Annotated in this window: 92 protein-coding genes, 2 tRNA genes, 3 rRNA genes and 1 pseudogene (2 of these 98 cut by a window edge); 49 read left to right on the top strand and 49 right to left on the bottom strand. The window is 64.7% G+C overall.

Features of this window, described 5'->3' with window-relative positions:
* The 3 genes from AC1TXO_RS23685 to speA form a co-directional block, all read left to right on the top strand.
* A protein-coding gene (locus AC1TXO_RS23685; RefSeq protein WP_486403978.1) for an NUDIX hydrolase crosses the window boundary here: on the top strand, positions 1–362 show its 3' portion. Its footprint begins 172 nt before the window's first position; 362 of the gene's 534 nt are visible here — the last part of the coding sequence; its start codon lies off the left edge, out of view; it ends in the stop codon at positions 360–362.
* Positions 363–571: 209 nt separating this feature from the next.
* Positions 572–943, top strand: coding sequence for a translation initiation factor Sui1 (locus AC1TXO_RS23680; RefSeq protein ID WP_486403977.1), 372 nt, complete (start codon positions 572–574; stop codon positions 941–943).
* A gap of 154 nt (positions 944–1097) precedes the next feature.
* The gene (gene speA / locus AC1TXO_RS23675) at positions 1098–3011 is read left to right on the top strand and encodes an arginine decarboxylase (protein ID WP_486403976.1); all 1914 of its coding nucleotides are present in this window, start codon (positions 1098–1100) and stop codon (positions 3009–3011) included.
* Positions 3012–3053: 42 nt separating this feature from the next.
* Here the strand turns inward: speA and AC1TXO_RS23670 are convergent, their stop codons facing one another.
* The gene (locus tag AC1TXO_RS23670) at positions 3054–4391 is read right to left on the bottom strand and encodes an MATE family efflux transporter (protein WP_486403975.1); all 1338 of its coding nucleotides are present in this window, start codon (positions 4389–4391) and stop codon (positions 3054–3056) included.
* A 203-nt stretch (positions 4392–4594) separates the two neighbouring features.
* On the opposite strand from AC1TXO_RS23670, the gene AC1TXO_RS23665 reads away from it, so the two are divergent.
* Positions 4595–9496 carry an alpha-2-macroglobulin family protein gene (locus AC1TXO_RS23665; RefSeq protein WP_486403974.1) on the top strand — a complete coding sequence of 1634 codons (4902 nt, stop codon included), beginning with the start codon at positions 4595–4597 and terminating at the stop codon, positions 9494–9496.
* Positions 9497–9554: 58 nt separating this feature from the next.
* Here AC1TXO_RS23665 and AC1TXO_RS23660 read toward each other — a convergent pair whose 3' ends face one another.
* The gene (locus tag AC1TXO_RS23660; protein WP_486403973.1) at positions 9555–9848 is read right to left on the bottom strand and encodes a hypothetical protein; all 294 of its coding nucleotides are present in this window, start codon (positions 9846–9848) and stop codon (positions 9555–9557) included.
* A 59-nt stretch (positions 9849–9907) separates the two neighbouring features.
* On the opposite strand from AC1TXO_RS23660, the gene pbpC reads away from it, so the two are divergent.
* The 3 genes from pbpC to AC1TXO_RS23645 all read left to right on the top strand — a co-directional run bounded on the left by pbpC (position 9908) and on the right by AC1TXO_RS23645 (position 15953).
* Positions 9908–12268 (top strand): peptidoglycan glycosyltransferase PbpC, encoded by a 2361-nt coding sequence (gene pbpC, locus AC1TXO_RS23655; RefSeq protein ID WP_486403972.1) that lies wholly within the window; start codon positions 9908–9910, stop codon positions 12266–12268.
* 276 nt (positions 12269–12544) lie between these two features.
* Positions 12545–14143, top strand: a complete 1599-nt coding sequence (locus AC1TXO_RS23650) for a collagen-like triple helix repeat-containing protein (protein WP_486403971.1) — start codon at positions 12545–12547, stop codon at positions 14141–14143.
* 139 nt (positions 14144–14282) lie between these two features.
* Positions 14283–15953, top strand: coding sequence for a ShlB/FhaC/HecB family hemolysin secretion/activation protein (locus AC1TXO_RS23645; RefSeq protein WP_486403970.1), 1671 nt, complete (start codon positions 14283–14285; stop codon positions 15951–15953).
* A gap of 34 nt (positions 15954–15987) precedes the next feature.
* Here the strand turns inward: AC1TXO_RS23645 and AC1TXO_RS23640 are convergent, their stop codons facing one another.
* Positions 15988–16398 (bottom strand): response regulator, encoded by a 411-nt coding sequence (locus AC1TXO_RS23640; RefSeq protein ID WP_486403969.1) that lies wholly within the window; start codon positions 16396–16398, stop codon positions 15988–15990.
* 48 nt (positions 16399–16446) lie between these two features.
* The gene (locus AC1TXO_RS23635) at positions 16447–16623 is read right to left on the bottom strand and encodes a Flp family type IVb pilin (protein WP_486403968.1); all 177 of its coding nucleotides are present in this window, start codon (positions 16621–16623) and stop codon (positions 16447–16449) included.
* Positions 16624–16906: 283 nt separating this feature from the next.
* Here AC1TXO_RS23635 and cpaB point away from each other — a divergent pair, with 283 nt between their 5' ends.
* From cpaB to AC1TXO_RS23595, 8 genes are read left to right on the top strand one after another with little or no spacing between them, the layout of a single operon-like run.
* Entirely contained in the window at positions 16907–17854 is a 948-nt protein-coding gene (gene cpaB, locus AC1TXO_RS23630) for a Flp pilus assembly protein CpaB (RefSeq protein ID WP_486403967.1), read from the top strand.
* Between the two features lie 18 nt (positions 17855–17872).
* A complete protein-coding gene (locus AC1TXO_RS23625; RefSeq protein ID WP_486403966.1) occupies positions 17873–19159 on the top strand; it encodes a type II and III secretion system protein family protein in 1287 nt (428 codons plus the stop codon).
* On the top strand, positions 19156–20346 hold the full coding sequence (locus AC1TXO_RS23620; RefSeq protein WP_486403965.1) for a CpaE/TadZ family protein: 1191 nt from the start codon (positions 19156–19158) through the stop codon (positions 20344–20346). The genes AC1TXO_RS23625 and AC1TXO_RS23620 overlap by 4 nt, the downstream gene beginning before the upstream one ends.
* Positions 20343–21599 carry a TadA family conjugal transfer-associated ATPase gene (locus AC1TXO_RS23615; protein ID WP_486403964.1) on the top strand — a complete coding sequence of 419 codons (1257 nt, stop codon included), beginning with the start codon at positions 20343–20345 and terminating at the stop codon, positions 21597–21599. The genes AC1TXO_RS23620 and AC1TXO_RS23615 overlap by 4 nt, the downstream gene beginning before the upstream one ends.
* Positions 21596–22477 (top strand): type II secretion system F family protein, encoded by an 882-nt coding sequence (locus tag AC1TXO_RS23610; RefSeq protein ID WP_486403963.1) that lies wholly within the window; start codon positions 21596–21598, stop codon positions 22475–22477. The genes AC1TXO_RS23615 and AC1TXO_RS23610 overlap by 4 nt, the downstream gene beginning before the upstream one ends.
* A 1-nt stretch (position 22478) precedes the next feature.
* Positions 22479–23366, top strand: a complete 888-nt coding sequence (locus AC1TXO_RS23605; protein ID WP_486403962.1) for a type II secretion system F family protein — start codon at positions 22479–22481, stop codon at positions 23364–23366.
* A gap of 10 nt (positions 23367–23376) precedes the next feature.
* The gene (locus AC1TXO_RS23600) at positions 23377–24078 is read left to right on the top strand and encodes a tetratricopeptide repeat protein (protein ID WP_486403961.1); all 702 of its coding nucleotides are present in this window, start codon (positions 23377–23379) and stop codon (positions 24076–24078) included.
* A 17-nt stretch (positions 24079–24095) separates the two neighbouring features.
* Positions 24096–24356 carry a DUF3613 domain-containing protein gene (locus tag AC1TXO_RS23595; RefSeq protein ID WP_486403960.1) on the top strand — a complete coding sequence of 87 codons (261 nt, stop codon included), beginning with the start codon at positions 24096–24098 and terminating at the stop codon, positions 24354–24356.
* A gap of 86 nt (positions 24357–24442) precedes the next feature.
* Here AC1TXO_RS23595 and AC1TXO_RS23590 read toward each other — a convergent pair whose 3' ends face one another.
* Complete coding sequence (locus tag AC1TXO_RS23590; protein WP_486403959.1) at positions 24443–25219, bottom strand: response regulator transcription factor; 777 nt, start codon at positions 25217–25219, stop codon at positions 24443–24445.
* A 122-nt stretch (positions 25220–25341) separates the two neighbouring features.
* Positions 25342–25812 carry an A24 family peptidase gene (locus AC1TXO_RS23585; protein WP_486403958.1) on the bottom strand — a complete coding sequence of 157 codons (471 nt, stop codon included), beginning with the start codon at positions 25810–25812 and terminating at the stop codon, positions 25342–25344.
* A 76-nt stretch (positions 25813–25888) separates the two neighbouring features.
* On the opposite strand from AC1TXO_RS23585, the gene AC1TXO_RS23580 reads away from it, so the two are divergent.
* Positions 25889–26332, top strand: coding sequence for a TadE family protein (locus AC1TXO_RS23580; RefSeq protein WP_486403957.1), 444 nt, complete (start codon positions 25889–25891; stop codon positions 26330–26332).
* Positions 26329–28965: an ATP-binding protein gene (locus AC1TXO_RS23575; protein ID WP_486403956.1), complete on the top strand. Its 2637-nt coding sequence runs from the start codon at positions 26329–26331 to the stop codon at positions 28963–28965. The genes AC1TXO_RS23580 and AC1TXO_RS23575 overlap by 4 nt, the downstream gene beginning before the upstream one ends.
* Here AC1TXO_RS23575 and AC1TXO_RS23570 read toward each other — a convergent pair.
* The 7 genes from AC1TXO_RS23570 to AC1TXO_RS23540 form a co-directional block, all read right to left on the bottom strand.
* Positions 28950–30911, bottom strand: coding sequence for a pilus assembly protein TadG-related protein (locus AC1TXO_RS23570; RefSeq protein ID WP_486403955.1), 1962 nt, complete (start codon positions 30909–30911; stop codon positions 28950–28952). The two genes, AC1TXO_RS23575 and AC1TXO_RS23570, sit on opposite strands and share 16 nt — an antisense overlap.
* 121 nt (positions 30912–31032) lie before the next feature.
* Entirely contained in the window at positions 31033–31593 is a 561-nt protein-coding gene (locus tag AC1TXO_RS23565; protein WP_486403954.1) for a DUF4136 domain-containing protein, read from the bottom strand.
* Between the two features lie 18 nt (positions 31594–31611).
* Positions 31612–32244: a DUF4136 domain-containing protein gene (locus AC1TXO_RS23560; protein WP_486403953.1), complete on the bottom strand. Its 633-nt coding sequence runs from the start codon at positions 32242–32244 to the stop codon at positions 31612–31614.
* Between the two features lie 22 nt (positions 32245–32266).
* Positions 32267–33016 carry a methyltransferase domain-containing protein gene (locus tag AC1TXO_RS23555; protein ID WP_486403952.1) on the bottom strand — a complete coding sequence of 250 codons (750 nt, stop codon included), beginning with the start codon at positions 33014–33016 and terminating at the stop codon, positions 32267–32269.
* On the bottom strand, positions 33013–33318 hold the full coding sequence (locus tag AC1TXO_RS23550; protein WP_486403951.1) for a MazG-like family protein: 306 nt from the start codon (positions 33316–33318) through the stop codon (positions 33013–33015). Before AC1TXO_RS23550 ends, AC1TXO_RS23555 begins: the two co-directional genes overlap by 4 nt.
* Positions 33319–33399: 81 nt before the next feature.
* A complete protein-coding gene (locus AC1TXO_RS23545; protein WP_486403950.1) occupies positions 33400–34251 on the bottom strand; it encodes a MaoC family dehydratase in 852 nt (283 codons plus the stop codon).
* A 2-nt stretch (positions 34252–34253) separates the two neighbouring features.
* Positions 34254–35606: a 3-oxoacyl-ACP reductase gene (locus AC1TXO_RS23540; protein WP_486403949.1), complete on the bottom strand. Its 1353-nt coding sequence runs from the start codon at positions 35604–35606 to the stop codon at positions 34254–34256.
* Positions 35607–35769: 163 nt separating this feature from the next.
* On the opposite strand from AC1TXO_RS23540, the gene AC1TXO_RS23535 reads away from it, so the two are divergent.
* The gene (locus AC1TXO_RS23535; RefSeq protein WP_486403948.1) at positions 35770–37047 is read left to right on the top strand and encodes an acetyl-CoA C-acetyltransferase; all 1278 of its coding nucleotides are present in this window, start codon (positions 35770–35772) and stop codon (positions 37045–37047) included.
* A gap of 39 nt (positions 37048–37086) precedes the next feature.
* Positions 37087–37875 carry an AraC family transcriptional regulator gene (locus AC1TXO_RS23530; protein ID WP_486403947.1) on the top strand — a complete coding sequence of 263 codons (789 nt, stop codon included), beginning with the start codon at positions 37087–37089 and terminating at the stop codon, positions 37873–37875.
* Positions 37876–37890: 15 nt separating this feature from the next.
* Here the strand turns inward: AC1TXO_RS23530 and AC1TXO_RS23525 are convergent, their stop codons facing one another.
* The 5 genes and pseudogenes from AC1TXO_RS23525 to AC1TXO_RS23505 all read right to left on the bottom strand — a co-directional run bounded on the left by AC1TXO_RS23525 (position 37891) and on the right by AC1TXO_RS23505 (position 43274).
* Entirely contained in the window at positions 37891–38595 is a 705-nt protein-coding gene (locus AC1TXO_RS23525; protein WP_486406895.1) for a methyl-accepting chemotaxis protein, read from the bottom strand.
* Positions 38596–38796: 201 nt separating this feature from the next.
* Positions 38797–39681, bottom strand: a pseudogene (locus AC1TXO_RS23520) (cache domain-containing protein); the annotation flags it as partial.
* Between the two features lie 349 nt (positions 39682–40030).
* Entirely contained in the window at positions 40031–40435 is a 405-nt protein-coding gene (cueR, locus tag AC1TXO_RS23515; protein ID WP_486403946.1) for a Cu(I)-responsive transcriptional regulator, read from the bottom strand.
* A complete protein-coding gene (locus AC1TXO_RS23510; RefSeq protein WP_486403945.1) occupies positions 40432–42834 on the bottom strand; it encodes a heavy metal translocating P-type ATPase in 2403 nt (800 codons plus the stop codon). The genes cueR and AC1TXO_RS23510 overlap by 4 nt, the downstream gene beginning before the upstream one ends.
* 53 nt (positions 42835–42887) lie before the next feature.
* The gene (locus AC1TXO_RS23505) at positions 42888–43274 is read right to left on the bottom strand and encodes a hypothetical protein (protein ID WP_486403944.1); all 387 of its coding nucleotides are present in this window, start codon (positions 43272–43274) and stop codon (positions 42888–42890) included.
* Between the two features lie 146 nt (positions 43275–43420).
* On the opposite strand from AC1TXO_RS23505, the gene AC1TXO_RS23500 reads away from it, so the two are divergent.
* Positions 43421–43627, top strand: coding sequence for a cation transporter (locus AC1TXO_RS23500; RefSeq protein WP_486403943.1), 207 nt, complete (start codon positions 43421–43423; stop codon positions 43625–43627).
* Here AC1TXO_RS23500 and AC1TXO_RS23495 read toward each other — a convergent pair.
* The gene (locus AC1TXO_RS23495; RefSeq protein WP_486403942.1) at positions 43606–45333 is read right to left on the bottom strand and encodes a hypothetical protein; all 1728 of its coding nucleotides are present in this window, start codon (positions 45331–45333) and stop codon (positions 43606–43608) included. The two genes, AC1TXO_RS23500 and AC1TXO_RS23495, sit on opposite strands and share 22 nt — an antisense overlap.
* A 220-nt stretch (positions 45334–45553) precedes the next feature.
* Between AC1TXO_RS23495 and AC1TXO_RS23490 the strand changes: the two genes are divergently transcribed.
* Positions 45554–46738 carry a multidrug effflux MFS transporter gene (locus tag AC1TXO_RS23490; RefSeq protein WP_486403941.1) on the top strand — a complete coding sequence of 395 codons (1185 nt, stop codon included), beginning with the start codon at positions 45554–45556 and terminating at the stop codon, positions 46736–46738.
* Here AC1TXO_RS23490 and AC1TXO_RS23485 read toward each other — a convergent pair.
* Positions 46686–46886 carry a hypothetical protein gene (locus AC1TXO_RS23485; RefSeq protein WP_486403940.1) on the bottom strand — a complete coding sequence of 67 codons (201 nt, stop codon included), beginning with the start codon at positions 46884–46886 and terminating at the stop codon, positions 46686–46688. The genes AC1TXO_RS23490 and AC1TXO_RS23485 overlap by 53 nt on opposite strands.
* 518 nt (positions 46887–47404) lie before the next feature.
* On the opposite strand from AC1TXO_RS23485, the gene AC1TXO_RS23480 reads away from it, so the two are divergent.
* Positions 47405–48118: a transcriptional regulator gene (locus AC1TXO_RS23480; protein WP_486403939.1), complete on the top strand. Its 714-nt coding sequence runs from the start codon at positions 47405–47407 to the stop codon at positions 48116–48118.
* 25 nt (positions 48119–48143) lie between these two features.
* Here the strand turns inward: AC1TXO_RS23480 and AC1TXO_RS23475 are convergent, their stop codons facing one another.
* The 6 genes from AC1TXO_RS23475 to AC1TXO_RS23450 all read right to left on the bottom strand — a co-directional run bounded on the left by AC1TXO_RS23475 (position 48144) and on the right by AC1TXO_RS23450 (position 53960).
* On the bottom strand, positions 48144–49091 hold the full coding sequence (locus tag AC1TXO_RS23475; RefSeq protein WP_486403938.1) for an adenosine deaminase: 948 nt from the start codon (positions 49089–49091) through the stop codon (positions 48144–48146).
* A 97-nt stretch (positions 49092–49188) separates the two neighbouring features.
* A complete protein-coding gene (locus AC1TXO_RS23470) occupies positions 49189–50544 on the bottom strand; it encodes an 8-oxoguanine deaminase (RefSeq protein WP_486403937.1) in 1356 nt (451 codons plus the stop codon).
* Between the two features lie 120 nt (positions 50545–50664).
* Positions 50665–51351 carry an SDR family oxidoreductase gene (locus AC1TXO_RS23465; RefSeq protein ID WP_486403936.1) on the bottom strand — a complete coding sequence of 229 codons (687 nt, stop codon included), beginning with the start codon at positions 51349–51351 and terminating at the stop codon, positions 50665–50667.
* A 362-nt stretch (positions 51352–51713) separates the two neighbouring features.
* The gene (locus tag AC1TXO_RS23460) at positions 51714–52298 is read right to left on the bottom strand and encodes an IMPACT family protein (protein ID WP_486403935.1); all 585 of its coding nucleotides are present in this window, start codon (positions 52296–52298) and stop codon (positions 51714–51716) included.
* Between the two features lie 9 nt (positions 52299–52307).
* The gene (locus tag AC1TXO_RS23455) at positions 52308–52970 is read right to left on the bottom strand and encodes a TetR/AcrR family transcriptional regulator (RefSeq protein ID WP_486403934.1); all 663 of its coding nucleotides are present in this window, start codon (positions 52968–52970) and stop codon (positions 52308–52310) included.
* A 72-nt stretch (positions 52971–53042) separates the two neighbouring features.
* A complete protein-coding gene (locus AC1TXO_RS23450; RefSeq protein ID WP_486403933.1) occupies positions 53043–53960 on the bottom strand; it encodes a LysR family transcriptional regulator in 918 nt (305 codons plus the stop codon).
* 118 nt (positions 53961–54078) lie between these two features.
* Here AC1TXO_RS23450 and aptA point away from each other — a divergent pair, with 118 nt between their 5' ends.
* The 13 genes from aptA (at position 54079) to yfiB (ending at position 74677) form a co-directional block, all read left to right on the top strand.
* The gene (gene aptA / locus AC1TXO_RS23445) at positions 54079–55425 is read left to right on the top strand and encodes an omega-aminotransferase AptA (protein ID WP_486403932.1); all 1347 of its coding nucleotides are present in this window, start codon (positions 54079–54081) and stop codon (positions 55423–55425) included.
* 64 nt (positions 55426–55489) lie between these two features.
* Positions 55490–56983, top strand: a complete 1494-nt coding sequence (locus AC1TXO_RS23440; RefSeq protein WP_486403931.1) for a CoA-acylating methylmalonate-semialdehyde dehydrogenase — start codon at positions 55490–55492, stop codon at positions 56981–56983.
* Between the two features lie 728 nt (positions 56984–57711).
* A 16S ribosomal RNA gene (locus AC1TXO_RS23435) occupies positions 57712–59248 on the top strand.
* 77 nt (positions 59249–59325) lie between these two features.
* Positions 59326–59402 (top strand) — tRNA-Ile (locus AC1TXO_RS23430).
* Between the two features lie 6 nt (positions 59403–59408).
* Positions 59409–59484: transfer RNA gene (locus AC1TXO_RS23425), tRNA-Ala, on the top strand.
* A 222-nt stretch (positions 59485–59706) separates the two neighbouring features.
* Positions 59707–62599: ribosomal RNA gene (locus AC1TXO_RS23420) — 23S ribosomal RNA — on the top strand.
* 133 nt (positions 62600–62732) lie between these two features.
* Positions 62733–62848, top strand: a 5S ribosomal RNA gene (gene rrf / locus AC1TXO_RS23415).
* The 16S, 23S and 5S rRNA genes sit together here with 2 tRNA genes alongside, the layout of an rRNA operon.
* 170 nt (positions 62849–63018) lie before the next feature.
* On the top strand, positions 63019–66504 hold the full coding sequence (gene recC / locus AC1TXO_RS23410; RefSeq protein WP_486403930.1) for an exodeoxyribonuclease V subunit gamma: 3486 nt from the start codon (positions 63019–63021) through the stop codon (positions 66502–66504).
* The gene (recB, locus tag AC1TXO_RS23405) at positions 66501–70178 is read left to right on the top strand and encodes an exodeoxyribonuclease V subunit beta (protein WP_486403929.1); all 3678 of its coding nucleotides are present in this window, start codon (positions 66501–66503) and stop codon (positions 70176–70178) included. Before recC ends, recB begins: the two co-directional genes overlap by 4 nt.
* Positions 70175–72250: an exodeoxyribonuclease V subunit alpha gene (gene recD, locus AC1TXO_RS23400; RefSeq protein WP_486403928.1), complete on the top strand. Its 2076-nt coding sequence runs from the start codon at positions 70175–70177 to the stop codon at positions 72248–72250. Before recB ends, recD begins: the two co-directional genes overlap by 4 nt.
* A 76-nt stretch (positions 72251–72326) precedes the next feature.
* Complete coding sequence (gene yfiR, locus AC1TXO_RS23395) at positions 72327–72905, top strand: regulatory sequestration protein YfiR (protein WP_486403927.1); 579 nt, start codon at positions 72327–72329, stop codon at positions 72903–72905.
* Complete coding sequence (dgcN, locus tag AC1TXO_RS23390; RefSeq protein WP_486403926.1) at positions 72902–74146, top strand: diguanylate cyclase DgcN/YfiN; 1245 nt, start codon at positions 72902–72904, stop codon at positions 74144–74146. Before yfiR ends, dgcN begins: the two co-directional genes overlap by 4 nt.
* Positions 74147–74188: 42 nt before the next feature.
* On the top strand, positions 74189–74677 hold the full coding sequence (gene yfiB / locus AC1TXO_RS23385; RefSeq protein ID WP_486406894.1) for an outer membrane lipoprotein YfiB: 489 nt from the start codon (positions 74189–74191) through the stop codon (positions 74675–74677).
* A 42-nt stretch (positions 74678–74719) separates the two neighbouring features.
* Here yfiB and AC1TXO_RS23380 read toward each other — a convergent pair whose 3' ends face one another.
* Positions 74720–75670 (bottom strand): LysR family transcriptional regulator, encoded by a 951-nt coding sequence (locus AC1TXO_RS23380; protein ID WP_486403925.1) that lies wholly within the window; start codon positions 75668–75670, stop codon positions 74720–74722.
* 131 nt (positions 75671–75801) lie between these two features.
* Between AC1TXO_RS23380 and AC1TXO_RS23375 the strand changes: the two genes are divergently transcribed.
* Complete coding sequence (locus AC1TXO_RS23375) at positions 75802–77325, top strand: CoA-acylating methylmalonate-semialdehyde dehydrogenase (RefSeq protein WP_486403924.1); 1524 nt, start codon at positions 75802–75804, stop codon at positions 77323–77325.
* 10 nt (positions 77326–77335) lie between these two features.
* On the top strand, positions 77336–78226 hold the full coding sequence (mmsB, locus tag AC1TXO_RS23370) for a 3-hydroxyisobutyrate dehydrogenase (RefSeq protein ID WP_486403923.1): 891 nt from the start codon (positions 77336–77338) through the stop codon (positions 78224–78226).
* A 113-nt stretch (positions 78227–78339) separates the two neighbouring features.
* Here the strand turns inward: mmsB and AC1TXO_RS23365 are convergent, their stop codons facing one another.
* From AC1TXO_RS23365 to AC1TXO_RS23330, 8 genes are all read right to left on the bottom strand, one after another.
* Positions 78340–78684, bottom strand: coding sequence for a cupin domain-containing protein (locus tag AC1TXO_RS23365; protein WP_312933507.1), 345 nt, complete (start codon positions 78682–78684; stop codon positions 78340–78342).
* 105 nt (positions 78685–78789) lie between these two features.
* Positions 78790–79722: a phosphatidate cytidylyltransferase gene (locus AC1TXO_RS23360; protein WP_486403922.1), complete on the bottom strand. Its 933-nt coding sequence runs from the start codon at positions 79720–79722 to the stop codon at positions 78790–78792.
* A gap of 1 nt (position 79723) precedes the next feature.
* The gene (locus AC1TXO_RS23355; protein ID WP_486403921.1) at positions 79724–80347 is read right to left on the bottom strand and encodes a lysophospholipid acyltransferase family protein; all 624 of its coding nucleotides are present in this window, start codon (positions 80345–80347) and stop codon (positions 79724–79726) included.
* 9 nt (positions 80348–80356) lie between these two features.
* Positions 80357–80788: a hypothetical protein gene (locus AC1TXO_RS23350; RefSeq protein WP_486403920.1), complete on the bottom strand. Its 432-nt coding sequence runs from the start codon at positions 80786–80788 to the stop codon at positions 80357–80359.
* Positions 80785–82092, bottom strand: a complete 1308-nt coding sequence (locus AC1TXO_RS23345) for a phosphatase PAP2/dual specificity phosphatase family protein (protein WP_486403919.1) — start codon at positions 82090–82092, stop codon at positions 80785–80787. Before AC1TXO_RS23345 ends, AC1TXO_RS23350 begins: the two co-directional genes overlap by 4 nt.
* Complete coding sequence (locus AC1TXO_RS23340) at positions 82092–83840, bottom strand: bifunctional alpha/beta hydrolase/class I SAM-dependent methyltransferase (protein ID WP_486403918.1); 1749 nt, start codon at positions 83838–83840, stop codon at positions 82092–82094. Before AC1TXO_RS23340 ends, AC1TXO_RS23345 begins: the two co-directional genes overlap by 1 nt.
* 30 nt (positions 83841–83870) lie before the next feature.
* On the bottom strand, positions 83871–84476 hold the full coding sequence (locus tag AC1TXO_RS23335; RefSeq protein ID WP_486403917.1) for a CDP-alcohol phosphatidyltransferase family protein: 606 nt from the start codon (positions 84474–84476) through the stop codon (positions 83871–83873).
* Between the two features lie 148 nt (positions 84477–84624).
* Positions 84625–85587 (bottom strand): XdhC family protein, encoded by a 963-nt coding sequence (locus AC1TXO_RS23330; protein ID WP_486403916.1) that lies wholly within the window; start codon positions 85585–85587, stop codon positions 84625–84627.
* 106 nt (positions 85588–85693) lie between these two features.
* Here AC1TXO_RS23330 and AC1TXO_RS23325 point away from each other — a divergent pair, with 106 nt between their 5' ends.
* On the top strand, positions 85694–86332 hold the full coding sequence (locus AC1TXO_RS23325) for a TetR/AcrR family transcriptional regulator (RefSeq protein WP_486403915.1): 639 nt from the start codon (positions 85694–85696) through the stop codon (positions 86330–86332).
* A 2-nt stretch (positions 86333–86334) separates the two neighbouring features.
* Here AC1TXO_RS23325 and AC1TXO_RS23320 read toward each other — a convergent pair whose 3' ends face one another.
* From AC1TXO_RS23320 to AC1TXO_RS23305, 4 genes are all read right to left on the bottom strand, one after another.
* On the bottom strand, positions 86335–89892 hold the full coding sequence (locus AC1TXO_RS23320; RefSeq protein WP_486403914.1) for a molybdopterin cofactor-binding domain-containing protein: 3558 nt from the start codon (positions 89890–89892) through the stop codon (positions 86335–86337).
* Positions 89893–89907: 15 nt separating this feature from the next.
* Positions 89908–90375, bottom strand: coding sequence for a (2Fe-2S)-binding protein (locus AC1TXO_RS23315; protein ID WP_486403913.1), 468 nt, complete (start codon positions 90373–90375; stop codon positions 89908–89910).
* 129 nt (positions 90376–90504) lie between these two features.
* Positions 90505–90981: a MarR family winged helix-turn-helix transcriptional regulator gene (locus tag AC1TXO_RS23310; RefSeq protein WP_486403912.1), complete on the bottom strand. Its 477-nt coding sequence runs from the start codon at positions 90979–90981 to the stop codon at positions 90505–90507.
* Positions 90982–91048: 67 nt separating this feature from the next.
* Positions 91049–92101: a 2,5-dihydroxypyridine 5,6-dioxygenase gene (locus tag AC1TXO_RS23305; protein WP_486403911.1), complete on the bottom strand. Its 1053-nt coding sequence runs from the start codon at positions 92099–92101 to the stop codon at positions 91049–91051.
* A 329-nt stretch (positions 92102–92430) separates the two neighbouring features.
* Here AC1TXO_RS23305 and nicC point away from each other — a divergent pair, with 329 nt between their 5' ends.
* The 6 genes from nicC to AC1TXO_RS23275 all read left to right on the top strand — a co-directional run bounded on the left by nicC (position 92431) and on the right by AC1TXO_RS23275 (position 98740).
* Complete coding sequence (nicC, locus tag AC1TXO_RS23300; RefSeq protein WP_486403910.1) at positions 92431–93579, top strand: 6-hydroxynicotinate 3-monooxygenase; 1149 nt, start codon at positions 92431–92433, stop codon at positions 93577–93579.
* On the top strand, positions 93576–94382 hold the full coding sequence (nicD, locus tag AC1TXO_RS23295) for an N-formylmaleamate deformylase (RefSeq protein ID WP_486403909.1): 807 nt from the start codon (positions 93576–93578) through the stop codon (positions 94380–94382). The genes nicC and nicD overlap by 4 nt, the downstream gene beginning before the upstream one ends.
* A gap of 13 nt (positions 94383–94395) precedes the next feature.
* On the top strand, positions 94396–95148 hold the full coding sequence (locus AC1TXO_RS23290; protein WP_486403908.1) for a maleate cis-trans isomerase family protein: 753 nt from the start codon (positions 94396–94398) through the stop codon (positions 95146–95148).
* Between the two features lie 14 nt (positions 95149–95162).
* Complete coding sequence (locus AC1TXO_RS23285; protein ID WP_486403907.1) at positions 95163–95804, top strand: N-carbamoylsarcosine amidohydrolase; 642 nt, start codon at positions 95163–95165, stop codon at positions 95802–95804.
* Positions 95805–96011: 207 nt separating this feature from the next.
* On the top strand, positions 96012–97328 hold the full coding sequence (locus tag AC1TXO_RS23280) for an MFS transporter (protein ID WP_486403906.1): 1317 nt from the start codon (positions 96012–96014) through the stop codon (positions 97326–97328).
* Between the two features lie 131 nt (positions 97329–97459).
* Complete coding sequence (locus AC1TXO_RS23275; RefSeq protein WP_486406893.1) at positions 97460–98740, top strand: OprD family porin; 1281 nt, start codon at positions 97460–97462, stop codon at positions 98738–98740.
* 126 nt (positions 98741–98866) lie between these two features.
* Here the strand turns inward: AC1TXO_RS23275 and AC1TXO_RS23270 are convergent, their stop codons facing one another.
* Positions 98867–99181 (bottom strand): putative quinol monooxygenase, encoded by a 315-nt coding sequence (locus AC1TXO_RS23270; RefSeq protein ID WP_486403905.1) that lies wholly within the window; start codon positions 99179–99181, stop codon positions 98867–98869.
* A gap of 194 nt (positions 99182–99375) precedes the next feature.
* Here AC1TXO_RS23270 and mdaB point away from each other — a divergent pair, with 194 nt between their 5' ends.
* From mdaB to ggt, 3 genes are all read left to right on the top strand, one after another.
* Complete coding sequence (gene mdaB / locus AC1TXO_RS23265; protein WP_486403904.1) at positions 99376–99966, top strand: NADPH:quinone oxidoreductase MdaB; 591 nt, start codon at positions 99376–99378, stop codon at positions 99964–99966.
* Between the two features lie 88 nt (positions 99967–100054).
* Positions 100055–100951, top strand: a complete 897-nt coding sequence (locus AC1TXO_RS23260) for a LysR family transcriptional regulator (RefSeq protein WP_486403903.1) — start codon at positions 100055–100057, stop codon at positions 100949–100951.
* 116 nt (positions 100952–101067) lie between these two features.
* Entirely contained in the window at positions 101068–102735 is a 1668-nt protein-coding gene (ggt, locus tag AC1TXO_RS23255) for a gamma-glutamyltransferase (RefSeq protein WP_486403902.1), read from the top strand.
* A 135-nt stretch (positions 102736–102870) separates the two neighbouring features.
* Here the strand turns inward: ggt and AC1TXO_RS23250 are convergent, their stop codons facing one another.
* From AC1TXO_RS23250 to ypfJ, 3 genes are all read right to left on the bottom strand, one after another.
* Positions 102871–104481, bottom strand: coding sequence for a methyl-accepting chemotaxis protein (locus tag AC1TXO_RS23250; RefSeq protein WP_486403901.1), 1611 nt, complete (start codon positions 104479–104481; stop codon positions 102871–102873).
* 178 nt (positions 104482–104659) lie between these two features.
* The gene (locus AC1TXO_RS23245) at positions 104660–106579 is read right to left on the bottom strand and encodes a methyl-accepting chemotaxis protein (RefSeq protein WP_486403900.1); all 1920 of its coding nucleotides are present in this window, start codon (positions 106577–106579) and stop codon (positions 104660–104662) included.
* A gap of 188 nt (positions 106580–106767) precedes the next feature.
* Positions 106768–107652 (bottom strand): KPN_02809 family neutral zinc metallopeptidase, encoded by an 885-nt coding sequence (ypfJ, locus tag AC1TXO_RS23240; RefSeq protein WP_486403899.1) that lies wholly within the window; start codon positions 107650–107652, stop codon positions 106768–106770.
* Positions 107653–107916: 264 nt separating this feature from the next.
* On the opposite strand from ypfJ, the gene pcaH reads away from it, so the two are divergent.
* A complete protein-coding gene (gene pcaH, locus AC1TXO_RS23235) occupies positions 107917–108636 on the top strand; it encodes a protocatechuate 3,4-dioxygenase subunit beta (protein ID WP_486403898.1) in 720 nt (239 codons plus the stop codon).
* A gap of 10 nt (positions 108637–108646) precedes the next feature.
* Entirely contained in the window at positions 108647–109252 is a 606-nt protein-coding gene (gene pcaG, locus AC1TXO_RS23230; protein ID WP_486403897.1) for a protocatechuate 3,4-dioxygenase subunit alpha, read from the top strand.
* Between the two features lie 31 nt (positions 109253–109283).
* On the opposite strand, the gene AC1TXO_RS23225 is transcribed toward pcaG, so the two are convergent.
* From AC1TXO_RS23225 to AC1TXO_RS23200, 6 genes are all read right to left on the bottom strand, one after another.
* Positions 109284–109721, bottom strand: a complete 438-nt coding sequence (locus tag AC1TXO_RS23225; RefSeq protein WP_486403896.1) for a cupin domain-containing protein — start codon at positions 109719–109721, stop codon at positions 109284–109286.
* 104 nt (positions 109722–109825) lie between these two features.
* Positions 109826–110731 (bottom strand): LysR family transcriptional regulator, encoded by a 906-nt coding sequence (locus AC1TXO_RS23220; protein WP_486403895.1) that lies wholly within the window; start codon positions 110729–110731, stop codon positions 109826–109828.
* 58 nt (positions 110732–110789) lie between these two features.
* Positions 110790–111875, bottom strand: coding sequence for a tRNA (uridine(54)-C5)-methyltransferase TrmA (gene trmA, locus AC1TXO_RS23215; protein WP_486403894.1), 1086 nt, complete (start codon positions 111873–111875; stop codon positions 110790–110792).
* Entirely contained in the window at positions 111872–113167 is a 1296-nt protein-coding gene (locus AC1TXO_RS23210) for an NCS2 family permease (RefSeq protein WP_486403893.1), read from the bottom strand. The genes trmA and AC1TXO_RS23210 overlap by 4 nt, the downstream gene beginning before the upstream one ends.
* A 219-nt stretch (positions 113168–113386) precedes the next feature.
* Complete coding sequence (locus tag AC1TXO_RS23205) at positions 113387–114610, bottom strand: MFS transporter (protein WP_486403892.1); 1224 nt, start codon at positions 114608–114610, stop codon at positions 113387–113389.
* 247 nt (positions 114611–114857) lie between these two features.
* Positions 114858–115343: the final stretch of an FAD-binding and (Fe-S)-binding domain-containing protein gene (locus tag AC1TXO_RS23200; protein WP_486403891.1), read on the bottom strand. 2325 nt of this gene lie beyond the right edge of the window; only the last 486 of its 2811 coding nucleotides appear in the window; the start codon falls outside the window, past its right edge — the gene reads right to left on this strand; its stop codon occupies positions 114858–114860.

Below are 115343 nucleotides of genomic sequence, written 5' to 3'. Positions count from 1 at the left end.
TGTGCGTGCACCGGCGCACCTTGAGCAAGGCGCTGTATCCCGGGTACTGGGATGTGGCCGCCGGGGGCATGGTCGGGGCGCATGAAGAATACGCCGAGTCCGCCGCGCGTGAGCTGGAAGAGGAACTGGGGATCGCCGGCGTCACGCTAAGGTTTCATGAAAAGTTCTACTTCGACCAGCCGGGCAACCGGCTGTGGTGCGCGGTGTTCTCGGCAGTGTCCGATGCGCCGCTGCGGTTGCAGCCTGAAGAGGTGATCGAGGCGCGGTTCGTCAGCGTGGCGCAGGCAGAGGCCGAGAGCCGCGAGAAGGACTACTGCCCGGATTCGCTGGCTGCGTTGCAGCGCTACAAGGCGAGCCTGTAGCCGCCAGCGCTCCCCCACGTCGCAAAACATTCGCAAAATGCCGCAATCCAGTACTTAGCAAGGCAGGAATTTATCGTTACACTGCGCGCCCTTTTCGGGCTGTCGCAACACCTGCGACAGTAGCGCCGCCCCTGCCAGAGTGGGGCTTCGCGGTCGGTCCAGTCCCCCTGCGGTCCGACCAGTTTTTGTCCTCAGCAAGAGGAACAAAAGTGGCCAAGAAAGCTTCTTCCTTCTCCGCCCTCGGCGGTCTCGTATTTTCCACCGACGCTGGTCGGCATTGCCCCGACTGCAGCCAGCCGGTGGACGCCTGCGTCTGCAAGCAGCAGCTCATCCCCGAAGGCGATGGCATCGCCCGGGTGCGCCGTGAAAGCAAAGGGCGTGGCGGCAAGACCGTTACCACCATCACCGGCGTGCCGCTGCCGCTGGAGCAGCTCAAGGACCTTGCCAGCACGCTCAAGCGCCGCTGTGGCACCGGTGGCGCCCTCAAGGATGGCGTCATCGAGATCCAGGGCGATCACGTCGAGCTGTTGCTCGCCGAGCTGCTCAAGCAGGGCTACAAGGCGAAGAAATCCGGCGGCTGAAGCGGCCGGCAGGAATTTTCGCCAGGTGCTTTCTAAACTCGTTTCCGTTGGCAGGGTCTACCCACCGAAGACGGACGAATCGTCATTTTCAGCTTCTACACTGCGCCCGCACCCACTGCGAGGCAGTGTCCTGACTTATCTATAGGGGACTTGAATGTCCGTACGACGCACACGCAAAGACGATGGCAGCCAATGGACCGTGGCCGACAGCCGCAGTGTTTACGGTATCCGCCATTGGGGCGCGGGTTATTTCGCGATCAATGAAGCCGGGCGTGTCGAAGTGCGCCCCAACGGCCCCGACAGCGCGCCGATCGACCTCTTCGAGCAGGTCGACGAGCTGCGCCAGAGCGGCCTGTCGCTGCCATTGCTGGTGCGCTTCCCGGACATTCTGCAGGACCGCGTGCGTCAGTTGACCGGTGCTTTCGACGCCAACATCGCGCGCCTGGAATACCAGAGCCAGTACACCGCCCTGTACCCGATCAAGGTCAACCAGCAGGAAGCGGTGGTCGAGAACATCATCGCCACGCAAAACGTCTCCATCGGCCTTGAGGCCGGCTCCAAGCCCGAGCTGCTGGCCGTGCTGGCGCTGGCGCCCAAGGGCGGCACCATCGTCTGCAACGGTTACAAGGACCGCGAGTTCATTCGCCTGGCGCTGATGGGGCAGAAACTCGGCCACAACGTGTTCATCGTCATCGAGAAGGAATCCGAGGTCGCCCTGGTGATCGAGGAAGCCGCCGAGCTCAAGGTCAAGCCGCAGGTCGGCCTGCGCGTGCGCCTGTCGTCGCTGGCTTCGAGCAAGTGGGCCGACACCGGGGGCGAGAAGTCCAAGTTCGGTCTGTCGGCGGCCCAGTTGCTGTCGGTGGTCAGCCGCTTCCGTGATGCCGGCCTCGACCAGGGTATCCGCCTGCTGCACTTCCACATGGGTTCGCAGATCGCCAACCTGGCCGACTACCAGCACGGTTTCAAGGAAGCCATCCGGTATTACGGCGAGCTGCGCGGCCTGGGGCTGCCGGTCGATCACATCGACGTCGGGGGCGGTCTGGGCGTCGACTATGACGGTACCCACTCGCGCAATGCCAGCTCGATCAACTACGACATGGACGACTATGCCGGCGTGGTGGTGGGGATGCTCAAGGAGTTCTGCGATGCGCAGGGCCTGCCGCACCCGCACATCTTCTCCGAGAGCGGCCGCTCGCTGACCGCGCACCACGCCATGCTGGTGATCCAGGTCACCGACGTCGAGAGCCACAACGACGAAGTGCCGACCATCGAGAACAAGGAAGCGCTGCCCGAGACCGTGCAGTGGCTGGCCGACCTGCTCGGCCCGACCGACATCGAGATGGTCACCGAGACCTACTGGCGCGCCACCCACTACATGGGTGACGTGGCCGCGCAGTATGCCGACGGCAAGATCAGCCTGTCGGAGAAGGCCCTGGCCGAGCAGTGCTACTTCGCTGTGTGCCGCCGCCTGCACAACTCGCTCAAGGCTCGCCAGCGCTCGCATCGCCAGGTGCTGGACGAACTCAACGACAAGCTGGCCGACAAGTACATCTGCAACTTCTCGGTGTTCCAGAGCCTGCCCGACACCTGGGCCATCGGCCAGGTGCTGCCGATCATCCCGCTGCATCGCCTGGACGAAGAACCGCTGCGCCGTGCGGTGCTGCAGGACCTGACCTGCGACTCGGACGGCAAGATCAACCAGTACGTCGACGAGCAGAGCATCGAGACCAGCATGCCGGTGCATTCGGTACGTGAAGGCGAGGACTACCTGCTGGGCGTGTTCCTGGTCGGCGCCTACCAGGAGATCCTCGGCGACATGCACAACCTGTTCGGCGACACCGACTCGGTGAACATCTACCAGAATGCCGATGGCAGCGTGTATCACGCCGGCATCGAGACCCACGACACCATCGAGGACATGCTGCGCTACGTGCACCTGTCGCCGGAGGAGTTGATGACCCACTACCGCGACAAGGTCGCCAGCGCCAAGATCAGCGCCCGCGAACGCACCCAGTTCCTGGATGCGCTGCGTCTGGGCCTGACCCGCTCTTCGTACCTGTCGTCGTGATCGGCGGGCCGCTCCTGCAAGATTTGCAGGAGCGGCCCTGCTTCAACCGATCCATGCTCCCCGCTGTTGCAACCTCCACCCCACCCACCCCAGCGTCACCGCGCGCAATCCCATGAATCCGAGAAACGCCAGCCACAGTCCATGGTTGCCGAATCCTCGCAGGGCGAACGCCAGCGGCAACGCGATCGCCACCGATACCAGCATCGCGTTGCGCATTTCCCGGGCGCGCGTCGCGCCGATGAACAGGCCATCCAGCAGATAGCTCCACACCGCGACCAATGGCAGCAGCGCCAGGTATGGCAGGTAGGGATAGGCCGCGTCACGCACGCTTTGAATGTCGGTCTGCAGGTCGATGAACAGGTGCCCGCCCAGCAGGAACAGTCCGGCAAAGACCAGGCTGACGATCAGCGACCAGCCACAGGCCACCACCAGCGACCGCCGCAGGGTATCGCGCTGCCGTGCGCCGATGGCATGCCCGCACAGGGCCTCCACCGCATGCGCCAGGCCATCCAGGGCGTAGGCCGTCAGCAGCAGGCCGTTGAGCAGCAGCGCATTGGCCGCCACTGTCGCCTCGCCCAGGCGTGCGCCCTGCACGGTAATCAGCAGGAACACCAGTTGCAGTGCGAGGCTGCGCAGAAAGATATCGCGGTTGACCGACAACAGTGGCCGCCAGGCCTGCCAGCGCTTCAGCGCAGCCCAGGCAATGCGCCCCGGATAGGCTCGCAGTGCCGGACGGGTCAGGGCCAGGCCTAGCAGGGCCGCGCTCCACTCGGCGATCACCGAGGCCCGCGCCGAGCCGATCACGCCCCAGTCCAGCCCCAGCACGAACCACAGGTTGAGGGCGATGTTCAGCAGGTTGGTGGTCAGCAGGATCGCCAGCGGCGCCCGTGCATTCTGGGTACCGAGGAACCAGCCGACCAGGGCGTAGGTGGCCAGCGCTGCCGGCAGCCCGAGCAGACGGGTATGGAAGAAGTCTTCGGTGGCGCTGTGCAGTGCTTCACCGGGTTGCATCATGTGCAGCGCGAACTGGCTGAACGGCAGGGCGAGCAGACCGATCAGCGCGGCGAAGGCCAGCGCCAGCAGCAACCCCTGTACCAGCACCTGGCGCAGCGCGGCACCGTCGGCACGCCCGGCCGCCTGGGCGGCGAAGCCGGTCGAACCCATGCGCAGGAAACCCATCAGCCCGACCATGAAAGTGAACAGCGTCGCGCCCACCGCAACCGCGCCGAGCTGGTGGGCGTGCGGCAGGTGACCGATGACCGTGCTGTCGACCAGAGCCACCAGCGGCACCGAGATATTGGAGAGGATCATCGGTGCGGCCAGGGCCCAGACCTTGCGGTGGGTGAGGAGGTGGTGCCAGTCGGCGAGCAGTGAGGGCATGCGGGTGAGCTTATCCTGTGGAGCGGGCTTGCCCGCGAGGGGGCGCACGGCGGCCCCGGTTTTCGGCTGGCGGCCATTGTAGCGGCCAGGCAACCAATCCGTGCGAACGCGGTCTCATTTGCCAGCCCATCGCAGGTTGCCTGGCTGACGATGCGCTATAGTTTCTGCCCTCACCACCCTGCTGCCGAAGAGTCTTCTCTCCCATGCTCAACAAAGGATTGTTGCTGGCCTGCGCGCTGGCCCTGCTCAGTGCCTGTGATTCCTCCTCCAAGGACACCCCTGCGCCGGCTGAAAAGCCCGCAGCCAGCGCGCCTGCCGAAGCCAGGCCGGCCAAGCGCGAGGACCCGGCAGCGCTCGCCAAGCGTTATGCGGGCCGCGAGCTCACAGTGCTGGATGTCTCCGAGGTGCAACTGGACGGCGCCAGCACCCTTTCGGTGAGCGTTTCCGCACCGCTGGACGCCAATCAGGACTTCGCCTCCAGGCTGCACCTGGTGGACACGGTCAGGGGCAAGGTCGATGGTGCCTGGGAGCTCTCCGACAATCAGATGGAGCTGCGTCTGCGCCATTTGGAGCCGCAACGCAAGATGGTCCTGACCATCGACAAGGGCCTGCTCTCGGTCAACGGCAACAGCCTGCAGGCCGAGTCGGTCAGCCGCTTCGAAACCCGCGACATGCAGCCAACCATCGGCTTCGCCAGCCGCGGTTCGCTGTTGCCCACCCGCCTGGCCGAAGGCCTGCCGGTGATCGCGCTGAACGTCGACAAGGTCGATGTCGAGTTCTTCCGGGTCAAACCGGAAATGCTCTCGAGCTTCCTGGTCAACTGGGGCCGCAACAGCAGCCTGTATTACTACCAGTCCAAGGAAACCCTGGACATGGCCGACCTGGTCTACAGCGGCCGCTTCGACCTCAACCCGGCACGCAACACCCGCGAGACCGTGCTGCTGCCGATCGCCGGGATCAAGCCGCTGCAGGAACCGGGGGTGTACCTGGCGGTGATGCGCGCCTCGGGCACCTACGATTATTCGCAGCCGGCGACCCTGTTCACCCTCAGCGACATCGGCGTGTCCGCGCACCGCTACCGCGACCGCCTCGACGTGTTCGCCCAGGCCCTCGAGGGCGGCAAGGCGCTGAGCGACGTCACACTCGAGCTGCACGATGACAAGGGCAAGCTGCTGGCCCAGGCCAAGACCGACGGCAAGGGCCACGCCGAGCTGCCGATCACGGCCAAGGCCGACACCCTGATCGCCACCCAGGGCGTGCACACCACGCTGCTGCGCCTGAACACTGCGGCACTTGATCTCGCCGAATTCGACATCACCGGCCCCCAGGCCAACCCGCTGCAGTTCTTCATCTTCGGTCCGCGCGACCTGTATCGCCCGGGTGAGACCGTACTGCTCAACGGCCTGCTGCGCGACCAGGACGGCAAACCGGTCAAGGCCCAGCCGGTGACGGTCGAAGTGCGTCGCCCCGATGAGCAGGTCAGTCGCAAGTTCGTCTGGGAAGCCGACCAGAACGGCCTGTTCCAGTACCAGCTGCAACTGGCCACTGAAGCGCCGACCGGGCGCTGGCAACTGTTGCTCGATCTGGGCGGCGGCCGCAAGCAGGTCTACGAATTCCTCGTCGAGGATTTCCTGCCCGAGCGCCTGGCCCTGGAGCTCAAGGGCAGCAAGGCACCGCTGCGCCCTGAGGAAACCGCGCGTATCCAGGTCAATGGTCGCTATCTCTATGGCGCGCCTGCCGCCGGCAACCGGCTGAGCGGCCAGGCCTACGTCCGCCCGCTGCGTGAAGCCGTACCGGCGCTGCCGGGTTATCAGTTCGGCTCGGTCACCGAGAGCGAACTGACCCAGGACCTGGAGCTCGATGAAGTCACCCTCGACCAGGCCGGCAAGGCCACCGTCGATATCGAGAGTCGCTGGGCCGAGGCCCGCTCGCCGCTGCAATTGACCGTGCAGGCCAGCCTGCAGGAGTCCGGTGGCAGGCCGATCACCCGTCGCCTGGAACAGCCGATCTGGCCGGCCGATCGCCTGCCGGGCCTGCGTGGCCTGTTCGACGGCGAAGAAACCGACAGCGATGCCCCGGTGCAATTCGAAGTGCTGGTCGCCGACCGTGACGGCAACAAGCTCGCCGCCGACGACCTCAAGGTGCGACTGATCCGCGAGCGTCGCGACTACTACTGGAACTACTCGCAGAGCGATGGCTGGAGCTACAACTACAACGAGAAATTCCTCACCCAGAGCGAGGAAACCGTCAGCGTCAAGGCCGGCTCCACCGCCAAGCTGACCTTCCCGGTGGAGTGGGGCCCTTATCGCGTCGAGGTCGAGGATCCCGAAACCGGGCTGGTGTCCAGCGAGCGCTTCTGGGCCGGTTACCGCGCCCAGGACAACGCCGAAGGCGGCGCGGTGCGCCCTGATCAGGTCAAGCTGGCGCTGGACAAACCCGCCTATGTCGACGGCGCCACCGCCAAGATCACGGTCACGCCACCTGCTGCCGGCAGCGGCTACCTGATGATCGAATCCAGCGACGGGCCGCTGTGGTGGCAGGAGATCGATGTCCCCGCCGAAGGCAAGACCTTCGAAGTCGAGCTGGACAAGAAGTGGGCACGCCACGACCTCTATATCAGTGCCCTGGTGATCCGTCCGGGCGAGCGCAAGGTCAATGCCACGCCCAAGCGTGCCGTCGGTGTGCTGCACCTGCCGCTGGAGCGCACCGAGCGCAAGCTGGCGGTCAGCCTGCAGGCGCCGGAAAAGATGCGACCCAAGCAGCCGCTGACCGTGAAGTTCAAGGCCGTCAACGCCGATGGCAGCGTACCGAAGCAGGTGCATGTGCTGTTGTCTGCAGTGGATGTGGGCATCCTCAACATCACCGACTTCAAGACCCCCGACCCCTTCGCCAGCCTGTTCGGGCGCAAGGCCTATGGCGCCGACCAGCTGGACATCTACGGCCAACTGATCGAAGCCGGCCAGGGCCGCCTGGCGAGCCTGGCTTTCGGCGGTGATGCGGCCATGGCCAAGGGCGGCAAGCGCCCGAACACCACGGTTACCATCGTCGCCCAGCAGAGCCTGCCGGTGATGCTCGACGAGAAGGGCGAAGGGCAGGCCACGGTCGATATCCCCGACTTCAACGGCGAGCTGCGCCTGATGGCGCAGGCCTGGACCGATGAGCACTTCGGCATGGCCGAAGGCAAGACGGTCGTAGCGGCACCGCTGATCGCCGAGCTGTCGGCACCGCGCTTCCTCGCCGGTGGCGACCAGACCCGCCTGGCGCTGGACCTGGCCAACCTGTCCGGTCGTGCCCAGCAGCTCAACGTGCAGGTCACCACCGATGGGCAACTCGACCTCGCCGGGGCCGCCCAGCAGAACATCAACCTCGCCGAAGGTCAGCGCACCACGCTGATGATTCCGGTCCAGGCCCGTGGCGGGCTGGGGCAGGGCAAGGTGCATGTACGGGTCGATGGCCTGCAACTGCCGGGTGAAACCGCCACCGGCTTCGAGCGCGAGTGGACCCTGGGTGTGCGTCCGGCCTATCCGGCGATGCTCAAGCACTACCGCGTGGCCCTGAAGGACCAGCCCTGGACCCTGCCAGAGAACGAACTGGCCGAGTTCGAACCGGCTGGCCTTGAAGCCAGCCTGGCCCTGTCGAGCCGCCCACCGCTGAACCTGGCGGAGCAGATCCGCGCCCTGGAAGCCTATCCCTACGGCTGCCTCGAGCAGACCACCAGCGGCCTGTATCCCTCGCTCTACGCGGACGCCGACAGCCTCAAGCGCCTGGGCATCAAGGGCGAACCGGCCGATGTGCGCAAGCGCAAGATCGAGATGGGCATCGAGCACCTGCTGGGCATGCAGCGCTACAACGGCAGCTTCGGCCTGTGGAGTTCGGACAGCGAGGAAGAGTACTGGCTGACCGCCTACGTCACCGACTTCCTCCTGCGAGCCCGCGAGCAGGGCTATGGCGTGCCGGCCGAAGCCTTGAAGAAGGCCAACGAGCGCCTGCTGCGTTACCTGCAGGAACGCAACCTGATCGAGGTCGACTACAGCCAGGACGCCGAACACACCCGCTTTGCCGTGCAGGCCTACGCCGGCCTTGTGCTCGCCCGCAACCAGCAGGCGCCGCTGGGTGCGTTGCGCAGTCTGTTCGAACGCCGCAGCGACGCCCGCTCCGGCCTGCCGCTGGTGCAACTGGCGGTGGCGCTGGACAAGATGGGCGACAAGCCCCGTTCGCAGGAGGCGTTGCAGGCAGGTCTGGCCATCGGTCGCGGCAAGGGCTGGCTGGCCGACTACGGCAGCGCCGTGCGTGACCAGGCGCTGATCCTGGCGCTGTTGCAGGAGAACAACCTGGCCAGCAACCAGGTCGATCAACGGCTGTTCGCGCTGTCGGATGAACTGGCTTCCAACCGCTGGCTGTCGACCCAGGAACGCAATGCGCTGTTCCTCGCAGGTCGTGGTCTGCTCGGCAAGCCTGAAGGTCAATGGCAGGCGCGTCTGGACAGTGCCGGCGAAGTGCGTGAATTCAACAATGGCGAGTCGGGCATGAAGCTCGAAGGTCCGTTGCTGGCATCGCCCCTGAGCATCCAGAACCAGGGGAGCGAAACGCTCTACCAGCAGCTGACCTTGTCGGGCTATCCACGTCAGGCCCCTGCAGCCAGCAGTAACGGCATGGAAATCCGCCGTGAATACCTGGGTGTGAATGGCCAGCCGCTGGATCTGCGCAACTTGCGCAGCGGCGACCTGGTGCTGGTGCACCTGGCGCTCAAGGCCCAGAGCCAGGTGCCGGATGCGCTGGTGGTCGACCTGCTGCCGGCGGGCCTGGAGCTGGAAAACCAGAACCTGGCCCAGAGCGCTGCCAGCCTCGACAACGCCAGCAGCGCGGTCAAGCAGTGGCGCGAGTCGATGCAGAACGCCAGCGTGGTGCACCAGGAGTACCGCGATGACCGTTACGTGGCCGCACTCAAGCTCGACGGCTACGGCACCACGCACCTGTTGTACCTGGCCCGCGCGGTGACGCCGGGCAGCTATCGCATTCCGCCGCCGCAAATGGAGTCGATGTACCGGCCGAACCTGCAGGCCGTGGGCGATAGCCAGGGCGAGATGGTGGTGCGCGGGCGTTGATGCGACTGAGGGAGCGGGTGGACCCGCTCCCTCAGGTTCATGGATGGCGGCCTCTGGCTCAGTGAATGATCCAGCTCAACACCCACAAGCCCAGCACCAGCCAGATGATCCCCATCACGATCGACGCCCGCATGAACGCCCGGATCGCCGAGTACAGCAGCATCAGCCCGACGATCAGGGCGAGGATGCTGACCAGCGAGGTGTCCATGCCCAAGGTGCGGGCCAGACCGTCGATGAAATTGCTGCCGGCATTGGCCAGCAGATTGAACAGGCCGCTCATGATGTCGACGATGAACTTGATCACCGCGCCCAGCGCCTGGCCCAACCACTCGAAAAACCCTTCTACATGCATAGCTGCTTCCTGATGATCATCCCAAGCCTTTGGCCATCGTCCGGTGGGGTCGGTTCCCGATGCCAGGCGCAAGCATAGTCCGCCCGCGCACGCGCGGTGCACGGATCCTGCGCGGCGTCGGTATCAGCGTCGTGCTGGGCATCGTCCTGCTGTGGCTGGCCGACCGCCTGTGGCCGTTGCCGATGCCGGGTGACGACCTGGCGCGGGTGGTGCTCGCCGAAGATGGCACGCCTCTGTGGCGCTTCGCCGATGCCGACGGGGTATGGCGTTATCCGGTCAGCCCGGACGAAGTGTCGCCGCTGTACCTGGAGGCGCTGCTCACCTACGAAGACCGCTGGTTCTACGACCATCCGGGCGTCAACCCACTGGCCCTGGCGCGGGCGGCCTGGCTGAACCTGCGTGGCGGGCGCGTGGTATCTGGCGGCAGTACGCTGTCGATGCAGGTGGCGCGCCTGCTCGATCCCCACGACCGTACCCTGGCCGGCAAGCTGCGCCAGCTGTGGCGTACCGCGCAGCTTGAATGGCACCTGTCCAAGCGCGAGATCCTGCAGATCTACCTCGATCGTGCGCCCTTCGGCGGCACCCTGCAGGGCGTCGCCGCCGCCAGTTGGGCCTACCTGGGCAAATCACCCAAGCACCTCACGCCCGCCGAAGCGGCGTTGCTGGCGGTACTGCCGCAGGCGCCCAGCCGCCTGCGTCCGGACCGTCACCCCGAGCGCGCGCAGCGGGCGCGCGACAAGGTGCTGCAGCGCCTGGCCGACTACCGGGTATGGCCCGAGCAGCGCATTGCCGAGGCGCGCGAAGAACCACTGCTGCTCGCCCCGCGTCAGGAGCCGGCGCTGGCGCCTTTGCTGGCGCGGCGCCTGAATACGGCGGACAGCCCGCCGCTGATCCGCACCACCCTCGATGCCTCGCTGCAACGCCGTCTCGAAGACTTGCTGCTCGGTTGGCGCGCGCGCCTGCCCGAACGCACCTCGGCGGCGATCCTGGTGGTCGAGGCGCAGAGCATGGCAGTGCGTGCCTACCTGGGCTCTATCGACCTGGGGGACGAGCGCCGTTTTGGCCATGTCGACATGGTGCATGCGTTGCGCTCGCCCGGCTCGACGCTCAAGCCGTTTCTCTACGGCATGGCCATGGACGACGGGTTGATCCACTCCGAGTCGTTGCTGCAGGACGTGCCACGGCGCTATGGCGACTATCGCCCCGGCAATTTCTCGATGGGCTTCAGCGGCCCGGTAGCGGCCAGCTCGGCGCTGGCACTGTCGCTCAACCTGCCTGCCGTGCAGTTGCTCGAGGCCTACGGCCCCAAGCGCTTCGCCGCGCAGATGCGCAGCGGTGGCGTACCGCTGACTCTGCCGCCGCTGGCCGAACCGAACCTGTCACTGATTCTCGGCGGGGCGGGCAGCCGCCTGGAGGACCTGGTCGGTGGCTATGCTGCGCTGGCGCGCGAGGGCAAGAGTGCCAAGGTGCGCCTGCAGCCCCAGGATCCTTTGCTGGAGCGTCGACTGCTGTCGCCGGGTTCGGCGTGGATCGTGCGCCGTATCCTCAGTGGCCAGGCCCGACCTGACCGCGACCCTCATGCCGAGCTGGTGCAGCGTCCGCAACTGGCCTGGAAGACCGGTACCAGCTATGGCTTTCGTGATGCCTGGTCGGTCGGGGTCGGGCCGCGCTACCTGATCGGTGTGTGGATCGGCCGCCCCGATGGCACCCCGGTGCCGGGGCAGTTCGGCCTGGCCTCGGCGGCGCCGTTGATGCTGCAGGTGCACGACCTGCTGAGCAACCGCGACAGCCAGCGCGGGATCACCGTGCCGGTGGAGAACGTACCGGGCAGCGTTGGCGTGGCGGCGATCTGCTGGCCGCTGGGCCAGCCCTTGAATCGCCAGGACCCGCAGTGCCGCCGCCAGCGGTTCGCCTGGACCCTCGACGGCACCACACCTCCCACCTTGCAGGCTGCCGACCAGCCACTGGGCCTGGGCCTGCGCGAGACGGTGTGGGTCAATGATCGAGGCTTGCGGGTCGATGCCAGTTGCCCGGGGGCCAAGGCGCAGGCGGTTGCACTCTGGCCGGCGCCTCTGGAGCCGTGGCTGCCACGCGTGGAGCGGCGCAGTGCCCGGCTGCCGGCGGTCGATCCAGCCTGTCCACCGCAGGTTTCGCCCAGCGCACCGCCGCTGTCGATCGTCGGTGTGCGTGCGGGCGACAACCTGCGCCGACCGCTGACCAGTCACGAAGCCTTGCAGTTGCACGTGTCGGCATTGGGCGGGTCAGGGCGGCGCTGGTGGTTCCTCAATGGCCAGCCGCTGGGTGAAACCGAAGGCCAGGACAGCCTGCTGGTGCGCTTCGACCAGGCCGGGCGCATCGAGTTGAGCGCGCTGGATGAAAGCGGCGAGACGGCGCGGGTGGAGTTCCAGGTCGCGCAGTAGCTGCAGCCCTTGGTGCGGCCGCAGGCCGCCACTCCCAGGATCGTCGTGTACTAATGACATGGTATTAATGCTTGCGTACAGCCTCGCGTGTGCCCGCTCCAACCCCCTGAATCCACTGGCTTTTCAAAAAGCCTCGGCATCTCATCCGACCGTACTAATACCAACTTACGACCTACCGCCACCGAACGCCCGGCGCTTCACTGCTGACTGAAGGCATAACGGTGGCCAGCCTGGACACCGCGCTTATCCAACAACAAAGCAGTGCAGGAGTCGTCCATGAAAACTCAGGTGTGGATGAAAGCGAGTACGGCATTGGCGCTGGTCCTGGCCCTGGGGCTTGCGGGGTGCAGCAGCGGCGGCGGTGGTCATCACAGTGAGGTCGACGGCTCGTCCGCCGAAGGCGGCGCAGGTGCAGGCGGTGGCTCCGACGGATCGGGTGGCGCTGGTGGCGAGGGCGGCGGTACGGCGGGCGGGGGCAATGGCTCTGGCTCGGGCGGTGATGGCGGCGGCATGGCCGGTGGTGGAAATGGCGGCGGCACTGGCGGCGGTACAGGTGGCGGCGGCACCAACCCTGGCAACGGCGGTGGCACGCCGGGTGGTGGCGATGGCGGTACGGGGGGGGGCAACACACCTACGCCGCTGGTCACCGGCCAGGTCGTCGGTCAGGTCGGCAATACCGTCTCCGGTCTGGGCGACGGTGTCAGCAACCTGGGCCAGGTGATCGGCTCGCTGCCTGTGGCTGGCAATACGTCGCTGACTGGCGGCGTCGGTTCGCTGGTGTCGTCCACGGGTGATGCCGTGAGCACTGTCGGTTCCGGCCTGGGCGAAGGGCTTGGGCAACTGGGCACCGGCAACAATGCAGTCGGCACCACGCTGGGCGTGGTGGGCGCGGCCACGGCGAATCTTGGGACCGGCGTGTCGGGCCTGGGCCAGGGTGTCCAGGGCCTGGCGACGAACTCGCCAGTCGAGCAGATTCCATTGGTCAATCAGGTGGTGGCCGGTGCAGGGCAGGGCGTCGACCGGGTCGGCCAGGCGGTCACCATGCTGGGCAACACCTTGACCCCCGTCGGCACCAGCGGGCCGCTGGCAGGCGCTACGCAAGGGGTGAGCAATGCACTTGTGCCGGTGGTATCGCTGGTGGAAAACACCACTGCCAACGTCACCCGGCAGACCGGGCTCGCCGGGCCGCTGAACCAGACGCTCAATCAGGTCGGCGGTGCGCTCGACCAGGCCGGGCAGCAGGTCGCAGGCGCCGGTAACGGCAATCCCTTGACTGCCACCCTCGGGCAGGCGGTGAGCAACGTCGGTAGCACCGTCAGCACCACCAGCGGGCTGGCGCCAACCACCGGTGGTGCGCGCACTGGCTTGCTGGAAACGGTCGGCGGCGTAGTTGCCGGTGCTGGCAGCGGACTGGCTGCAGGCACGGGCAACCCGGCGGTGGCGTCGGTGGGTGGCAGCACGGGCCAGGTTGGCAATACCGTCGCCTCGCTGGGCACGGTGCTCGGTGGCAATGGCGTTACCAACACCGCAGCCGGCGCTCCTGTCGCGGCGCTGACGCAGCAGGTCGGGGCCGGGGTGACGCCAGTCGTCAGTGGCGTGGCCAGTGTCACCCAGCAGGTAGGTGCTGCGACGGGTGTCGGTGCGCCAGTGGCCGGGCTGCTCAACCAGGTGGGTGGCGCAGTGGCCAGTGCCGGCACCCAGCTGGGCGCGGCGACCGGCAACCCGGTGGTCAGCCAGGTCGGCGCTACAGTGAATGCCGTGGGCGGCACGGTGGGCCAGGCCGGGACGCTGGTCAACGGCGGTGCCGGACAGGGTGGCGGGCTCGGCGGTGTACTGGGTGGCGTGACCGGTGCTCTGGGCGGCACGCAACGCTGACACAGGCGCTGACAAGGATGCGTTCGGCGCATCCTTGTCAGCGACCGGTTAGACGAGCGCGAGACCTGCACCTACGCTTGCACTGACAAGGGCGTCCACTGCGGGCGTGCCTGGTGCCACGGGATCATGGAGTGTCCGAATGCGTCCACTGCTGGTGACGATGCTGGCGTTGTCCTGGGCCTGTGTGGCCCGCGCCGAACCCCTCCCGAGTTTCCTCAACAGCAACGAAACCGAACGCCGCCTGCCCACGCCCAACTTGCCGGTAGACGCCTACCGTCCGGCCAGGCCGGGTCTGAGCGTCCCGCCTCCGGCGACGCCCCAGCAGGCACCGCTGCAGATGAACACCCAGGTCACGGTACGCAAGGTCCGTTTCGAGGGTGGCACCGTCTACCCGCTGGCCGATCTGCGTGATCACTACCAACCGCTGCTCAACCGCAGCGTGACCCTGGCCGAACTGATCGACGTGACCCGCCGCCTGACCCAGCGTTATCAGCAGGACGGCTACCTGCTTTCGTACGCCTATCTTCCACCGCAGGATTTCGCAGACGGCCGAGTGCGCGTGGTGCTGGTCGAGGGCTACATCCGCGACTACGAAGTGCAGGGGGATATCGGCGCTGCGGCGGCCTATGTCGAGCGCCTGGTGAACAAGCTCAAGGCCGAACGGCCCCTGACCCGCAAGACCTTCGAGCGCTACACCAGCCTGATCAGCCGGGTTCCCGGCGTCACCTTCCAGGCCCAGGTCCCGCCACCGGGCACCACTGACGGCGCCACGCGCCTGATCGCCCAGGCGTCGCGCAAGCCCTTCACCACCACGCTCAACCTCAGCGACGGCAATCGCGACGACCTGCAGGCGCTGCTCGGCGCCAGCAGCAATGCGCAGACCCGCTTCGCCGAGCAGCTGAGCGCCAGCGTGCTGGTGCCGCCGGGAGAGGACAAGGAACACTACTATCGCCTCGACTACAGCCAGTTCCTCGACGACGAGGGCACCCAGCTGCTGCTGTCGGCCTCGCGCTATCGCAGCGATCCCAAGGCGCGCATCCGCCTGGACAACGGCATCGACCTGACCCAGCACCGGGAGAACGAGCGCTACTCGATCGGCCTCAGCCAAGCGCTGATCGCGTCGCCCACCGAGTGGCTGGACGTGGTCGGGCGCTTCTACGCCGTCAACGACCAGATCGACTACCGGGTGGTGGGTTTCCCGCTGAAGCTCGACAGCCGCACCGATATCCGCGCGCTGTCGTTCGAAGGCGACTGGCGCAAGGCCGAGGCCAGGCGCCTGCGCATCCTCAGTGCCGGGGTCTACCAGGGCCTCGACCATTTCGGCGCACGTACCAACGCAGGCTATGACCTGGACTTTCTGCGTCTGCGCCTGTCCGGGGTGCAGAGCGACAACTTCCTCGAGCACTGGCAGGGGGTGATGTCGGCCGCCGGCTACTGGAGCAACGACAGCCTGCCGGACAGCGAGCGGGCGGTGTTCGGTGGGCAGAATTTCGGTCGTGGCTACCCTAGCGACCAGGCCTCCGGCGACAAGGGCTGGGGCCTGGCCTACGAGCTGAACTACAGCTTCCAGCGCGACGGCCAGTGGCTCAAGGTCCTGCAGCCTTATGTGGTGCTCGATGCCGCACGCGCCTGGTTCAACGAGCTGGAGGTGCAGAAGGCGAAGATGTCGTCGGCCGCACTGGGGCTGCGCTTTGGCGATGCGCGGTATTACAACATCGCGCTGGAAGTGGCCAAGCCGATGTCGGACATCGCCCTGGACAGCTTGAACCGGCGACCGAGGTTCACGGTGAGTTTCAGTTATCAGTTGTAGAGAGGGTCGCCAGCGCTACCCCATGTGGTAGCGCCTACCCCCTCACCACCTGCATCACCGGCTTGGGAAACAGGTTGTCGAGCGTCTCCAGCAAGCGTGCGTGATAGATCGGTTTGCGGAACAGGTCGAGGACATGCAGGCGCAGGAGGTCGCTGACGTCGTCCATGTCGGCATGGCCGGACATGACGATCACGGGCAGGTGCTGGCGGGCGGTGTGGTCGCGCAGGCGCTTGATCAGGCCGATGCCGCTTTCTTCGGGCATGCGCAGGTCGGTGATCACCAGCGCCACGTCGGGGTGCTGGGTGAGTTGGTGCAGTGCGGCCCTCACCGAGGTTGCGGTGTGGCACCTGAAGCCTTCGTTTTCCAGCAGCTCAGCCAGTTCCAGCAGTGCCTCTTCCTCGTCGTCCACCAAGAGAATCTGCTGGCGCGAGGAAGAGTTCGGCATGCTGGGCTCCTGTTTGCCTGGCGGACTGCAGCGGGGGGAACCCCAGGATCACAACGCCCCCGAGATGGAGTTGAACATCGCGGTGATCTTGCCGGAGATCGTCGGCACGAACGGTACCAGTACCACCGCGACCATCGCTGCGATCAACGCGTATTCGATACCCGAGGCACCGTCCTTGCGGGTGATGAAGTTCTTGCAGTGCAGAAGGATCTTTTGCAGTTGCATGGCCCAGCTCCTTGCGCCGATGGCGCGGGTGTGAGGACGTGGCGAAGTAACGTCCAATTGCCATCATAGGATTGCCAAGCTGGCAGCACCTGCAAATGTAAAAAAGCATTACACCTAAAGTAGGGGCATTTGGACTTAACCATAACCTATTGTTTTTAAATGAGATTATTGGGTGTCCGAAAAAATCCCGTTGTGGCTCATGGCGAATGGTGAGGGTTGCGCTACCGTCCAATAGCGAAATAGTTACCTTTTGCCATCATGGCAATAGCGCAGGGAGGCCCAGATGAGCAGTCGCACGACCATGGTCCTGGCTGTCCTGTTTCTGTTTGCCGCCGTGCTGGCTGGCTATTGGGGCCTGGTACTGAGTCGACCGGTTGCAGCCCCGCCGGTTCCCGCTGCTGCGCCAACCGAGTCGCCCACCGAGGTGGTGGCTGTGCCTGCCCCGCCCCCCGAACCCGCCCGCTCTGCCATCGTCGTGCTGCGCCAGGCGCTGCCGGCCAATACCCCGGTCACCGAGGACGATTTGCTGCTCGAGCGTCTGCAGGTCGTGCCAGCAGGTGCCTTCCAACGCTTCGACCAGGTGGTCGGGCGCACCAGCGCGCGCGCCTTGCCGGCCGGCAGCTGGCTGGAGGAGTCGAGTTTCCAGGCGGGCGGGCCACTGGCGCGGATGATCCGCGAGCACGAGCGCGCGGTGGCCGTGGGGGTGGACGATGTGATTGGTGCTGCCGGGCAACTTCAGCCGGGGGACTATGTAGACGTGCTGCTGTTCCTGCGCGAAGAAAACAGCAACCCGCAGGCGTCGGCCCAGGTGGTGGTGCCGGCGCTGCGGGTGCTCAGCGTCGGGGAACAGATGGGCCTGGCCAATGATGGCCGGCCGGCGCAGACCGCCGAGCAGGAGCAGGCCCGGCGTGACCGGCAGGGTAGCCAGGGCAGCCCCGGTTTCACCCGTACCGTGACGCTGGCGGTGCCCGAAACCCTGGCCAGCCGGCTGATGCTCGCCGCCCAGGCCGGCACCCTGCGCCTGGCCGTGCGCAGCGCCGATGAGCAGCGCCTGGCCCGCTACTGGGCCGATGCGCAAGCCCGACCGCAGGTGGAGAGCGCCGGACGCGAGCTCTATCGCTTCAGTCAATTGTCCCAGGCGCCGGTGGCCAGCGCCGCTGTCAGCAGCGCCGCACCCGGCATGCAGATCATTCGAGGGGCGAAGGCCGCCGATTCCGACAACACCCCCTGACCGAGCAAGGATGCAGCGATGCGACGTTCCGAGCGTAGTGTTTACCATGCGTGCTGTGCCGTGCTGCTGGGGGCGCTGGCGCCCCAGGCCCAGGCGGCGGTCAAGGGCTGCGAGGCCTTTGGCCAGTTGCCCTCGGTGATCGAGATGGACCAGGGCCTGCAGCAGGAATTGCGCCTGCCGCTGGCCATCAGCCGGGTGGCGGTCGGCGAACCCAAGGTGGCCGATGTGCAGGCCAGCGGTGACCGCGCGGTGCTGCTGACGGCCGTCGGCCCGGGCAACACCACGCTGATGCTGTGGACAGCCTGTGCCCCGGCACCGCACCGGGCCATGCTGTTCGTCAAGGGCCGCGCCACTGCCGACATGGCCGAAGCCAGCCTGCTGCCATCCCAGGACGCGCAACTGCCCAGCCAGGTGCAGGCCGATATCCGCTTCGTCGAGGTCCGTCGCAGCAAGTACAAGGAGGCCGGTGCGCGACTGTTCTTCAAGGGGTCGAACAACAGCCTGTTTGGCTCGCCGGGTACGGTACCCAACACCACGGTGCGCCCCGACTACGTGCCAGGGGTGCAGACTGGCACCACCACCAACTCGGTTAACTATGCTGACGTGCGTCCCGGTATCCCGCTCGACAATGGCGTCTTCAACATCGTCTGGGGCGGCGGCAGCAGCAAGTTCCTCGCGGCGATCAACGCCTTGGAGAACAGCGGCTTCGCCTACACCCTGGCACGCCCCAGCCTCACGGTGCTGAGCGGGCTGACTGCAAGTTTCCTGGCCGGCGGCGAGATCCCGGTGCCGGTGCCGAGTTCGGGCAGTGACAACGTGTCGATCGAGTACAAGGAGTTCGGCGTGCGCCTGGCGCTGACGCCGACTGTGGTCAGCCGCGACCGCATCACCCTGAAAGTCGCTCCCGAAGTCAGCGAACTGGACTACAGCAACGGGGTGAACATCGCCGGCACCCAGGTTCCGGCGCTGAGTGTGCGGCGCACCGATACCAGCATTTCCCTGGCCGACGGCGAGAGCTTCATCATCAGCGGCCTGGTCAGCAACAACACCCGCTCTTCGGTCGACAAGCTCCCAGGGCTTGGCAACCTGCCGATCCTCGGCGCGTTCTTCCGCCAGTCGTCGCTGGTACGCGAAGAGACCGAGCTGTTGATGATCGTCACCCCACACCTGGTTCAGCCGCTGGCGGTCAATGCGCGCCTGCCGCAACTGCCGGGCGAGGCGCTGCGTACCTACGATCCCAGCTGGGGGCAGTTGTTCTTCATGGAAAACGGCAACTTCGAAGGCCACGGAGGGCTGTCACGATGAACGAGGACCTGAACCAGACCTACCTGGCCATTACCCGCAACGAAGACGACCTGCAGTGGCTGCAGGACGCCCTGGCGCCCCTGGGCCAGGTGATCGGCGCCAGCGCCGGCACGCTCGACGAGTTGCTGGCGCTGGTCGACGTGACCTTCAGCAACCTGGTGTTCATCGGCCTGGACCGCGAGCAACTGGTGGCCCAGTGCGCGCTGATCGAGGGAGTGCTAGAGGCCAAGCCGATGCTGGCGATCGTTGCGCTGGGCGATGGCATGGACAACCAGCTGGTGCTGCATGCCATGCGTGCCGGGGCCCGCGATTTCGTCGCCTATGGCTCGCGGGCCAGCGAGGTGGCCGGGTTGGTGCGCAGGCTCGGCAAGCGCCTGCCGACAGTCACCAGCAACCCCAGCCTGGGCGGTCTGACCGTGCTCTACGGTGCTCAGCGCGGTGCCGATGGTGCGCTGCTGACCACGCACCTGGCGCGGGTGGTGCAGGAGAGTGGCCAGCAGACCCTGCTGCTCGATCTCGGCCTGCCGCGTGGCGACAGCCTGGCCCTGCTCGGGCTGGAGGCTTCGTTTCATTTCGGCGATGCCCTGCGCCACCTGCGTCGGCTCGACACCACGCTGATCGACAGCGCCTTCACCCGCGACAAGGGCGGCATGCGCCTGCTGAGCTACGCCGACGACGACGAACCGCTGCGCCAGACCAGCGCCGCCGAGCTGTACATGCTGCTCAGCGCGCTGCGCCAGCACTTCCAGCACATCGTCGTCAACCTCACCGGGCATGCCGACAGCGAGGCGCTGCGCACCATCATCAGCCATTGCGACAAGCTGATCGTCTACACCGACCAGAACATCCTCGACTGCCGCCGCAACCTGGAGGTCCTCGAATCCTGGCGTGACCGGGGGATCAAGCTGGAACACGCCAGCCTGCTGGTGGACCGCTACCTGCGCAACGTGGCCCCCGATGCCGAGGCGCTTGCCAAACGCTATGGCCTGGTACTGCTCAAGATTCTGCCCGACTGCCCCGAAGTGCGCCTCAACGTGAAGAACCAGGGCTTGAGCCTGTTCGAACTGGCCCCGCGCGAAGGGCTGACCCAGGCATTGCGTGGCCTTGGCGAGCGTCTGGCGCGGCGGTCGGAAAACCTCGCTGCGCCGAGCTTCCCCTGGCTGCGTCGGCTGTGGGGTAGCAAATGAACATCGACGAACCCTTCGGTGGCCAGCGCCATGCCTCCGGCGACCCCCACGCCCTCAAGCGCGCACTGCACCGCTTCGCCATCGACGCCATCGAAGACAGCGGACGCAATCTGCTCGAAGGTGCACGCCCGGCATTGACCCAGTTCGTTCTCGAACAGGTCGGCGATTACGTCGGGCGACTGCGCCTGGCACTATCGCGGTATGAGATGGAGCGCCTGGCCGAGGAACTGGTCGACGAACTCACCGGGTTCGGCCCGCTGGAAGTGCTGCTGCGCGATGCGAGCGTGACCGAGATCCTGGTCAACGGCCCGCACCGGGTGTTCGTCGAGCGGGCCGGGCTGCTGCAGCAGACCGACCTGCGCTTCATCGACGCGCACCATGTCGAGCGCGTCATGCAGCGCATTCTCGCACCCCTCGGTCGGCGGCTGGACGAGTCTTCGCCGATGGTCGATGCACGTATGCCCGATGGCAGCCGGGTCAACGCGATCATCCCGCCGGTGGCACTGGACGGCCCGTGCCTGTCGATCCGCAAGTTCCGCCAGGACATGCTCAAGAGCGCCGACCTGCTGGCCACCCGGGCCATCGATCAACCGATCTTCGACTTCTTCGAGCGTGCCGTGGGTCGGCGCTGCAACATTCTGGTCAGCGGCGGGACCGGCACCGGCAAGACCACGTTGCTGAACATCCTCAGCCAGATGATCGCGCCGCGCGAGCGTCTGGTGACCATCGAGGATGTCGCCGAACTGCAACTGCACCATCCCCATGTGGTGCGTCTGGAAACCCGCCCGCCGAACGCCGAGGGTCACGGTGAGATCAAGGCCAGCGAACTGATCCGCAATGCCCTGCGCATGCGCCCCGACCGCATCATCCTCGGCGAGATTCGCGGTGCCGAGGTGCTCGATGTGCTGACGGCGATGAACACCGGGCATGATGGCTCGATGAGTACGGTGCATGCCAACACCGCGCAGGATGCCTTGCTGCGCCTGGAGACCCTGGTCGGCCTCAGTGGCCGGCAGATCGCCGAGAAGACCTTGCGCCAGATGATCTGCGCCGCGCTGGACGTGGTGATCCAGCTTACCCGGCTGCCTGACGGCAGGCGTTGTGTCAGCGAGGTGCTCGAGGTGGTTGGCGTGCGTGAGGATGTGTACGTGACCAACACCCTGTTCCGCCTCGATCGACGTGGCGGCGAGACCTTTCTGCGCGAGGCACCCAACCCTGCGGGCAGCAAGTTGCGCCAGGACGGTGTGCAGTGATCGGGCCGCTGCTGCTGGCGCTGGCGCCGCTGTTGCTCGGCGCGGCGTTGCTGCTGTTTCGCCTGGGGCTGTACAAGCGTGGCGAGGAACGCATCCTGCAGCGGCTCGGGCGTGCCTACCAGGTGATTCGCAGCGGCGGTGCCCGGCGCGACTGGCTCGACCCGCTGCTGCAACGCGCCGGCCTTGGCGGTGCCGAAATCCGGGTGCAGCGCTGGCTCATGCTGTGGCTCGGGCTGGTACTGGTGGCGCTGATCCTGGCCGGTGGGCTGGCGGCCCTGATGGTGCTGACGGGGTTGCCAGTGATCGGCTACCTCTACCTGAGTTGGCGCTGCCGCAGTCGCATGCGCCAGATCATCGAGCAACTGCCCGGCCTGCTGGACTACAGCGTGCGCAGCCTCAAGGCCGGACGCACCCTGAGCGACGCCGTGCTCGGCGGCATCGACGGCACCCGCGAGCCGCTGCGCTCGACCATGGGCCGCGTACGGCGCAACGTGCAAATGGGCGTGCCGCTGGAGGAGGCGGTGAGCGAGCTGGCCGAGCTCTACGGCCAGGACGAACTGCGTCTGTTCGCCCTCGGCCTGCGCATCAACCAACGCCATGGCGGCAATGCCAGCGAGTTGCTGGAGAACCTGATCAAGCTGATCCGCGAACGCGAGCAGGGCGTACGCCAGCTCAAGGCCATGACCGGCGAAACCCGCGTCACTGCCTGGGTACTCGGGGCGTTGCCACTGCTCATGGTCGGCTACTTCCTGACGGTCAACCCCAACTACCTGCTGAGCCTGTGGCGCGACAGCAACGGGCAGTTGCTCCTGTTCCTGGCGTTCACCCTCCAGGCGCTGGGCTGCCTGGTGCTGTGGCGGATGATGAGGAGCCTGTGAGATGGCCTTGTTGATCTGTGCCCTGTGCCTGTTGGCCGCCGCCACGCTGTTGGGGTTGCAGGCTGCCCGCCAGTTGCGTGCGCGTTACCTGGTCGCGCGGCGTCTGCAAGGGCGCCTGGCTCGCGAAGAGCGTCTGGGCGACCTGCTGCACTGGCTGGGCAGCAGTCCACTGGGTCAGCGTCTGCAGGACCTCGATGGTGAAACCCAGGGTCTGCTCGAACGTATCGGCTGGCGCCGCAGTCGCCAGCGTGCACTGTTCGCCGCGGTGCAGCTGGGCTTGCCGTTGCTGGGCCTGGCGCTGGCGTTGTTGTTGCAGCATGCCTTCATCGGTGCCGACGCCCTGCACTGGATGATCTTGCCGATGTGCGCCCTGGTGATCGGCTACCTCCTGCCCAAGCGTTTGCTGGCGCTGGCAGCCACCCGCCGCCAGCAGCGCATTGCCCAGGAGATCAGCCTGATGATTCCGCTGCTGCGCATTCTTTTCGAGACCGGCCTTGCGGTAGAGCAGGCGCTGCGGGTGCTCGCCCAGGAGGGACGATCGCTGGTGCCGGAAATCAGCGAAGAGTTGCGTCAGGTCCTGCAACGTGTGGATTCCGGACTGGCGCTGGGCGCCGAGCTGGAGAAGACCGCGCGCACGCTGGCGGTGGAAGAATTGACCGACACCTTCGTGATTCTCCAGCAGTTGCTGGTGCAGGGCAGTGGCGGGATGAAATCACTGCTGGCGCTCAAGGACCTGCTCGACGACCGACGCCTGACGCGGCTGCAGGAACGGGTGTCGAAGATGTCGGCCAAGATGTCGGCGGTGATGATGGTGTTCCTGTTTCCGGCCTTGCTCATCGTCCTGGCCGGACCGGGTTTTTCGGCGTTGGCGCGGGCCTTGGGGGTCTAGGGAGGGAAGGATGAAAGCGATCCTGTTGTTCACCGGCCTGTTGCTGCTGGGCGGTTGCGCCGGGCAGCAGTCGCAGGGGATGGGGGCTCTGTTTGCAGGGTCGGCCTGCGGCAAGCCGGATGCCGACCAGCAACTGGCACTCAATCTTGCCGACGAGATGCTCAACGAGGGGCGACCACATGCCAGCCTCGCACATCTGCAGCAGTTGCCGAACACGCTCGACCAGGTGCGCCTGCGCAAGGCGCGGGTGTCGAGGTTGCTCGGGCGGAGCGAGGCCGAGCCCCTGTATCGCAGCTTGCTGGGCGGTTGTCTGGCGGCGGAGGGAGAGCACGGGCTGGGGCAACTGGCGTCCGCCCGTGGCGACGACGCACAGGCCCTGCAGAGTCTGCAGCGCGCGGCGCAACTGGCCCCGACCGACGAGCGCGTGCGCAACGACCTGGGTGTGGTGCTGATGAACCTGGGCCGTTACGAGCAGGCGCGCTTCGAGTTTCTCACCGCCATCGAGCTCAAGGATGACAACAGCCTGGCGGCGGTCAACCTGGTGACCTTGTCGCTGGTGCAGGACAACTGGCAGCAGGCCACCGACCTGGTCGGCCGCCTGCGCCTGAAACCCGAACAGTTCGCCGATGCCCAGGCACGTGCCAGGCAGGTGAAGTCGACGGGGCGCGGTCCGATCGCGGCGGCCAATGCTGGCGCGGCGGTGGTCAATTGAGCAGGAGGAGGGTGGACATGATCAGGTATCTGTTGATGGTGGCCGGCTGTGGCAGCGTGTGCCTGGCCATGGCCCAGGAGCCGCCCCGTGAGCCGCGAGCGGAGACCGCGACCGAGGCGCTGTTGCGGGTGCAGTCCAGCGGCGAGCAGGCCTCTAGCCAGGTGCAGGTGCAGACGGCCCGCGAGCGCGACCAGTCGATGCAGCGCTGGCTGGACACCTACAAGTACGTGATCCCGGATTTCTACCGCTGGACCAAGGTGACGTCGTCGAACAACTGAGCGCGATACCCGTAGGCGCGGGCTTGCCGGCGAAAAGGGCATCGCGCTGTCTGGCACGGGCTGCGCCCGTGCCACGGTCGCAGCCACTAATGGGTGGTGAAGCGCTGGTGCAGCGGCGAGGAGCGGGGTGCCAGGGCCAGGGCCAGCTGTGTGCGGTTGTGCATGTGGGTCAGGCGCAGTACCTGCGAGACATAGAGCTTCACGGTGTTCTCGGTGATCCCCAGTTCGCAGGCGATCTGGTAGTTGGTCTTGCCCTTGCTGACCAGCTTGGCGACCTCCAGCTGGCGGGGTGAAAGCTTCTCGAACACCGGCGGCAACTCGTTCTCGGCTTCCTCCGCGTCCCCGGCACGGCGTTGCGCGCCCTGGCCCCGGGCCTTTTCCAGGTCGTGGTAGAGGTCGTCGATGGAATCGGCCAGCTCCTGCAGGCGCTGGTTCAAGCTGCCCAGCTCGCGGAAGTTGCGACGCCGCTCCAGCAGCGCCTGCTCCTGGCGGCGCAGACCTTCCAGCAGTTCGGCCAGGTCCATGGGCTTCTGGTAGTAATCGGAAAAACCTTCACGCAGGGCGCGGATCACATCCTGCTTGTCGGCGCGCCCGGTCAGCATGATCGCCTCGAACAGGCGTTGCTGTCCGGCGATGGTCTTGAGCGCACGCATCAGTGCGATGCCGTCCTGTTCGGGCATGTGCAGGTCGCACAGCACCAGGCCAATGGTCTCGTCGGCGCCATAGCGCTCGATGGCCTGCGCCGATGAATGCGCCGGGACACAGTGATATCCCGCGCTTTCGAGATACTCGCACAACTCTTCGACAATCAATGGCTGATCGTCGACCACCAGCACCTTCACCTCACTCGCAGACTTGTTCACGTTCAACTCCCTGTTCGTACGGGCCCTGCTCCGTTGGCCAGATTGCCCAGCCGTTAAGAAAAGTAGTCGCACTTTGCGATTATGTACAAGGTCTATACACGCAGATTCGACTGTACGGTCACTCACTGGATCCAGACGGCTGTCAGGAGAAAGCCCGCCAGCACGTAAGGTGCGAAGGGCTGTTTGTCGCCCATCTGCTCGGCCAGGCGCTGCAGGCGCTTTTTCACCTTGGGGTTGGCCAGGGTCCACAAACGGCGGCGGCCGAGCATCCACAGCAATACCGCAACGCCCGCGCCGATGAAGGTACCGAGCACGTACTGGTGGCTGGTCGCCAGGGCCAGGGCACCGAGCAGCTTGACGTCACCGGCGCCGAAGCGTCCAAGCATGTAGCCTGGGAGGGTGAGCAACATGACGATGGCCAGGGCCCAGCCGGCATCGCTGGCATCGGCACCGATCCAGCTGTGCCCGGTGGCGAACAGCCAGGCCAGGGCGCAGGCTGCGACACCCAGGGTCAGGGTGTTGGAGATCTGCCGTTCACGGACATCTTGTTCGGTGCACAAGGCAAGCCACATCAGGAGAACAATGCTTTGCATTGGCAAATGGCCATCCCTATTCGTTGAACGGGTTCTATGCTGTCACTCAGGACTCATAGTCAGGGTAGACGCGATCATGCAAGCAGGCCCGGCAGTACGGCAAAAAGGCGCGGCAGCCATCGAGTTTGTCGCAGTCTTCATGATTTTTTTCGCGGTGTTCTACGGCCTCGTCAGCTACACCCTGCCGGTGTTGCTGCTGCAATCGTTCAACCAGGCCAGCAGCGAGGCGGTGCGCCGCTGCGTGGCGCTGGACCCGGGCAGCGCCAGCTACGCCACCGATGTACAGAACCTGGCGCGCCAGGTGATCGGCCAGCAACTGAGCTGGATGCCGACCGCGCTGGACTTCCAGCCGGCCACCGATGCGCGGGTCAGCTTGAGCGCAGGCAACCTGCTGACCGTGACCATCGACTACCCCAAGAGCAAGCTGACCAATGTCATGCCGGTGCTGGCGCTGCCGCTGATCGGTGAGGTGCCGCGCCTGCCCCAGCGCTTGCGCGCCGAAGCGAGCCTGCAGCTGTGAGCGGCGTGTTCGAGCGCTGGCTGGGGGGGCAGTCACAGGCCGAGGCACCCCTGGCGGTTGGCTTGCAGTTGTGGCTCGACGAACAGGGGCAGGTGCTGCGCCTTTCCGGCCCGTTGCGCAGCCTGCTGGCTTTGCCGGCCAGTCATGCCACACGGGTGCAGGACTACCTGCAGCATCACAGCTGGCTGGTCCTCGAGGGTGATCCGGCGGACTGGCAGGGGCAGCCGCTGGACCTGGATTTCCGTACCGTGCATGGTCATGCCCTGCACACGCGTGGCTGGCTGCAACGCCAGGCCGAGGGCTGGTTGCTGCAGTTGTTCGACATCGGCGATCTGCTGCGTGAGCATGAACACGGCGGGCAACGCCTGGGCCTGCAACGCCTGGCGAGCGACATCGCCAGTGCAGTGCGCGGCTGCGGCGAGGAGCGCCTGGCGCAGGTGACCGGCGAGCAACTGCAGCGTCTGGCCGAGCACTGGCAGGCGGGATCGTTGCGGCTGATGCTGATCGATGATGGCCTCTGGCACAGCCATGCCGGCAGCGACGATGACTGGCCCTGGGCCAATGACGGACAACTGCGGCCCTGGTTGGAAAAGTTTGTCTTGCACGGCGCACTCGACGCTCCTGACCATGCCGAACTGCAGGTGCTGTGCGGTGGCTTGCCACTGTTGATCATGCCCTACTGGCTGGGGCCGGATATCCAAGCCTTGTTGCTGTGTGCGGCAAGTGAGGCGCCCCCTGCCGCCGAGGACTGCGAACTGCTGCTGCAGTCGCTGCTCGATCCCTTGCTGGCACGCCTTCGCCAGCGCCGCCTGCAACGCAGCGAACGGCATCTTCAGGCGCTGCAGCGACAGCTGGGTGCCGGTTGGTGGGAGTGGCCGCTGCAAGGGCCGCTGCTGCTGGACCCGGATTTGGCGGCCAGCCTCGGACTGCCGCAGGAGGTCACCGTCGAGCAGTGGTTGGCACGGGTGCACCCGGCTGACCGCGAGGCGGCGCAGCTTGCGCTGGAGCAATTGCGTGAAGGCCGTGCCCTGGGCCTGAGCCTGCGCCTGTTGGAAAACGACGAGCAGGGCGGTCCGCGCTGGCTGCACTGGGTAGGTCAGTTGCAGGGGCGCCAGGTCCGTGGCTTCCTGCTCGACATCAGCGCCCTCAAGGCCCAGGAGCTCCAGGCCGGTGCCGCCCGGGCGCGGCTCGAGAACCTGATCGCCAGCTCCCCGGCAGTGATCTACATCCAGCGCTACGTCGAAGGTGCCTTGCATGGCGAGTTCTTCAGCGCCAGCCTGGGCCCGATGCTGGGCTGGAGCAGCGACAGCGAGCAGGCCCGCCAGCCGGGCCTGGCGGTGCACCCGGACGACCGTACGCTGTGGCTGGAGCGCACCCGTACGCTGTTGCGTGATGGGCAGGCGCGCTGTCGCTATCGTCTGCGTGACCACCTGGGCGGCTACCATTGGGTGCTGGATGAAGCCCGCCTGCTGCGTGACGACCTCGGCCAGCCGGTGGAGGTGGTCGGCTTGTGGCTGGACGTCAGTGAGGCTACCGAGGCAGCCGAGCGTGTGCGCCAGAGCGAGGAGCGCTACCGAGTGCTGGTGGACGACTCACCGGCGATGATCTGCCGCTACCGCCCGGACCTTGAGCTGATGTTCGGCAACCGGCCGCTGGCCGATCAACTGGAGTGTGCCCCGCAGCAACTGGGCGGGATGAACCTCGGGCAATGGATGTCCGACAGCCAGCGCACTGCCTTCCTCCAGCGCCTGGCGACGCTGACCCCCGAGCAACCGTTGAGCAGTGCGGAAATCTGCCTGCAGCTGCCGGCGAGAGAGAACGCCTGGTGGGTCTGGGCTGACCGCGGCCTGTTCGATGAACACGGGCAGTTGCTGGAAATCCAGGCGGTGGGCCGCGACAACACCGAGGTACGGCGCAGCCAGCAGCAGTTGTTGCAAGGCGCCAAGATGGCCACCCTGGGCGAGCTGGCGACCGGGCTGGTGCATGAGATCAACCAGCCGCTGAACGTGATGCGCATGGCGGTCGCCAATACCCTGAAGCGCCTGGAGAACGGTGCGGCGGACATCGACTACCTGAACGACAAGCTGCACCGCATCGAGGCCCAGGTCGAACGCGCAGCGCGCCTGGTGGAGCATATGCGTGTCTATGGGCGCCGCTCTGAACTCGAACGCCAGGCATTCGTTGCCTGGCACGCGGTGGACGGTGCAGTCGCGCTACTGGCCGAGGGGCTGCGCGGCAAGGGCGTGGCCGTGCAGATCGAAGCACCGGACAAACCGCTGAGCGTGCTCGGGCATCAGGATCAGCTCGAGCAGGTGCTGATCAACCTGATGATCAACGCCCGCGACGCGCTGCTCGAACGCCGCCCCCAGGCACCGGTCATCCGCATCTGCCAACGGATCCTGGACGGGGGCTTGTGCCTGCAGGTCGAGGACAATGCCGGTGGCATCGATCCGCGTCTGCTCGGGCGGATCTTCGAGCCGTTCTTCACCACCAAGCCGGCCGGGGTCGGCACCGGCCTGGGGTTGTCGGTGAGCCATGGCATCGTCGACGCCATGGGCGGCAGCCTCGAGGTGCTCAATGGCAGCGAGGGCGCCTGTTTCCGTATCCTGCTGCCGAGCTACAGCACCAGTTGAGCGCGCCCGCTCGAGCAACTGAGGTTGGCGCCGACCTCGGCATTGACCAGGTCGATGCCCAGCACCTTGAGCAGCACGTTCACCAGCGGATCGAGCAGTGGGCTGAGCAGGCCCTTGATCAGTGGTTCGAGAATGCCTTTGACGCCATTGAGCACGTTGCCGACGATCACCAGCACCTCACCCAGGCCACTGTTGCTGGTGGGTTTGTAGGCCTCCAGCTGGATCCCCAGCAGGGTGTCGCTGAGGCTGCCGACCACGTTGTCGTTGGCCGTGCGCATCTTCAGGTAGGCCGGTGGCAGGCCAACGTTCGGCGGCACGCTGGCGGGCCCCTGGAAAACCAATGGGCGCTCCTGCAGACCACTGCCGAGCACCTTGCTGTCGACCCGCAGCCCGATGCCGCCACCGACGAAGGGAATGCGCGGTTCGCAGTCGCCGAGCGGCAGGATCAACAGCCGGGTACAGCGCTTGGTGCCGATGTCGATCAGCGGCAGCGCCTTGACTGCGGTGGTGCCGGTGGTGAAGAACGCATCGGGTGAGTCGAAGCGGCCCACCGCCAGCTTGAGCGCCGAGCTCTGGGTACGGGTGGTCAGGCGCTTGGGTGAACAGCTGAAGGTGTCAGGGGCCGAGGGATCGAGGCGGGTGGTGGCTTCGGCGACCTCCAGGCCCACGTCCAGGTGCAGCTTGCCGGGCACCAGGACGATATCGCTGACGGTGCAGGGGATGCCGAGCAGGCACAGCACCGACTGGATGGTGGCGGCAAGGTTGAGACTGAGCAGGTTGTTGACCACGTTGGTCAGCGGTGCGGCGAGGTCGAGCACGGCGTTGAGCAGGCCGAAAATGCCGTCGAGCAGCGGCAGGTCGAGGGAAATCATCGCCCGGACCTGCGCGGTGTGGACACGCAGTTCGTCGGTACGCGGGTCGCCGATCGAGGAGATCTGCTGCGGCTCGATGACCTTCAGGCGAACCCGCCCGTTGACCAGGCCGAGCACGTTGAGCGGCAGGTCGACGTTGGCGGCGCTTTCGCTGGCGGCCAGCTGGATCACACCCTGCACCAGTTGCAGCAACTGGATGCTGGCGTTGAGACCGGCCTGTGCGGTGCCATTCTGGATGTCGAGGATGTCGCCCAGGCGCAGCAGCGTGCTGTTGCCGGCGCCGAGTGCGACCTTGCCCAGGTTGGTCACCACCTCCAGCGCCGCCCCGCTTTGCTGCAGGACCTTGACCGCCGCTTGCAGCAGTTGGGTGGCGGTGGCGTTGGCATTGAGCAGTTGCTTGTAGTCGCCGACCGTGAGGTTGAGGTCGATCGCCAGTTGGTCGAGATAGCTGAGCAGCTTGATGTCGGTGGCGGCGATGCCTTTCCAGCCGGCAAGGTCCAGTTGTACGCCGCCGCCGAGTGCGCCGAGCAGGGCGTTGAGCAGCACCGACTGACGTGAGTCGACGGTGGCCAGGGTGGTGCGGATGCTCAGCATCGCCTGCGGCGGCAGCGGCGCCGAGGCCACCGCGTGCGCTTGCAAGGTAGTGGTCAGCGGCACCCCGCCGCCCTGCAGCAGGGCATACACGCCGCCCGCCACGCTGGTGGTGACGGTATTGCTGACATCGACCCGGATCGCTTCGTTGCGGTTGTTGTCGCTGGTGAAGGTGCGCAGGCTGTTGGCGCCGGTCTGCAGGTAGCCACAGCTGGCCAGCAGGGGGTTGCCAGGCGCATGGCCGTTGCGGGTGGCGGCGGTGCGCGCGATGGCATTGGCCTGCGGGCCGCTGCCGGTGCACACGGCAAACTGACCTGCAGCCTCCAGCGCAGCCATGTCGGCGATGCGCTGCAGTTTGCGTTGTTCCAGGTACAGCCTGCCGCTGTCGATCACCAGCAGCAGGAACAGCAGGGCCAGCCCCAGGGTGATGACGGCCATCAGGCCGATTGCGCCGCGTTGGCGCTTGGCACGAGAGGTAACCACGGGCACTCCTTTGCAGGCCAAAAGGCCACGCATCGCGATTGCGATTACAGGAGTGTAGTCACGGTGATGGCATCTTGCCTCTTATCAGCACTTCACGCCGCTTCTGCAGCGGCGTTGGGCCTCAATGCGGCGGATAGTTGCTCATCACCTGGGTCACCGTCTTCTGGATCGCGGCATTGCGTTCCTGAGGGCTGGGCGGGTAGTTGTTCATGATCTGTTCGGCACTGCCACGCCACACCAGCTTGCCGTCGCGGCCATCGAACAGGTCGACCTGGATGGTCGCGACCTTGTAGTCGACGCTGCGCGTCTCGTTGTACATCGGCCCGCCCCAGTAGCCGCCCCAGTACCCTCCCCAGGCGCCGCCGTAATTGGTGGTGATCTGCTGCTGGCGGTCTTCGACTATCAGGTAGGTGCGCACCTTAACATCCGCGCGGGCGTTGCCCTGTGCCGGGCGCAGGCCGCGCTGGTCGAGCTGGTCGGCCACGGCCTGGCGAATACGCTGTTCGGTGAGGTCGCTCTTGATCCGTGGATCATCCGGGCGGTACTGCAGCGCCGGCTCCTGCCAGGCCCAGCTGCGATAGGCGGCGAAGTCGCGGCTGGCGTCGAAATCCTGGGTGACATTGTTGTTGGCGCACGCCGCGAGCAGCAGTGCGAAGGACAGCAGAACGACACGGCGCAACATGATGATTCTCCTGAGGCGTTAACTGGGAGGGTAGCCGCTGAGTGCCTTGCGTACCGACTCGCGCAGGGCGTTTTCCCGCTCGCGCGGCGAGTCCTTGTCGCTGCCACTCTCGGCGCTGGCGCTCCACACCGGTTGGCCGTTGCGCGCATCGAACAGGTCGATGCGCACCACCATTACCTCGACCTCGTAGGTGCGCACGATCGGTACGCTGCCGTAGGCGCCATAGCCGTTGCGATAGCCGCCATAGCCGATGCCGCCGTAGGGGGAGGGGCCGTAGTAAGGGTCGTAGTCGTAGTCGCGGACCTGGCGCAGGCGACGCTCCAGGCGCAGGTTGGCGCTGACCAGCAGGTCTGCGCTGGCGCCGCGCGCCGGACGCAGGCCGTGCTGGTCGAGGACGCCACTGATGGCATCGGCCAGCTGGGCCGGATCGGCATTGGCGCTGCCACTGGGCAACTGGCCGTTGCGCCAGCTCCAGCTGCGGTAGCGCCCATAGTCGCGCGGCGCGGACGGGTAGGCGCTGGCATCGAAGGTGGTCGCGGCCTGCGGCGGCGCCGGTGGCAGCGGCCGGGAACTGGCGACATAGGGGTTGCTGCCCTGGCAGGCGGCCAGGGCAAGGGGGAGCAGGGCCAGGCACAACAGACGGTACGGCATGTGTTCCTCCCGACAGGCGGGGTCAGCGTGGGCGACAGGTCCAGTGCAGGTAGCGACCGAGCCCGGCGAAGCTTGGGTGACGACGGTGGGCCAGTTCCATTTCCAGCAGGTCGAGCAGCTCGGCCTTGTCCTGGAACTCCTTGGGCATGTAGTCGTGGAAAACCCTGACACCACTTTCACTTTCGACCTGCCACAGCGCTTCAAGTTGCGCCCGCAGTTCACGCGGATCAAGCGGTTTCTGCGGGGTCAGGCTGTGCTTTTCACCCGCCAGGCGGTCGCTGCGCAGCTTGCGGAAATGGCCCTTGAGCAGGTTGCGGTAGACCAGCGCATCGCGGTTGTAGAACGCCAGCGACAGCCAGCCGCCGGGCGCGGTCAGTTGGTGCAGTACCGGCAGGATGCTGTGCGGCTCTGCGAGCCATTCGAGCACGGCATGGCACAGCACTACGTCGAACGGCTCGGTGAGCTGGCCGAGCAGCTCTTGCCAGGGCGCCTGGATGAAGGTGGCGTGCTGGTTGGCCTCGGCGAAGCGCGCGCGGGCGCCGTCGAGCATCGGTGCCGCAGGCTCGGCGAGGGTCAGCTGGTGCCCACGCTGGGCGAGCCACAGGGCCATATGACCCAGGCCGGCGCCGATGTCGAGGATGCGCAGGGGGCGGTCGGGCAGGCTTTCGGCCAGGTCGGCCTGCAGCACGGCCAGGCGGATGGCGCCCTTGGCACCGCCGTAGATCTTCTCGGCGAAGCGGCTGGCCAGTTCATCGAAATGACGATCGTTCATCGGGCGAAGCGCCTCTCGCTATCGGCCAGCTTGGCCTGCACTACGGTATCCATGTCCAGCCCCAGCTCACTGCACAGCAACAGCAGGTACAGCACCACATCGCCGACTTCCTGGCCTGCATGGGCAAGTTGCTCCGGGGCGAGCTGGCGGGACTGGTCTTCGCTCAGCCACTGAAAGATCTCCACCAGCTCGGCCATCTCGACGCTGGCGGCCATGGCCAGGTTCTTCGGGCTGTGGAAAGCGCGCCAGTCGTTGGTGTCGCGGATCCGGTGCAGGCGTTCGGTCAGTTCTTGCAGGTTCATCGAGGGCTCTCCTTCTGGCGCATAGCTTCGGATGGGCCGCGGAGCAAAGCAAGTGAATTGCAGGCTGCTGGTGCGGGCGAGCTACAGGGCTCGCCACGCGCCGGTCATGTGCAGCAGCGCGCCATGGCCGGTCAGGCCGAGTTGCCCTTGAGGCCCTGCGGCGCTGGCGCCGAGCACGACCTCCGAGGGCAGCCGCACCGGCTTGTGGAAATCCACCGCGAACCCATAACCGGCTACCGGCAGGTGCCCGCGCAGCGCCGCCAGCGTCATCGCCTTGCTCCACATGCCATGGGCGATGGCGGTGGGAAAGCCGAACAGCCTGGCGCTCGCGGCGCTCAGGTGGATCGGGTTGTAGTCGCCGCAGACCTTGGCATAGCGCCGGCCGATGTCGCTGTCGGCGTACCAGCGCGTGACCTGCGGCAAGTCGTGGGGGGCTGCCTGGTGGGTCGATTGCGCCTGCCCTTCGAGCTTCAGGCCACGCACCAGCATGCGGCTGGTTTCGCGCCAGAGCACGCCGAGCCCGTCCTGGGCCTCGGTGATCAGGTCGAAGGTGCCACCCTTGGCATGGGGTTGCAGGTTGTCGGCGTGCACGGCGAAGCGCAGTCCCTCGATGCCGCCCAGCGGCCGCAGGACTTCGATGTCGTTGTGCAGGTGCACGAGGCCAAGCAGGGGGAACGGGAAGTCATGGGCGGTCAGCACCTGCAACTGCAGGGTGAACGCCATGACATGCGGATAGGTGGGCGGCAGGCGGCCGTCGTCGCTGAAATGGCACAGCCGTCGATACGCCGCAAGGTTCGCCGGATCGACCCGCAGGAAACAGCGCAGGCCCTGCTCCGGCATGCACTGGCCGCTGATCTTGCGTTTGCCCAGCGCGCGCAGGTAGAGGCTGGTGCGGGCGTCGGGGCTGTGCAGGTCCTGCCATGTCCGGTTCATGTTCACGCCCCCATCAGTGCCTGGCCGCAGACCCGCAGGTACTGGCCGCTGACAGCGCCACTGCCGGGCTGGGCCAGCCAGGCGACCGCTTCGGCGACGTCCTGCGGCTTGCCTCCCTGGCCCAGAGAACTCAGGCGCCGGCCGGCTTCGCGCAGGCCCATGGGCATGGCGGCGGTCATGTGGGTTTCGATGAAGCCCGGGGCCACGGCATTGATGCTCGCGCCCTGTGCGGCCAGCCGTGGTGCCCAGGCCTGGGCGAAGCCGATCAGCCCGGCCTTGCTGGCGGCATAGTTGGCCTGGCCACGGTTGCCGGCGATGCCGCTGACCGAGGCGAGCAGCACGATGCGTGCATCCTCGTGCAACCGGCCTGCATCGAGCAGGGCCTGGGTCAGTACCTGCGGGGCCTTGAGGTTGACCGCCAGCACCGCGTCCCAGTATTCCGGGGTCATGTTGGCCAATGTCTTGTCGCGGGTGATGCCCGCGTTGTGCACCAGGATGTCGACACCTTCGGGCAGCCCTTCGAGCAGTCTGGTTGGCGCATCGCTGGCGCAGATGTCCAGTGCCAGGGCACGGCCGCCGATACGGGCGGCGAGGGCGTCGAGGTCTTTCTGCGCGGGCGGCACGTCCAGCAGGATCACCTCGGCGCCGTCACGGGCCAGGGTTTCGGCAATCGAGGCACCGATACCGCGGGCGGCCCCGGTGATCAGGGCGCGCTTGCCCGCCAGGGGGCGGGTCCAGTCCTGCACATGGCTTGCGCAGGCGTCGAGGCGCAGCACCTGGCCGGAAACGAACGCGCTCTTGGGCGACAGGAAAAAACGCAACGCGCCTTCGAGTTGATCCTCTGCATCCGGGGCGATGTACAGCAACTGGGCCGTGGCGCCATTGCGCAGCTCCTTGGCCAGCGAGCGGCTGAAGCCTTCCAGCGCGCGCTGGGCAACGCTGGCCAGCGGGTCGGCGACCTGCTCGGGGGCTCGTCCGAGAATCACCACATGGGCGCAGGGCGCGAGGCTGCGCAGCAGCGGTTGGAAGAATTCGCGCAACTGGCGCAGCTCATCGCTGTCGGACAGATGACTGGCGTCGTACACCACAGCCTTGAGCTTCGGGCCGAGACCGGCGACCCAGGCCGGTGCTTCGAGACCTTCGCCGGCAAAGCTGTAGCATTCGTCGGTGAGCGCTGGGGCGATGGCCTCGACCTTGCGCGCCAGCGGCCCGCCACCCAGCACCAGCGCGCCCTCGATCGGGCGCAGGCGGCCGGCCTGCCAGCGCTCCAGCGGCGCCGGGCGTGGCAGGCCGAGGGCGTCGACCAGGCGACGGCCGAGATTGGAGTTGGCAAAGCCGAGATAGCGGTCGCTCATTGTGCGGGTCTCCCTGAAGGCAAGCATGCAAGTGTGGACCATGTTTGTGGCAAGGTCGTTCGAATACGGCAAAAACGCCTAGGCTGTAGCGAGCCTTGCCGAAGCGACACGCCCTTGGGGCCTGTCATCAATCGGATCAAATTGTTTCAGGAGGAACCAGCGCATGCATTTACCTCGTCGGGTCGCGATCCTGGGCGGCAACCGTATCCCCTTCGCCCGTTCCAACGGCGCCTACGCCACCGCCAGCAACCAGGCGATGCTCACCGCCACGCTCGAGGGGCTGGTGGAGCGCTACCGCCTGCACGGCCAGCGTCTTGGCGAAGTGGTGGCCGGCGCAGTGCTGAAGCATTCGCGCGACATGAACCTGACCCGCGAGTGCGTGCTCGGCTCGCGGCTGTCGCCGCAGACACCGGCCTACGACATCCAGCAGGCGTGCGGTACCGGTCTGGAAGCCGCGCTGCTGGTGGCCAACAAGATTGCCCTTGGCCAGATCGACAGCGGCATCGCCGGCGGCGTCGACACCACTTCCGATGCGCCGATCGCAATCAATGAAGGGCTGCGCCGGGTGTTGCTGCAGGCCAACCGCGGCAAGCGCTTGAGCGAGCGCCTCGAGCCCTTCCTGAACCTGCGCCCGAGCTTCCTGAAGCCCGAGTTCCCGCGCAACGGCGAGCCGCGCACCGGGCTGTCGATGGGCGAGCACTGCGAGCTTATGGCGCAGACCTGGCAGATCGGCCGTGCCGAACAGGACGAACTGGCGCTGCTCAGTCATCGCCACCTGGCCGCGTCGTACAGCGAAGGCTGGCACGACGACCTGCTCACGCCGTACCTCGGCCTGACCCGCGACAACAACCTGCGTGCGGATCTCACACCCGAGCAATTGGCCAAGCTCAAACCGGTATTCGACAAGGGCGCCCAGGGCACCCTCACCGCCGGCAACTCCACACCGCTGACCGACGGCGCCTCGCTGGTGCTGCTGGGGAGCGAAGCCTGGGCCGAGGAGCGCGGGTTGTCGGTGCTCGCCTACCTGGTCGATGGCGAGGCCGCGGCGGTGGACTTCGTCAAAGGCCAGGAGGGGTTGCTGATGGCGCCGGTCTATGCCGTGCCTCGACTGCTGGCGCGCAACGGCCTGAGCCTGCAGGACTTCGACTACTACGAAATTCACGAAGCCTTCGCCGCGCAGGTGCTGTGTACGCTCAAGGCCTGGGAAGACGACCAGTATTGCCGCGACAGGCTTGGGCTGGACGGTGCGCTGGGGGCTATCGACCGCAGCAGGCTCAACGTCAAGGGCAGCTCATTGGCCGCCGGGCACCCCTTCGCTGCCACCGGCGGCCGGATCCTGGCCAGTATGGCCAAGCTGCTGGCCACGGCCGGCAAGGGACGCGGGCTCATCTCGATCTGTGCGGCGAGCGGGCAGGGGGTGACGGCCATCGTCGAGCGCTGAGGTGGTACCCTTGTCGAACCAACGACAATAAGTATCCGCATGCCGACCAACGGACAGACCCACGCGCCTCGTGCCATCCCCGACCTCGAGCAACTGCCCAGGCCGCTCTATGCACGCGCCGAGAGCCTGGGCGCAGGCTCCTGGACCACGCGCCATCGCCACGACTGGGTGCAGTTTTCCTACGCCATCAGCGGGGTACTGGGGGTCTACACCAGCGGTGGCAGTTATTTCGCCCCGCCACAATGGGGTGTGTGGATTCCCGCCGGCCTGGAGCACGAGGTGGTGACCTCGATGCAGGCCGAGATGCGCAGCCTGTACGTGCGGCGAGATGCCTGTACCTGGGCGGCCGACGAATGCCGGGTACTCGAAGTGACGCCACTGGCGCGCGAGCTGATCAAGCAGTTCTGCCTCATGCCGGCTGATTATGCCGAGGGCGACAGTGCCGAGGCGCGCCTGGTGGCGGTGCTGCTCGATCAGTTGCAGGCATTGCCCGAGGTCGGCTTCTCGCTGCCCTTGCCTCGTCATCCTGGCCTGCTTGCCCTGTGCAATCGCCTGATCGCCGCGCCCGACCAGCTGCAGACCTTGCAGCAGTGGGCGCTGCAACTGGGCTGCTCGGAGAAGACCCTGATGCGCCTGTTCCAGCGCGAAACCGGCCTGAGCTTTCGCAACTGGCGCCAGCGCATGCGCCTGCTGTCGTCGCTGGCGCTGCTGGAGGCCGGCGAGAGCGTCACCGACGCAGCGCTGGGCTGCGGCTATGACTCCACGTCGGCCTACATCGCGGCATTCAAGCAACTGTTCGGCGCGACGCCCGGCGAGTTGCGGCTGTAGGCTCCCACGATCGCATCAGGTCCTGAACCTGCGCACCAGCGCATCCAGTTCGCTGGACAACCCTTCCATGCTCTGCGAGTCCTGCCGCGCCGCCTGGGCAAGCTCCGCCACCAACTGCGCATCGCCATGGATCTGGCTGATGTGCCGGTTGATGTCTTCGGCGACCTGGTGCTGCTCTTCGGCGGCGGTGGCGATCTGGGTGTTCATGTCGCGGATGATGTCCACCGACTCGCGGATCTGCCCGAAACTGTCGCGCGCCAAGCCGATACGGCTGACCGACTGCTGCGACACTTCAAGGCTCGCATGCATCTGCTCGGCCACCTCGGCGGTGCGGTTGGCCAGGTTGCCCAGCAGCCCGTCGATCTCGGCGGTGGAGTCGGCGGTGCGTTTGGCCAGGGCTCGCACTTCGTCGGCAACCACTGCAAAACCACGGCCCTGCTCGCCGGCACGGGCAGCTTCGATCGCTGCGTTGAGCGCCAGCAGGTTGGTCTGCTCGGCAATCGAGCGGATGGTGCCGAGGATCGACTGGATGGCGTTGCTGTCGCGCTCCAGCTGCTGGATCGACTGCGCCGACTGCTCGATCTCCTGGCTCAGGCGATCGACGCTGTGGACGGCGGCATCGATCTGCTGCTGGCCCTCGCGCGCCTGCTGCTGGCCGCTGTCGGCCGACTGCGCGGCCTGGCTGCAGGAGCGTGCGACCTCGTTGGCGGTGGCGACCATTTCATGGAAGGCGGTGGATACCATGTCCACCGCTTCGCGCTGGCGCCCGGCGGCTTCGGCCATGTCGCCCGATACCCGGGTGGAGCTGGCCGAGGTGCTGAGGATCTTGCCGGCGGCGGCGCCGATGTGCTGGATCAGGCTGCGGATCGCGCCGAGGAACTGGTTGAACCAGCTGGCCAGCTGTGCGGTTTCGTCACTGCCACGTACATCGAGGTTGCGGGTCAGGTCGCCTTCGCCCTGGGCGATGTCCTCCAGGCCGCTGGTGACGCTGTTGATCGGCCGCACGATGAGCTTGGCGAAGGTGGCGCCGGCCACCGCGAAGACGGCCGCCAGCACCAGGGCGATGGTGCCGATCAGCCAGGTCAGGCGGGTGGTGGTCTGCATCACTTCGTCCTGCCGGATCAGGCCGATGAAGGTCCAGCCCAGGCGCTCGTCGGGGTAGAGGTTGGCCATGTAGCGCTGGCCGTCGAGGATTACCTCGGCCAGGCCCTTGCCGGCCTTCGCCAGCTCGGCATGGCCGCCACCGAAGCTCTCCAGCTGCTTGAAGTTGTGGCTGGCGTCACGCGGGTCGACCATGACGTTGCCGTTGTTCTCCATCAGGATCAGGTAGCCGCTTTCGCCCAGCTTGATCTGCTTGACGATCTCGGTCAGGCCCTTGAGCGAGACGTCGATGTTCACCACTCCGCCCGGGCTGCCCAGCTGGTTGGCCACGGTCCGTACCGTACTGACCAGCACGGCATCGTCGCCGGCCCAGTAGTAGGGGGCAGTGCGCAGGGTCTTGCCGGGGTTGGCCATGGCGGTCTGGAACCAGGGGCGGGTACGTGGGTCGTAGCTGGCCATCTTCGGATCACCCGGCCAGAACGCGTAGCCCCCGTCTTTCATCCCGTAGGATACGTAGGCGTAGTCGGGGTGACTCTGGGCCAGGCGGGTAAACTGGTCGTACAGCGCCTTGTCCTGTTCGCCCATGGGGACCTGCGCGGCATCGGCAGAAAGGTATTTCTTCAGGTTGTCGGCGCTGCCCGTGACAAGGGGTTGGCTGGCGAGGTACTCGACGTTCTGGGCGATGCCCTGGAAGAAGATGTTCATCGCGTTGCCGACCTGGCGGATTTCCCGGCTGCTGCCGTCGAGGAAGTCGTCCCGCGCTTCCTCGCGCAGGTTCAGCACCACCACGGTGGCGACGAGGACGATGGGCAGGCCGGCAATGACGGCGAAGGCCCAGGTGAGTTTTTGCTTGATGTTCATCCACGCTCCCGGATTTTTTTCTTGTCGATGCATGAAACTGGTATGCAGGGCATCGGCAAGGAGCCGGGTTTTCTGAATGAAACTCCCGTTTTTATTGGACGAACACCGTGTTTGAGGTCGCTTTGGTCAGCTCTGGCTAATATGGCATACCAAAAGCTTGCCTCAGGTCATGGGGCAAGCTCATGGGCAGCGGCTAGTGGCAACAGCCGCCTTCGTTGGCCAGGTCCTTGAGGATCGGGCAATCCGGCCGATCATCGCCCTGGCAATGCGCGACCAGTTCGCTCAAGGTGTCACGCAGGCTCACCATCTCCTCGATCCGCCGATTCAGCTCGTCGATATGCTGTGTCGCCAGCGCCTTCACATCGGCGCTGGCGCGCTGGCGGTCCTGCCACAACGTCAGCAGCCGGGAGACTTCTTCCAGGGAAAAGCCCAGGTCACGCGAGCGCTTGATGAACGCCAGGCTGTGCAGGTCGTCCTGCTGGTACAGGCGATAGCCACTGTCGGTACGCAGGGCCGGCTTGAGCAGGCCTATGGACTCGTAGTAGCGGATCATCTTGGCACTGAGCCCGGAGCGCCGGGCAGCCTGGCCGATGTTCATGGTGTCTCCTTCGACGCGATGTCGGTGGGTTTCCAGGTCTTGAGCCACAGGGCGTTGCTCACTACGCTGACGCTGGAGAGTGCCATGGCGGCGCCGGCCAGTACCGGGTTGAGAAAACCGAACGCGGCGAGCGGGATGCCGATCAGGTTGTAGATGAACGCCCAGAACAGATTCTGACGGATCTTGGCGTATGTCTTGTGGCTGATTTCCAGAGCAGCGGGCACCAGGCGTGGATCACCGCGCATCAGGGTGATCCCGGCGGCCTGCATGGCCACGTCGGTGCCGCCGCCCATGGCGATGCCGATGTCGGCAGCGGCCAGGGCCGGGGCATCGTTGATGCCATCGCCGACCATCGCCACCACGCCGTCCTGCTTGAGTGCGGTGACCGTGGCGGCCTTGTCGGCGGGCAGCACTTCGGCGTGCACATCATCGATGCCCAGTGCCTCGGCGACCACTTTCGCGCTGCCGCGGTTGTCGCCGGTCAGCAGGTGGCTGCTGATGCCCTGTGCGTGCAATGCCGCGATCGCCTGATCCGCACCAGGCTTGAGGCTGTCGCCAAAGGCGAACAGGCCCAATACCTGTGCAGTCGGGGCGCGTTCGATCAGCCAGGAGAGGGTGCGGCCTTCGGCTTCCCAGGCCTGGGCCTGGAGCAGCAGGGCGCCAGGCTCCAGCCCGCTTTCGTCCAGCAGACGGCGGTTGCCCAGTGCCAGCTCCCGGCCATCGACGGTGCCGGCGATTCCGCGACCGGTGAGCGACTGGCTGTCACTCACGGGGGGAACCTGCACGCCTTGCTCGGCGCCGGCCTCCAGCACGGCCTTGGCCAGCGGGTGCTCGCTGCCGCGCTGCAGGGCACCGGCCAGGCGCAGCAGATCGTGCGAGTCGCCCACCGCAGCCTGGCTGTGGACGATACGTGGGCTGCCGGAGGTAAGGGTGCCGGTCTTGTCGAAGACCACGCGATTGACCGCATGGGCCCGCTCCAGCGCCTCGGCGTCCTTGATCAGGATGCCGTGGCGGGCCGCCACGCCGGTACCGGCCATGATCGCCGCCGGTGTCGCCAGGCCCAGTGCGCAGGGGCAGGCGATCACCAGCACGGCGACGGCATTGATCAGTGCGCTTTCCAGCGGTGCACCGGCCAGCCACCAGCCGACCAGGGTGATCAGCGCCAGCACCAACACCGCCGGTACGAATACCTGGCTGACCCGGTCGACCAGCTTCTGGATCGGGGCCTTGGCGGCCTGGGCATCCTCGACCAGGCGGATGATGCGTGCCAGAACAGTCTCCGTGCCCAAGGCCTGTGTACGGACCAGCAGGCGCCCTTCACCGTTGATGGCGCCGCCTGTCACGCTGTCGCCGGGCTGCTTGGGCACCGGGAGGCTTTCGCCGCTGATCAGCGCTTCGTCAGCGTGGCTGCTGCCTTCGATCACCTGGCCGTCGACCGGGAAGCGCTCACCGGGCTTGACCAGTACCAGATCGTCGAGGCGCAGTTGGCTGATCGCCACGTCTTCTTCGACACCGTCGACCACCCGCAACGCCCGCTCCGGGCGCAGGGCTTCCAGCGCCCGGATGGCGCTGGCGGTCTGGCGCTTGGCGCGGCTTTCAAGGTATTTGCCCAGCAGCACCAGGGCGATCACCACCGCCGAGGCCTCGAAGTAAAGATGAGGCTCCATGCCTGCGTGGGCCTGGGACCACTGGTGCAGGCTCAGGCCGTAGCCGGCGCTGGTGCCAAGCGCCACCAGCAGGTCCATGTTGCCAGCACCTGCCCGCACGGCTTTCCAGGCGGCCTTGTAGAAGCGTGCACCGAGGATGAACTGCACCGGGGTCGCCAAGGCGAACTGCACCCAGGCCGGCAGCATCCAGTGCAGGCCGAACGGCTGCACCAGCATGGGCAGTACCAGGGGCAGGGCCAGCAGTACGGCGGTGATCACCGCCAGGCGCTCGTTGCGCAGGCGTCGCTGGGCATCGTGGCGGTCGTCGTGGGTGGTGCTTGGCAGGCTGGCGCTGTACCCGGCCTTTTCCACCGCCCCGATCAGGACGTCATCGCCGAGGCTTTGCAGCACCTCGAGGTGCGCACGTTCGCTGGCCAGGTTGACGCTGGCCTGTTCGACGCCGGGCAGCTTGCCGAGGGCGCGCTCGACCCGTCCGACGCAACTGGCGCAGGTCATGCCGCCGATCTGCAGTTCGACGCTGCGGGTCGGTACGCTGTAGCCGGCCTTTCGAACCGCCTCCAGCAACGCCGGAAGGCTGTTGGCCGGGGCCTCGACCCGGGCCTGTTCGGTGGTGAGGTTGACACTGACCTGCTCGGCACCGCTGACTTTGCGCAGCGCACGCTCTACGCGGCCAACGCAACTGGCACAGGTCATGCCGGCAATCGGCAGGTCGAAGCGGGTTGATGCGGACATGGGCTTTCCTCCGTGATCGAGCCTGCAGCTTCAACCTTGCCATGTTGGTAAGGTCAATACCCCAAACCGGCCCTTTTCAATTCCAGTCCTTGCGCGCCCATGGCAATCCGATATTTGTTGATCTGACCGGCCTGCAGGTTCAGGCGTGTGCTGCGTTGGTCTTCCACGCCGGGGGCACAGCCGGGCGTCTGTCCGGGGAGCAGGCGCAGGCGTACATCGACAGGCCCCGGCGGCAGGTTGAAGGAGGTCGACTGTTCCTGGAACACCCGCCCGGAAAGCTGGTCGTTGAGGTAGACACCGATTTCGCAACTGGTGGCCACTTCCAGGCGCTCCCGGGAAATGATCAGCACGCTGTAGTCCGAGTTGCCTTCGGCGCTGGCCGTTGGCACCCCCGTCAGTGCGCTGACCAGGCCAATGACGCCCACTGCTGCCTTGAACATGAAGAATCTCCTGCTTGCCTAAAGTCTTCCAGGACGCAGCTTGGCCGAGGTTCGGATGGAATGCTACCCCGGCCAATGGAGACGGAACTTGACCTTGACACGATGGCAAGCTTGAAACTCGGCTCAAACCCATAGGAGGCATCACCATGCAAGTGTTCAATGTAGAAGGCATGACCTGCGGTCACTGCGTGAAAGCGGTAACCTTGGCGGTACAGGCGCTGGACTCCAACGCTCGGGTCGAGGTCGACCTGGCTGCGCGTCAGGTCAAGGTCGAAAGCGCACTGACGGCCGAGCAGATTGCCAGTGCGATTGGTGAAGAGGGTTATGACGCTCAGCCTTTCTTGCGTCGTTGAAAACGCCGGGTGCGGCTGCGGCTTTTCTTTTTGCGCTTGCTTTGCTTTTGAGTCGGCACGGTGTAACGCAAGTATCTCGAAATGCAGATGCGGCCGTCACCCTCGCTCATCGAGTAGGTGATGTACACCAGCTTGCCTCTGTTGTCTGCGACCCAGTCCGCAGGCACTTGCCATTCCAGGCTAGGCTGGCCATTGCTTCGGTAATAAAGGATGGGTGACTCTTTCCGGAAGCGTGACAAAGGTTCATGCCATTGCACCCGGGTCCGCCAAGTTGTTTGTCCTGCCTTGGGTATGAGCATTGTGTTGCCGGTCTGCAGGCGCGGCGGTGGCATGGACTGGAACGGCGGCGGATTATCCTTGACCCTGCACCGCATCGTATCCGAAGGGACCGGCGGGCTGTTCGGCTGGGTGACGACTTTGTACCCGACGGTCGCTGAAGTGCCGATCGTGTCGACGATTTCGATGGTGCGGATCTTGAACTGCATTGGTCCGAGCGTTCGGACCGTCTGGGCCGGCGCGTCCCAATCGACATTATTGGACCAGGTCACGGTCACGGTGTGGCCAACTTGCATGCCTGTATATTGAAGCACCACTACGGTGGCTTCAGCGTTGCGATTGTCCCTCAGCCAGTGATAATCGAGCTCACCATTGTGCAGGTCGTTGACGCCGGGCGCTGGCAGGATCAACTGATCCTGGCTTTCTTTCACCTGGACGACATGTGGAGACGACTCCATGCTCTTGCCGCCACGGGTGATCACGTAGCTGATCGTGACCTGCTGGTCCTTGTTTTCCCTTGCCCAGGCCAGATCCAGTGGCACCGTCAGCGGGACGACGGTAACCGTTTCTTTTTTCCGGCGAGGGGCTGATCCAGTCCAGAAAATGGTGACGCTGTCACCTGTCTGCATGCCGTAGTCAGGCACGATTACATCGAGTTTGGTCAAGCCCTTGAGGTCGATCACCGTTGCAGGAGCGCCATTGGCATGGACAGCCGGTGCAGGCAGCTGTACCGGGACCAGGGTCGGGCGCGAAAGACGCGAGTGATTGTCGACTATGTCGCGTATTTCGTAAGTGACCGGCAAACCTGGACTGGTTCCTGCCGCCTTTAGCGCACTGATGGGAATAGTCACTTGTTGCTCAAACCCAGGGTTGGTGACCTTGGGATGAGCAACCGGTACGTTGCCCCAGTTCACAAACAACTCGTCCCCCACTTCCATGTTCAACCAGGCAGGTACCCTCACCGTCACGGGTGTGGTGAGGCTGCTGACTGGGTTCGGGATGACCGTACAGGGAAGCAGGCTGTCGTTGAAAGGGGGCTGGAGGTCGGGTCCCGGACCGCCTGGCACCAGGCTATTGATGGGTATGGTGCGTCTGGGACTTTCTTCTGGCCCGGCTCCATTTGCCAGATCCTGATAGGTGTAGTAGGTCGTTCCCAATGGAGGAAATACCGAATTCACGGGCACGCTGAACTCCAGCCTGGTAGGGCTCGAGGCGGGAATGGTGAAGCGTTGGACTTCCCTGTCATTCCAGTACAGCACGACTTCATCACCAGGCCGCGGAGTCGTAGGTTTCGAGGCGTGCAATCGTATCGGCTGTTTGAGCAACTCGTAACCAATGCCTAGTCTTGGATTCGAAGGGCTGTCATTCAGGTCGGTGAAGTAGAGTTCAGCCAATGCGTCTACTTTTGGATCGTCGCTCGAGGAGTTCATGGCGTGCTCCAGGTGTCATTGTTCGTAGTCAGGCAGGGGCTGGCATGATGTTGGGAGGCGCTTGCGGGCTGGTGGGCTCAAGAGTAGGGCGCGGTTTCTTCGCTGTAACCTGGCAGGTTTGCCAGTTGACGAGGGGTGACCCCGGTGTATGCAGGTTTTCATGGCGCTTGCCCCGGGTGCAGGTAAACTAGGTTTTTGCTTAGCCTGCTATGGATTCCTGATGAACCTGCGCACCTTGTTGATTCTCGGCGCTCTCTCGGCCTTCGCGCCGTTGGCGATCGACTTCTATCTTCCCGCCTTTCCGGCCATGGCCCAGGCCTTCGGCACGGACGAGCAGCACGTCCAGGCGACCCTGGCGGCCTACTTCCTCGGCCTGTCGATCGGTCAGTTGGCCTACGGCCCGATCGCCGACCGCTTCGGCCGACGCAAGCCACTGCTGTTTGGTATTGCGCTGTTCACCCTGGCGTCACTGGCCTGCGCCTATGCCCCCGATCTCGACACCCTGGTACTGGCACGGTTCGTCCAGGCGCTGGGCGGCTGTGCCGGGATGGTGCTGGCGCGGGCGATCGTCGTCGACAAGTGCGATGCGGTGGGGGCCGCCAAGGCCTTCTCGCAACTGATGCTGGTGATGGGGCTGGCACCGATCCTGGCGCCGATGCTCGGTGGGGTGCTGATCAACGTGTCGGGTTGGCAGTCGATCTTCCTGGCGCTCAGCCTGTTCAGCGCAGCCTGCCTGTTGGCCGTGAGCCTGTGGTTGCCGGAAAGCCTGCCGTCCCACGTGCCTCGCCAGCCATTGTCAGGTGCCTTGCGCCAGTACCTGCGGCTGCTGGATGACCGGATTTTTCTGGGACATGCGCTGACCGGTGGTATCGCCATCGCCGGCATGTTCGCCTACATCGCCGGTTCGCCATTCGTGTTCATCAAGCTCTACGGCGTGCCTGCCGAGCACTATGGCTGGCTGTTCGGTACCAATGCTGCCGGTTTCATCCTCATGGCGCAGGTCAACGCGCGCTTGCTGGCCAAGCGCGGCCCGGCCTGGCTGCTGGCGCGAGCCGTGTACCTGTACCTGGGCGCGGGCCTGGTGCTGCTTGGGGTGGCGTTGCTGCGGCCAACACAGCTATGGCCGCTGCTGGTACCGCTGTTCGTCTGCATTGCCAGCCTTGGCTGCATCATTCCCAATGCATCGGCATGCGCGATGAATGGACAGGGCGCCAGGGCTGGCAGTGCGTCGGCGCTGATGGGGAGCCTGCAGTTCAGCGTCGCGGCGGGGGCGGCGGCACTGGTGGGCGCCCTGCATGATGGCAGTGCGGTGCCTATGACCCTGGTGATCAGCCTGTGCGGCGTACTGGTGGTCAGTGTCGCGATGCTGACTCGACGCCTTCAGTCCAGGCAGGTTGCTGCATGAGCGCATGAGGCGCGTTGAGCCGTGCCTCCAGGAGCGCGACGAATCCACGCGCTTGCGCCTCGCTGCGAAAACTCACCACGTGCTGGTCGAGTTGTACCTGCCAGGGGCAGTCGGGGTGGCGGCTCGACGGACTGACGACAATCTTCATCACAGCATCCTCCGGTGGGGGTGAGGGCCGATTCAGTGTAGCGCCACGTCCTTTGTTCGCCACGATCCGGCAGGACTGCCTGACTGACGGTCATGCGACGACATAGAACCGAGCCTTATACGAACCTTCGCATTTATTTGCGCTCTTTGTGGAACTCACCTGTCGGCATTGTCGCGGTCTGGCTGCTGCTATGAGTGCTTGGACATGGCTGTGTCGATGATGCTAGAGGGGGCGCGGGTATTTCAGCTGTTGAGCTGTGACTTCCATCCTTGCCGATGGGAGGCGCTACCCTCTGTATCTGAACTCCCTTTTGGCTGTGCAGCCCTTCTAGTACAGGGCTTTCGGCAGCTTATACTTGCTCTGCGGTCGGTGCAGCGAGAGCGGTTTCCCTGGCAATCGGGGCGTATTCCAAATCGCCTGCTGACCGGATGGCAATCACTGCCGTAGCCTCTGGCAATACGTGCTGCCAAGGATGGCCATTGGACAAGAAACGCGACTTTGCAGGGAGTTGAAGGATCATGAAAGCAGTCAGCAGCATCAGCCAGATCGCCGGCCTGATGGCCGAACCCAAGCGCAGCGCCATGCTCTGGGCGCTTATCGACGGGTCGGCGCGCCATGCGGACGAACTGGCCGGGATGATCGGCGTCACCTCGTCATCGGCCTGTGCCCACCTGTCGCTGTTGTCCGCAGCGGGCCTGTTACGCCTGGAGTCCAGAGGGCGCAAGCGCTATTTCCGATTGGCCACTCCGCAAGTGGTGGCAGCGGTGGAGGCGTTGGCCAGTGTCCAGCTTGGCAACCGCAGCGAGTCGCAGATATCGGTAAAACCCTTGCAGGTTCCGCTGTCGATGCGCCGGGCGCGACGGTGTGGCGAGCATCTCGGCGGCGAGCTTGCGGTGGATCTGTACCAGCGAATGGTCGCTGCCGGTTGGCTGGAGGGCAATGACCAGCACCCGGTCGTCAGCCTGGAGGGGCGTGAGCGATTGGCGGGAATCGGTGTGTATATCGATGCGCTGGTACCGCCGCAGCGCGGAGCATGCGTAGCCTGCCACTGCAGTGAGTGGAGCGGCAACGGCCCGCACCTGGGCGGTGCGCTTGGGCAGGCAATGCTCAAGTTGTTCCTGCAGTCGGGCTGGATACGTGAACAGGAGGGGTCGCGGGCCATGCAGATTTCCACGTTGGGCATCCAGGAAATCAACGGCATTGCGAGAGTGCAGACACTGCAGGTGGGCTAAGCCCCCTGCAGCGGTTATCGCAAGGTCAGACCAGGCGGGCATCCAGGCTGTTCTGCGCCAGGCGACGAGCCTGGTCCTGGGTCATGCCAAGATGCTGGTGCAGGGCATGGAAGTTTTCCGTCACATAGCCGCCAAAGTAGGCGGGGTCATCCGAGTTGACCGTAACCTTCACTCCGCGCTCGAGCATGTCGAGGATGTTGTGCTGGCTCATGTGATCGAACACGCAGAGCTTGGTGTTCGACAGCGGACAGACGGTCAGCGGGATCTGTTCATCGATGATGCGCTGCATGAGCCGCTCGTCCTCGATGGCTCTCACGCCGTGATCGATGCGCTTGATCTTCAGCAGGTCGAGGGCTTCCCAGATGTATTCGGGTGGCCCTTCCTCGCCGGCGTGGGCCACTGCGACGAAACCTTCGCTGCGCGCACGGTCGAAGACGCGCTGGAACTTGCTGGGTGGATGGCCTTTCTCTGAGCTGTCCAATCCCACCGCGATGAAGGCCTCGCGGAAGGGCAGGGCCTGGTCCAGGGTCTTCTGCGCTTCATCCTCGCTCAGGTGGCGCAGGAAGCTCAGGATCAGGCCGCTGCTGATGCCCAGTTGCTCACGGCCATCCTTGAGCGCCTGGTTGATGCCGCCGAGCACGACCTCGAAGGGCACCCCGCGGTCGGTATGGGTCTGCGGGTCGAAGAAAGGTTCGGTGTGGACGACGTTCTGCGCCTTGCACCGCTGCAGGTAGGCCCAGGTCAGGTCGTAGAAGTCCTGCTCGGTGCGCAGCACATCGGCGCCCTGGTAATACAGGTCGAGGAATTCCTGCAGGTTGTTGAAGGCATAGGCACTGCGCAGTGCTTCTACGTCGGTCCAGGGCAGGGCGACCTTGTTGCGTTCAGCCAGGGCGAACAGCAGTTCCGGCTCCAGCGAACCCTCCAGGTGCATATGCAGTTCGGCCTTGGGCAAGGCATTGAGCCAGTCATACATGGGCTGTGATCTCTGAATCAGGTACGGTTGGTCGCCATTCTACAGGGCTGTGCGCCGTTCGGTAGGCCGGGGGCCGTATCGCAGCCCCCGGTTCGACTCAACCGGCGATCAATGCCGCGGCGGCCTGGCGGTGGTCAGCAATCAGCCCTTGGACATCCAGGCCTTCGATCTGTCCATCGATGACTCGCCATTGCCCACCCACCATCACCCGGTCGGCGCGGTCGGCTGCGCACAGCAGCAGTGCCGACAACGGATCGTGACTGCCGGAGAAGCGCAGTTCGTCGAGCTTGAACAGGGCCAGGTCAGCTTGCTTGCCAACAGCCAACTGGCCAATGTCGTCGCGCCCCAGCAAGCGTGCCGAACCGCGCGTGGCCCAGTCCAGCGCACGCTGCGGGGTGATCTGCTCGGCACCGTAGCGCAGGCGTTGCAGATACAGCGCCTGACGCGCTTCGAGGATCATGTTCGAGGCATCGTTGGATGCCGAGCCGTCGACTCCCAGGCCAACGGGGGCACCGGCCGCCTCGAGTTCGACCGTCGGGCAGATCCCCGAGGCCAGGCGCATGTTGGAGCTCGGGCAGTGGCTGATACCGGTGCCAGCCGCGCCGAGGCGGGCGATTTCGTCGGGGTTGAAGTGAATGCCATGGGCCAGCCAGGTCCTGGGGCCGAGCCAGCCGACACTGTCGAGGTAGTCCACGGTGCGCAGGCCGAAGCGCTGGAGGCAGAAGTCTTCCTCGTCGAGGGTTTCGGCCAGGTGGGTGTGCAGGCGCACGTCCAGTGCTTCGGCCAGGGTGGCGCTGGCACGCATGATCTCGGGGGTCACCGAGAAAGGTGAGCAGGGTGCCAGGGCGATCTGGATGCGCGCACCATCGCCGCGCTCGTGGTAGCTGTGGATCAGTCGCTGGCTGTCAGCCAGGATCACCTCGCCCTGTTGCACCGTCTGCTGTGGGGGCAGGCCGCCATCGGCCTCGCCAAGGCTCATCGAGCCGCGGGTCAGCATGGCGCGCATGCCAAGCTTGCGCACTACTTCGACCTGCACGTCGATGGCGTTGTCCAGGCCTTCCGGGAACAGGTAATGATGGTCGGCGGCGGTGGTGCAACCCGACAGCAGCAACTCGGCCAGCGCAACCTCGCTGGCCAGCGCCAGCTTGGCGGGAGTCAGTCGAGCCCACACCGGGTAGAGGGTCTTGAGCCAGGGAAACAGTGGCTGGTTGACCACCGGTGCCCAGGCGCGGGTCAGGGTCTGGTAGAAATGGTGATGGGTATTGATCAGGCCGGGAAGCACCACATGCTCACGGGCGTCGAACACGTGATCACAGGGGGCGCTGGGTTGTTCGCCGGGGGCGAGCAGTTGGCGGATACGGCCGTTTTCAATGACCAGGCCGCCGCGGGCATCGGCGTCGTTGGCGGTGAAGATGGCAAGGGGAGATTTCAACCAGATACGGGTCGCAGGCATGGTGCCGGCTCCTCTGAAAGTGGGTTCAGGGTTAGCCAGCTCAGTGTTGCCCTGTCTGCTGATCCAGGTTCGCCGCAAGGCGAGGCATCGAGTCTACTGCCTCGCTGTGCGGCTTTCAATTCACCAGGTGAGCGTGTCGCCCTTGTAGTTGAGAAAACGCAACCCGCCCTGGCCGCTTTGCTGTCTGATCTGCTCGAGCATGCCGCGGGTGCTGGTCACCACGTCGACGTCTGCATCCTCGCCGCCCATGTCAGTCTTGACCCAGCCTGGGTGCATGGCCAGCACGCTCAGGTCGGCGCGCTGCAACTCGACCACAAAGCTGTTGATCATCGAGTTCAGTGCAGCCTTGCTCGCCTTGTACAGGCAGATGTCGGTGCTGTCGGGGCTGGTCACGCTTCCGAGCCCCGAGCTCATGAAGGCCAGTACGCCGGTCTGTTCGCGGATCTGCCCGACCAGACGACGTGCTACCCGGATCGGGGCAACTGTATTTGTCATGAACAGGTCGCCGATCTGCGAGACACTTACCGTTTCCAGGTCCTGCGGTACCGGCCCCATGATCCCGGCGTTGATGAACACCAGGTCGAAGGTCTTGCCTTGAAGGCGTTGCTTGAGGCCATCGAGCAAGGCGGTATCGTTCATCTCCAGGGATTCGATGTGCACCCCGTCGATATCCTTCAGGGCGCCGGGCCTGCTCGTATCACGCACGGTGGCGGTGACATCCCAGCCGTCTTCGTGCAGACGTTGTACCAGGCCGAGTCCCAATCCCCGGGAGGCGCCGATGATCAGCGCGCTTTTGCTGGTGGACATGTGAATGCTCCGAGCTTTCTTGAAAGATATCGAGGATACGCCAGGCTGGCGTAGCTCGCCTGATCAATGGCTGTACAAAAATTGATCAGCGTCATCCCGCCTCGTGCTGGTGGGCGCTTTGCCCATTGGCACACGGGTTATCCACAGGCTGCTCCACAGTTATTGTGTGCAAGCGCAGCGTTGCCGGTGGGGCTTGCAGAAACCAGGACATGGGGATAACTCGCCGCCTTTCAGTGGCTTGCGGCTGTCATGAAACAGTGATCAAAATATGCTCAATCGGCTGAAGGCCATGTGCAGCAAGGCTTGCGTAAGAGTGCCCCAAGCTTATCCACAGGCAGGCCCACAGCAGTTGTGGGCAGCTTTCAGCGCGGTTCCAGGCGGATTCGCCCACGGCTGAGGTCGGCCAACTGCTGCTGAAGTACTTCGCGGTGTATCTCGCCCAACGCCAGGAGCAGGTCGACGCCATTGGCCGTGAACTGTTCATCCAGCACCACCCCATCGACTTCGGCCAGGCGCAACTTGAGCAACGCCAGCTCGCTGAACGTGCAACTGCAGGCGAATTCGCTGCGTTGTACCAGCAGCCTCTTCGCCGCCTGTTGCAGGCACTTGTTGGCGCCGCCGCCATATGCCCGGGCCAGGCCGCCGGTGCCCAGCTGGATGCCGCCATACCAGCGAATCACCAGCACTACCACCTGGTCGCAGTCCTGGGCCTCGATGGCCGCCAGGATCGGGCGCCCGGCCGTGCCGCCAGGTTCCCCGTCATCGCTGCTGCGATACTGTGCGCCGAGTTTCCACGCCCAGCAGTTGTGGGTGGCTGCCGGGTCGCTGTGGCGTTCGATGAAACTCATCGCCTCGGCGGCGCTGCCGATCGGGCCAGCGAGGGTAATGAAACGGCTCTTGCGGATTTCTTCACGGAACTCGCAGAGCTCGAGCAGGGTAGAAGGCATAGTTCCGGGTCAGGCGGGCGGGGTGATGCCGCAGCCTTTGAGAATGATGTGGATAAGGTTGTCGCTGGCATCTTCCATGTCCTGCTTGGTCAGGCGGCTGCGACCGGTGACCTGGCAGATCTGCGTGGCGAAGTCGGCGTAGTGCTGGGTGCTGCCCCACAGCAGGAAGATCAGGTGCACAGGGTCCACCGGGTCCATCTTGCCCGCATCGATCCAGGCCTGGAATACGGCGGCACGACCACGGAACCATTCGCGGTAGTCGGCGCTGAAGTATTCGGTCAGGCACTGCCCGCCGCTGATCACTTCCATGGCGAAGATCCGCGAAGCCTGCGGGTTGCGCCGGGAGAACTCCATCTTGGTGCGGATGTACTGGCTCAGCGCCTGGGCCGGATCGTCCTCGACACTCAGGGCGTTGAAGGTGCTGTCCCACAGTTCGATGATGTTGCTGAGCACGGCTATATAGAGGCCGAGCTTGTTGGTGAAGTAGTAGTGCAGGTTGGCCTTGGGCAGGTTGGCCTTCAGCGCGATGGTGTTCATGCTGGTGCCCTTGAAGCCGTGGCGGGCGAATTCGTCTTCGGCGGCCTGGATGATGGCCTGCTCGTTTTTCTGGCGAATGCGGCCGGCGGGCTTGCCCGAGGCGGAGAGGCGATGCGCAGGGACTTCAAAGGTCATGGACGTTTCCGTACGGGGTCTGTGGGCAACGGATGTCGGACAGATTACCTGCCTGTGCCGAAGTGACAAGCATTAGCGCGTTGCCGCAAGGCTTTCGAGAAAACTTTCCAGAACCAGGTTCGGACGCCGCCCCTTGCGCGTCACCCAGCTCAGGCTCAGGTCATAGTAGCGTTGCGCCGGTTTCAGTGCCCGCAGGCGACCCTGCTGGACCCAGAACATGGCGTAGTGATCGGGCAGATAGCCGATGTAGCGCCCGGTGAGGATGAGAAAGGCCATGCCCTCGCGGTCCGAGGCGCTGGCGGTGCAGTTCAGGGCCTGGTAGTGCGCCTGGATGTCGGCCGGCAGACGAAAGGTCGGGGCGATGGCTTCCTGGCTGTTCAGGCGCTGGTCGTCGATTTTCTGGTCTTCGGCATAGAACAGCGGGTGGCCCACTGCGCAATAGAGCAGAGAGCGTTCGCTGTACAGGGGTTGGTATTCCAGGCCCGAGAGCGGGCTGGTCTGGGGCACCACGCCAACGTGCAGGCTGCCGTCCAGCACCCCTTGTTCCACCTGGCTCGGGGCGACCATGCGGATCTGGATGCGCACGTCCGGCCCGCGATCCTTGAGCTCTGCCAGCGCATGGGTGATGCGCATGTGCGGCAGGGTAACCAGGTTGTCGGTCAGGCCGATATTGAGCTCGCCGCGCAGGTGCTGGTGCAGTCCGTTGACCTCGGTGCGAAAGCTCTCCAGGGCGCTGAGCAGTTGCAGCGCCGAATGATAGACTTCGCGGCCTTCCTCGGTGAGCGAAAAGCCTGCCCGGCCACGTTGACACAGGCGCAAGCCCAGGCGCTGCTCCAGGTCGTTCATCTGCTGGCTGATTGCAGAGCGTCCGATACCCAGTACGTTTTCCGCTGCGGAGAAACCGCCACACTCGACGACACTGCGGTAGATCTTCAGCAGGCGGATATCGAAATCGCTGACCTGTGCGAGTGGATCGGGACGACGGCTCATAAGTTTAGTCCGCTGCTAACTGAAGATTAGAAATGTTGGCTTTTTCAGACTTTATCCTCGTGACAACGTAGCTGCAACAACACCCATCGTTGCCTAGTCGTCTTCCGAGGAACCGCCGATGAACATGCCCGAAAACGCCCCGTCCGGCCTGGCCAGCCAGCTCAAGCTGGACGCCCACTGGATGCCCTACACCGCGAACCGCAATTTCCAGCGGGATCCACGCCTGATCGTGGCGGCCGAAGGCAACTACCTGGTCGATGACAAGGGGCGCAGGATTTTCGACGCACTGTCGGGCCTGTGGACTTGCGGCGCCGGGCATACCCGCAAGGAAATCACCGACGCGGTGACCCGCCAGTTGAGCACCCTGGACTACTCGCCGGCCTTCCAGTTCGGCCACCCGCTGTCATTCCAGCTGGCCGAGAAGATCGCTGAACTCACCCCGGGCGATCTCAATCACACCTTCTATACCAACTCCGGTTCCGAGTGCGCCGACACCGCGCTGAAGATGGTGCGCGCCTACTGGCGTCTGAAAGGCCAGGCGACCAAGACCAAGATCATCGGCCGTGCCCGTGGCTACCACGGCGTGAACATCGCCGGTACCAGCCTGGGTGGCGTCAACGGCAACCGCAAGATGTTCGGCCAGTTGCTGGATGTCGACCATTTGCCTCACACCGTGCTGCCGGTGAACGCGTTTTCCCGCGGCATGCCCGAGGAGGGCGGTATCGCCCTGGCCGACGAGATGCTCAAGCTGATCGAACTGCATGACGCCTCGAACATCGCAGCGGTGATCGTCGAGCCACTGGCCGGCTCCGCTGGCGTGCTGCCTCCACCTAAGGGTTATCTGAAACGCCTGCGTGAAATCTGCACCCAGCACAACATCCTGCTGATCTTCGACGAAGTGATCACCGGCTTCGGCCGTATGGGCGCGATGACCGGTTCCGAAGCCTTCGGCGTGACCCCGGATCTGATGTGCATCGCCAAGCAGGTGACCAACGGTGCCATCCCGATGGGTGCGGTGATCGCCAGCAGCGAGATCTACCAGACCTTCATGAACCAACCGACGCCGGAATACGCCGTGGAATTCCCCCATGGCTATACCTATTCGGCCCACCCTGTGGCCTGTGCAGCCGGTATCGCCGCACTGGATTTGCTGAAGAAGGAAAACCTGGTGCAGTCCGCCGCCGAACTGGCGCCGCACTTCGAGAACCTGCTGCATGGCGTCAAGGGCACCAAGAACGTCATCGATATCCGTAACTACGGTCTGGCAGGCGCGATCCAGATTGCAGCCCGCGATGGCGATGCGATCGTGCGTCCTTATGAGGCGGCCATGAAACTGTGGAAGGCCGGCTTCTATGTCCGCTTCGGCGGCGACACCCTGCAGTTCGGCCCAACCTTCAATACCAAGCCGCAGGAGCTGGATCGCCTGTTCGACGCGGTAGGCGAAGCCCTGAACCAGATCGACTGATCTTTCCGACGCTGACGACAGGCGCACGTGCGCCTGTTTCACCCTTCTTTATCTGGAGTTCTGCATGAGCATCGTTCAGCACCTGATCAATGGTGAGCTGGTTTCCAAGGGCGGCCGTACCGCCGATGTCTTCAACCCGTCCACGGGCCAGGCCACGCGCAAGGTCGAGCTGGCCAGCCGCGCTACCATCCAGGAAGCCATCGATTCGGCCAAGGCCGCATTCCCGGCCTGGCGCAACACACCACCGGCCAAGCGTGCCCAGGTGATGTTCCGTTTCAAGCAGCTGTTGGAGCAGAACGAAGCACGCATCTCGCAGATGATCAGTGAAGAGCACGGCAAGACGATCGAAGATGCCGCCGGCGAGCTGAAGCGCGGTATCGAGAACGTCGAGTTCGCCTGCGCCGCACCCGAGTTGCTCAAGGGCGAATACAGCCGCAACGTCGGCCCGAACATCGACGCCTGGTCCGACTTCCAGCCGCTGGGCGTGGTAGCCGGTATCACCCCGTTCAACTTCCCGGCGATGGTCCCGCTGTGGATGTACCCGCTGGCCATCGTCTGCGGTAACGCGTTCATCCTCAAGCCGTCGGAGCGCGACCCGAGCTCGACCCTGTACATCGCCCAACTGTTGCTGGAGGCTGGCCTGCCCAAGGGCATCCTCAACGTGGTGCACGGCGACAAGGAAGCGGTGGACGCGCTGATCGAGGCGCCGGAGGTCAAGGCTCTGAGTTTCGTCGGCTCGACCCCGATCGCCGAATACATCTATGCCGAAGGCACCAAGCGCGGCAAGCGCGTGCAGGCCCTGGGTGGTGCGAAGAACCACGCGGTGCTGATGCCCGATGCCGAACTGGACAACGCCGTCAGCGCGCTGATGGGCGCGGCCTACGGTTCGTGCGGCGAGCGCTGCATGGCGATTTCCGTGGCCGTGTGCGTGGGCGACCAGGTTGCCGATGCGCTGATTGCCAAGCTGGAACCGCAGATCAAGGCGCTGAAGATCGGTGCCGGCACCTCCTGCGGCCTGGACATGGGGCCGTTGGTGACGGCGGCTGCGCGTGACAAGGTCGTGGGTTACATCGACGACGGCGTGGCCGCGGGTGCCAAGCTGGTGGTGGATGGCCGTGGTTTCCGTGTTGCGGGTAACGAGGATGGTTACTTCGTCGGCGGTACGCTGTTCGACAAGGTCACGCCAGAGATGCGCATCTATAAGGAAGAGATCTTCGGGCCGGTGCTGTGCGTGGTGCGGGTGAACAGCCTGGAAGAAGCCATGCAGTTGATCAACGAGCATGAGTACGGCAACGGCACCTGCATCTTCACTCGCGATGGTGAGGCAGCGCGGCTGTTCTGCGACGAGATCGAGGTGGGCATGGTGGGTGTGAACGTGCCGCTGCCGGTACCGGTGAGCTACCACAGCTTTGGTGGCTGGAAGCGCTCGCTGTTTGGCGATCTGCATGCCTATGGTCCGGACGGTGTGCGCTTCTACACCCGGCGCAAGGCAATCACCCAGCGCTGGCCGCAGCGCAAGAGCCACGAGGCGTCGCAGTTCGCATTCCCGAGTCTGTAAGGGTGGGGTGAGGTGAAAAGCGGGGAGGCCGACAGGCCTCCCCGCTTTGTTTTGTGGGGGCAGAGAAGGGACTGGTTGGGTTTGGTGGTAGGGTTGCCAGGTGTCTGCCTTGATGTTTTCTGCGCTCTTGAGATCAAGCGCCGCCCGCGCGGCGCTTGATCTCAAGAGCGCAGAAAGGTTTGAGGCAGCCACTTGGTGGCCTATATAAGGTCTGTGCCTGGAATGTTTCAACTAATTGAAATAAAAGGTTGACGCCCTCTCGAATCCCCTTATAATGCGCCCCACTTCCGCAGCAAACGGAACGCGAAACTCCTTGTTAATCAACGAGTTAAGCGAGTTCGGTGTAGCGCGAAGGGCTTCGATCTGGTGATCGGCAGCGGTGAAAAAGGCAGTTGACAGCATCGTTTGGTGCTGTATGATTCGCCTCCCGCTACGAGAGATCGCAGCGAGTCAAGTGTTTGAAGCTAAACGAGTTTCTCGCGAAAAACTTCAAAATAAACGCTTGACACCGAATGAGGAAAGCGTAGAATGCGCGCCTCGGTTGAGAAGAAAAGCTCTTGACCAAACGCTCTTTAACAAATCGAATCAAGCAATTCGTGTGGGTGCTTGTGAGTACGGACTGATAGTCGCCAAGATTATCAGCATCACAAGTGGCCATGCGAGAAATCACATAGTCATTTGAGATTGCTGAGCCAAGTTTAGGGTTTCTTAAAAACCCAAGCAGTATTGAACTGAAGAGTTTGATCATGGCTCAGATTGAACGCTGGCGGCAGGCCTAACACATGCAAGTCGAGCGGATGACGGGAGCTTGCTCCTTGATTCAGCGGCGGACGGGTGAGTAATGCCTAGGAATCTGCCTGGTAGTGGGGGGCAACGTTTCGAAAGGAACGCTAATACCGCATACGTCCTACGGGAGAAAGCAGGGGACCTTCGGGCCTTGCGCTATCAGATGAGCCTAGGTCGGATTAGCTAGTTGGTGAGGTAATGGCTCACCAAGGCGACGATCCGTAACTGGTCTGAGAGGATGATCAGTCACACTGGAACTGAGACACGGTCCAGACTCCTACGGGAGGCAGCAGTGGGGAATATTGGACAATGGGCGAAAGCCTGATCCAGCCATGCCGCGTGTGTGAAGAAGGTCTTCGGATTGTAAAGCACTTTAAGTTGGGAGGAAGGGTTGTACGTTAATACCGTGCAATTTTGACGTTACCGACAGAATAAGCACCGGCTAACTCTGTGCCAGCAGCCGCGGTAATACAGAGGGTGCAAGCGTTAATCGGAATTACTGGGCGTAAAGCGCGCGTAGGTGGTTCGTTAAGTTGGATGTGAAAGCCCCGGGCTCAACCTGGGAACTGCATCCAAAACTGGCGAGCTAGAGTATGGTAGAGGGTGGTGGAATTTCCTGTGTAGCGGTGAAATGCGTAGATATAGGAAGGAACACCAGTGGCGAAGGCGACCACCTGGACTGATACTGACACTGAGGTGCGAAAGCGTGGGGAGCAAACAGGATTAGATACCCTGGTAGTCCACGCCGTAAACGATGTCAACTAGCCGTTGGAATCCTTGAGATTTTAGTGGCGCAGCTAACGCATTAAGTTGACCGCCTGGGGAGTACGGCCGCAAGGTTAAAACTCAAATGAATTGACGGGGGCCCGCACAAGCGGTGGAGCATGTGGTTTAATTCGAAGCAACGCGAAGAACCTTACCAGGCCTTGACATGCAGAGAACTTTCCAGAGATGGATTGGTGCCTTCGGGAACTCTGACACAGGTGCTGCATGGCTGTCGTCAGCTCGTGTCGTGAGATGTTGGGTTAAGTCCCGTAACGAGCGCAACCCTTGTCCTTAGTTACCAGCACGTTATGGTGGGCACTCTAAGGAGACTGCCGGTGACAAACCGGAGGAAGGTGGGGATGACGTCAAGTCATCATGGCCCTTACGGCCTGGGCTACACACGTGCTACAATGGTCGGTACAGAGGGTTGCCAAGCCGCGAGGTGGAGCTAATCTCACAAAACCGATCGTAGTCCGGATCGCAGTCTGCAACTCGACTGCGTGAAGTCGGAATCGCTAGTAATCGCGAATCAGAATGTCGCGGTGAATACGTTCCCGGGCCTTGTACACACCGCCCGTCACACCATGGGAGTGGGTTGCACCAGAAGTAGCTAGTCTAACCTTCGGGAGGACGGTTACCACGGTGTGATTCATGACTGGGGTGAAGTCGTAACAAGGTAGCCGTAGGGGAACCTGCGGCTGGATCACCTCCTTAATCGAAGACATCAGCCTGCTGATGAGCTCCCACACGAATTGCTTGATTCATTGTCGAAGACGATCAAGACCCTATATAGGTCTGTAGCTCAGTTGGTTAGAGCGCACCCCTGATAAGGGTGAGGTCGGCAGTTCAAATCTGCCCAGACCTACCAATATGCGGGGCCATAGCTCAGCTGGGAGAGCGCCTGCCTTGCACGCAGGAGGTCAGCGGTTCGATCCCGCTTGGCTCCACCACTTATGCTGCACCTTGATCAGAACCTAGAAATGAGCATTCACTGATGAATGTTGATTTCTGGCTTTTGTCAGATCGTTCTTTAAAAATTCGGATATGTGATAGAAATAGACTGAATGCCAGTTTCACTGCTGGTAGTTCAGGCTAAGGTAAAATTTGTGAGTTCTCACGAATTTTCGGCGAATGTCGTCTTCACAGTATAACCAGATTGCTTGGGGTTATATGGTCAAGTGAAGAAGCGCATACGGTGGATGCCTTGGCAGTCAGAGGCGATGAAAGACGTGGTAGCCTGCGATAAGCTTTGGGGAGTCGGCAAACAGACTGTGATCCAGAGATCTCTGAATGGGGGAACCCACTCAGCACAAGCTGAGTATCTTGTACTGAATACATAGGTGCAAGAGGCGAACCAGGGGAACTGAAACATCTAAGTACCCTGAGGAAAAGAAATCAACCGAGATTCCCTTAGTAGTGGCGAGCGAACGGGGACCAGCCCTTAAGCTGGTTTGAGATTAGTGGAACGCTCTGGAAAGTGCGGCCATAGTGGGTGATAGCCCCGTACACGAAAATCTCTTGCCAGTGAAATCGAGTAGGACGGAGCACGAGAAACTTTGTCTGAACATGGGGGGACCATCCTCCAAGGCTAAATACTACTGACTGACCGATAGTGAACCAGTACCGTGAGGGAAAGGCGAAAAGAACCCCGGAGAGGGGAGTGAAATAGAACCTGAAACCGTATGCGTACAAGCAGTGGGAGCCTACTTTGTTAGGTGACTGCGTACCTTTTGTATAATGGGTCAGCGACTTATATTCAGTGGCGAGCTTAACCGAATAGGGGAGGCGTAGCGAAAGCGAGTCTTAATAGGGCGCTTTAGTCGCTGGGTATAGACCCGAAACCGGGCGATCTATCCATGGGCAGGTTGAAGGTTAGGTAACACTGACTGGAGGACCGAACCGACTACCGTTGAAAAGTTAGCGGATGACCTGTGGATCGGAGTGAAAGGCTAATCAAGCTCGGAGATAGCTGGTTCTCCTCGAAAGCTATTTAGGTAGCGCCTCATGTATCACTGCTGGGGGTAGAGCACTGTTTCGGCTAGGGGGTCATCCCGACTTACCAAACCGATGCAAACTCCGAATACCAGCAAGTGCCGAGCATGGGAGACACACGGCGGGTGCTAACGTCCGTCGTGAAAAGGGAAACAACCCAGACCGTCAGCTAAGGTCCCAAAGTCATGGTTAAGTGGGAAACGATGTGGGAAGGCTTAGACAGCTAGGAGGTTGGCTTAGAAGCAGCCACCCTTTAAAGAAAGCGTAATAGCTCACTAGTCGAGTCGGCCTGCGCGGAAGATGTAACGGGGCTCAAACCATGCACCGAAGCTACGGGTATCACCTCTGGTGATGCGGTAGAGGAGCGTTCTGTAAGCCTGTGAAGGTGAGTTGAGAAGCTTGCTGGAGGTATCAGAAGTGCGAATGCTGACATGAGTAACGACAATGCGAGTGAAAAACTCGCACGCCGAAAGACCAAGGTTTCCTGCGCAACGTTAATCGACGCAGGGTTAGTCGGTTCCTAAGGCGAGGCTGAAAAGCGTAGTCGATGGAAAACAGGTTAATATTCCTGTACTTCCAGTTATTGCGATGGAGGGACGGAGAAGGTTAGGCCAGCCTGGCGTTGGTTGTCCAGGTTTAAGGTGGTAGGCTGAAATCTTAGGCAAATCCGGGATTTCAAGGCCGAGAGCTGATGACGAGTGCTCTTTAGAGCGCGAAGTGGTTGATACCATGCTTCCAAGAAAAGCTCCTAAGCTTCAGATAACTGGGAACCGTACCCCAAACCGACACAGGTGGTTAGGTAGAGAATACCAAGGCGCTTGAGAGAACTCGGGTGAAGGAACTAGGCAAAATGGCACCGTAACTTCGGGAGAAGGTGCGCCGGCGAGGGTGAAGGACTTGCTCCGTAAGCTCATGCCGGTCGAAGATACCAGGCCGCTGCGACTGTTTATTAAAAACACAGCACTCTGCAAACACGAAAGTGGACGTATAGGGTGTGACGCCTGCCCGGTGCCGGAAGGTTAATTGATGGGGTTAGCGCAAGCGAAGCTCTTGATCGAAGCCCCGGTAAACGGCGGCCGTAACTATAACGGTCCTAAGGTAGCGAAATTCCTTGTCGGGTAAGTTCCGACCTGCACGAATGGCGTAACGATGGCGGCGCTGTCTCCACCCGAGACTCAGTGAAATTGAAATCGCTGTGAAGATGCAGTGTATCCGCGGCTAGACGGAAAGACCCCGTGAACCTTTACTATAGCTTTGCACTGGACTTTGAGCTTGCTTGTGTAGGATAGGTGGGAGGCTTTGAAGTGGGGACGCCAGTTCTCATGGAGCCATCCTTGAAATACCACCCTGGCAACCTTGAGGTTCTAACTCAGGTCCGTGATCCGGATCGAGGACAGTGTATGGTGGGTAGTTTGACTGGGGCGGTCTCCTCCCAAAGAGTAACGGAGGAGTACGAAGGTGCGCTCAGACCGGTCGGAAATCGGTCGTAGAGTATAAAGGCAAAAGCGCGCTTGACTGCGAGACAGACACGTCGAGCAGGTACGAAAGTAGGTCTTAGTGATCCGGTGGTTCTGTATGGAAGGGCCATCGCTCAACGGATAAAAGGTACTCCGGGGATAACAGGCTGATACCGCCCAAGAGTTCATATCGACGGCGGTGTTTGGCACCTCGATGTCGGCTCATCACATCCTGGGGCTGAAGCCGGTCCCAAGGGTATGGCTGTTCGCCATTTAAAGTGGTACGCGAGCTGGGTTTAGAACGTCGTGAGACAGTTCGGTCCCTATCTGCCGTGGACGTTTGAGATTTGAGAGGGGCTGCTCCTAGTACGAGAGGACCGGAGTGGACGAACCTCTGGTGTTCCGGTTGTCACGCCAGTGGCATTGCCGGGTAGCTATGTTCGGAAGAGATAACCGCTGAAAGCATCTAAGCGGGAAACTTGCCTCAAGATGAGATCTCACTGGGATCTAGAATCCCCTGAAGGGCCGTCGAAGACTACGACGTTGATAGGTTGGGTGTGTAAGCGCTGTGAGGCGTTGAGCTAACCAATACTAATTGCCCGTGAGGCTTGACCATATAACACCCAAGCAATCTGCCTTGCAGATTGTGGTGGTGAAGACGAAACGAACCGAAAGTTCGAAGCGACCCACAAAGATCACATATCCGAATTGGCTGGCGTGTCTGAAAGGACGCACTGGCAACCGAATTTCTTGACGACCATAGAGCATTGGAACCACCTGATCCCATCCCGAACTCAGCAGTGAAACGATGCATCGCCGATGGTAGTGTGGGGTTTCCCCATGTGAGAGTAGGTCATCGTCAAGATTCATTTCGCAAAACCCCTATCTGCGCGAGCAGGTAGGGGTTTTGTCTTTTCTGCTTTCCGATCGCGCAGGCAGCACGCTCCTACACCAAGCAGGCGCTTGCGCCACGGGACAAGCGTTCCTGCACAGGGTATGGTTCCCTCAGCGCAACCAGCCCCCCGAGAGTATTCAATGGCCAACACCACCTCACTGCACCCAGGCTTCATGATTGTCCAGGGCAATCGCCTGGATGATCTGCGCAATCTGGTGGTGAGCGTGATGCGCAGCTACCCTCTGGCGCCCCTGGAAAACGAGATTGCCCTGGTGCAGAGCAACGGCATCGCTCAGTGGCTCAAGCTCGCGTTGGCCGAGGATCCCCAGGACGACGATCAGGGCGGTTGTGGCATCGCTGCGGCCATCGATGTACAACTGCCCGGCAGCTTCATGTGGCAGCTGTACCGTCGTGTATTGGGTCGTGAAGAAATCCCCGAGGTGTCGCTGCTCGACAAGGCGCCCCTGACCTGGCGCCTGATGCGCCTGTTGCCCGCTCTGATCGAGCGCGAGCACTTCGAGCCGCTCAAGCGTTTTCTCACCGACGACAGCGACCTGCGCAAGCGCTACCAGCTCGCCGAGCGCCTGGCCGACCTGTTCGACCAATACCAGGTGTACCGCGCCGACTGGCTCAAGGACTGGGCTGCCGGCGAGCACGTACTCAACACTGCTCGTGGTGAGCGCAAGCCTCTGGTTCCGGGCAATCGCTGGCAGGCCGAGTTGTGGCGGGCCTTGCTCGAGGATGTTGGTCGGGAGGGTATGGCGCAGAGCCGAGCCGGTGTCCACCAGCGCTTCATGGAACGGATCGACGCCCTGGAGCATGCACCTCCCGGCCTTCCGGCACGGGTGATCGTCTTCGGTATTTCGTCATTACCCGCGCAAACACTCGAAGCCCTGGCCGGGCTGGCCCGTTTCAGCCAGGTGCTGCTGTGCGTGCACAACCCCTGCCGCCACCACTGGGGTGATATCGTCGCCGACAAGGACCTGCTTCGCCACCAGTACAAGCGTCTGCAGCGCAAGCAGGGCATGCCGTTGCAGCTCGACGACGAATCGATGCACCAGCATGCCCATCCGCTGCTGGCTGCCTGGGGCAAGCAAGGCCGGGACTACATCAACCTGCTCGACAGCTATGACGATCCGGGCAGTTACCGTGGCGTGTTCAGCGATGGTCGTATCGACCTGTTCAGCGAAGCTTCGCCGACCACATTGCTGAACCAGTTGCAGGACGACATCCTCGAATTGCGCCCGCTGGCGGAAACCCGCGAGGCCTGGCCGGCGGTCGATGCTGCGAACGATCGCTCGGTGCGCTTCCACGTAGCCCACAGTCCACAGCGCGAAGTGGAAATCCTCCACGACCAGTTGCTCGCACGCTTCAGCAACGATCCGACCCTGCGTCCGCGTGACGTCATCGTCATGCTCCCGGCCATCGATGACTACGCCCCGCATATCCGCGCGGTGTTCGGTCAGCTCGACCGCCACGACCCGCGCTACATTCCCTTCACCCTCACCGACCAGGGGCAGCGTGGCCGCGATCCATTGCTGATCGCCCTGGAGCACCTGCTCAAACTGCCTGATAGCCGCTTTGCTGTCAGCGAGGTCCTCGATCTGCTCGATGTGCCGGCCGTGCGCGCCCGCTTCGGGATCAAGGAGAGCGACCTGCCGACCCTGCACCGCTGGATCGAAGGCGCGGGCATCCGTTGGGGGCTCAGTGGCGAACAACGCGCCAGCCTCGGGTTACCCCAGGGGCTGGAGCAGAACAGTTGGCGATTCGGCCTGCGGCGGATGTTGCTGGGTTACGCGGTGGGTATCGGTGAGGGCTGCGACGGTATCGAACCCTATGACGAGATCGGTGGCCTCGACGCTGCGCTGATCGGCCCGCTGGTCGCGCTGCTCGATGCCCTCGAGGTGGCTTTCCAGACCCTGGCCGAGCCGGCCAGTGCCGCACAATGGGGCGATCGCCTGAACGCGCTGTTGCAGGTGTTCTTCCTGGCCCAGGAAGAGCATGACGAGCTTTTGCTGGTGCAGTTGCAGGACCTGTGTGACACCTGGCTGCAAACGTGCGACACCGTTGGCCTGGATGATCAGCTGCCACTCACGGTAGTGCGTGAGGCGTGGTTGTCGGGCCTGGACCAGGGCAAGCTGTCCCAACGCTTTCTCGCCGGTTCGGTGAACTTCTGTACCCTGATGCCCATGCGCGCCATCCCGTTTCGGGTGGTCTGCCTGCTGGGCATGAACGATGGTGACTATCCGCGCGCCCAACAGCCGCTGGACTTCGACCTGATGGCCAGTGATTACCGCCCCGGTGACCGCTCACGCCGCGAGGACGATCGCTACCTGCTTCTCGAAGCGCTGCTGTCGGCCCGCGACCAGCTTTATGTGAGCTGGGTCGGGCGTAGCATCCGCGACAACAGCGAGCGTCCCGCTTCGGTCCTGATCGGTCAGTTGCGCGACCATCTCGCCGCCGGCTGGCAGCTTGCCGGTGCGCGGCAAGGCCAGCGAGACGACCCTGGGCAGCAACTGCTGCATGCCTTGACCCAGGAGCACCCCCTGCAGCCGTTCAGCCCTCGCTATTTTCAGAAGGGCAGCCCGCTATTCAGCTATGCCCATGAGTGGCAGGTGCTGCATCAACCCGAGCAGATCACCGTCGCCGAAGAGGGGGGGATGCTACCGCCGTACATCAGTGACGAACCATTGAGCCTGACACAGCTGCAGGACTTCCTGCGCCACCCGGTCAGGCATTTCTTCAGCCAGCGTCTGAAAGTGTTTTTCGAGGCCCTGGAAGCCCCCACGCCCGACGAAGAACCCTTCGTACTCGATGCCCTGCAGCGCTATGGCCTGAGCGAGCGCTTGCTCGGTGCAGCCCTGGCCGAGCCCGACGATCCCGAGCAGGCGCTGCGCAGCCAGGCCCGTCGCCTGCAGGCCTGTGGCCTGTTGCCCCTGGCAGGCTTTGGCGAATCACTGCAGGTCGAGCTGATCCAGCCCCTGCCGGACCTTCTGCAACGTCACCGACAACTGCTGCAGCGTTGGCACACAGTGGTGGAGGGTGCGCTGCCGATTCATTTCGAGCATGGCACGCACCGGCTCGAAGGCTGGTTGGGGCGCGTGTACCAGGGCGATGAACAAAGCCTGCTGAGTATCACCACCGTCCCCAACAGCCTGGGCGCCGGCCGCAACAGCTTGAAATGGCATCGGCTCATCCCGGCCTGGGTCATGCACCTGGCTGCTTGTGCTGCCGGCTACGAGTTGCATACAGCACTGGTTGCCAGCGACCTGACCCTGTTGCTCGCGCCACTCCCTCAAGCACAGGCTGGCGACCTCCTCGCCGACTTGCTGGTGGCGCGCCAGGCCGCGATGAACGCCCCCTTGCCGGTCGCCCCCAAGACCGCCTTCGCCTGGCTCGCCCAGCAGGAGCCGGACAAAGCCCTGGCCGCCGCCGAGCGAGCCTATGAAGGTGACGGCCAGAACAGTTTCGGCGAACGCAGCGAAAGCCTGGCGTTGGTCCGTCAGTTCCGTGACTTCGCTGCGCTCAATGCCGACGAAACCTTCGAAGGTTGGTGCGAAGCGCTCTATCGGCCGTTGTTCGCTGCATCCTGGCAGACCCAGACCAACCCGGAGACCGCCGAATGAACCAGGCCCGGCCCCTGGCCCTGAGTTTCCCCCTGCATGGCAGCCAGTTGATCGAAGCGAGCGCCGGCACCGGCAAGACCTTCACCATTTCGGCGCTCTACCTGCGCCTGATCCTTGGCCATGGCGGCGAACAAGGCTTCGGTCGCGAATTGTTGCCGCCGCAGATCCTCGTGGTGACCTTCACCGATGCCGCGACCAAAGAGCTGCGCGAGCGTATCCGCACCCGCCTGGCGGAGGCCGCGCGCTTCTTCCGCGATGAGCTGGACGAGGCGGATCCGTTGCTGCACCTGCTGCGCGCCGATTACCCGCAGGAGCACTGGGCCCGCTGCGCCAGTCGCCTGGAGGTTGCAGTGCAGTGGATGGACGAGGCGGCAGTCTCGACCATCCATGGTTGGTGCCAGCGCATGTTGCGCGAGCATGCCTTCGACAGCGGCAGCCTGTTCACCCAGAGCCTGGAAACCGATCACAGCGAGCTGCTCGGCCAGGTCATGCGCGATTACTGGCGGCGCTTCTGTTACGGCATGCATGGCGAGGCGTTGGCCTGGGTGCGTAGCCACTGGGTCAGCCCCGACGCACTGCTACCGCGGATTCGCCCGCTGTTTGGCCGTGTGCAGGCAGATGCCGACGGCCCTGAGCCTCAGGCATTGATCGAGCTTGCCCTGCAACGTCGTCAGGCGCAGTTGGCTACGCTCAAGGCGCCCTGGACGCAGTGGGCGGACGAACTGCAGGAGTTGTGCCGCGCCGCGGTGGCGGCCAAGCACGCTGATGGCCGCAAGCTGCAGGCGCGCTACTTCGATCCCTGGTTCGACAAGCTGCGTGCCTGGGCGGGTGACGAGCAGACCATGGAGCTCGACCTGGGCACCGGCTTCACTCGCCTGACGCCGTCGGGCATGGCCGAAGCCTGGAAAGTCGGCGAGCCGCCGGAGCACCCGGCACTGCACGCGATGCAAAGCCTGCGCGAGCAACTGCAAGCGCTCCCTGGCCCTGATGCCGCGGTGCTGGAGCACGCCGCCGGGTGGGTGGCGGCGCGTTTCGAAGTGGAGAAGCGCCGTCGCGCCGAAATGGGCTTCGACGACATGCTTCTGCGCCTGGAGCATGCACTGCGCAGCGACGCAGGCGAGCGCCTGGCCGGATTGATCCGCGAGCAGTTCCCGGTGGCCCTGATCGATGAATTCCAGGACACCGACCCTGTGCAGTACGGCATCTTCGAGCGCATCTACCAGATCGCCGAAAACCGCCCGGAAACCGGGCTGTTCATGATCGGTGACCCCAAGCAGGCGATCTACGCCTTCCGTGGCGCCGACATCTTCACCTACCTCGGCGCCCGCCGCGCCACGGCCGGGCGCCTGCACAGCCTAGACACCAACTACCGCTCGAGCCGGGCCATGGTCGAGGCGGTCAACCGTGTGTTCCTGCAGGCCGAGCAGCGCCCCGAAGGCAAGGGCGCGTTCCTGTTCCGCGAAGAGGGCGACAATCCGCTGCCGTTCGTCGAGGTGCACGCCAAGGGACGCAACGAGCAGCTGCTGATCGACGGCGAGCCCTGTGCGGCCCTGCAGTGCTGGCATCTGCAGAGCGACGAGCCGGTAGCCGGCACCCTCTATCGCCAGCAACTGGCAGCCAGTTGTGCCAGTCATGTCGTTGCGCTGCTGCAGGGTGGCCAACAGGGCGTGACCGGCTTTGCCAGCCCGCAGGGCGAAGTGCGTGGCTGCCTGCCATCGGATATCGCCATCCTGGTGCGCGATGGCCGCGAGGCGCAGTTGGTGCGCGCCGAGCTCGCTGTCCGAGGCGTGCGTAGCGTCTATCTCTCGGACAAGGACTCGGTGTTCGCCGCCCAGGAGGCCCACGACCTGCTGGCCTGGCTCAAGGCCTGCGCCGAGCCGGATTCCGAGCGCCAGCTCAAGGCAGCCCTGGCCAGCCTGACCCTCGACTTGCCTCTGAACGAGCTCGAGCGGCTGAACCAGGACGAGCGTGTCTGGGAAGGTTGGGTGATGCGTTTTCGCCTGTACCGCGACACCTGGCAGCGCCAGGGCGTACTGCCGATGCTGCGGCGCCTGCTGCATGATTTCCAGTTGCCGCGCACCCTGATCGCCCGCACCGATGGCGAGCGCGTGCTGACCAACCTGCTGCACCTGGCCGAACTGCTGCAACAGGCCGCCGGCGAGCTGGATGGCGAGCAGGCGCTGATCCGTCACCTGGCCGAACAGCTGGCCAATGCCGGACAGGCAGGCGAAGAGCAGATCCTGCGCCTGGAAAGCGACGAGCAACTGGTCAAGGTGGTGACCATCCACAAATCCAAGGGCCTGGAATACCCGTTGGTGTACCTGCCGTTCATCTGCACCAGCAAACCGGTGGATGGCCAACGCCTGCCGCTGGCCTGGCACGACAGCGACGGCCAGGCGCTGCTGACGCTTACACCCACCAGCGAGCAGATTGCCCTGGCCGATGACGAACGCCTGGCCGAGGACCTGCGCCTGCTCTACGTGGCGTTGACCCGGGCCCAGCACGCGTGTTGGCTGGGTGTGGCCGACCTCAAGCGCGGCAACCAGAAGACCTCGCAACTGCACCGTTCGGCCCTGGGTTATCTGCTGGGCGGCGGCCAGCCGCTGGCCAGCTCGGCGCAACTGTCCGAGTGGCTGCAGGCTCTCTGCGCAAACAGCGTCTCCATTGCCTGCCCTGCCTTGCCCGAAGCGGATGGTCAGCTGTACCGTGCCGTGCAGGACAGCGCCGAACTGCTGCCTGCGCGCAAGCCGCGACGGGCGGCGGCAGAGCAATGGTGGATCGCCTCCTACAGTGCCCTGCGCGTCGGCGAGCAGAGTGTCGGTGCCGACAGTTCGCAGGCCCAGCAACTGCTCGATGATGAGGGCGCAGGCACGCAACCGTTGCGCGAGGTGCCTGCGCAGAACGGCGACATCCACCGCTTCCCGCGCGGGCCGAACCCCGGGACATTCCTCCACGGATTGCTGGAATGGGCAGGGCGCGAAGGGTTCGCCGAGGTCGCCAGCCAGCCTGCGCTGATCGAGCGTACCGTCGGTCAGCGTTGCAACCGCCGTGACTGGACCGGCTGGATCCCGACCCTGACCCCATGGCTCGAGCAACTGCTCACCCAGGCGTTGCCGCTGTCGACCGAGGGGCCGCTGCTCACCCTGGCCCAGCTTGGGCAGTACCAGATCGAGATGGAGTTCTGGTTTGCCAGCCATAAAGTCGACGTGCAGCAACTCGACCAGATCGTCACCCGGCATACGCATGCTGGCGTGGCGCGTCCGGCTGCGCTGGCGACCCAGCTCAACGGCATGTTCAAAGGCTTCATCGACCTGGCCTTCGAGCTTGACGGGCGCTACTACGTGGCCGACTACAAGTCCAACTGGCTGGGTCCGGACGACAGTGCCTATGACACCCTGGCCATGGAACAGGCGATTCTCGAGCACCGCTACGACCTGCAGTACGTGCTCTACCTGCTGGCCTTGCACCGCCAGTTGCGCGCGCGGCTGCCCGAATACGACTACGACCGTCACATGGGCGGCGCCCTGTTCATCTTCCTGCGCGGTATCGGCAGTGCCAGCCATGGCCTGTACTACGCACGTCCACCCCGTGAGCTGATCGAGCAACTCGATACGCTGTTCCGCGGGGACCACCAGCACGAACAGCAGGACCTGTTTGCCGGAGTCGCACCATGAGCCGAACCCTCGACGACCTGCTGCCGACGCCCTTGCAGGCCGGGCACCTCGCGGCCCTGGCGCCGCTTGCCGAGAGCCGCGACCTGCTGGCCCTGCTCGACCGCTGGGTCGAACGTGGTTGGCTGCGCGCCCTGGATCGCGCGTTCGTCGGCTTCCTGGAGGAGCGCGACCCGGGCGGCGACCCACTGCTGCTGCTGGCCGCAGCGCTGGCCAGCCACCAACTCGGGCACGGGCATGTGTGCCTTGATCTCGAACAGACACTGGCCGAACCGGATTTCGCTTTGGCCCTGCCGCCCGAAGGCGATGCCCTGGCCGGGCCATTGCTGCTGCCCTCGCAGTTGCTTGCCACGCTCGAACTGGTCACCTGGCGCCAGCGCATCGCGGGCAGTCGCCTGGTGGCGGCGGCCGATGCGCCAGGCCACGACACACGTCCGCTGGTACTCAGCGGCCAGCGCCTGTACCTGCGCCGCTACTGGAGCTATGAGCGGCGTATCGACCGTTCGCTGCAGCAGCGCATCGCCGCAGATGAGTCGATCCCTGCTGACCTGCCGGCACGCCTGGCGCAGTTGTTCGAGGCCGGAGCGCCGGCCGCTCGGGTCGACTGGCAGAAGCTGGCCTGCGCCCTGGCGACGCGCGCGGCCTTCAGCATCATCACCGGTGGTCCCGGCACCGGCAAGACCACCACGGTGGTGCGCTTGCTGGCCCTGTTGCAAGGCCCGGCGGTCGAGCAGGGCAGGCCGCTGCGCATCCGCCTGGCTGCGCCCACCGGCAAGGCGGCTGCGCGCCTGACCGAGTCCATCGGCCAGCAGGTCGAGCGCCTGCAGGTGCCCGCCGAGGTGCGCGCGCAGATCCCGACCGAAGTGAGCACCGTGCACCGCCTGCTGGGTAGCCGCCCTGGCTCGCGACACTTCCGGCATCATGCCGCCAACCCGCTGCCGCTCGATGTGCTGGTGGTCGACGAGGCCTCGATGATCGACCTGGAAATGATGGCCAACCTGCTCGATGCGCTGCCGGCGCGGGCGCGGTTGGTATTGCTCGGTGACAAGGATCAGCTGGCGTCGGTGGAAGCCGGGGCCGTGCTCGGTGACCTGTGCAGGCATGCCGAGGAAGGTCGCTATACGCCCGCCACCGAAGCCTGGCTTGAACAGGTCGGCGGCCAGTCGCTGCAAGGCAGCGCCCTGCTGCCGGGCGATGCACGTCAGCACGCGCTGGCCCAGCAGGTGGTCATGCTGCGTCATTCCAGGCGCTTTGGTGAAGGCAGCGGGATCGGCCAGCTCGCACGGCTGGTCAACCTGCAGCAGGCTCGCCAGGCGCGGGACCTGCTGACCCTGCCGCCTGAAGATGTGTTCTGCCTGTCGCTGCGAGGTGAGCATGATCGTGCATTCGACCGCCTGCTGCTCGACGGCCTGGGGCGTGGTGAAGACGGCCCCCAGGGTTATCGCACCTACCTGCGCAGCATCGGTCGTCATCGACCGGCACCCGGTACCCCTGCCGACGCTGCCGACTGGGAGCGCTGGGCGGCGCGGGTGTTGCAAAGCTTCGAGGGCTTCCAGTTGCTCTGCGCGGTGCGCAAGGGTGCCTGGGGTGTGGAGGGGTTGAACGAGCGTGTGGCGCGGGCGCTGAACCATGCCGGGCTGATCGATACTCGCCAGCCATGGTACGAAGGGCGTCCCGTGCTGGTGACGCGCAACGACTACGGGCTTGGCCTGATGAACGGCGACATCGGCATCGCCCTGCGCCTGCCTGATGAACACGGTGAGCCTTTGCTGCGGGTGGCATTCCCGCGCAACGATGGTTCTGGCGGTGTGCGTTTCGTCCTGCCCAGCCGGCTCAACGAGGTGGAAACAGTGTTCGCCATGACCGTGCACAAGTCGCAGGGCTCGGAGTTCAGCCATACCGCGCTGGTATTGCCGGATGCACTTAACCCGGTCCTGACCAAGGAACTGGTATACACGGGCATTACCCGGGCCAAGGACTGCTTCAGCCTTGTCGAGCCCAGGGCAGGCGTGTTCGAGGAGGCGGTCGGACGCAAGGTGCGACGGATTTCTGGCCTTATGCTGGAGAATACCTGACGATCGTCAATACCTTGGCATTGCGGCCTTGTGCTATCGTGCGGGTTATCTGAATTCATTTTGAGAGATTTCCCACATGACAGTGGCACTCTCGCCCAGGGGGCGAGTGATGGGCTGCGTGCTTTCGCTGTTGATGGCCGCCCTGTCGCTTTGCGCCGCTCCCGTCTGGGCGGACGTCCCTGTCACTGCTGCCCAGGTGCAGCAGCGGGCCAAGGCAGTGACCCAGGTGGTGCTGGGTATCTTCAGCTATGCACGCTGGCCTGCCGAGCCTTCCCCGCTGCGCCTGTGCCTGGTCGGCCCGACCGAATACGCCGATGACCTGATCAAAGGGGATGTCGTACAGAACTCCGGCCAGCCCCTGCAGGTACGCCGTCTGCTCGCCGATGACGCACGCGTCGCCGGCGCCTGCGATGCGGTGTACATCGGCAAGCTCGATGCCGGCCAACGTGATCGCCTGTTCCAGGCGCTGGTCGGTCATCCGGTGTTGAGTGTCAGCGAGGCCGATGACACCTGCACGGTCGGCAGCCTGTTCTGCCTGCACGTCGACGACGAGCAGGTCAGCTTCGATGTGAACCTCGACTCGGTCGCCCGCAGTGGCGTGCGTATCCATCCCAGCGTGCTGCAGTTGTCGCGGCGCAGGGCGGCGCAGCCATGAAACTCAGCGGCCAACGCAGGAAGCGGCCAACCTTGCGGTCGGTGCTCGGCCGTGGGCACCTGATCGTCGCGCTGATCGCCGTCGGGCTGGTGGGGGTGTCCCTGACCCTGCTCGGCGTGGCGGCGCTGCGCGTCTATGCCAACCACAACCTGCACCTGATCGCCCGCTCCATCAACTACACCGTGGAGGCGGCAGTGGTGTTCGACGACAGCGCCGCGGCCAGCGAGGCCCTGGCGGTCATCGCGTCCACCGAGGAAGTGGCCGATGCCAAGGTGTTCGACAATCAGGGCGAGTTGCTCGCGCGCTGGCAGCGCGACGACAGTGGCCTGCTGGCGCCACTGGAAAAGCTGGTCGCCAAGGGGCTGCTGGGCGAGCCGATCCACATGCCGATCCTTCACCAGCAGCGCAAGGTCGGGCACATCGAGTTGACGGGGCAGGGCGGCAGCCTGCTGGGCTTCCTGCTCAGCGGCCTGGCGGGAATCCTGTTCTGTACCTTGCTCAGTGCCGTGGTCGCGATCCACCTGTCGCGTCGGCTGTTCGGCGATATCGTGCGGCCGTTGCGTGGCTTGGCCAGTGTCGCCCATGCTGCGCGACGCGAGCGCAGTTTCGACCGGCGGGTGCCGGAAGCGCGGATCGCCGAGCTCAACGAGTTGGGCAATGACTTCAATGCCTTGCTCGACGAACTCGAGGTCTGGCAGAGCCATCTGCAGAGCGAGAACGAAACGCTCGCCCACCAGGCCAGTCACGACAGCCTTACCGGCCTGCCCAACCGCGCCTTCTTCGAAGGGCGACTCAACCGCTGCCTGCGCAATGCCGCGCGCCAGCAGGATCACCTGGCGCTGCTGTTCCTCGACAGCGATCACTTCAAGCAGATCAACGACAACCTCGGCCATGCGGTGGGCGACGAGGTACTCATCAACATTGCCAGCCGCGTGCGCGCGCAATTGCGCGAGCACGACCTGGTGGCGCGTCTGGGCGGTGACGAATTCGCCGTGCTGCTGACGCCGCTGCACTCGCGCGAGGACGCCCAGCGCATCGCCGAGAAGATCGTTGCCAGCATGAAGCAGCCGATCCTGCTCGATGATGGGCGCCGCGTCGGCACCTCGCTGAGTGTCGGCATTGCCTATTACCCGGACGATGGCCAGGACTCGGCCAGTCTGCTCAATGCCGCGGATGCGGCGATGTACCAGGCCAAGCGCAATCGCCGCGGCCATTGGCAAGTGGCCCAGACGGAACGCTGAGCCACGGATATGAACCACAGGAGCTGAACAGTGAGACACGTTATTTCCCGACTGCATTTTCCCTGGCTGGCCGTGTGGCTGGCGCTGTTTGCCCTGGCCGGCTGCCAGACCGTCCCTCCCAGCGGGCTGAGCCCCGAGCAGGTGGCACTGCTCAAGCGCGAGGGCTTCACGCCGAGCGACGAGGGCTGGGCATTCGACCTTTCGGGCAAGGTGCTGTTCGGCAGTGACCTGGACAGGCTCAACGGCCAGAGCCAGGCCATCGTCGAGCGGATCGGCAAGGCGCTGCTGTCGGTGGATATCCAGCACGTACGCGTCGACGGTCATGCCGATGCTTCGGGCAAGGCCGCCTACAACCAGCAGCTCTCCGAGCGACGGGCGCAGAGTGTGGCCAGGGCGCTGGTGGGCGTCGGCATGCAGCCGCGCAACATCGAGACGCGTGGACTGGGCAGCAGCCAGCCGGTGGCAGACAACCGCACCAGCGCCGGGCGTACCGAGAATCGACGGGTATCGATCGTGGTGGCGTCCAGCTGAAGATATCGGTGACTGGCACCGGCGCAGCCGGTGCCATCCGACTCAGCCCTGCGCAAACACCATGTCCCGTGTCTGCCCCATCAACAGCGACGCATTCGCCTCGGTCACATCGCGGATGTAGTCCCACAGCAAGGTGATCCGCTTCAACTTGCGCAGATCCTCCCGGCAGTACATCCAGAATTGCCGTGTCACCTCCACGTCCTCGGGCAGCACCGTCACCAGCCGTTCATCCTGCGCTGCCAGGAAGCAGGGCAGGATCGCCAGGCCTCGCCCTTGCAACGCCGCGGTGTACTGGGCGATCACGCTGGTGCTGCGCAGGTGCGCGCTGGCGTTGGGAATCAGGTTGGCCAGGTACAGCAACTCGGAGCTGAACGCCAGGTCGTCGACGTAACTGATGAACGGGTGGCGCCCCAGGTCGGCAACCTGGCGAATCGGCTCGTGGTTGTCCAGGTACTCCTGGGTCGCATACAGGCGCAGGCGGTAGTCGCACAGCTTGCAGCACACGTACGGCCCGTGCTCGGGGCGCTCCAGGGCGATGACGATGTCGGCTTCGCGCTTGGACAGGCTGATGAAGTGCGGCAGCGGCAGGATGTCTACCGAGATCGCCGGCCAGGTGTCGACGAAGCGGCTCAGCTGAGGGGTGACGAAGAAACTGCCGAAGCCCTCGGTGCAGCCCATGCGTACATGCCCGGAGAGGGCGACACCGGAACCGGACACCTGTTCGCAGGCCATGTGCAGGGTGCTCTCGATCGACTCGGCGTAGCCCAGCAGGCGCTGGCCTTCGGCGGTGAGCACGAAGCCGTTGGTGCGGGATTTTTCGAACAATAAAGTACCCATCGCCCCTTCCAGCGAGCTGATGCGCCGCGACACCGTGGTGTAGTCCACGGCCAGGCGCTTGGCTGCACTGCTGGCCTTGCGGGTGCGCGCTACCTCGAGAAAGAACTTGAGGTCGTCCCAGTTCAGCGCGCTGAGGGAGGTAAGGTCTTTTTGCATGTTGATCCGGTTTTTTTGTGCATTCTTGTTGGATGTTTGCACATCTATACTCGAAATCAGCCCCTGCACGCCACCCCGTTCGCTGCGGCGTAGGCGTCTTCGTTCCGACAATAATTCCAAGGAGAGCGCAGATGAACGCACCCCACACGCCCCACACCCAGGTCGAGCAGGTCAAGTTGCTGATCGACGGGCAATGGGTAGAGTCTCGGACCACCGAGTGGCGCGATATCGTCAACCCGGCCACCCAGCAGGTGCTGGCGCGCGTGCCTTTCGCCACTGCCGATGAAGTCGACGCCGCGGTCGCCGCTGCCCACCGCGCCTTCAAGACCTGGCGCGACACGCCGATCGGTGCACGCATGCGCATCATGCTCAAGCTGCAGGCGTTGATTCGCGAGCACAGCAAGCGCATCGCCGCGACACTCAGCGCCGAGCAGGGCAAGACCCTGGCCGACGCCGAGGGCGATATCTTCCGCGGTCTCGAGGTGGTCGAACACGCCGCCTCCATCGGTACCCTGCAGATGGGCGAGTTCGCCGAGAACGTCGCCGGTGGCGTCGACACCTATACCCTGCGCCAACCCATTGGCGTATGTGCGGGCATCACCCCGTTCAACTTCCCGGCAATGATCCCGCTGTGGATGTTCCCCATGGCCATCGTCTGCGGAAATACCTTCGTGCTCAAGCCATCCGAGCAGGACCCGCTGTCGACCATGATGCTGGTCGAACTGGCGCTGGAGGCCGGCGTGCCGGCCGGTGTGCTCAACGTGGTGCATGGCGGCAAGCAGGTGGTCGATGCCATCTGCACCCACCAGGACATCAAGGCCATCTCGTTCGTCGGTTCCACCGAAGTGGGCACCCACGTCTACAACCTCGGCAGCCAGCACGGCAAGCGGGTGCAGTCGATGATGGGCGCCAAGAACCACGCCGTGGTGCTGCCCGACGCCAACCGCACCCAGACCATCAATGCCTTGGTCGGCGCCGCCTTCGGTGCTGCCGGCCAGCGCTGCATGGCTACATCGGTGGCGGTGCTGGTGGGCAAGGCGCGTGAATGGCTGCCGGACATCAAGGCTGCGGCGAGCAAGCTCAAGGTCAATGCCGGCAGCGAACCGGGCACCGATGTCGGGCCGGTGGTTTCCAAGCGCGCCAAGGAGCGTGTGCTGGGGCTGATCGAAAGCGGCATCAAGGAAGGCGCCACGCTCGAGCTGGACGGCCGTGACGTGAAGGTGCCGGGCTACGAGCAAGGCAACTTCGTCGGCCCGACCCTGTTCTCCGGGGTAAAGACCGACATGCAGATCTACACCCAGGAGATCTTCGGCCCGGTGCTGGTCACCCTTGAAGTCGACACCCTCGACGAGGCCATCGCCCTGGTCAACGCCAACCCGTTCGGCAACGGCACTGGCCTGTTCACCCAGAGCGGCGCGGCGGCGCGCAAGTTCCAGAGCGAAATCGACATCGGCCAGGTCGGCATCAACATCCCGATCCCGGTGCCGGTGCCGTTCTTCAGCTTCACCGGCTCGCGCGGCTCCAAGCTGGGCGACCTCGGCCCGTACGGCAAGCAGGTGGTGCAGTTCTACACTCAGACCAAGACTGTCACCGCCCGCTGGTTCGACGACGACAGCGTCAATGACGGTGTGAACACCACCATCAGCCTGCGCTAAGGAGACTGCCATGCGCATTGCATTCATCGGCCTGGGCAACATGGGCGCGCCCATGGCCCGCAACCTGATCAAGGCCGGGCACCAGCTCAACCTGTTCGACCTGAACAAGACCGTGCTGGCCGAGCTTGCCGAGCTGGGCGGGCAGGTCAGCAGCTCGCCCCGCGACGCGGCGGCCAACAGCGAGCTGGTGATCACCATGCTGCCGGCTGCAACCCACGTTCGCAGCGTCTACCTGAACGAGGAAGACGGCGTGCTGGCAGGCATCCGTCCCGGCACTCCGACCGTGGATTGCAGCACCATCGATCCACAGACCGCCCGTGAAGTGTCCAAGGCCGCTGCGGCCAAGGGCGTGGACATGGGCGATGCGCCAGTGTCCGGTGGCACCGGCGGTGCGGCGGCGGGCACCCTGACCTTCATGGTCGGTGCCAGTGCCGAGCTGTTTGCCAGCCTCAAGCCGGTGCTCGAACAGATGGGCCGCAATATCGTGCACTGTGGCGAGGTCGGCACAGGGCAGATCGCCAAGATCTGCAACAACCTGCTGCTGGGCATCTCGATGATCGGCGTGTCCGAGGCCATGGCCCTGGGCAATGCGCTGGGCATCGACACCCAGGTGCTGGCCGGGATCATCAACAGCTCGACCGGCCGCTGCTGGAGTTCGGATACCTACAACCCTTGGCCCGGCGTGATCGAGACGGCACCGGCCTCGCGCGGCTATACCGGCGGCTTTGGCGCCGAGCTGATGCTCAAGGACCTGGGCCTGGCCACCGAGGCGGCGCGTCAGGCGCACCAGCCGGTGATTCTCGGCGCGGTGGCGCAGCAGCTGTACCAGGCCATGAGCCTGCGCGGCGAAGGCGGCAAGGATTTCTCGGCGATCGTCGAGGGTTATCGCAAGAAGGATTGATACGCGAGTGGGCTTGATCGCGGGCCGGGCGGCCTTCCCCCTGTAACTGCGCACCTGGGGGAGGGTGACCGGACCCGCGATTTTTTTTTGCCGGTGCCGGCCTCTTCGCGGGCTCAGGCGAAGACGAAATACTTGCGAACGGTCTCGACCACTTCCCAGGTGCCCTTCATGCCCGGCTCGATGACGAACACATCGCCGCCCTTGAGGTGCTTGGGCTCTTCACCCTCCGGCGTGATGATGCAGTAGCCCTCGAGGAAGTGGCAGAACTCCCACTTGTCGTAATTGACCTCGAACTTGCCGGGGGTGCAGATCCAGGTGCCCATGATCTTGCTGCCGTCGGCCGACAGATAGGCGTTGAGGTTGACGGTGTGCGGGTCGCCGCCGATACGCTTCCACTTGGTCGCGTCGACCACCGGGGTCGGGCAGGTTTCGCGCAGGACGGTAATGAAATCGGACATGGCAGGGCTCCTGGTGACGGGCTGTTTGACCCGTCACCTTAGGCCGTTGCCGCCCAGCGCAGTTGCCTGGGGTCGACCCTTATCTGTCTGGCCGCGCACTGGCGCTCATGCCCACCAGTAGCGCACGAAGTGAAAGAACACCGGCGCGGCGAAGCACACCGAATCCATGCGGTCGAGCATGCCGCCATGGCCCTCGATCATATGGCCCCAGTCCTTCACCCCGCGGTCGCGCTTGATCGCCGACATGACCAGCCCGCCGAAGAAGCCCATGGCGTTGACCGTCAGCGCCATCAATGCCGCCTGCCAGAAGCTGAACGGGGTGATCCAGCACAGCAGCGCGCCGACCAGGGTGGCCAGCGCCACGCCACCGGCCAGGCCCTCGACGGTTTTGGACGGTGACAGGTTGGGCGCCACCTTGTGCTTGCCGAACAGCTTGCCGCACACGTACTGCAGCACATCGCTGATCTGCACCACCAGGATCAGCCAGGCGATCAGCAGCAGGTTGCGGCCCTCGTAGCCGGGGATGTCCAGGGTCATCAGCGCCGGTACCGACGACACACAGTACACCGCGATCATCAGGCCCCACTGCACTTTCGAGGCGCGTTCCAGGAAGCGCGTGGTATCGCCGCCGAAGCTGGCCAGGATCGGCAGCAGCAGGAACAGGTACACGGGGATGAAGATGCTGAACATCCCGTACCAGTCCATGGCGATCAGCAGGTACTGCACCGGCAGCGCGACGTAGAACGCAGCCACCAGCGCCGGATAGTCGCTGCGCCGCGTCGGGGTGAGTGTCATGAATTCGCGCAGGGCGTAGAACGACACGCAGTAGAACAGCACGATCACGCCGTACTTGCCGAACACGAAGGCCAGGCCGATCACCAGCACCATCACCCACCAGGCGTTGATGCGTGCGTTGAGGTTGTCGATCACCGCGTGCGGTGCGGGGCCGGCGCGCCACTTGAGCAGGCGGCCGACGATGCTGGCCAGGAGCAGCAGGGCGCCGATACCGACGAACAGGGACAAGGTGTTGTGATCCATCTCAGGCTTCCTTCGGGGCCAGGTTCAGCAGGGCCAGGCGAGCCCGTTCGAGAAACGCCTGCTTGCTTTCGTCAGGCAGCACCTGCAATGGCTCGCCGAAGCTCAGGGTGCACAGCAGCGGCAAGGGCAGGGCGCGGCCCTTGGGCATCACCCGGTTGAGGTTGGCGATCCACACCGGTACCACTTCGATGCCCGGCTGGGCGGATGCGAGGTGAAACAGGCCGCTCTTGAATGGCAGCAGCGGATCGTCGCCAAGATTGCGTGTGCCTTCCGGGAAGAAGATCAGCGAATCGCCCTGGGCCAGCGCGTCGAGTACCGGTTGCAGCGGGTTGTCCTGGCCGTCGCCGCGCTGGCGGTCGATGAGAATGCCGTTGAACACCTGACGGATGACGAAATCTCGCAGGCCGGGCTTGTCCCAGTAGTCGGCGCCAGCTACGGGCCGCGTCCTGCGTCGCAAGGGCTCGGGCAGCGACGCCCAGAGCAGGACGAAATCGCCGTGGCTGCTGTGGTTGGCGAAGTACAGGCGCTGCACCGGTTGCGGTGTGCAGCCGAGCCAGAGGGCCCGGGCTCCGGTGATCAGGCGCGCGGCGGAGGTAATGGCGAAGGCGGTGAGGGCTGCGAGCATGGCGTGCGGTTATCCGGTGAAGGGCAGTGTCAGCAGGGTAGCCAAGGTCAGCAGCAACTGCAGGCCCAGGCACAGGCTCTGGCGGCGCAGCAGGGCGAGGGCGGCCTGGCTGCGGGTTGGCCAGTCGCGCGGGTCGTCGGCCTTGGCCTTGAGATTGAGCTCGAACAGGGCACGGTCCAGGGCGCGGGTATCGTCGGCAAGCCGTGGGCTGGCGGCCAGGTGCGCGAACAGCGCGGCGTCCAGGGCCACGCGAATGGCCCAGTACTTGTGGGCAAGGCCGAGGATCAGCAGCAGGATGCACAGCCCGCTGGCCAGCGGGTGCAGGTGCAGGCCGAGCAGCGGTGCCAGCCCGTAGGCGATGGCCAGCAGCGTCAGCGCATCGGACAGGCGTTCGAGTTGCCGACCACGGCCGAGCAGGGTCGCGACCAGGTGCAGGTTCATGGCTGGACTCCAAGTTGCAGCAGGGCCTGGCGATGTCCGGTATGCAGCACCACGCCTGGGCGAGCCTGGCGAATCAGCGCTTCGGCGGCATCGATATCGGCGCAGCGGCCGGTGTGGATCAGCCAGGCTGCCACGGCGCTGGCGCTGCGTGAATAACCCAGGGCGCAACAAACCAGTAGCGGGCCGTGCGCGCGCAGGCGGTCGATGGCTTCGGCAGCCTCGCGCAGCAGGGCGGCGCTCGGGGGGATGAGGTCAAGGGTGGGCAGGCAGGTGTAGGTGGTCTGTTCCGGCCATGGACAGGGCAACTCTGCGCTCATGTCCACCACTGCCGCAAAATCACCTGCCTCCCCAAACCCGGGAATCCGCCCCAGATACACCCCGTCACACACCTCATCCGCCTGTGGGTGGCGCCAGGCCCAGGCCCGTGAGTTGATCCAGGCGCCCATCAGGTAGGGCGCCAGCAGCCAGGCTGCTGCAGGCGACAGTCGTCCATCCGCGCCTTTCTGAAACCCGCCAGCACCGAACAGCACGTAGTTCAGCGCCACCAGCAGCAACGCCACTGCAGGCCACAGCAGACACAACCACATCCCTCCCAGGGCGAAGGCCAGCGCCGCGCACACCAGGGCGCCAATGCCATAGCGCAAGCCGAGCCGCCAGCGCTTCGGCTCATGTGCCAGCCGCGCTTCACCCAGCGGCAACGCACCCTGATGCGGCCACAGCCATACGCACATCAGCCCCACCAGCGCACCGCTGGGCAGGTCGATGAAGTGATGCTGCCAGGTGGTCAGCACCGACAGCCCGATCAACGCCATCCAGCCGTGCACTGCCCAGCGCCAGAGCGGCCTGTGGGTATGCCGGGCGAACATCGTCCAGATGATCACCAGCAGCGCGATATGCAGTGATGGCGCCTGGTTGTACGGTTTGTCGAAGCCCATCAGCACATCGAACAACCAGCCGAACACCCCTGCCAGTTCCGGTCGCTCGAAGGTGAAGCGCAGCGGCCACAGCAGGAAGCAGGTCACGCTGACCACCTGTGCGGTCAGCAGCGCCAGGGCATGTCGGTCCATCTCGCGACGGGTCTGCGGCAGCAGGAACGACAGGCCGTAGAGCAGGTCGATCGACCAGTACGGCAGGATCGTCCACGGCCACAGCGGCATGTGCCGTTCCCAGCCGAACACCAGGCTGCCGACGTCGTCGCGCCCGGCGGTGTAGCTGTTGGCCAGGCCGTAGCTGAGGAAGAACAACGGCCCGAGCAGCAACAGCCACAGCACCCCGCGCCGGATCAACCCGGCCTGGCGTGTCATCAGCGTACCCGCTGGGCCAGGCTGACGCTGAAGATGCCCCATTCGTCGATACGCTGGGCGATCTTGCGAAAACCGGCCGCTTCCACCAGTTGGTCCATCTCGGCCTGGCTGCGTCGACGCATCACCCAGGCGTCGCCGCCGCGGTGGCTGGTCAAGGCGCGGGCGATCATCTCCAGTTGTGGGTGCCAGGGCTGGCCGGTGTAGACCAGGTAGCCGCCGTCTTCCACGGCGTCGGCCAGCCCCGCCAGGGAGTCGCTCACCAGCCGGTTGTTGGCGAACAGCTCATAGAGTCCGGACACTACCGCGAGCGTCGGTCGCGGATCGAGGCTGGCCAGGCTCTGGCGGTCGAAGGCATCGCCCTGGACGAAACGGGCGATCTCGCCCAGGCCCTTTTCGCTGATCAGCGCGCTGCCCTGTTGCACGTTCAGTTCGCTGTAGTCGCGCAGCAGGATCGAGTCCGGCAATTGCTCTTGCAGCGCTTCGAGGATGTAGCGGCCGTGGCCGGCGGCGATGTCGACGATGTGCACGGGCCGCCCCTGTTCGCGCAGGCGGGCGATGGCCAGGCGCAGCAGTTCCTCGACATGCACCTTGCGCTGGCGGATACCGCGCCAGCCGATGGCGTCGAGGTAGTTGCGATCGATCAGCTCGCCCAGCTTGCCCTTGCCGGTCGCCTGGTTGCGGTACACGTAGTCCAGGGTGCTGCCCGAGTCGAAACCGGTGTCGAAGCCCAGCTTGACCCCTTCGGACAAACCCTTGCCCAGACGCAGGCTGGCGCGGTAGCTACGCCAGTAGAGCTCGCGTGGCGAGTTGCGCGGCAGCGGCGCGGCGAGGCTTTCGGCCTCGGCACAGCTGGCGCCGACCTGGTCGGCATCGAGCAGCGAAGGTGCAGGCAGTGGTGCGTCGAAGCAGCGCGCGATAAAGCGTTCGATCCGGGCAAGGGCGTGGGCACGGTCGCGTTCACCGAGGGTGTCGTGGAAAAACCCGGGGAGGATGTGCATCTCCTTGCGCGGGCTGCCCAGGCGCTCGAAGAAGCGCTCCTGCGGGCCACGTTCCACCACGAAGTCCGCGCCGGACACCAGCAGTTGCGTGGGGAGCTGGATCGCCTGGGCGTCGGCCACCACGCGGTCGGCAGCCTCGTACAGGCCCAGCAGCACGGTCACCGAGATCGGTCGGCTGATCAGCGGGTCGGCGCTGTACGACACCACCCGTTCCGGGTCATGGGTGAGCAGGCGCGGCTTGACGTAGCTGTTGACGAAGAAATTGCCGCGCAGGGCCTTGAGCAGTTTCAGGCCGGGACGGGCGAAGGGCACGTAGAGCTTGACCTTGAATGCCGGCGAGGCCAGCACCAGGCAGCGCACCCTGGGCGCGTAGTCGTGGGCCCAGGTGGCGATCAGCACGGCGCCGACGCTCTGCGCCAGCACCACCATGTCGGCCTCGGCGATACCGTGCCGGGTCTGGATGTGCTCGATGAAGGTCTGCACGTCGCGCACGCTGGTGGCGAAACTCGGGCTGTCACCGCGCGCCCCTGGCGACAGGCCGTGGCCGCGTGCGTCCCAGGCGAAGATGTCGTAGCCGGGCAGGTCCAGTTCGTCGGCCAGATGCGCCATGCGCCCGCCGTGCTCGTGCCCGCGATGGAACATCACCAGCGCCCGGCGTGGCTGGTATTCGTTGCGAGTGGCCGGCCAGTGCCGGTAGTGCAGCTCGACGCCGTCGTGGGTCGAAAAATGCAGCGATTGCGCTTGGCGCATGGCGAAAGTCCTTGTCCTGCGGCAGTGAGGTCAGCGGGTTTCGGCCAGCCCGTGGCGTACCCGGTTGTAAAGGGTATAGAGCGAGAGCAGCAGGATGACCAGCAACAGGCCGTTGATCCACGTCGCATTCAGCACGCCGAAGGCCACGCCGGTACCCAGTACGCCGAAGGCAAAGGCTCGGTCGCTCTTGCCCATCGGCCCGTCGTAACGCCGCGAAGCGCCAGCCAGCGGGCCCATCACCCCGGCGTATTCGCTGATCACTGCCAGCAACACCACCAGTACCACCAGTGCCGGCGACACCCCGGCGAGCAACGCGAAGGGCAGGTACAGCGTCGCGTCGGCGATCACGTCGCACAGCTCGTTGAGGTAGGCGCCAAGGGTCGATTGCTGGCCGAATTCGCGGGCGAGCATGCCGTCGACGGCATTGAGCGCCATGCGCAGCAGCATCCACACCGGGACGAGGATGAACAGCCAGGTGACGTGGGGCAGCCAGGCGAGCAGCAGCCCCAGCAGCACCGACACCAGCGCTGCGGCGACGGTGACCTGGTTGGCGGTGACGCCGCGGTCATGGAGACGCTGCACCGATGGGCGCAGCAGGGCCTGGAAGCGGGGCTTGAGCTGATAGATGGATGGCACGGTGAGTTCCCTTTCGTGGTGCGGCGTGGAAGGGATTGTGGGGAAAGAGGTCATGAGGCAGCAAGGGGGGCTGCGTGTGGTGGTTCGCATCTGTGGCGATTGGACGCCTAAAGGGCTGGCGATACTGAATCCAGTATCAACCGAACGGCTACAACGCATCCCGCGCCTTGCCGCGATACACCCGCAGCACATCGGCCATCACCGCCAGGGCGATTTCCGCTGGTGACTTGCTGCCCAGGTCCAGCCCGATCGGCATGTGCAGGCGCTCGATTTGCTGGACCGACAAGCCGCCGATGCGCTGCAGGCGTTCGGCGCGCCTGGCCGAGGTGGTCACCGAGCCCATGGCGCCGATGTAGAACGCAGGGGTGTGCACCGCCTCCATCAGCGCCAGGTCGTCGATTTTCGGGTCGTGGGTCAGCGCCACCACCGCAGTGGCGGCATGGCAGCCGCCTTCGGCGATGAACTCCGAGGGTAGTACGCGGTGCAGTTGAGCGCCCTCGAGCCGCACGTGCGCCATCTCCTCGCGCGGGTCGCAGGCGATCACCTCGCAACCCAGCGTGCGGGCGATGTCGGCGCAGGCTTCGGCCACCGGCGACAGCCCCGCCAGCAGCAGGCGCAAGGCCGGGCCGATGGCGATACGCACCGCGTCCTCGCTCATGCGCACGGCAACGCTGCTGTCATTTTCCAGATCCAGCGCGCCATCTTTCAGCTCAACCCTGCGCGTTATCCGGCGCTGGCCAAGCAATGCCTCGCGCAACGCCTGCAGGTGTCGCAACCAGCCTTTATCGGCCTCGCGCCGCTCGACCAGTACCACCAGTACGCCGCCACACGGCAAGCGCAGTCGTCGGCTTTGTTCCTGGCCATCGCCATAGCGCACCACCTGCGCCGGGCGGCCAAATTCGCCCTGCGCGAGGCTGTCGAGAAACTCCTCCTCCACGCAGCCTCCCGACAACGAACCGACATATTCCAGCCCATTCCGGCAGACCAGCATCGCCCCCGGTGCGCGCGGTGCGGAGCCGTAGGTGGACAGCACCGTGCACAGCCACACCGTGTCGCCGGCACGCGCCCATGCCAGGGCCTGGTCGATCACCAGCAGATCCAGATGCTGCATGTTCCGCTACCTCGTTCCAATCGGTGCCATCACCCCCGAAAAAGCCGGGCAAAGGCCCGGGGTCTGTGGCAGTGTTGGCTATCTGGCCAGCCCTACAGGGACCGACATGCACACTCGCAAAACCGGTGTTCGCGCCCAGCAGGCCGACCGCACCAAGGACAACATTCTCAAGGCCGCGGTGAAGGTCTTCAGCAAGGAGGGCTTCACCGGCGGGCGCGTCGAACAGATCTCCACCCTGGCCAAGTCCAACGACCGGATGATCTATTACTACTTCGGCAACAAGGAAAAGCTGTTCATCAGCGTGCTGGAGCACATCTACGCCAGCTTCAACCAGGCCGAGTCCAGGCTACGCCTGGACCTGTCCGACCCCGAGAATGCGCTGCGCCAACTGGTCGCGTTCATCTGGGACTACTACGTACGCCATCCCGAGTTCGTCACCATCCTGGCCACCGAGAACCTCCATCAGGGCCAGCACGCGCGCAAATCCCAGAACCTGCAGGCGCTGTCCGGCGAGGCGGTCGGTGTGCTGCGGCCGGTCATCGAAGCAGGGCAGGCCAAGGGCCTGTTCCGCGATGACATCGACATCACCCACGCCTACCTGATGATTGCCTCGCTCTGCTATTTCTATAATTCCAACCGCCATACGCTCAGCTCGTTCCTCGCCGTGGACCTGGCCGACAAGCAGGCCAAGGCCGACTGGCTGGACTTCATCAGCGACCTTGCCCTGCGCGGCCTGCGCCGCTAGCCTCAGTGGCTGCCGGGGTTGGCGCGCACCTGCGCGCTCTTCGCCGCCAGCCCTTGCCAGGCCGGCTTGTCGGCGGCGAAGCGCTGGCGCAGGTAGGCGGCCAGGTCTGCCACCTGACGGTCCGAGAGGCTGTCCCGGAAGCCGGGCATATAGCCCAGGTCGCGGGTCGCAGGGGTTGGAATACCGTGCAGGATCACGCGCAGCAGGTTGTCGGGCACATCGCTGTGCACGTTGCTGTTGACCGCCATCGACGGGCTGACACCGAACAGCTTCGGGCCGAGGCCATCGCTGTGACAGGCCATGCAGGCGCCTTTGAACACCCGCTCGCCATTGCTGATGGACAGTTGCGTATCGACCTGCGCCGTAGCCTTGGTCGCGACCGCCTGCGGTTCGCCATCGAGTGAGCTGAGGTAGTGGGCGATGGCCCGCACGTCGCTTTCCGGCAAGGTTGCCAGCTCGCTGACCACCGGCCCCATGGGCCCTGCGGCGACACCGTGCCTGTCGGAGAAACCGGTGCGCAGATAGGTGAACAGCTCGCCCTCGCTCCAGGGTGTCGACGACTTGCCCAGGGCGTTGAGTGCTGGCGCCTCCCAGCCATCGACCGTGCCGCCGGCCAGGTAGCGCTTGCCGGCCTTTTCCGCGCCCATCAGGTTGCGCGGCGAGTGACAGGCGGTGCAGTGCCCGAGGCCATCGACCAGGTAGGCGCCGCGGTTCCACTGCGCGCTGCGTTGCGGGTCGGGCTGGTACTCGCCGCGCTTGAGAAACAGCGCGTTCCAGCCGGCCATCAACGGGCGCTGGTTGAACGGGAAGCGCATGTCGTTGGCGGGTGCCTCCTGGCGCACGGGTGTCTGCGACATCAGGTAGGCGTACAGCGCCTGCATGTCGCCGTCGGTGATATTGCGAAACGAGGTGTAGGGAAAGGCTGGGTACAGATGTCGGCCGTCGCGGCTGATGCCCTCGCGCATGGCGCGCTCGAACGCGGCGAACGACCAACGACCGATGCCGGTTTCTGGATCGGGTGTGATGTTGGTGCTATACAGCGTGCCGAACGGCGTTTCCATCGCCAGGCCGCCGGTATTGACCTTGCCGCCACTGACCGTGTGGCATACCGCGCAATCGCCGGCCGCCGCCACCTGGCGGCCGCGTTCGAGCATCGCCGCCGACCAGCTGCCGGCCGCCGGAGGGGGCACCGGCGCGATTTCCGCACGAAAGGGCAGGGCCGTGGCGAGCATACCCAATGCCGCACCGAACACCCCGGCAATCGAGCCGAACCACCACTTCGAGCGTTTCGATGCGGGCTGTGCCGGCGCAGACGAATCCTCCCCGTTGCCGCCAAGCGCGGCACGCACCCGTTCGGCAGTGATCGGCAACTCGCGAAAGCGTATGCCGGTGGCATCGAAGATCGCGTTGGCGATGGCCGCCGCGCTTGGCACCGAGGCCGATTCGCCGCTGCCCATCGGCGGCTCGTGCTGACGTGGCAGCATCATCACATCGATCGCCGGCAGTTCCGGGAAGGTGAGGATCGGATACCCGCCCCATTCCTTGCTGGCCACCGTCGATTCCTCGAAGTGCACCTGTTCCTTGAGCACGCGGCTGGTGGACTGGATCACGTTGCCGTGGATCTGGTGGCGCACGCCTTCGGGGTTGACCATCATGCCCGCGTCATGACCGATCACCACGCGGGTGACAGCCACCTCGCCGGTGCGTCGGTCCACCGCCACATCGGCGACCCAGGCCGCCCAGGCGGCGCCGAAGCCCGGGAACTTGCTGTGGATGTAGCGCGCATAGGCAAAGCCGCGACCGCGCAATACATCGCCTTCGGCCGGGGTCTGCATGGGTTGGGTGTGCGCCTGCCACTGGGCGCGCTCGGCGGTGGCCTTGACCAGGTCGATGGCACGCGGATCGGACAGGTGACGCAGGCGGTACTCGACCGGATCGACGCCTGCCGCGAAGGCCAGTTCGTCGATGTACGACTCGTGGGCGAAGCTGTTGGGCATCGCCGACACGCCGCGCATCCACGAGGCACGTACCAGCGGCGTCATGTCGTTGATGGTGACGCGCATGTGCTCGTAGTCGTACGGCGGAATCGAGGTGCGGTCGCCCATTTCGAAAAGCGCTGGCACCGGTTCCACGGCACCGGTCAGCAGCAGGGCGAGAGTGGGAGCGCCATTGGAGGGGTAGCTGGTCTGGAAGTCGTAGGCGGCGACCGTGCCGTCGGCGTTCAGGCCGCCGTCGATCTCCATCAGTTGCGCGGTGCCCTTGGGCTCCCAGACGTGTTCCTGTTCGCGGGTCAGTTGCACCCGCACCGGGCGCCCGACCGCCCGCGACAGCAGCAGCGCATCGGCGCACACGTCGTCGGCGCAGTTGCGGCCATAGCAGCCGGCCGCTTCCATGCGGATGATCTCGATGCGCTCCTCGGGGCACTCCACCAGCCAGGCCAGGTCGGCGCGCAGCAGGTGCGGATTCTGGGTGCCGGACCAGACGCGGATCTGGCCCTCGGTGAAGTCGGCCAGGGCGCAGGACGGACCGATCGAGGCGTGCAACTGGTAGGGCCACAGGTAGCTGCGGCTCAGGCGCTGGCTGGCATTGGCGATGCCCTCGTCGACCTTGCCCTGGTCCAGCACTTTGCGCTGCACCCTGGGGTTGTCGCGGATGGCCTGGGCGACGTCGCTGAGGTCGGGCAGCTTGCCGGTGAATGGTTTCCAGCTCAGCTTGAGGTCTTGGGCGGCACGGATCGCCTGTTCCTCACGCTGGGCCACCACGCCGACGAAGTCGCGGATCACCACCACGGCGACCACGCCGGGCACATGGGCGATGGAGCTTTCATCCACCGCCAGCAGGCTGTTGCCGACGAAGTCGCCGCTGTCGTGGCCGGCATAGGGCGGGCGGATCACCCGGCCGTGGAGCATGTCCGGCAGGCGCATGTCGTGCACGTAGGTCAACTCGCCGGTGGCCTTGCCGGGGATGTCTACCCGCGCGGCATTGCGTCCGACCAGGCGGTAGTCGTCGACGGCCTTGAGCGGGGCGTCGTCGGCGATGCGCAGCTGCTGGTTGTGCCCGCGCACCAGGTCGGCGAAGGGCAGGCGACGGCCGTTTTCGGCGATCACCGCGCCTTCCTCGATCCGCAGCGCATCGGCCGTGCAGCCCAGGTCAAGGGCGGCCTGCTGCAGCAGGAAGCGTCGCGCCGTGGCCGCAGCCTTGCGCAGCGGCACTGCGGAGATCTGCAGGGTGGCGCTGGCGATGGTCGCGCCCTGGTTCGGCGCGCGCTCGGTGTCGCCGAGCACCATGTGCACCTGGTCCATGCGCAGGTCGAGTTCCTCGGCGACGATCTGCGCCAGCGAGGTGCGGATGCCGGTACCCAGGTCGACGTGACCATTGAAGGCGTAGACCAGGCCGTCGCCGCTGACGGCGATGAACAGTGCCAGTTCACGTTCCTTGATCACCGGTGTCACGCCCTTGGCGACCGGCCCCGAGGGCGGGGTGATCTCGTCGACGATCAGCAGCACGTCGGGGCTTGCCAGCAACTGCTCGCGGGAAGGCACCTGTTGCGAGTGATTCATGTTGTTCTCCGGATCTCAGGCCTGGCGGCCGGCAGCGCGGCGTACCGCGCGCAGGATTTCGACGTGGGTGCCGCAGCGGCAGAGGTTGCCGGACAGTTCGTTGCGGATCTGTTCGTCGGTGGGATTGGGGATGCGGTCGAGCAGGGCCTTGGCGGTCATGATCATGCCGTTCATGCAGTAGCCGCACTGGGCTGCCTGTTCGTCGATGAACGCCTGCTGCACCGGGTGCGGGGCGATCTTGTTGCCCAGGCCTTCGAGGGTGACGACTTCGCGGCTTTCGGCACCGGCCAGGGGAATTACGCAGGAGCGCGCGGCCACGCCATCGATGATCACCGTGCAGGCGCCGCACTCGCCCAGGCCGCAGCCGTACTTGGGGCCGTTCAGGCACAGGTCGTTGCGCAGTACCAATAACAAGGGGGTGTCGGGTTCGGCGGCGACCGTGACGGTCTGACCGTTTATCCGCAGGGCGATGTCTTCTGGCATGGCTCGCTCATCTCTGGGGCGCTACCAAAGAACACAAATGGTGCGCTTTTTCGGTAAGTACTCACTACATGAAAGGGTGAGCAAGAAGCAGGCCAGAGAGGCAATGGCAGGTGTAGGGATGGCTTGGAGCTAGCCAGCCACTTCGTCGCTGTCGATCATCTTGCGCAACAGGAACAGGATCGCCACGCGCTCCCCGGCATTGAGGCTGCCCATGCTCAGTTCGCTGATCTGCCGCGCGCACGGGATCATCGCATCGAGCAGCGCCGCGCCGCTTTCGGTGAGTTCGACGATGACCTTGCGCCGGTCGCCCGGGTCTGGCGACAGCTGCACCAATTCGCGCGCCTTGAGGCGCTCGACGATGCCGCGGATGGTCGCCTGGTCCACCGCGGTGGCCTTGATCAGCTCGGCCTGGGAGCTGGGGCCGTGGTCGCGCAGGGCGCACAGGGTGACGAACTGGATCGAGGTGAGCTGTGGATCGCACGCCTGCTGCTGGAAGATCGCCGTATGCCGCTGGTACGCCTTGCGCAGCAGGTGGCCGATCTGTTCGGTGACGTCATACGGCGTGGTGTCGAGCGGGGGGGCTACGGGGGTGGTTTTCTTCGACATGTGATGGCTTGGGCTGTGTGGTTGGCTGGCCGGCCCCCGAAAGCGGAGCGCCGGGCCAGTATAACCGCTATCGCGCCTTGGACTCCTCGGGCGCGACCACATCGCCGGCCAGCACCACGGCCTTGTCGTCCAGGTAGATATCGCAGTTGCGCAGCGGGATGTCCAGGTGGCACGGGGTCTTGCGCTTGCCGCCGACCTCGGTGTTGGGGCCGGTCGAGAACAGGAAGTTGCCGTAGAAGGCGCGGGCGTCCATGCACATGCCGTCGTTGCGGTCGTGCAGGCCCATGGCGGTCCACTGCGCGCGGGGTTGTAGGCCCCAGCCGATGTGGGAGATGCCGTACACCTCGGGGTCGTTGAAGTACTTCATGTAGTCACGCAGGTACTCGGCTTCGAAACCGCCGTGGATCGCGGTGATGAAGCCTTTCTCGATCTCCAGGGTGATGCGCTCGCGGCAGTAGTTCTTGAACGGCAGGATGATGTCGCCGACATCCAGCACCAGCGTGCCTTCGGCGCTGTCTTCGTTCGGCCAGGTGAACAGGAAGCCACTGGGCCAGTGGTCCCAGCGCCCCGGCTCGTCGGCGTAGCCGTATTCGGTGACGGCCGGGTACTGGCCGAGCGGGGCGTGGAAGTCGCTGCCTGCCTTGGAGCGCACGTGCATGCTGCGCGCCTGCTTGAGCAGGGTCTCGGCGGCCAGTACGCGACGTTTGTCGTCTTCGGTCGGCAGCATGCGCGCCAGTACTTCCGGGGGTTCGACCGCCAGCAGGATGCGTGTGCCGGTCTTGAGGATCTGCTCCTGCTCGGGGGAGTGCAGCAGCATCATGGTGTCGACGATCAGGTCGGCCGCCTCCAGCGCTCGCTGGGCGGCGATATTGCCGGTCAGCGCGGTATCGCCGCAGTAGGCGGTCATGTCGTTGCCCATGGCGGTAGGGTGGTTGAACGATGGCAACTCCACCGCATAGACCTTGGCCTTCAGGCGCTGCGCGGCCTCCATCGCGGCGTTGACCGTGCGCGGATCGGAGTAGTGGCTCTTGAGCACGGCGACGCTCTGGGTTTCGTCTACCCGGGACAGTTTCAGCACGTGTTCGAACATCTGGGTCAGCTCTGCATTGCTCACCGGCATGGGAGTTCTCCTGGTCAGGACTCAAGGGTCGAGCGACTGCACCACGGCGGTGCCGGGCGCGTCATCTCGGTGCAAAACAATAGTGTGTACGCCATATTTACTCAGATGAAAGCGCATCCTGTCGATAAGCGCAAGCGGTGCGATAAAACGTTACCTATTCACACATATTCCAATGTTTGCGGTAACAGTAGCCGGTTTGTCGCCATTGGTCCGGGTCCGATAAAATATTTTGCGTTGCCCCTTCCAATTAAAAAAATACAGCGTATACACTCTAAATCGTCGAGCGGCCGAACCGCTGGCAACACATCAGAACAAGAGGAGACATACCCATGCGGGGTAGGCAGAAAATCGCAATCGTCGGTGCGGGTCTGGGTGGGGCGGCCGCCGCCACCTTGCTGCAGCAGGCCGGCTTCGACGTCGAGGTGTTCGAGCAGGCGCCGGAGTTCACTCGCCTCGGTGCGGGCATCCACATCGGCCCCAACGTGATGAAGATCTTCCGTCGCATGGGCCTCGAGCAGAAACTCGAGCTGATGGGCTCGCACCCGGACTTCTGGTTCAGCCGCGACGGCCAGAGCGGTGACTACCTCTCGCGCATCCCGCTCGGCGAATTCGCCCGCCGCGAATACGGCGCCTCGTACATCACCATTCATCGTGGCGACCTGCATGCGCTGCAGATCGAGGCGATCAAGCCGGGCACCGTGCATTTCGGCAAGCGCCTGGAAAAGATCGTCGACGAGGGTGACCAGGTGCGCCTGGACTTCGCCGACGGCACCCATACCGTGGCCGATATCGTCATCGGTGCCGACGGCATCCACTCGAAGATCCGCGAGGAACTGCTGGGCGTCGAGGCGCCGATCTACAGCGGTTGGGTCGCCCACCGCGCGTTGATCCGCGGCGACAAGCTCAAGCAGCACGCCGACGTGTTCGAGGACTGCGTGAAGTGGTGGACCGATGATCGTCACATGATGGTCTACTACACCACCGGCAAGCGCGACGAGTACTACTTCGTCACCGGCGTGCCGCACGAGGCCTGGGACTTCCAGGGCGCGTTCGTCGACAGCAGCCAGGAAGAGATGCGCGCCGCCTTCGAGGGCTATCACCCGACGGTGCACAAGCTGATCGACGCCACCGAGTCCATCACCAAGTGGCCGCTGCGCAACCGCAACCCGTTGCCGCTGTGGAGCCGTGGGCGCCTGGTACTGCTGGGCGATGCCTGCCATCCGATGAAACCGCACATGGCGCAAGGCGCGTGCATGGCCATCGAGGATGCCGCCATGCTGACCCGCTGCCTGCAGGAGACCGGGCTGTCGGACCATCGCACCGCCTTCGCCCTCTACGAAGCCAATCGCAAGGCGCGTGCCTCGCGGGTGCAGGCCGTGTCCAACGCCAACACCTTCCTCTACACCCAGGAAGATCCGGCCTGGGTCTACGGCTATGACCTGTACGGCCAGGCACTGAAAAGCGGGGAGGCGGCATGAGCCGCTTCGTCGCAGGCGGCAATGTCAGCGCCAACGGCATTCGCCAGCACTACCTGCGCTACGGCGGCAAGGGGCCGGCGCTGATCCTGGTGCCGGGCATCACCAGCCCGGCGATTACCTGGGGGTTCGTTGCCGAGCGTCTCGGCCAGCACTTCGACACCTATGTCCTGGACGTTCGCGGTCGCGGGCTGTCCTCCAGCGGCCCGGGCCTGGACTACGGCACCGACGCGTGCGCTGCGGACATCCCGGCCTTCGCCGCGGCGCTGGGGCTAGGCAGCTATCACCTGGTCGGCCATTCGATGGGTGCGCGTTTCGCCATCCGCGCTGCCGCCCAGGGCGCTCCGGGCCTGCAGCGCCTGGTGCTGATCGATCCGCCGGTTTCCGGCCCGGGGCGTCGCGAGTATCCCAGCAAGTTGCCGTGGTACGTCGACTCGATCCGCCAGGCCACGATCGGCATGAGTGGTGAAGACATGCGTGCCTTCTGCGCCACCTGGAGCGACGAGCAACTGGCCCTGCGTGCCGAATGGCTGCACACCTGCCACGAGCTGGCGATCGTGCGGGCCTTCAACGATTTCCACGATGTGGATATCCATCAGGACCTGCCCGCCGTGCGCCAGCCGGCGCTGTTGATGGTGGCCGGGCGTGGCGGTGTGATCCAGGCACAGGATATCGCCGAGATCCGCGAGCTCAAGCCGGATATCCAGGTGGTTCAGGTCGAAAACGCCGGCCACATGATTCCCTGGGATGATCTCGAAGGCTTCTTTGCCGCCTTCGGCGACTTCCTTGACCATTCGCTCGTCTGAAGGAGCACCCGACATGACCAAGCTGTACCGCATCGGCCAGATCGTGCCGAGTTCGAACACCACCATGGAAACCGAGATCCCGGCGATGCTCACCGCGCGCCAGGCCATCCGTCCCGAGCGCTTCACCTTCCATTCCAGCCGTATGCGCATGAAGCAGGTGAAGAAGGAAGAACTGGCAGCGATGGATGCCGAGTCCGACCGCTGCGCGCTGGAGTTGTCCGACGCCAGGGTCGATGTGCTGGGCTACGCCTGCCTGGTGGCGATCATGGCCATGGGGCTGGGCTATCACCGTCAGTCGGAGAAGCGCCTGCAGAAAGCCACCGCCGACAACGACGCGCTGGCGCCGGTGATCACCAGTGCAGGGGCCTTGGTCGAGGCGCTGCATGTGATGAAGGCCAAGCGCATCGCCATCGTCGCGCCGTACATGAAGCCGCTGACCGAGCTGGTGGTGAACTACATCCGCGAAGAAGGCTTCGAGGTCCAGGACTGGCGTGCGCTGGAGATTCCCGACAACCTCGCCGTGGCCCGCCACGATCCGGCCAACCTGCCGGGTATCGTCGCCGGCATGAACCTCGAAGGGGTGGACGTGATCGTGCTGTCGGCCTGCGTGCAGATGCAGTCGCTGCCCGCCGTGGCCAAGGTCGAGGCGCAGACCGGCAAGCCGGTGGTCACTGCGGCCATCGCCACCACCTACGCCATGCTCAAGGCGCTGGACCTCGAACCTGTGGTTCCCGGTGCCGGTGCCCTGCTGTCGGGCGCCTACTGAAAGGGGAGACGGACATGAGCGACGCACAGAGTGCCCATGACAACTACCAGGGCGTGTGGGGGCAGCGTATCGGCTTCGGCCGCAAGGCGGCCCTGCTGATGATCGACTTCATGCAGGGCTACACCACCCCGGGTGCGCCGCTCTACGCCCCCGGCGTGGTATCGGCCGTCGAGCAGGCTGCCGGCCTGCTGGCGCTGGCGCGGGACTGCGGTACTCTGGTGGTCCACACCAATATCCGCTACCAGCCCCCGCACTTCGCCGATGGTGGCGTGTGGGTGCGCAAGGCGCCGGTGATGAAGGACATGGTCGAGGGCAATCCGCTGGCTGCGTTCTGCGAGGCAGTGACACCGCTTGAGCATGAAGTGGTGCTCAGCAAGCAGTATGCGAGTGCCTTCTTCGGCACCAGCCTTGCACCGATGCTGCATGCACAAGGGGTCGACACCGTGGTGCTGGCCGGCTGCTCTACCAGCGGCTGTATCCGCGCCAGTGCGGTGGATGCACTGCAACACGGATTCCGGACCATCGTGGTGCGTGAGTGCGTTGGTGACCGCCACAGCGATCCGCATGAGGCCAACCTGTTCGACATCGACAGCAAGTACGGCGATGTCGTCAGCCGGCAGCACGCCATCGAGCAACTCCAGCGCCTGGCTGGCTGACAGCCGGGCGTCTTGTGCCCATAACAATCGAGGAGCAGTGCGGGAAGCCTGCTCCATGACCGTCCGCTGTCCGGACGGTCACCCCGCAGGAGCGCTCGGGGTCTTGTGACGTTGCCTGGTACGCTGCGTATAGTGCGTGGCGCGCCTGGAGCGTCGAAAACTGCTGGCCTAAAAACAACCACAAAGTCGCCCGCCAGGAGACAGGAAATGCCAATTGCGAACGCAACCACGGTCCAGGCCGAAACCGACCATGGCACAACACAAGCGCTCTACCGCAAGATCACATGGAGGCTCATTCCCTTCCTGTGCTTCTGCTACCTCGCGGCCTACCTGGACCGCATCAACGTCGGCTTCGCCAAGCTGCAGATGCTCGAAGACCTGCAGTTCAGCACCGCAGCCTACGGCCTGGGCGCCGGGCTGTTCTTCGTCGGCTACATCATCTTCGAGGTGCCGAGCAACCTGATCCTGGAGCGCGTCGGCGCCAAGCTCTGGATCGCGCGGATCATGATCACCTGGGGCCTGCTCTCGGCCTGCACCATGTTCGTCTCCACCACCACCCAGTTCTACATCCTGCGCTTCCTCCTCGGCGCCGCCGAAGCCGGCTTCCTCCCTGGTGTGCTGTACTACCTGACCATGTGGTACCCGACCTACCGGCGCGGGCGCATCATTGCGCTGTTCATGATCGGCCTGCCGCTGTCGAGCGTGATCGGCGGACCGATTTCCGGCTGGATCATGGGGCATTTCGACCAGGTCCACGGCCTGCATGGCTGGCAGTGGCTGTTCCTGCTCGAGGCGATCCCCAGCGTGCTGCTCGGCATCCTGACCTTCTGGGCGCTGCCGAACAATTTCCGCCAGGCCAAGTGGCTGTCGGACGATGACAAGGCGCAGCTGGCCAGCGACCTGGCGGCGGACGATGCCGAAGGCAAGGGCAGCAAGCACAGCTTCCGCGACGGCTTCTTCAACCTGAAGGTGTGGATGCTCGGCGGCATCGACTTCTCGATCCTGCTCAGTGCCTACGCCATGGGCTTCTGGATGCCGACGTTCATCCGCGATGCAGGCGTCAGCGACACCTTCCACATCGGTCTGCTCACCGCGATTCCGAGCCTGGCCGCGCTGCTCGGCATGCTGATGATCGGCGCCAGCTCCGACCGCCACCGCGAGCGGCGCTGGCACATCATCGTACCGTTCATCATCGGCGCCATCGCCATGGCCAGCAGCACCTTGTTCAGCCACAACCTGGTGATGACCGTGCTGCTGTTCGCCGTCGCTTCGGCGGCGATCATCGGGGCGGTGCCGGTATTCTTCAGCCTCCCGGCGACCTTCCTCAAGGGCACGGCCGCAGCCACCGGCTTCGCCCTGGCCTGCTCGCTGGCCAACATCGCCGGCCTGGTGAGCAACTCGCTGATGGGCATCGTCACCGATCTCACCGGCACCTCCCATGCGGCGCTCTGGGTGTTCGCCGGCTGCCTGATCCTCAGCTGCTTCCTGGTGATCGCGCTCCCCGCGAAGCTGGTCAACCGCTAGCGGTCGAGCACAGCTGGCGGGTGCCACCCGCCCGATCCCTTTCCTGCGCAATCCGCACGTCGGCGGCCTCCGGGCCGTCGCGGCGGATCGCTGTTGCCCGAATCCAGGAGCCGCTCATCATGCAAGCCCAGATGCCCCAGCGTTTCTCGTCGGTTAGCCGACTGGCCGGCGGTTGTGTCGCCGCTGCCTTCTGCCTCGATGCACCTGCCGAAGAAAGCGGTTTCATCGAAGGCGCCCGCGCCACCCTGCAGGCGCGCAATTACTTCTTCAGCCGCGATTATGCGGATATCAAGGGAGGCAGCAGCCAGTCCCGTACCCAGGAATGGGCGCAGGGCTTCATCCTCAATGCCAGCTCCGGCTACACCCAGGGCACGGTGGGTGTCGGCCTCGATGTCACCGGGTTGCTCGGCTTCAAGCTCGACAGCAGCCCGGAGCATTCGAAGTCGGGGCTGTTGCCGAGCCTTGCCAGTGGCAGGTCGGCGGACGAATACAGCCGCCTGGGCGCGGCGATCAAGTTCAAGGTGTCGCAGACCGAGCTGAAAGTCGGCGAGCTGATGCCCAACCTGCCGGTGCTGTTGTTCAGCGACCTGCGCCTGCTGCCGCCGACCTACCAGGGGGCGATGCTCGAATCCCGCGAGATTGCCGGGTTGACCTTGAACGCCGGCCAGTTCCGCTCCACCAGCCTGCGCGATTCTTCCAACAGCCAGAAGATGTACGCGTTGGTCAATGACCCGATCAACCCGTCACGCCTGGCGCGCTTCACCAGCGACCGCTTCAACTATGTCGGCGCCGACTATGCCTTCAACGATAACCGCACCAGTGTCGGGGTGTGGCAGGCGCAACTGGAGGACATCTACCAGCAGCGCTTCTACAGCTTCAAGCACGCAGAACCTGTGGGCGACTGGACGCTGGGGGTCAATGCCGGGTACTTCGATGCCCGCGAGGACGGTCGCAAGATCGCCGGTGACTACGACAACCACGCGCTGTTCAGCCTGTTTTCGGCCAGGACCGGTGGGCACACCTTCTACCTTGGCTACCAGCAGATCGGCGGCGAGGACGGTTTCATCCAGGTCGGTGCCAACACCAACCCGATGGGCAACACGCTGCCGACCTACGAGTTCTCGGCGCCAGGCGAGCGTTCGTGGCAGGTGCGCCATGACTACAACTTCGTGGCCCTGGGCATCCCCGGGCTGACCTCGACCCTGCGCTACGTCAAAGGTCGGGACGTCGACACCGGACTGGGTTTCGAGGGGCGTGATCGCGAGCGCGACCTGGACTTGGCGTATGTGGTGCAGAGCGGGCCGCTGGCCGGGCTCGGGGTGCGCATCCGCAATGTCATGGCGCGTTCGAACTACCGCACCGACATCGATGAGAACCGGTTGATCCTCAGTTACACGGTCAAGCTGTTCTGAGCCAGGCGCCACCTTCTTCGCGGGCAAGCCCGCGAAGAGACCAACTCGATCTTCAAGCCCGAGCTGCACCACCAGCTTCACCGCATGCTCCGGCAGCCCGGCAAAGTGCGCTCGGTGCAGGACCGCTCATCGAGTGGCGGAGGAGGGGCTGAGCATCTCGATCAGCTGGATATCGAAGTCGCGCTCCAGGTAATCCATGCGCGCTTCGAAGAACGCCGCCATGTGTGGCAGCGCCGAGTGCACGTCGAGTGCGGCCTTGTCGGCCCAGACTTCGAAGAACACGAACAGGCTCGGGTCCTGCTTGTCGCGCAGCATGTGGTATTCGATGCAGCCAGGCTCCTGGCGGCTCGGTTCGACATAGGCGCGGAACAGGGCTTCAAAGGCTTCGGCCTTCTCGGGGCGGGTCTTGGCTTTGAGGATGAACGCGTATTGCTCGGTCATGGCGGGAGGCCTCTAGGAATAGGAGTGAAGCTATCCTACTGCAACAATCAGCCTTGGATTGATGACTTGAAGGCAAATGTATTTTGCCCGCGAACCGCTTTTTCCAGCGGCCGCGACTGCCTAATCTGCCGCCATCACTTTTGACTGGCCGGCAGGCAAGCGCCTCGGCCCGTCCCATCTCACGAGGCTTTCCCATGAAAAAGATTCTCCTGCTCAACGGCGGCAAACAGTTCGCCCACTCCGACGGCCGCCTGAACCTGACCCTGCACGAGACCGCCCTGGCCCATCTGGACCGCGCCGGTTTCGAGGTGCAGCAGACCTTCATCGACGGTGGCTACGATATCCAGGAAGAAGTGCAGAAATTCCTCTGGGCCGACGTGGTGGTCTACCAGATGCCCGGCTGGTGGATGGGCGCGCCCTGGACCGTGAAGAAGTACATCGACGAAGTCTTCACCGAGGGCCATGGCAGCCTGTACGCCAGCGACGGCCGCACCCGTTCCGATGCTTCGCAGAAGTACGGCAGCGGTGGCCTGATCCAGGGCAAGCAGTACATGCTTTCGCTGACCTGGAACGCCCCGCAGCAGGCCTTCGACGACCCGAGCGACTTCTTCGAGGGCAAGGGTGTGGACGCGGTGTACTTCCCCTTCCACAAGGCCAACCAGTTCCTTGGCATGAGCGGCCTGCCGACCTTCCTGGCAGTGGACGTGATGAAGCGCCCGGACGTGCCGGCGGCAGTGGCCGCTTATGAAGCGCACCTGAGCAAGGTGTTCGGCAAGGCCGAGTGAGGACGCGGGCGCTGCAGGAACGCGGCCCTTGCGCGGTCATCGATCAGCAGCTATCAATCAGCACTACCCCAAGCCCAAGGCCCCTTGCGTGAAAACCCGATCCGAAGAACTCCAGGTATTCGTTGCCGTCATCGATTGCGGTTCGATCTCCGCCGCCGCCGAGCAGATGGGCCAGACCCCGTCGGCGGTGAGCCGGACCCTGTCGCGCCTGGAAGGCAAGCTGGGCACCACGCTGGTCAACCGCACCACCCGGCGCATGGACCTGACCGAAGAGGGGCGTTTCTTCCTCGAGCGTTCGCGGCTGATCCTCGAGCAGATGGACGACATGGAAGAGCGGCTGTCGATGCACCGCCAGACCCCGTCGGGGCGTCTGCGCATCAATGCCGCCGCACCCTTCATGCTGCACGCGATCCTGCCCTGGATCGGCGAGTTTCGACTGCAGTACCCCGGCATCGAGCTCGAACTCAATACCGACGACCTGATCATCGACCTGCTGGAGCAGAGCACCGACGTGGCCATCCGCATCGGCGAACTGGCCGATTCCAGCCTGCATGCCCGTGCCCTGGGTTGCAGCCCGGTGCAGGTGCTCGCCAGCCCGCAGTACCTGGAAAAGCACGGCACGCCGCAGTCGGTCGAGCAACTCAGCCAGCACTGCCTGCTCGGGTTCAGTGCACCGGAGAGCCTCAACCAGTGGCCGTTGCGCCATGCCCAGGGCGATCGCTGGCAGATCCGTCCGGCGATCCTCGCGTCCAGCGGCGAGACCCTGCGCCAACTGGCGCTGGCCGGCGAAGGCATCGTCAGCCTGTCGCATTTCATGACCCACGAAGACATCCGTGCCGGCCGCCTGCAGGTGCTGCTGGCCGATGCCAACAACGGCTACCGCCAGCCGATCCATGCGGTCTACTACCGCAACACCCAGCTGGCGCTGCGCATCCAGTGCTTCCTCGACTTCATCCAGCGCAAGCTGTCGATGTACGCCTGCTGACTTGCCTGAACGCGACAGATTTGCCCAAAGACGCCCCCTTCCCCCGTGTTGTTTGCTTAGTCGCAACGCTTGAGCCTTAAATGAGTGCTCGACAAAAACAACACCAAGGAAGTGTCATGCGTATCGTCATGTTCCAGTCCCTGGCCCTCGGGGCCGCGATCCTGAGCTGTTCCTCCGCCTACGCCGTGACGCTCGAGGGTGGCGCGGTGGCCGCACCCGATCAATATGGCGCACAGGTTGCCGCCGATATTCTCAAGAAGGGCGGAAACGCGGTGGATGCTGCGGTTGCCACCGCCTTCACCCTGGCCGTCACCTATCCGGAAGCGGGCAACATCGGCGGCGGCGGCTTCATGACCCTGTTCGTCGACGGCAAGCCCTACTTCCTCGACTACCGTGAGGTCGCGCCCAAGGCCGCCACGCGCAACATGTACCTGAACGACAAGGGCGAGGTGATCGAGAACCTCAGCCTGGTCGGCGTACGCGCCGCTGGCGTACCGGGTACGGTGATGGGGCTGTGGGAGGCGCATCAGAAGTTCGGCAAGCTGAAGTGGAGCGAGCTGCTGACGCCGGCCATCGGCTATGCGCAGAACGGCTTCAAGATTGCCCAGAAGCAGTACCAGTACCGCGACGATGCCCAAGGTCTGTTCAAGACCGCCACCAATTTCAACGACTACTTCGGCAACATGAAGGTCGGCGAGCTGTTCAAGCAGCCCGAGCTGGCCCAGACCCTGGAGCGCATCGCCGACAAGGGCGTCAGCGAGTTCTACCAGGGCAAGACCGCGGATCTGCTGGTGGCACAGATGCAGGCCGACAAGGGCCTGATCACCAAGGAAGACCTCAAGGACTACAAGGCCGTATGGCGCGACCCGATCGCCATCGACTGGCGCGGCAACGTGGTCTACACCGCGCCGCCGCCCAGCTCGGGCGGTGTGGCCCTGGCCCAGCTGCTGGGTATCAAGGAAGACCGCGCAGCCGACTTCAAGGGTGTCGAGCACAACTCGGCCAAGTACATTCACTTGCTGGCCGAGATCGAGAAGCGCGTGTTCGCCGACCGCGCCGATTACCTGGGTGATCCGGCCTTCACCAAGGTGCCGGTCAAGGAGCTGGTGGCCAAGGACTACCTGGCCAAGCGCGCCGCGCAGGTCAACCCCAACGCAATCTCCGACACCGACAAGGTCAAGCCGGGCCTGGAGCCGCACCAGACCACGCACTTCTCCATCGTCGACAAGCAGGGTAACGCGGTGAGCAACACCTACACCCTCAACCTCGACTACGGCAGCGGTGTGGTGGTCAAGGGCGCAGGCTTCCTGCTCAACGACGAGATGGACGACTTCAGCGCCAAGCCGGGTGCGGCCAACGTCTTTGGTGTGGTCGGCGGCGATGCCAATGCCATCGAACCGGGCAAGCGCATGCTGTCTTCGATGAGCCCGAGCCTGATCACGCGCGACGGCAAGCTGACCCTGGTGGTCGGCACCCCGGGCGGTTCGCGGATCTTCACCTCGATCTTCCAGGTGATGAACAACCTGTACGACTACGGCATGCCGCTGGAAAAAGCCGTGGCCGCGCAACGTGTGCACCACCAGTTGCTGCCCAAGGACACCATTTATTTCGACAGCTATGCGCCGCTGAAAGGGCAGGTGGCGGACGACCTGAAGAAAATGGGCTACGTGCTCGAAGACCAAGGCTGGGAGATGGGTGACATCCAGGCGATCCGCGTGACCGGCGACAAGCTCGAGACCGCATCCGATCCACGTGGGCGTGGAGTAGGGATGATCGTCAAGTAATACCGGTCACCGCCATTGCCGGGTAGACCACAGGTTCCTCACCGAGCTCAAGGGCAGTGAGGAATCCTGTGGTTGCGGCGCTTCGGCACGTCGATTGCCCCGCGAATGCCGATGCCAGCCCCGAGCCGCCTGGCTTCAGACGCGGAAGTGACTGACCATCGTCTGCAACTGCCCGCCCAACCGCGCCAGTTCCACGCTGGACGCCGCCGTCTCTTCACTGGCCGCCGCCGTCTGTTGCGAAACATCACGCACATTCACGATGCTGCGCCCGATCTCGTCGGCCACGGCACTCTGCTGCTCGGCTGCCGCGGCAATCTGCTGGTTCATCGCCTGGATCCCTGACACGGTCCGGGTGATGCTGGCCAGCGAAGCACCGGCCTTGCGCGCCAGTTCCACGCTGCTGTCGGTCAGCCCGCTGCTGCCCTGCATCGCGCTGGCCACCCGCTGGGTACCGCCCTGCAGGCTGGCGACCAGTTCCTCGATCTCTTCGGTGGACTTCTGCGTGCGCTGGGCCAGGCCGCGCACCTCGTCGGCGACCACCGCGAAGCCACGCCCGGCCTCACCGGCGCGGGCGGCCTCGATGGCGGCATTGAGCGCCAGCAGGTTGGTCTGCTGGGCGACCGACTTGATCACGTCCATGACGCTGCCGATCTTCTGGCTCTCCTGCTGCAACAGGTGCATCGCCTCGGTCGAGTGCTGGACCTCGGCAGCCAGGCGCTCGATCTGGCCGATGGCCTCGTTCACCACCTTGTCGCCTGCACGGGCTTGAGCGTCGGCCTGGGTCGCGGCCTGCGAAGCCTGCTCGGCATTGCGCGCGACCTCCTGCACGGTCGCCGTCATCTCGTGCATGGCGGTGGCCACCTGGTCGGTCTCGAGCTTCTGATGATTGACCCCGGCGCTGGTCTGCTCGGTGACTGCCGACAGCTCCTCGGCCGCGCTGGCGATCTGTGTGACCCCGTCGCGGATGCCGCCGATCAGCCCGCGCAGCGTGCCAGCCATGCCGACGATGCCTTGCTGCAGCATGCCCAGCTCGTCTCGCCGGCTGACCTGCAGGCGTTCGCTCAGGTCGCCCTCGGCGATCTTCTTCACCGCTTCCAGCGTTTGCTGCAACGGACGGGTGATCTGGCGGGTGATGAGCATCGCGGCCAGCAGGCCGAACAGCAGTGCCAGCAGGGCCACGCCCAGTTGCAGGTTGCGGGCCTGGGCGGCGTCGCTGTCGCGACCGCCAAGCTCGATCTTGTACAGCTCGTCGCTGCGCTGGGTGATCTGCGCCTGTTCCTCGATCATCTCCTGGCGCGCGCTGGCGATTGCCGCCCGCGCATCGCGCACCGGCTGCTGGGCATCGGGCTGGGTGGCGAGGGTGCGGTAGCCCTGGCGCATCTTGTCCAGCGAAGCGCGGTACTGATCGATGTAGGTGGCTTGCTCGCGCAGCAGTTGCAGGCTCTGCGGGTGCTCGAAACTGGCCAGCAGTTCCTGTTTGTACTGGTTGAAGGTGTCGAGCCGCGCCAGCACGGTGGTCGCGGCGCTTTCGTCGCCGTCGGCGAGCATGTATTGCAGGCGCGCCACGCGCAGGTTGTTCAGGTGGGTGTTGAACTGGGTGATCTGGGCCATCGAGTTGCTGCGGGCAACGAGGTTTTCGAGGCTGTTCCAGCCGGTCAGGGCCAGGGCGGTGGTGAGTAGAAGGACCAGGCCGAAGCCCAGCATCAGTTTGAGTTTGACGCTGATATTGGCAAACCAGTTGCTCATGGAGGTTCCCCGGGAAAGCGCCTGCTCGCGGAATTCGCGTCATTCGGCAGCTGTTTTTGTGATGGGCCCTCCATTGCCGCAGAAGAGATATCGGCAATGTCTGCGGGAGCTGAAACGCCGTTCAGCAGATTTCCGGGGAGAGGATCGGGGCCGCGACGCGGCCCCGGAAGGGTCGTGGTCAGACGCGGAAATGGCTGACCAGGGTTTGCAGTTGTCCACCCAGGCGGGCCAGTTCGACGCTGGAGGCTGCAGTTTCGTCGCTCGCCGCCGCGGTCTGCTCGGACACGTCCCGCACGTTGAGGATGCTGCGGCTGATCTCTTCGGCCACGGCGCTCTGCTGCTCGGCCGCAGCGGCGATCTGCTGGTTCATCGACTGGATGCCGGACACAGTACTGGTGATGTTCTCCAGCGAGACGCCGGCCTTGCGCGCCAGCTCCACGCTGCTGTCGGTCAGGGTGCGGCTGCCGAGCATGGCGCTGGCCACCTGCTGGGTGCCGTTCTGCAGGCTGGCGACCAGTTCCTCGATCTCTTCGGTGGATTTCTGCGTGCGCTGGGCCAGGCCGCGCACCTCGTCGGCGACCACCGCGAAACCGCGCCCGGCCTCACCGGCACGCGCCGCTTCGATGGCCGCGTTGAGCGCCAGCAGGTTGGTCTGTTCGGCCACCGACTTGATCACGTCCATGACGCTGCCGATCTTCTGGCTTTCCTGTTGCAGCAGGTTCATCGCTTCGGTCGAACGGTGCACCTCGGCGGCCAGGCGCTCGATCTGGCTGATCGCCTCGCCCACCACCTTGTCGCCGGCGCGCGCTTCGTCGTCAGCGTTGGTGGCGGCGTGCGAGGCCTGCTCGGCGTTGCGCGCGACCTCCTGCACGGTGGCGGCCATCTCGTGCATGGCGGTGGCCACCTGGTCGGTTTCGACTTTCTGGCTGTTGGCCCCGGCGCTGGTCTGCTCGGTCACCGCCGACAGTTCTTCGGCGGCGCTGGCGATCTGGGTGACACCATCGCGGATGCCGCTGATCAGGTCGCGCAGGGTCGTGCCCATGCGCGCGATGCCTTGCTGCAGCACGCCCAGTTCGTCGCGACGGGTCACCTGCAGGTTCTGCGTCAGGTCGCCGCTGGCGATGCGCTCCACCACCTGCAGGGTCTCGCGCAGCGGGCGGGTGATCTGGCGGGTGATGATCAGGGCGGCCAGCACACCGAAGACCAGCGCCAGCAGGGTGGCGCCGATCTGCAGGCTGCGCGCCTGGGCGCTCTCGACGTCGCGGCGTTCGAGCTGGATCTTGTACAACTCGTCGCTGAGCTTGACGATGTCGGTGCCCTGCACGGTCATTTCCTGACGGGCCACGGCAATCTGCGCGGTCGAGTCGCGCAGTTGGCGGATCGAGTCGCCATAGGCGCGCACGGCGCCTTCGAACTGCTGGATGTTGCCTGCGTCGCTGGTCAACGCGCCCTTGAGACCGTCGATCTCGCCCAGGGTCAGATCCAGCTGGCGCAGCACGGCCTGTTCGGCACTGTCGCTGGGCGCCGCAACGTAGCTGCGCACGTCCAGGCGCAGTTGGGTGAGCTGCTGGCGCGCCTTGCTGATCACCAGGTACTGCTGCAGGCGAGCGGCATCGCTTTCATCGCGGGCCAGCACATCCTTGCTGATCGTCTCGATCATCTGGATGGCCTTGGCTGCGTTCTGGTCGAGGGTCGCACGGGCGCTGAGGGTGACCTTGTAGCCCGCCCGCATCTTGTCGAGCGAGACGCGGTAATCGGCAATGATCTTGCCCAGCTCGCGCAGCAGCTTGAGGTTCTCGGGGCTCTTGAAGGTGTTTTCCAGGTGCTGCTGCTGGGCGCTGAAGGTTTCCAGCTTGGCCAGGGTGTTGGCCGCCGCGGCGTCGTCGCCGTTGGCGATCATGTATTGCAGGCGCGCCACCCGCAGGTTGGTCAGGTCGATGTTCAGCCGGGTGATGTCGCTCATCCAGTTGCTGCGGTTGATGAGGCTGCCCAGGCTGGTCCAGCTGGCCAGGGCCAGCAGGCCGGTCAATACCAGGACCAGGCCGAAGCCCAGCCCGAGCTTGAGGTTTACGCTCTTGTCGGCAAACCATCTGTTCATGCACGCTCTCCAGAAAAAGTGTCTCGCAAAATCTCACGTCGCTGGGCGTTGTTCTTGTAGGGGCCAGCTGATGGGTCCATGGGGTTATCGGCCGAATCGGCTGTCGCTGAAACGTTTTTCAGCAGAAAAATGACCCATTGGTCGTATTGCGTTCCGGAAAGGCTCTGCAACGCCCGTTTCGACGGGCGTTACAGGTTGCGTGCGCTGAAGGTGTCGCAGCGGTTCAGGTCGCCGCTGGAGAAGCCGGTCTTGAACCAGCGCACGCGCTGGGCCGAGGTGCCGTGGGTGAACGAGTCGGGCACCACGCGGCCCTGGCCCTGCTGCTGGAGGCGGTCGTCACCGATGGCATTGGCCGCGTTCAACGCCTCTTCGACATCGCCGGGCTCCAGCCAGTTGAGGCGCTTCTGCGCCTGGTACGCCCAGACGCCCGCCAGGCAGTCGGCCTGCAGTTCCTGGCGCACCAGCAAACCGTTGTCGCCTTCCAGGCGCTGGCCGCTGCGGCGTGCGGCATCGACCTTGGCCGACACCCCGAGCAGGGTCTGCACGTGATGGCCGATCTCGTGGGCGATCACGTAGGCCTGGGCGAAGTCGCCGGCGGCGGCGAAGCGGGTTTCCATCTCGCGGAAGAACGACATGTCCAGGTACACCCGCTGATCGCCGGGGCAGTAGAAGGGGCCGACCGCCGAGGAGGCGAAGCCGCAGGCCGAGTTGACCTGGCCGCTGAACAGCACCAGCTTCGGATCGCGGTACTGCTTGCCGGCCTGGGCGAACAGGGCTTTCCAGGTGTCTTCGGTGTCGCCGAGGATCGAGGCAACGAACTCGGCCTGCTCGTCGTTGGCCGGCGGCGCCTTGCCACCGGCGCCGCTGGGGGCGGTCTGTTGCTGCTCCATCTGGCCGGCGAGCTGGCCGAGGATCTGCAACGGGTCCTGGCCGGTGAGCCAGCCGATGCCGACGATCAGCAGCACGGCGCCAAGGCCCAGGCCCTTGCCGCCACCAAAGCGCATTCCGCCGCCGCCACCTTCGCCGCGGGCATCGACCACGTTGTCGCTGCGTCGGCCTTTTCGCCAGTCCATAGAAGTTCTCCGCTGTGAGGGGTAGTGCTGGGCTGTGGGAATGCACGATGGCTTTCGCAGGTAGCCCGTTCCTGTGCCAGGCACCGCAGTCCATGCAGGATAGTCCAGCGCTTGAGAGAGGGTGATGTGGCGAAAAGTTGCATAACCATATGGTTATGTGTGGGCGTGGTGTTTTCAGTATCCAGCGTGCGCGAGCTGCCGGAAACTGCAAGTCCGCCTGCCACGCACAGGCGACTCGAACAATTCCAAGAGAGGAAAACGGCCATGCCCGCCCAGGACACCAGCCGCTTCGTGATCCGTGATCGCAACTGGCATCCCAAAGCCTTCACGCCTGACTACAAGACATCCATCGCCCGCTCACCTCGCCAGGCGCTGGTGAGCATCCCGCAGTCGGTCAGCGAAAGCACCGGCCCGGACTTTTCCCACCTGCGCTTCGGTGAACACGACCATGACCTGCTGCTGAACTTCAACAACGGTGGGCTGCCGATCGGCGAACGCATCATCGTTGCCGGCCGCGTGCTCGACCAGTACGGCAAACCGGTCGCCAACACCTTGGTGGAGATGTGGCAGGCCAATGCCGGTGGTCGCTACCGGCACAAGAACGACCGCTACCTGGCCCCGCTCGATCCGAACTTCGGTGGCGTCGGCCGCTGCCTCACCGACCGTGACGGCTACTACAGCTTCCGCACCATCAAGCCTGGGCCCTATCCGTGGCGCAACGGCCCCAACGACTGGCGTCCGGCGCATATCCACTTCTCGGTCAGCGGCCCGTCGATCGCCACCAGGCTGATCACCCAACTGTACTTCGAGGGCGACCCATTGATTCCGATGTGTCCGATCGTCAAGTCGATCGCCAACCCCGAGGCGGTCCAGCGCCTGATCGCACGGCTGGACATGAACCACGCCAACCCGATGGACTGCCTGGCCTACCGCTTCGACATCGTGCTGCGCGGGCAGCGCCAGACCCACTTCGAAAACCGCTGAGGAGCCCGTCATGCCTATCGAACTGCTGCCGGAAACCCCCTCGCAGACCGCCGGCCCCTACGTGCACATCGGCCTGGCCCTGGAGGCTGCCGGCAATCCGACCCGCGCCCACGAGATCTGGAACCGCCTGGCCAGCCCACAGGCTGAGGGCGAGCACATACTGCTGATCGGCCAGGTGTACGACGGCAATGGCCATCTGGTGCGCGACTCGTTTCTCGAGGTGTGGCAGGCCGACGCCAATGGCCTGTACCAGGACGAGTTCAACCTGGAAAACGCCTTCAACAGCTTCGGCCGGACGGCTACGACCTTCGACGCCGGCGAATGGACCCTGCACACGGTGAAGCCGGGTGTGGTGAACAACGCCGCCGGGGTTCCGATGGCGCCGCACATCAACATCAGCCTGTTCGCCCGGGGGATCAACATTCACCTGCACACCCGGTTGTACTTCGACGACGAGGCCGAGGCCAACGGCAAGTGCCCGGTGCTCAACCTGATCGAGCAACCGCAGCGACGCGAGACGCTGATTGCCAAGCGCTGCGAGGTGGACGGGAAGACGGCGTATCGCTTCGATATCCGCATTCAAGGGGAAGGGGAGACGGTGTTCTTCGACTTCTGAGCAGCAGGGGCCGCAACGCGGCCCCAGCGTGTCAGCCTTTGACCGGCTTCAGGTCGAAAGCATCGGCCTGGTACTGAAACAGCAGGCAGTCGGCGGCCGCCGTACAGCCGCTTTCGTGCACCAGGTCGGCGGGCAGCTTGTAGTAGGCGCCGGCAGGATACTCGACACGCTTGCCGTCGATCACCGCATAGAATGTGCCCTCGAGCACAACGGTCGGCAGGGTCTGAGAGTGCTGGTGCAGGCCGTTGTCGACACCCTTCCTGAATTTCACGTAGGCCGAGTATGCCCCCTTGCCGAAGATGTCGCCTTCGACGTTGGCATAGCTGACTGCGCCTTGGGTATTGGGCACGTCCTGCCATTTGAGTACGGCGCTGTCGGGTACGGAGACAGCGTTGGTTTCGGTGGCTTGTGCGGTGAGGGCGAGGCTGCCGAGGGTGAGGCCGGCAATCAGGCAATGCAGGGTTTTCATGGGAGGCTCCTTCGCCAGTCGATGTGAGTGGGCGAAGGTTATCCCGTTATCTTTCGCACAAATACGTCATGAAATAGCCATGAGATGTGCGCTTATTGCACCAATCAAGCTGCCCAGCGCGCGGTCGCGTAGTAAGTCTGCACATAGTCGAGCAGTGCGCGGACCTTCGGTGCCAGGTAGCGACTGTGCGGATACACGGCGTACAGGTTGCGGCCAGGCAGCTGCCAATCGGCAAGTACCGGTAGCAGTCGCCCGTCGAGCAAGGCGTCATGCACGATGAAACGGTCGAAACTGGCAATCCCCAACCCGCCGATGGCCGCGGCGCGCAAGGCCATCGGCGAGTTGGCGCTCAGGCGTCGGGGCATCAGCACCTCCTGGATTTGGCCTTGGGTGTCGCTGAGCAGCAGGCGCTGAGGGTGGGTCAGGCGGCTGTAGCCCAGCAGCGGGTGCTGCTTCAGCATCTCCGGCGTGGTGGGTGTGCCATGGCGTTCGAGATAGCCAGGCGACGCCACCAGCAGGACCGGGCTGGGTGCGAGCAGGCGCGCGACCAGGCTTGAATCGGGCAGGTGGTCGGTGATTCGCAGGCAGATATCCACGTCTTCCTCGATCAGGTCGACGAAGCGATCGGTGCAACCGAGTTCGATCTGCAGGCGCTCGTGCCGCGCGGCGAAGTCCGGCAGCCAACGACTGAGCTCCAGTTCGCCAAAGGCGGTGGCGACGCTCAGGCGCAAGGTGCCGGTGGGCTGTTGCTGGTGTTCGGACAACTCCAGGTTCATCGCCTGCATCTGTTCGAGAATCAGCACGCAGTGGCGGTAGAACAGCAGGCCTGCCTCGGTCGGTTGCAGGCTGCGGGTGGTGCGGTTGAGCAACTGGGTACCGAGCGTGCGTTCGAGGTTCTTCACCTGGCGCGACAGCACGGTGTGGGACACGCCCGCCTGGCTGGCGGCGGCGCTGAAACTGCCGAGGTCGACGACCCGGCGGAAGGTCTGCATGGCGCTCAACTGGTCCATCGGCACATCGCTCCTTGTGTGCGTGCGGCGGGGCCGTGGCGACCCCGCGTTGCGCCGGTCAGCGCCGGACCAGCAGCACCCCGCTTTCCATGTGGTGGGTGTAGGGGAACTGGTCGAACAGCGCGCAGCGTTCGATACGGTGGGTATCGTGCAGCTGGGCGATGTTCTGCGCCAGCGTCTCGGGGTTGCAGGAGATGTACAGGATGCGTTCGAAGCGTCGGGTCAGCTCGCAGGTGTCCGGGTCCATGCCGGCGCGCGGCGGATCGACGAACACGGTGCCGAAGTCGTAGCTCTTCAGGTCGATGCCTTCCAGGCGCCGGAACGGGCGGACCTCGTTGAGCGCCTCGGTCAGTTCCTCGGCCGACAGGCGCACCAGGCGCACGTTGTCGATGCCGTTTTCGTCCAGATTGTGCAGGGCGGCGTTGACCGAGGTCTTGCTGATCTCGGTGGCCAGCACCTGGCGCGCGCGGGTGGCCAGCGGCAGGGTGAAGTTACCGTTGCCGCAGTACAGCTCCAGCAGGTCATCGTCGCGCTCGCCCATGGACTCGACGGCCCAGCCGAGCATCTTCTGGTTCACCGCACCATTGGGCTGGGTGAACGCCCCTTCCGGCTGGCGATAGCTGAAGGTGCGCCCGGCGATGTCGAGTTTCTCCACCGCATAGTCACGCCCGATCACCACGCGCTTGCCCTTGGAGCGGCCGATCACGCTGACGCCCAACTCGGTGGCCAGTTGCTGCGCGGCGGCTTCCCAGGCCTCGTCCAGCGGGCGGTGGTAGCACAGGGTGATCATCGCGTCGCCCGCCAGGGTGGTGAGGAACTCGACCTGGAACAGACGGTTGCTCAGGTCCTCGTTGCCCTGCCAGGCCGCCTTCAGGCGTGGCATCAGTTCATTGATGCGCTGGCTGGCGATAGGGAAGTCGTCGATGAGAATTGCCTTGTGCTTCTCGCCGGGGGCGAACATCGCGTAGTGGCGCTGGCCCTCTTCACGCCACAGGCGAAACTCGGCGCGCAGGCGATAGTGCTCGCGCGGCGACTCGAACACTGCAGGTTGCGGTGCATCGAAGGGCGCCAGCAGCGCGCGCAGGCGCTCGACCTTGGCCTGCAGTTGGGTCGTGTATTGCGAAGGGTCGAAGACAGCACTCATGCGTTGAACCAGCCCAGCTTGATGACGAACAGGATGGACAGGATCACCAGGGCCGGGTTCAGGTCGTGGCGACGACCGGAAATCAGCTTGATGGCCGTCCAGGCGATGAAGCCGAAGGCGATGCCGTTGGCGATCGAATAGGTCAGCGGCATGGCCAGGGCGGTCACCACCACGGGGGCGGCTTCGGTGACGTCATCCCAGTTGATCTCGGCCAGGCCCGAGGCCATCAGCACGGCGACGAACAGCAGCGCCGGAGCGGTGGCGTAGGCCGGAACGCTGCCGGCCAGGGGCGCGAAGAACAGCGCCAGCAGGAACAGTACTGCCACCACGATGGCGGTCAGGCCGGTGCGCCCGCCGGCGCTCACGCCTGCGGCCGACTCGATGTAGCTGGTGGTGGTCGAGGTGCCCAGCAGCGAGCCGGCCATGGCTGCGGTGCTGTCGGCGATCAGGGCGCGGCCCATCTTCGGCATGTGGCCGTCCTTGCCCATCAGGCCGGCGCGCTTGGCCACGCCGATCAGGGTGCCGGAGTTGTCGAACAGGTCGACGAACAGGAAGGCGAAGATCACGCTGACCAGGCCGACGTCCAGCGCGCCCTTGATGTCCAGCTGCAGGAAGGTCGGGGCCAGCGACGGCGGCATGGAAATGATGCCGCCGAACGGGCTGGCGCCCACCAGGATCGACACCAGGGTCACGGCGAGGATACCGATCAGCACGGCGCCACGGACTTTCAGCGACTCCAGGCCGACGATCAGGAAGAAACCGAGGGTGGCGAGGATCGGTGCAGGCTGGCGCAGGTCGCCCAGGCCCACCAGGGTGGCCGGGTTGTCGACGACGATGCCGGCGTTGTGCAGGGCGATCAGTGCCAGGAACAGGCCGATACCGGCGGCAATCGCCGAGCGCAGTGGCAGCGGGATGCTGTTCACGATCCATTCACGGATACGGAAGATCGACAGCAGGAAGAACAGCACCGCCGACAGGAACACCGCACCCAGCGCCACCTGCCAGGTGTGGCCCATGTGCAGGACTACGGTGTAGGTGAAGAAGGCGTTCAGGCCCATGCCCGGGGCCAGGGCGATCGGGTAGTTGGCGATCAGGCCCATGGTCACCGAGCCGATGGCTGCCGCCAGGCAGGTGGCGACGAAGATCGCGCCCTTGTCCATGCCGGTTTCACCGAGGATGCTCGGGTTGACGAACAGGATGTAGGCCATGGCCAGGAAGGTGGTGACGCCCGCGAGGATCTCGGTGCGCACGTTGGTGTTGTGTGCCTTTAATTGAAACAGCCTTTCCAGCATGCCTGCTCCCATGGCGTCTTGGCGCCGTGAATGTGTTCGACCTCATCAGCAAAGCACAGACCGTACCGGTTGCCGTGGATTTGTGTGGGGGCGCGAAAAAGCCGCGCATCATACCAGCATGGGGGGCGGGGGCCTATGGCTGTTGGTCTGTGTGGCGTGGGCCGTCATTGCAGGCGCGGCCTCGCACCGCGAAAGGGCTGCGAGGCAGCCCCATGATGGCTATTGCGGATTGTGCATCCGGTCGCGGTTGGCCAGGGTCGGGAACAGTTTCATCCACACGCCAGTGACCACCAGCGTGCCCACGCCGCCCAGCACCACCGCCGGAACCGTGCCAAACCAGTGCGCAGTGACCCCGGATTCGAACTCGCCGAGCTGATTCGAGGCACCGATGAACAGGCCGTTCACGGCGCTGACCCGGCCACGCATTTCATCCGGAGTCTCCAGTTGGACGAAGGCGCTGCGAATGACCATGCTGATCATGTCTGCCGCGCCCAGGACCACCAGTACCGCCAGCGAGAACCAGAACGAGGTCGACAGGCCGAAGGCGATGGTCGCCACGCCGAACACGCCCACGGCGGTGAACATGGTCCGACCGACCTTGCGCTCGACCGGGAAGCGCGCCAGCCACAGCGACATCAACAAGGCACCCACCGCCGGGGCCGAGCGCAGCAGGCCCAGCCCCCAGGCGCCGGTGAGCAGGATATCCTTGGCGAACACCGGCAGCAGCGCAGTGGCGCCGCCCAGCAGCACGGCGAACAGGTCCAGCGAGATGGCGCCGAGAATGTCCGGGCGGCTGCGGATGAAGCGGATGCCGGCCAGCAGCGACTCCAGGTTGGCACGACCGCGCTGGGGTGTCTGCTGGCGCGAATCGAGGCTGAGCATCAGCAGGCAGGCAACGCCGTACAGCAGCACGGTCGGCCCGTACACCCAGACGCTGCCGAAGGCGTAGAGCAGCCCTCCAACGGCGGGGGCGACGATGGTCGCGGCCTGGGTTGCCGATGCGGAGGCCGCGACTGCACGGGGGAACAACCCTGGCGGCACCACGTTGGGCAGCAGCGCCTGGGTGGCGGGCAGCTCGAAGGAGCGGGTGGCGCCGAGCAGGAAGGCCAGCACGAAGATCAGCTCGCGGGTGACGTGGTCGGTGGCGCTGCCCAGGGCCAGCGCCAGGGCGATCAGGCCCTGCAGGCTCTGGCACAGCGCAGCGACCTTGCGCCGGTCGTAGCGGTCGGCGACATGACCGGTATGCAGCATGAACAGCACCCGCGGGGCGAACTCGACCAGGCCGACCAGGCCCAGGTCGAGGACGTTGCCGGTGAGCTGGTAGAGGTGCCAGCCGATGGCCACGGTGAGCATCTGGAAGCCGCTGGCGGTGAAGACCCGGGCGAGCCAGAAAGCGATGAAGGGACGGTGATGACGCAACAGCAACGGTGCGGACTCAGACATCGTGGGCCAACGGCAGCGGAGAGAGGGGGCTGCAGATTAGCATTTACTTGTAACAAATGGTTGCTAGCTGTTGGGTCAATAGCCGGAGTAGCCGCTCACATTGCAGGAGCGGGTTTACCCGCGAAAAAGACACCGCGCTGCCTGGCACGGGCTACGCCTGTGTTCGCGGGTAAACCCGCTCCCACAGGGATTAGGCTGGCCCTTGGATTTTGAGCAAGACAGTTGTCCCACGGGATTTGGGCTGGCCTCAGATAGCTCGTGCACGAGTCACCCGGTCCACCAGATAGACCAACCCGTGATAGTCGATACCACTATGGCTCGACAGGCCGATCTCGCAGGTACGGCTGGTGGAGATCCCTTCGTTGCAGTACTGCACCGCGTCTTTCAGGCTGCGCAGGGAATGGGCATTGAGCTCCGGGGTAGTGAAGCCTTTGTCGCCGGCAAATCCGCAGCAGTGAATGCCTTCCGGGATGACCACCTGCTTGCTGCAACGCCGCGCGAGGTCGATCAGCGCCTGGCTTTCGCCCAGGTGCTGGGTGCTGCAGGTGACATGCACGGCCACAGGTTCGTCTTGTGGGGTGAACTCCAGCTTGTCGAGCAGATGGGTGCGGATGAAGCGCACCGGGTCGTAAAGATCCAGGCGGGTTTCGCCCAGATCCTGCACCAGGCGCAGGGTGCAGGGGCTGGTGTCGCAATAGATCGGGTCGAGGCCGCCGCGGCTGGCCTGCAGCAG

Source organism: Pseudomonas sp. FA117, assembly GCF_057370475.1.
Note: the sequence above shows the minus strand (reverse complement) of the source record. Positions and strands in the feature narration are given on the sequence as shown.

Coding starts and splice junctions, on each gene's coding strand:
- speA (WP_486403976.1), top strand. CDS start 1,098: ATGTCCGTACGACGCACACGCAAAGACGATGGCAGCCAATGGACCGTG.
- AC1TXO_RS23670 (WP_486403975.1), bottom strand. CDS start 4,391: ATGCCCTCACTGCTCGCCGACTGGCACCACCTCCTCACCCACCGCAAG.
- AC1TXO_RS23665 (WP_486403974.1), top strand. CDS start 4,595: ATGCTCAACAAAGGATTGTTGCTGGCCTGCGCGCTGGCCCTGCTCAGT.
- AC1TXO_RS23660 (WP_486403973.1), bottom strand. CDS start 9,848: ATGCATGTAGAAGGGTTTTTCGAGTGGTTGGGCCAGGCGCTGGGCGCG.
- pbpC (WP_486403972.1), top strand. CDS start 9,908: ATGCCAGGCGCAAGCATAGTCCGCCCGCGCACGCGCGGTGCACGGATC.
- AC1TXO_RS23650 (WP_486403971.1), top strand. CDS start 12,545: ATGAAAACTCAGGTGTGGATGAAAGCGAGTACGGCATTGGCGCTGGTC.
- AC1TXO_RS23645 (WP_486403970.1), top strand. CDS start 14,283: ATGCGTCCACTGCTGGTGACGATGCTGGCGTTGTCCTGGGCCTGTGTG.
- AC1TXO_RS23640 (WP_486403969.1), bottom strand. CDS start 16,398: ATGCCGAACTCTTCCTCGCGCCAGCAGATTCTCTTGGTGGACGACGAG.
- AC1TXO_RS23635 (WP_486403968.1), bottom strand. CDS start 16,623: ATGCAACTGCAAAAGATCCTTCTGCACTGCAAGAACTTCATCACCCGC.
- cpaB (WP_486403967.1), top strand. CDS start 16,907: ATGAGCAGTCGCACGACCATGGTCCTGGCTGTCCTGTTTCTGTTTGCC.
- AC1TXO_RS23625 (WP_486403966.1), top strand. CDS start 17,873: ATGCGACGTTCCGAGCGTAGTGTTTACCATGCGTGCTGTGCCGTGCTG.
- AC1TXO_RS23620 (WP_486403965.1), top strand. CDS start 19,156: ATGAACGAGGACCTGAACCAGACCTACCTGGCCATTACCCGCAACGAA.
- AC1TXO_RS23615 (WP_486403964.1), top strand. CDS start 20,343: ATGAACATCGACGAACCCTTCGGTGGCCAGCGCCATGCCTCCGGCGAC.
- AC1TXO_RS23605 (WP_486403962.1), top strand. CDS start 22,479: ATGGCCTTGTTGATCTGTGCCCTGTGCCTGTTGGCCGCCGCCACGCTG.
- AC1TXO_RS23600 (WP_486403961.1), top strand. CDS start 23,377: ATGAAAGCGATCCTGTTGTTCACCGGCCTGTTGCTGCTGGGCGGTTGC.
- AC1TXO_RS23595 (WP_486403960.1), top strand. CDS start 24,096: ATGATCAGGTATCTGTTGATGGTGGCCGGCTGTGGCAGCGTGTGCCTG.
- AC1TXO_RS23585 (WP_486403958.1), bottom strand. CDS start 25,812: ATGCAAAGCATTGTTCTCCTGATGTGGCTTGCCTTGTGCACCGAACAA.
- AC1TXO_RS23580 (WP_486403957.1), top strand. CDS start 25,889: ATGCAAGCAGGCCCGGCAGTACGGCAAAAAGGCGCGGCAGCCATCGAG.
- AC1TXO_RS23565 (WP_486403954.1), bottom strand. CDS start 31,593: ATGTTGCGCCGTGTCGTTCTGCTGTCCTTCGCACTGCTGCTCGCGGCG.
- AC1TXO_RS23560 (WP_486403953.1), bottom strand. CDS start 32,244: ATGCCGTACCGTCTGTTGTGCCTGGCCCTGCTCCCCCTTGCCCTGGCC.
- AC1TXO_RS23555 (WP_486403952.1), bottom strand. CDS start 33,016: ATGAACGATCGTCATTTCGATGAACTGGCCAGCCGCTTCGCCGAGAAG.
- AC1TXO_RS23550 (WP_486403951.1), bottom strand. CDS start 33,318: ATGAACCTGCAAGAACTGACCGAACGCCTGCACCGGATCCGCGACACC.
- AC1TXO_RS23545 (WP_486403950.1), bottom strand. CDS start 34,251: ATGAACCGGACATGGCAGGACCTGCACAGCCCCGACGCCCGCACCAGC.
- AC1TXO_RS23540 (WP_486403949.1), bottom strand. CDS start 35,606: ATGAGCGACCGCTATCTCGGCTTTGCCAACTCCAATCTCGGCCGTCGC.
- AC1TXO_RS23535 (WP_486403948.1), top strand. CDS start 35,770: ATGCATTTACCTCGTCGGGTCGCGATCCTGGGCGGCAACCGTATCCCC.
- AC1TXO_RS23530 (WP_486403947.1), top strand. CDS start 37,087: ATGCCGACCAACGGACAGACCCACGCGCCTCGTGCCATCCCCGACCTC.
- AC1TXO_RS23525 (WP_486406895.1), bottom strand. CDS start 38,595: ATGGTCGCCACCGCCAACGAGGTCGCACGCTCCTGCAGCCAGGCCGCG.
- cueR (WP_486403946.1), bottom strand. CDS start 40,435: ATGAACATCGGCCAGGCTGCCCGGCGCTCCGGGCTCAGTGCCAAGATG.
- AC1TXO_RS23510 (WP_486403945.1), bottom strand. CDS start 42,834: ATGTCCGCATCAACCCGCTTCGACCTGCCGATTGCCGGCATGACCTGT.
- AC1TXO_RS23505 (WP_486403944.1), bottom strand. CDS start 43,274: ATGTTCAAGGCAGCAGTGGGCGTCATTGGCCTGGTCAGCGCACTGACG.
- AC1TXO_RS23500 (WP_486403943.1), top strand. CDS start 43,421: ATGCAAGTGTTCAATGTAGAAGGCATGACCTGCGGTCACTGCGTGAAA.
- AC1TXO_RS23495 (WP_486403942.1), bottom strand. CDS start 45,333: ATGAACTCCTCGAGCGACGATCCAAAAGTAGACGCATTGGCTGAACTC.
- AC1TXO_RS23490 (WP_486403941.1), top strand. CDS start 45,554: ATGAACCTGCGCACCTTGTTGATTCTCGGCGCTCTCTCGGCCTTCGCG.
- AC1TXO_RS23485 (WP_486403940.1), bottom strand. CDS start 46,886: ATGAAGATTGTCGTCAGTCCGTCGAGCCGCCACCCCGACTGCCCCTGG.
- AC1TXO_RS23480 (WP_486403939.1), top strand. CDS start 47,405: ATGAAAGCAGTCAGCAGCATCAGCCAGATCGCCGGCCTGATGGCCGAA.
- AC1TXO_RS23475 (WP_486403938.1), bottom strand. CDS start 49,091: ATGTATGACTGGCTCAATGCCTTGCCCAAGGCCGAACTGCATATGCAC.
- AC1TXO_RS23470 (WP_486403937.1), bottom strand. CDS start 50,544: ATGCCTGCGACCCGTATCTGGTTGAAATCTCCCCTTGCCATCTTCACC.
- AC1TXO_RS23465 (WP_486403936.1), bottom strand. CDS start 51,351: ATGTCCACCAGCAAAAGCGCGCTGATCATCGGCGCCTCCCGGGGATTG.
- AC1TXO_RS23460 (WP_486403935.1), bottom strand. CDS start 52,298: ATGCCTTCTACCCTGCTCGAGCTCTGCGAGTTCCGTGAAGAAATCCGC.
- AC1TXO_RS23455 (WP_486403934.1), bottom strand. CDS start 52,970: ATGACCTTTGAAGTCCCTGCGCATCGCCTCTCCGCCTCGGGCAAGCCC.
- AC1TXO_RS23450 (WP_486403933.1), bottom strand. CDS start 53,960: ATGAGCCGTCGTCCCGATCCACTCGCACAGGTCAGCGATTTCGATATC.
- aptA (WP_486403932.1), top strand. CDS start 54,079: ATGAACATGCCCGAAAACGCCCCGTCCGGCCTGGCCAGCCAGCTCAAG.
- AC1TXO_RS23440 (WP_486403931.1), top strand. CDS start 55,490: ATGAGCATCGTTCAGCACCTGATCAATGGTGAGCTGGTTTCCAAGGGC.
- recC (WP_486403930.1), top strand. CDS start 63,019: ATGGCCAACACCACCTCACTGCACCCAGGCTTCATGATTGTCCAGGGC.
- recB (WP_486403929.1), top strand. CDS start 66,501: ATGAACCAGGCCCGGCCCCTGGCCCTGAGTTTCCCCCTGCATGGCAGC.
- recD (WP_486403928.1), top strand. CDS start 70,175: ATGAGCCGAACCCTCGACGACCTGCTGCCGACGCCCTTGCAGGCCGGG.
- yfiR (WP_486403927.1), top strand. CDS start 72,327: ATGACAGTGGCACTCTCGCCCAGGGGGCGAGTGATGGGCTGCGTGCTT.
- dgcN (WP_486403926.1), top strand. CDS start 72,902: ATGAAACTCAGCGGCCAACGCAGGAAGCGGCCAACCTTGCGGTCGGTG.
- AC1TXO_RS23380 (WP_486403925.1), bottom strand. CDS start 75,670: ATGCAAAAAGACCTTACCTCCCTCAGCGCGCTGAACTGGGACGACCTC.
- AC1TXO_RS23375 (WP_486403924.1), top strand. CDS start 75,802: ATGAACGCACCCCACACGCCCCACACCCAGGTCGAGCAGGTCAAGTTG.
- mmsB (WP_486403923.1), top strand. CDS start 77,336: ATGCGCATTGCATTCATCGGCCTGGGCAACATGGGCGCGCCCATGGCC.
- AC1TXO_RS23365 (WP_312933507.1), bottom strand. CDS start 78,684: ATGTCCGATTTCATTACCGTCCTGCGCGAAACCTGCCCGACCCCGGTG.
- AC1TXO_RS23360 (WP_486403922.1), bottom strand. CDS start 79,722: ATGGATCACAACACCTTGTCCCTGTTCGTCGGTATCGGCGCCCTGCTG.
- AC1TXO_RS23355 (WP_486403921.1), bottom strand. CDS start 80,347: ATGCTCGCAGCCCTCACCGCCTTCGCCATTACCTCCGCCGCGCGCCTG.
- AC1TXO_RS23350 (WP_486403920.1), bottom strand. CDS start 80,788: ATGAACCTGCACCTGGTCGCGACCCTGCTCGGCCGTGGTCGGCAACTC.
- AC1TXO_RS23345 (WP_486403919.1), bottom strand. CDS start 82,092: ATGACACGCCAGGCCGGGTTGATCCGGCGCGGGGTGCTGTGGCTGTTG.
- AC1TXO_RS23340 (WP_486403918.1), bottom strand. CDS start 83,840: ATGCGCCAAGCGCAATCGCTGCATTTTTCGACCCACGACGGCGTCGAG.
- AC1TXO_RS23330 (WP_486403916.1), bottom strand. CDS start 85,587: ATGCAGCATCTGGATCTGCTGGTGATCGACCAGGCCCTGGCATGGGCG.
- AC1TXO_RS23325 (WP_486403915.1), top strand. CDS start 85,694: ATGCACACTCGCAAAACCGGTGTTCGCGCCCAGCAGGCCGACCGCACC.
- AC1TXO_RS23320 (WP_486403914.1), bottom strand. CDS start 89,892: ATGAATCACTCGCAACAGGTGCCTTCCCGCGAGCAGTTGCTGGCAAGC.
- AC1TXO_RS23315 (WP_486403913.1), bottom strand. CDS start 90,375: ATGCCAGAAGACATCGCCCTGCGGATAAACGGTCAGACCGTCACGGTC.
- AC1TXO_RS23310 (WP_486403912.1), bottom strand. CDS start 90,981: ATGTCGAAGAAAACCACCCCCGTAGCCCCCCCGCTCGACACCACGCCG.
- AC1TXO_RS23305 (WP_486403911.1), bottom strand. CDS start 92,101: ATGCCGGTGAGCAATGCAGAGCTGACCCAGATGTTCGAACACGTGCTG.
- nicC (WP_486403910.1), top strand. CDS start 92,431: ATGCGGGGTAGGCAGAAAATCGCAATCGTCGGTGCGGGTCTGGGTGGG.
- nicD (WP_486403909.1), top strand. CDS start 93,576: ATGAGCCGCTTCGTCGCAGGCGGCAATGTCAGCGCCAACGGCATTCGC.
- AC1TXO_RS23290 (WP_486403908.1), top strand. CDS start 94,396: ATGACCAAGCTGTACCGCATCGGCCAGATCGTGCCGAGTTCGAACACC.
- AC1TXO_RS23285 (WP_486403907.1), top strand. CDS start 95,163: ATGAGCGACGCACAGAGTGCCCATGACAACTACCAGGGCGTGTGGGGG.
- AC1TXO_RS23280 (WP_486403906.1), top strand. CDS start 96,012: ATGCCAATTGCGAACGCAACCACGGTCCAGGCCGAAACCGACCATGGC.
- AC1TXO_RS23275 (WP_486406893.1), top strand. CDS start 97,460: ATGCCCCAGCGTTTCTCGTCGGTTAGCCGACTGGCCGGCGGTTGTGTC.
- AC1TXO_RS23270 (WP_486403905.1), bottom strand. CDS start 99,181: ATGACCGAGCAATACGCGTTCATCCTCAAAGCCAAGACCCGCCCCGAG.
- mdaB (WP_486403904.1), top strand. CDS start 99,376: ATGAAAAAGATTCTCCTGCTCAACGGCGGCAAACAGTTCGCCCACTCC.
- ggt (WP_486403902.1), top strand. CDS start 101,068: ATGCGTATCGTCATGTTCCAGTCCCTGGCCCTCGGGGCCGCGATCCTG.
- AC1TXO_RS23250 (WP_486403901.1), bottom strand. CDS start 104,481: ATGAGCAACTGGTTTGCCAATATCAGCGTCAAACTCAAACTGATGCTG.
- AC1TXO_RS23245 (WP_486403900.1), bottom strand. CDS start 106,579: ATGAACAGATGGTTTGCCGACAAGAGCGTAAACCTCAAGCTCGGGCTG.
- ypfJ (WP_486403899.1), bottom strand. CDS start 107,652: ATGGACTGGCGAAAAGGCCGACGCAGCGACAACGTGGTCGATGCCCGC.
- pcaH (WP_486403898.1), top strand. CDS start 107,917: ATGCCCGCCCAGGACACCAGCCGCTTCGTGATCCGTGATCGCAACTGG.
- pcaG (WP_486403897.1), top strand. CDS start 108,647: ATGCCTATCGAACTGCTGCCGGAAACCCCCTCGCAGACCGCCGGCCCC.
- AC1TXO_RS23225 (WP_486403896.1), bottom strand. CDS start 109,721: ATGAAAACCCTGCATTGCCTGATTGCCGGCCTCACCCTCGGCAGCCTC.
- AC1TXO_RS23220 (WP_486403895.1), bottom strand. CDS start 110,731: ATGGACCAGTTGAGCGCCATGCAGACCTTCCGCCGGGTCGTCGACCTC.
- trmA (WP_486403894.1), bottom strand. CDS start 111,875: ATGAGTGCTGTCTTCGACCCTTCGCAATACACGACCCAACTGCAGGCC.
- AC1TXO_RS23210 (WP_486403893.1), bottom strand. CDS start 113,167: ATGCTGGAAAGGCTGTTTCAATTAAAGGCACACAACACCAACGTGCGC.
- AC1TXO_RS23205 (WP_486403892.1), bottom strand. CDS start 114,610: ATGTCTGAGTCCGCACCGTTGCTGTTGCGTCATCACCGTCCCTTCATC.